Below are 97,704 nucleotides of genomic sequence, written 5' to 3' on the forward strand. Positions count from 1 at the left end.
CCGCTATACCAGCGCAGACCCCGTCCGCAACCGCAACCGGCGCGCACAATTTTCGATCACCACGGTGGAGAGCGAAGCGCCCCAGAGAAGCTAATTTCTCGTATCCGAGACCGCCGCCGACTCTTTGAGGAAACACCAGAGGTCGGGAGATCAGGCGTGTCGAGTACTTCGCCCGCGGTCAGCCGCGCGTTGGATGTGTTGCTGTATCTAGTCAGCCGTTCAGTCCCCGCGCCGGGTGCGGCCATCGCTCGCGACCTCAACATGCCGCGGTCGTCGACCTATCATTTGCTCGACGTGTTGATTGCCCGAGGCTTCGTCGTGCACTTCGCCAACAACCGCACCGGAGCCCTCGGCCTAGCCGGCCACACCTGGTGCGACCGGCCCGCAGTCGATCAAGGCGACAACCGCTACCTCATCGGCGACGCCGTCGCCGCCCCAGGTCTGCTAGCGGCATAGAGGAACTTGGTGAAGAACGACGCTCCGAGGTGTTTGAGGTTCTGCGATTGCCCCCGCAGCATCGAGGTGTAGGCCTCGACGGCGTTGCCGCTCCGCAGCGTCTCGGCCACCGCGTGCAGGGAGTCGTCGAAACGCTGAGCATCCTTGTACCGGAACACCCGTGCTCGGCGCCCGACGAGGAACGCCGAGTTGCCGGTACCCCAGACGTAACCGGCCAGTAGTGCTTGCGGCAGCCCGCGATCGGTCGCGGCTGCGAGCAGGTCTTCCCGGGCAATCCGGTGGTAGCCGCGCTCCTGTGCGGGCAGCTGTTCGAGGAAGCCGCCCCATCCCTCCGGCGCCCTGGGCGTCCACCAGGACGGGCGGAACCGGAAGCCGTGGGAGAGCACCCCATCGTCGTCTAGGTACTCCACGACTGCGGACGCTACGTGACACCTATCCCGTCGCATCCTCGCCTCCGCGGTCGAAGCTCCACCGGATGGCCGCGGACAGAGTCGACACGTACTCGGCTTCGAGCTCGTCGTCGTGCTGGCGATGGATCCACGACGGGTGCTTCGCGTGGAAGATGTACGGGACTCCCTTCGAAAGTCGTCCGTGCGGAATCTCGAAGTTCGGCTTTGAGACCCGCGCCCGCGGATACAAGAACTTCAGCACCCGTTCGGCGTCGCGACCCAGCGTGATCACCAACCGCGGTCGGACGATCTCGAGTTCGCGGTGCAGGTACTGGGAACAGTTGACGATCTCGTGCTCATGCGACGGTCGGTTCCTCGGCGGATGGCAGTGCACCGCGTTGCTGATGAAGATGTCCTTCTTCTCGTAGCCCGCACCCTCGATGCTCTCGTCGATCAACTCGCCACTACCGCCGGTGAACGGGATCTGGCTCTCCATGCACTTCTCGCACAAGCTCTGCCCGATGAGCGCCACCGGCGAGCTCAAGCTCCCGTAGCCGGGTGCAGACACGGTGACGGGCGCGATGTTCATCCCCTCGCAGCGCCGGCAGCCGGCGATCTCGCTGTCGAGAGCGATCTTGCGCAGCCGCCGCGAGGCAGACGTGTCATCCTCCGCCACGTTCGGACTCACGGGTGGAGTGTAGATAGATAGTTCGATCCGGGTCGCCGATCATGCTCGGCGGATCTGTCGGCGCGCATGCACAAACTTGGGGGTGCCGTGCCGACGCCGGGACCGGCGCCCCGCCGCGGTCAGCCACGCCGAGCTACGCCATGCAGCCCCGCGAGGCACAACGGTCTCACACCTCTGCCAGGGCTACCGTGCGACGACCGAAAAGGGATCTGACGACGAAAGTCCCCCAACCCTCATTGCCAAGGCGCTCGACGGAGAGCACCCCTCAAAAAGCTAAGGTCACGACCCATATCTGGTTCGTGACCTTAGCGCCTGCGGCTCGTGGAACCGCGCATTGTGGGCGAAGGGGGACTTGAACCCCCACGTCCCGAAGGACACTGGCACCTGAAGCCAGCGCGTCTGCCATTCCGCCACTCGCCCCAACAACCGGGGAAGACTATCACGCACACCGGCACACCCCCCAACCGCGCAGATGGCACCGACCCGAGGCCCGGAGTTGCCCCTGACCTGGCGTGATCGGATTCTCAGAGTTCTGTGTGTCCCGTTGCGACGGCGATGGCCGATACCATGAAGGCGACATCGAGGCTTCGCGACACGCATGGCCTCGGACCTGACCGAAACGACGACGATCGAGGTGGGCGGTGACATGGGTCTTGTCGGCCGCTTCGAGCGGAAACTGGAGTCGACCGTCGGCGACGCCGTCGCCCGCGTATTCGGCGGAGCGATCGTGCCTCAGGAAGTCGAGGCGATGTTGCAACGCGAAGCGGAGGCCGGTGCACGCGCAGTCGGCGGCGGGCGCATTTTGGCCCCCAACGACTACGTCATTACCCTCAGTGGGTCCGACCATCAGAAGGTGAGCGCCGACCCCGACCTCAGATCGACCACTTTTGCCAGATACCTGGAGGGATACATACGTGATCACGGGTGGCAAACGTATGGTGAGGTGGTCGTCAGATTCGAACCGTCACAGAACCTGCATACCGGCCAGTTCCGCACACGTGGAGCGGTCAACCCAGATTCCACCAGCGGCGAACCCGCCCAGGACGCACGAGAGCACGCGTACACCGCAGAACCAGGAGTACTCCCAATGAGCGACAACCCGAGCTACCGCGGCGGCCAGGGACAAGGGCAGCCCGGCGACGAGTACTACGACTACGGACGCCAAGGTGAAGACCCGCGCGGACAGTACCCGCCCGAGCAGGGCGGCCACCCGCCGCAGGGCGCTCCGGCCCCCGGTTACCCGCCCCGGCAGCCACCGCCGCCCCCGGCGGGATACGACCAGGGTGGTTACCCGCCCGAACAAGGCGGCTACCCCCCGCAGGGCTACCCGCCGCCGTCCTATGACCAGGGCCCGCCCGCGGGCTACGGTCCGCCTCCTGCCGCTGGCTACGATCAGCGCCCACCAGCGCCGGGCGGCTACCCGCCGCCCCCTCCCGCCCCTGCTCCGGGTGGCTACGGCCAGCCCGCAGGTGAGTACGACTACGGCCGCCCGCCGGCCGCTCCGCCGCGCCACGAGGACTACGGCCGACCGGAGCCTCGCCCGGCCTACCCAGACCAGGGCGGCTACCCCGAACAGGGCGGCTACCCGGCCGAGCAGGGCGGTTACCCCGCCGAGCAAGGCGGCTACCCGGAACAGGGTGGCTACCCCGAGCAAGCCGGCTACGGCGCCCAGGCCTACGGACGCCAGGACTACGCGCAGCCCGCAGGCTACGACTACGGCCAGCCGCCAGCCGGTTACGCCGAGGGCGGCTACGGCCAGCCCGGGTACGACTACGGCCAGCAGCCCGGACAGCCTGCCGGATACGGCGGCGCGGGCTACGGCGCCGCTGGCGCGAACGTGACCCTGCAACTGGACGACGGCAGTGGCCGGACCTACCAGTTGCGCGAGGGCGCCAACGTCATCGGGCGCGGCCAGGACGCCCAGTTCCGGCTCCCGGACACCGGTGTCTCACGCCGGCATCTGGAGGTCCGCTGGGACGGCCAGGTCGCACTGCTGTCGGACCTGAACTCGACGAACGGCACCACGGTCAACAATGCCCCCGTGCAGGAATGGCAGCTGGCCGATGGCGACGTCATCCGGCTGGGCCACTCCGAGATCATCGTCCGCGTTCACTGACGGCTCTGGCAGGTCACTGGCTGGGTGAAAGCTGTTCGCTTCGCCCGCACGCCTATCACCGCCCAAGTATCGTGACGTTGCCGAATGCAGCCGAACGCGTTCGGAGGGCGCCAGGGCTACGGCTGTGGGACGGTGAAGGAGAGGACGTCAGATGCAGGGGCTAGTTCTGCAGCTGACGCGTGTCGGATTCCTGTTGCTGTTGTGGCTTTTCATCTGGTCGGTACTGCGGATCCTGCGCACCGACCTGTACGCCCCGACCGGCGCCGTCATGGTGAAACGCGGGCTGGCGTTGAGGGGCACCCTGCTGCCGAATCGGAACCGCAGGCACATCGCCCGCCAACTCGTCGTCACCGAGGGCGCGCTCTCTGGCACCCGGATCACGCTGGGTGCCCAGCCCGTGCTGATCGGCCGGGCCGACGACTCGACTCTGGTCCTCACCGACGATTACGCCTCGACACGGCACGCCCGCCTGTCGCAGCGAGGCGCCGAATGGTACGTCGAAGACCTAGGATCGACCAACGGTACATACCTCGACAGGGCGAAGGTGACGACGGCGGTTAGGGTTCCGATGGGCACGCCAGTGCGAATCGGCAAGACGGTAATCGAGTTGCGTCCATGACTCTCGTTCTCCGCTACGCGGCGCGCAGCGACCGCGGTCTGGTTCGCGCCAACAACGAAGACTCGGTGTACGCCGGTGCGCGTCTGCTCGCCCTTGCCGACGGCATGGGCGGCCACGCCGCGGGCGAGGTGGCCTCCCAGTTGGTGATCGCCGCCCTCGCGCACCTCGACGACGACGAGCCGGGCGGTGACCTGCTCAGCCAGCTCAACGAGGCCGTGCACGAGGGCAACGCCGCGATCGCCGCCCACGTCGAGGCGGATCCCGACTTGGAGGGCATGGGCACGACGCTCACCGCAATCCTGTTCGCGGGCAACAAACTTGGCCTCGTCCACATCGGCGACTCCCGTGGCTATCTGCTCCGCGACGGCGAGCTCGGCCAGATCACCAAGGACGACACCTTCGTCCAGACTCTGGTGGACGAGGGCCGCATCACCGCCGAGGAGGCGCACAGTCACCCGCAGCGTTCGCTGATCATGCGGGCGCTCACCGGACACGAGGTGGAGCCGACGCTGATCGTGCGCGAGGCCCGCACCGGCGACCGCTACCTGCTGTGCTCCGACGGGCTGTCCGACCCGGTCAGCCACGACACCATCCTGGAAGCGCTACAGATCCCCGATGTGGCCCAAAGTGCCGACCGGCTCATCGAATTGGCGCTGCGCGGCGGCGGGCCGGACAACGTCACCGTCGTCGTGGCGGACGTCGTCGACTACGGCTACGGCCAGACCCAGCCCATCCTGGCAGGCGCCGTCTCCGGCGACGACGACCAGACCGCCCCGCCAAACACCGCGGCGGGCCGGGCCTCGGCCTTCAACCCGCGCCGCAACGCGGCTGGCCCACCGAAACGGCCTTCGACCGAACCGGAACCGCCGCCGCGGAAACCCCGGTCACGGCGCAGGATGGCCTACGCGGCCGTCCTGCTGGTGTTTCTGGTGGTCGCCGGGCTCGCCGTCGGCCGGTTCATGGTTCAAAGCAACTACTACGTCGCCGAGCACGACGGCGCGGTCTACATCATGCGTGGCGTGCAGGGCTCCTTTCTCGGAATGCCTCTGCAGCAGCCGTTTCGCATCGCCTGTCTCGACTCTCGCAACGACCTGAAGGTCATCGGCATCGACGACCCCCGCACCGGCTGCCAATTGCTCAAGGTCGGCGACCTGCGGGAGTCCGAGCGCGCGCAGGTCACGGCTGGCCTCCCCACCGGCAGCGTCGACGACGCCATCCGTCAGCTCAACGAACTCGGCCAGACCTCGCTGCTGCCGGTCTGCGCGCCCCCCAAGCCGACGACGACCACGAACGAGAAGCCCCCGCCGACGTCCGCTCCACCGGCATCGTCTACACAACCCTCTGCAGGCGCACCGCCCGTTCCGACGCCGCCACCGCCTGGACCGGACCAGTCGCCGACGGCCGAGGTTCCCACCACCGTGACCGCTCCCGCGCCGCCGGGACCACCGCCCGCACCGCAGCCACCGCCGACGCCGTCGCCGACCGTGACGGCGCTGCCTCCCCCACCGCAGGAGCCGGGCACCACCTGCCGGGCTGCGTCATGACGACCACCCAACCGCAGGCCCCGGTGTCCGTCGTGCCGCCAATGCCCAACCGGCGCAACGCCGAACTGTTCCTGCTCGGGTTCGCCGCGCTCATCACGATGGTGGCGCTGCTCATCGTCGAGGCCAATCAGGAGCAGGGCTTGCGCTGGGACCTGGTCCAGTACCTGGTCTTCTACGTCGCACTGTTCGCGGGTGCACATCTGACGATCCGGCGCTTCGCGCCCTACGCCGATCCGCTGCTTCTTCCGGTCGTCGCGCTGCTGAATGGCCTCGGCCTGGTGATGATTCACCGTCTCGACCTCGCCGCAGGCCCCCTCGCCCCTGGCGCGGCCCCCGGGCCGAGCGCCAACCAACAGATGCTGTGGACGCTGGTCGGCGTCGCCGGCTTCTCGCTCGTCGTGATCTTCCTTCGTGATCACCGGGTCCTGGCCAAGTACGGCTACGTGTGCGGCCTCAGCGGCCTGATCCTGCTGGTCATTCCGGCATTGCTACCGCGGTCGATGTCCGAGCAGAACGGCGCCAAGATCTGGATTCGCTTGCCCGGCTTCTCGATTCAGCCCGCCGAGTTCTCCAAGATCTTGCTGCTGATCTTCTTCGCCGCGGTCCTGGTGGCCAAGCGCGACCTGTTCACCAGCGCAGGCAAGCACGTCTTCGGCCTGGATCTGCCCCGGCCCCGCGACCTGGCGCCTCTGCTCGCGGCCTGGACCGCATCGGTCGGCGTGATGGTGTTCGAGAAGGACCTCGGCACCTCACTGCTGCTGTACGCGTCCTTCCTGGTGCTGGTCTACATCGCCACGGAGCGGCTCAGTTGGGTCCTGATTGGCTTGACGCTGTTCGCGGCGGGAAGCGTTGCGGCGTACTACGCGTTCGCGCACGTGCAGGTCCGCGTGCAGACCTGGCTGGACCCGTTCGCCGACCCCGACGGCACCGGCTACCAGATCGTGCAGTCGTTGTTCAGCTTCGCCACCGGCGGCATCTTCGGCACCGGCCTGGGCAACGGCCAACCCGGCACCGTGCCCGCGGCGTCCACCGACTTCATCATCGCCGCGATCGGCGAGGAACTCGGCCTCGTCGGCGTGGCGGCCGTGCTGATGCTCTACACGATCGTCATCATCCGCGGCCTGCGCACCGCCATCGCGGTCCGCGACAGCTTCGGCAAGTTGCTCGCCGCGGGCCTTGCCTCGACGCTGGCGATCCAGCTGTTCATCGTCGTGGGCGGCGTCACCAAGCTGATCCCGCTCACCGGGCTGACCACCCCGTGGATGTCGTACGGGGGCTCGTCGCTGCTGGCGAACTACGTCCTGCTGGCGATCCTGATCCGCATCTCGGATGCCGCCCGCCGCCCGCTCACCACGAAGGCGCCCAACAGCACGCCGATCGCCGCCGCGGGCACGGAGGTGATCGCGAAGGTATGAACACCTCCCTGCGCCGCGTCTCCATCGCGATCATGGCGTTGATCGTGCTGCTGCTGGCCAACGCCACCCTGACCCAGGTCTTCACCGCCGACGGCTTGCGCTCCGACCCGCGCAACCAGCGCGTGCTGCTCGACGAGTACTCCCGGCAGCGCGGTCAGATCTCGGCAGGCGGCCAGCTGCTGGCCTACTCGACGTCCACCGAAGGGCGCTTCCGCTTCCTGCGGGTGTACCCGAATCCGCTGGCCTACGCGCCGGTCACCGGCTTCTACTCACTCCGTTACTCCAGCGCCGGCCTCGAACGCGCCGAGGACGCCGTGCTCAACGGCTCCGACGAGCGCCTGTTCGGCAGGCGGCTTGCCGACTTCTTCACCGGTCGCGATCCGCGGGGCGGCAACGTGGGCACGACGCTCAACCCGCAGGTGCAGCAGGCCGCATGGGACGCCATGGAGCAGGGCTGCAACGGGCCGTGCAAGGGAGCGGTAGTTGCTCTCGAGCCGTCGACGGGCAAGATCCTGGCGATGGTGTCGACGCCGTCCTACGACCCGAACCTGCTGGCCTCCCACGATGTCGACGAGCAATCCAAGGCGTGGGAGCAGCTGCGCGACGACCCGAACGCGCCGCTCGTCAACAGAGCCATCTCGGAGACCTATCCCCCTGGCTCGACGTTCAAGGTGATCACCACTGCCGCCGCGCTGCAGGACGGCGCGACGGTGGACACCCAGCTCACCGCCGCATCGCGAATTGCCTTGCCGGACAGCACCGCAACGCTGGAGAACTACGGCGGATCGAGCTGCGGCGGCGCTCCGACCGCGTCGCTGCGGGAGGCCTTCGCGAAGTCGTGCAACACCTCCTTCGTCCAGCTCGGCATCAACACGGGAACCGACGCGCTGCGGGGCGCGGCGCGGGCATTCGGTCTGGACTCCTCTCCCCTGCCGATTCCCCTTCAGGTCGCCGAGTCGACCGTCGGTCCGATCAGCGACCAGGCCGCGCTCGGAATGTCGAGCATCGGGCAGAAGGACGTCGCGGTGACCCCGTTGCAGAACGCCGTGGTGGCCGCCACGATCGCCAACGACGGGGTCAGGATGGCGCCGTATCTGGTCGATGACCTGAAGGGTCCCGACCTCGCCAACCTCAGCACCACCGCTCCTCGGGAAGTCCGCCGGGCAGTGTCCTCTCAGGTCGCTACTACACTTACGGACCTGATGATTGGCGCCGAGCAGGCGACTCAGCAGAAGGGAGCCATCGCCGGCGTGCAGATCGCTTCCAAGACGGGTACGGCCGAACACGGCACCGACCCGCGCAACACACCGCCCCACGCCTGGTACATCGCCTTTGCGCCGGCCAAGGCCCCCAAGGTCGCCGTCGCGGTTCTCGTGGAGAATGGTGGCGACAGGTTGTCCGCCACCGGGGGTGCGCTGGCCGCGCCGATCGGCCGCGCCACCATCGCCGCTGCGCTTCGGGAGGGATCATGAGCGCGCGCGTCGGAGTCACGTTGTCCGACCGCTACCGGTTGCAGCGGCTGATCGCCACCGGTGGCATGGGCCAGGTGTGGGAGAGCGTCGACACTCGGCTGGGCCGCCAGGTCGCCATCAAGGTGCTCAAGGCGGAGTTCTCCACCGACCCCGAGTTCGTCGAGCGGTTCCGCGCCGAAGCCCGGACGGTCGCCATGCTCAATCACCCCGGCATCGCCAGCGTGTACGACTACGGCGAGACCGAGCTCGACGTCGGCGAGGGCCGCACGGCCTACCTGGTGATGGAACTGGTCAACGGCGAACCACTCAACGCCGTGATCAAGCGCACCGGGCGGTTGTCGCTGCGGCACGCCCTCGACATGCTCGAACAGACCGGCCGGGCCCTGCAGGTCGCCCATACGGCCGGGCTGGTGCACCGCGACGTCAAGCCGGGCAACATCCTCATCACGCCCACCGGGCAGGTGAAGCTCACCGACTTCGGCATCGCCAAGGCCGTCGACGCAGCTCCCGTCACCCAGACCGGCATGGTCATGGGCACCGCGCAGTACATCGCGCCGGAGCAGGCGCTCGGCAAGGACGCCACCGCGGCCAGTGACGTCTACTCACTCGGTGTCGTCGGATACGAGACCCTTGCCGGCCGGCGGCCGTTCACCGGTGACGGCGCGCTGACGGTGGCGATGAAGCACATCAAGGAGCAGCCCGCGCCGCTGCCCTCCGACCTACCGCCCAACGTGCGCGAGCTGATCGAGATCACCCTGGCCAAGGAGCCCGGCCACCGCTATCGCTCGGGCGGGCCGTTCGCCGACGCCGTTGCCGCGGTGCGCGCCGGACGGCGACCGCCCCGGCCCAACCATGCGCCTTCCATCGGTCGCGCCGCTCCGGCTGCGATCCCGTCGGTCACACAGGCCCGCGCGGTCGCCGACTACGGCAGCAGGCCACCGACCGCAGCCCGACCTCGCCCGGTGACGGGCAGCCACCGCACGCCGGTGCAGCAGCGTCGCACCTTCTCCCCCGGTCAGCGCGCGCTCCTGTGGGCGGCCGGGGTTCTCGGCGCGCTGGCCATCGTCATCGCGATCCTGATCGTGCTGAACGCCCAGGATCGCAAGGCCAACCAGTCGCCGCCGCCCACGATCACCAACACCAGCACCACCATCGTGCCTCCGCCTCCACCCGCGTCTCCTGGTGCCATGCCGGCTCCGGAGTGGATTGATTCTGGGTCCATCGGCGACGGTGGAGACGATGACACTCCGGTCCTAGAAGACACGGGGCAATGACCACCCCGCAGCACCTGTCCGACCGCTACGAACTCGGTGACATCCTCGGGTTTGGTGGCATGTCGGAGGTCCACCTGGCCCGCGACGTCCGGCTGCACCGCGACGTGGCCGTCAAGGTGCTGCGCGCAGACCTGGCTCGCGACCCGAGCTTCTACCTGCGCTTCCGCAGGGAGGCCCAGAACGCTGCGGCGTTGAACCACCCCGCCATCGTCGCGGTGTACGACACCGGCGAGGCCGAAACCCCTGCCGGGCCACTGCCCTACATCGTGATGGAGTACGTCGAAGGCGTGACGCTGCGCGACATCGTGCACACCGACGGCCCGATGGAACCGCAGCGGGCCATCGAGGTCATCGCCGATGCGTGTCAGGCCCTGAACTTCAGCCACCAGCACGGCATCATCCACCGCGACGTCAAACCCGCCAACATCATGATCAGCAAGACCGGCGCAGTGAAGGTGATGGACTTCGGGATCGCCCGCGCACTGGCCGACACCGGCAACCCGATGACCCAGACCGCCGCCGTGATCGGCACCGCCCAGTACCTGTCCCCCGAGCAGGCCCGCGGCGAGAAGGTGGACGCTCGCTCGGACGTGTACTCATTGGGCTGCGTGCTCTACGAGATGCTCACGGGGGAGCCACCTTTCGTCGGTGACTCACCCGTGGCGGTGGCCTACCAACACGTCAGGGAAGATCCAGTGCCGCCGTCTCAGCGCTATGCCGGCATCTCCCCTGAGTTGGACGCCGTTGTACTCAAGGCGCTGGCCAAGAACCCAGAGAACCGGTATCAGACTGCGGCGGAGATGCGCACCGATCTGATCCGCGTGCACAGCGGCGAGGCACCAGACGCTCCCAAGGTGTTCACCGATGCCGAGCGCACGTCGCTGCTGTCAGCGCCGCCACCCTCGCGCGGTCGCGCGCAACCCACCGAACACATCCCCACCCACCCGGCCGGCTACGTCGAACCCCAACGCGGCGGGTCGATCGGCCGGTGGCTGATCGCGGTCGCTGTGCTGGCGGTGCTGACCGTGGTCGTGACGGTCGCGATCAACATGATCGGCGGCAGCCCGCGCGATCAGCAGGTGCCCAACGTAAAGGGCCAGACGCAGCAGGACGCCATTGCGGCCCTGCAGAACCGCGGGTTCAAGACCACCATCCAGCAGCACTCCGATTCGACGACGCCGCCAGGCAAGGTGATCGATACCGATCCCAAGGCCGACAGCGCCGTTTCCGCGGGCGACGAGATCACGATCAACGTGTCGTCGGGTCCCGAGCAAGCCATGATGCCCGACTGCACGAACCCAAACCTGACCTATGCCGCGTGCGTGACCAAGCTCAAGGGCGCCGGCTTCGGAAAGTTCCAACAGACGACGTCGACGTCCAAACCGGACCTGAAGGGCCTTGTCATCGGGACCGTGCCCACGGCCAATTCGACGTCGGCGATCACCAACGTCATCACGATCGTGGTGGGCAGTGGACCGAACACCAAGCCCGTCCCCGACGTGAAGGGGCGCACCCTCGAGGAGGCGACGGCGATCCTCGCGGCGAGTGAGTTCACCGTTCCACCCATTCCGATCCAGGTCGACGGGCTCAAATCGACTCTGGGGCAGGTCCTTGGCACCGTTCCCCCCGCGAACGAGGTCGTACCGGTGGACACACCGATTCAGGTGAACGTGTCGCAGGGCAACCAGTTCCCCATGCCCGACTTGAGGCGAATGTTTTGGGACGACGCCGCGCCGTTCCTGCAGTCGCTTGGCTGGCAGAACATTGGTAGCAACTTCGTCAAGCTTCAGAACGCCCAGAACAGCGGCGTGCCAACCAACGGGATCGTTACTCAGGACCCGGCGGCAGGAACCCCGATGAAGCCCACCGACACCATCACGCTGAGCTTCGCGCAGTAGCCGCCCGCACGGTATCGGCCACCTCGCGTTCGAGCTGGGCCACCAGCGCCTCGGCGGGCGGCGTGCCACATAGCGTCAGCCAGTTGGCCAGCATCCGGTGGCCGCCCTCGGTCAGGATCGACTCTGGATGGAACTGGACGCCGTGGATCGGCAGATCGACGTGCTGCACGCCCATGATGACGCCGCCCTCGGTGCGCCCGGTCACCTGCAGTACCTCGGGCAGGGTGTCCGGCAGGATCGTTAGCGAGTGATAGCGCGTCGCGGTGAAGGGGTCCGGAAGTCCTTGCAGCACACCGATATTCGAGTGGTACACGCTGCTGGTCTTGCCGTGCCGCAGTTCGGGAGCGCGATCGACGGTACCCCCGAATGCCACCCCGATGGCCTGGTGCCCGAGGCAGACGCCGAGGAGCGGAGTCTTCGCCGCCGCGCACGCCAGCACCAGCGGGATGGACGCGCCTGCGCGCTCAGGCGTGCCAGGGCCAGGGCTGAGCAGGATGCCGTCGAATTCCTCGGCGGCCGCGCGGATCTCGTCATCGCCGGCGAGGCGCGCATCGTCGTTGCGCCAGACGGTCGCGTTCACGCCGAGCTGGCCAAGGTACTGGACCAGGTTGAACACGAAGCTGTCGTAATTGTCGACGACGAGAACCCGCATCGGACCAGGTTACTGGGTGCCGTCAGTAGCCAAGGGGACCGGCGGGCTTGGCGAAGCGCATCCGCACCGGCGCCGGATACCCGGCCAACTCCACGCGGTCCCGCGGCTGTTCGGTGTAGCCCAGTCCGAACCGCACAACGTATTGCTTGTAGAGCGTGACCAACGGCGCCGCCGCGAGGGCCGCCCGCATGGCCGACACGTCACCGATCGCGGTGATGACGTACGGCGGACCGTAGGTACGACCGTTGAGCAACAGCGTGTTGCCGACGCAGCGGGGTGCGGACGTACCGATGAGGCGCTGATCCTGCATCTGGATGCCCTCGGCGCCCGCGGTCCACAGGGCGTTCAACACGGCCTGCACGTCCTGCTGATGGACCACCAGGTCGTCGGGGGAGGCGTCGCCGGGGAAGCGGCCCTCGGCGTCGCGCTGCGCGTCGGTCAGGGTGATCACCAAGCCAGGACCGCGCATGGGGTCCAGCCCGGCGTCGGCGGCGAGGACGTCGGCGCGGCTGGTGATGGCGGCCAGCGCCGCGTCGGCGCCCGGGGAGCCGCCGTGGCGGGTGTCGATCTGGGTCACGAGTCCATCGCGCTCACTGGAGAGCCGGTCGACGGACCGTTGGGCATCGCGGACGAGGTCGACGAGCCGCGGTGCGTCACTGCGACGTATCTCACCGCCTTGGGAGGTGGTGTGGGTGGCTGCCAGCAGCAGGCCTGCGCACAGGCACACGGCAGGCACGCCGAAACGCCAGGCGGACGGCCTCGTGGCGCTCATCGTCCCCTCCTCGGCCGCGTTCAGATTTCTCTGTCGGACGACGTGCTGGGTTAGGCTCTCAGGTGCATCCGCTCCATCGTCGCACCCGCGACGCCGACTGTCCGCGAAGGTACCCATGCCCAAGTCCAAGGTTCGCAAGAAGAGTGACTTCACCACCAGCTCGGTGAGTCGCACTCCGGTCAAGGTCAAGGCCGGACCGTCGAGCGTGTGGTTCGTCGTGCTCTTCATCGGATTGATGCTGATCGGCCTGTTGTGGCTGCTGGTCTTCCAGTTGGCGGCTACCAACCCCGTGGACGCGCCGAGTTTCCTGCAATGGATGGCCGACCTCGCCCAGTGGAACTACGCCATCGCGTTTGCCTGCATGATTACCGGCCTGTTGCTCACGATGCGCTGGCGTTGAGCATCCTTCCCCGTAAGGATGCATTCAAAGTGGTTTCTGTGCGTTACCCGTCTCGCAACCTCTCCGTCACCCAATCACATCGTTGTGATTCATCCCCATTGGGGATAGCGCCTGTGGATAACTCGATTCGCCACGGTTAGAGGGTGCAAGTAAGTCATGCAGCAAACTGAGTGGGGTCCGTCGACCGCCGGAATCGCTGCATGCGGAATCCTGGGGCTCGGGATGGCTACGGGCGTTGTGACCGTAGTCACAGATGCCCCCGGACGCATCCTCGGAGGCATTGCCGCAGTCGGATTGCTCTCGTTTGCAAGCATGTCGTGGCGGGCCCGGCCGAAGCTGGCAATCACGCCCGGCGGACTCGTCGTCCGCGGCTGGTTGCGCACCTATACATTGCGTCGTGACGACATCGCGAGGATCCGGATCACGGAATTCCGCCGCATCGGGCGCAAGGTGCATCTACTCGAGGTCGACACAGCCGCCGACGACCGCTTGCTGGTGTTCACCCGATGGGATCTGGGCACAAGTCCACTCGACGTGCTCGACGCGCTGACCGACGCGGGCTACGGCCCATCAGACGGCCCTCGCTAGTCCCCAACCACCTTGCCGCGAGCGCGCGCGTCTGCGGCACGACACGCCACAAAGGTAGGCACTCTGCGCGCGCTCGCGCAGGTGCTGACTTCTACGAAATGGTGATCGACTCGATGACCACGGGCTCGGTCGGACGGTCGCCGCGATCGGTCGCGGTGGCGCCGATCGCGTCGACGACCTTCTGCGACTCCTCGTCGACGACCTCGCCGAAGATGGTGTGCTTGCGGTTCAGGTGCGGGGTCTTGCCCACGGTGATGAAGAACTGTGAGCCGTTCGTGCCTGGCCCGGCGTTGGCCATCGCCAGCAGGTAGGGCTTGTCGAACTGCAGTTCCGGATGGAACTCGTCGGCGAACTGGTAGCCAGGTCCGCCACGGCCGGTCCCCGTCGGGTCGCCGCCTTGAAGCATGAAGCCGGAGATGACGCGGTGGAAGATAGCGCCGTCGTAGAACGGGCCCTCCGTGCCGCCGGTCGCATTCTCGGTGCTGTAGTCCTTGGTGCCCTGCGCAAGTCCGACGAAGTTGGACACGGTCTTGGGGGCGTGGTTGCCGAACAGTGCGATCTTGATGTCACCGCGGTTGGTGTGCAGGGTCGCGGTCGCTGTCTGAATTGGGCTCGTCACGGGATGCCAGTCTGCCATTCGTCTTTTCGGTGCCGGATCAGGCCCCCGCCCGAATAGTGTTGTCGCCGTCAGCGGCCACCGTCCGGTCGGCGATGATGGCAGGCTGGAACTTCAATTCAGTAGACCGCGGAGAGGTTGTGGCATGAGCTCGAAGACGAGTGCCGTCCGGTTGACGCCAAGGGAGAGGTTCGCCCGTGGTCTGAAGTACTCGACGGTGGGCCCGGTCGACGTCACCAGGGGAGTGCTGGGGATCGGCCTGGGTTCGGCGCACTCGTCGGCGAACTGGCTGGGTGACCGCTACCGCAGCGGCAAGCTGCGCAAGGACCTCGCCGCCGCGCAAGAGACGATCGCCAACGAACTCGCCGCGGCCCAGGAGGTCGTCGCCAACCTGCCGCAGGCGCTGCAGGAGGCCCGGCGCTCCAAGCGCCGTCCGCGCCCGATCTTCGTGATCGCCGCCGGCGCCGCGGTGCTGGCCGTTGGGGCGGTGGCGTTCTCGATCATTCGGCGCTCGACGCAGCCGGACCCATCGCCGCTCCCGCCGAGTGTGGACGTCACGCCCAAGCCCTGAAAGACCGCGCGGCCCAACGCAAGTCAGGGGAGTAGCGCCTGGCCGAGCCGTGCTGCCTGCCGGGTCAGGTGGTGGCGTTCGGCGAGGTTTGGGGCGATCTGGGCGGCTTCGGCATACAGCCGCGCCGCCGTTCGAGTGTCGCCGGCCTTCTCGTGGAGGTACGCCGACGCGGCGGTGTGCCGGGGCAGGCCTGGGTCCACCGTGGCCAACGCCGCGAGACCCGCTGTCGCGCCGTCGGCCTCGCCAATGGCGACGGCCCTGTTGAGCGCCACGACCGGGCTCTCGGTCAATGCGAACAGGTCGTCGTACCAGCTGACGATCTGCACCCAATCGGTCTCCTCGGCGCGTGGCGCGTCCGCGTGGATCGCGGCGATCGCCGCCTGCGCCTGGTACTCACCGAGTTCGTCGCGACCCAGCGCGCTCTGCAGGATGACGACGCCCTCGGCGATGAGCGGGGTGTTCCAGCGCGAGCGGTCCTGCTCGGCAAGCGGGACCAGCCTCCCGCCCGGCCCGGTCCGCGCCTCCCGGCGAGCGTGGTGCAGCAGCATCAACGCGAGAAGTCCTGCGGTCTCTGGATCGTCGGTCATCGACGCCAATTGCCGGGTGAGCCGGATCGCCTCCGCCGCCAGGTCGACGTCGCCGGTGTAGCCCTCGTTGAACACCAGGTACAGCACCCTCAGCACGGTCGCCAGATCGCCCGGCTCGTCGAACCTCACGTCGCGGACCGTGCGTTTGGCCCGGCTGACGCGCTGCGCCATGGTCGCCTCCGGCACGAGGTAGGCCTGCGCAATCTGGCGGGTGGTCAACCCGCCGACGGCGCGCAGCGTGAGGGCCACCGCGGACGACGAACTCAGTGAGGGATGCGCGCACAGGAAGAACAGCTGCAAGGTGTCGTCGGCAGCCTCGGTCGGTCCGGGCGGCGGCTCGACCGCGACGCGTTCCTCCCTGTCGCGGCGGGACGCCTCGGAACGGTGGGCGTCGACGAATTTGCGCCAGGCGACCGTGACCAGCCAACCCTTGGGGTCGGCCGGCCGCTGCTCCGGCCAGGTCAGCGCGGCCTGGATGAGCGCTTCCTGAACGGCGTCCTCGGCTGTCGCGAAGTCGACTCCACGGTGCACGAGCACGCCGATCACTGCGGGAGTCAGCTCCCGAAGCAGCAGTTCTTCCAGCACCTGATCTGACCTGGCCGGTCCGGTCATTCGTTGACCGTCAGGTGTGCGCCAAGGAAGGGACGCAATTCGAGCCACTCGTGGATCGGCTTGCCGCCGGCACCTGGGGCTGCGGACAATTCGCCGGCGAGCTCGAGTGCACGGTCGTAGGTGTCGACGTCGATCACCATCCAGCCGGCGATCAGGTCCTTGGTCTCCGCGAACGGTCCGTCGGTGACCGGCGGACGACCCTCCCCGTCGAACCGGACGAAGGTGCCCTGAGGCGACAGGGCTTGGCTGTCGACGTACTCGCCGGTGCCCACTAGCCGCTCGGCGAAGTCGTTCATGTACTTCACGTGAGCGTCGACCTCTTGCGGCGTCCACTGGTCCATCGGGGCGGCGTTGACGGACTCGGGCGCACCGCGGTAGTGCTTGAGCATCAGGTACTTGGCCATGGTGGTCTCCCTTTCTCGTGATGGGCCACTGTGGCCTCATCTACCCCTGGGACGGAGCCGCCACGCCGATCTCGACATGGCGGCCCAATATTCTTCGCGGCAAGCGATGTTTTCACGACGGCGGCTAGGCTGTTGGAACCCGGTCCAGCCCGGGCATCGTCCCCGTGAGCCCGCCATTCAGCGGAGTAGTGTCGGGCCGTGACACAGGTTCTGGAGACCCAGGTTTGTGTTGCCGGCGGCGGTCCCGCTGGCCTCGTTCACGGCCTCTTGCTTGCTCGCGCCGGGATCCCGGTTGTCGTCTTGGAGAAGCACAATGACTTCCTGCGCGATTTCCGCGGCGACACCGTGCATCCAAGCACCCTGCGGATCATGGACGAGCTGGGGTTCATCGATGAGTTCCTGCGACTGCCGCATACCAAGGTCAACCGTGTCGCCTTCGACACCGACGGCTCGATTCGCACCTTCGGCAACTTTGGTGCCCTCAAAGCGCTTGGCTTCAGGTATCCCTATATCGCTTTGATGCCCCAGTGGGACTTCCTCGACTTCCTGGCTGAAAAGGCCTCTGGCTACCCGGAATTCACTCTGATCCGCAACGCCGAGGTCAAGGAGCTGATCTTTGATGGCGACCGGGTGGTCGGTGTGCGCACGCCCGAACTCGAAGTGCGCGCCGAGTTGGTGGTGGCGGCGGACGGTCGAAAGTCCGCTGTGCGGGCCGCATCTGGCTTGCGGCTAGCCACGGCGAGCTCCCCGATCGACGTGTTGTGGTTCCGGCTGAAATGGCGCCCCGGCGACCCGCAGGAGCTGTTCGCGGTAATCCGTAGGGGCCTGATGATGGCCATGATCTATCGGGGCGACTATTGGCAGATCGCGTATCCGATGCCGAAGGGGCTCAATCTCCGCGACGGGTCGCTTGAGACGTTCAAGGAGCGCCTGGTCTCCGTGCGACCTCAGCTGCGCGACCGCGTCGACGACCTGCATTCCTGGGACGACACCAGCCAGCTCGACGTGCGGGTCGACCGGCTCAAGACATGGTGGCGCACTGGCTTGTTGTGCATAGGCGATGCGGCTCATGCCATGTCACCGGTCGGTGGGGTCGGCATCAACCTTGCTGTTGCCGATGCCGTAGCCGCGGCCAACATCCTGTGGGCTCCGCTGCGCGAAGGTCGGCTGACCAACGCCGACCTCGCCAAGGTGCAGCGCCGACGCGAGCTGCCCGCCCGGATCATCCAGGCCGGCCAGGTGTTGATTCAAAACGTGGTGATCGAGCCCAACCTGAACGGTGACCTGTCGCCGATCCGGGTCCCGAGAATCGTTGGCCGGGGTCCCCTGCAGTTCATTCCGCCGATTGTCGTCGGACGCGGTTTCCGCCCCGAACATGTGCGCAGTCCAGACGTCCACACCGCTGCTTGAAATCCCTTTGTGGAGCCTAGGAGATTCGAACTCCTGACATCTGCCTTGCAAAGGCAGCGCTCTACCAACTGAGCTAAGGCCCCTAATTCGCGCGGTCAGCCGGGCTGATCGGCGGCCACGTGCCACACCTCGACGCCGTGCCGGGATCGCCACACGATCACCGCCGCAGCGGCCGCGACCGATAGCAACACCAACCTCAACCTCATGGTGCACCCTTCCGGTGAGCCAGCCGGTGACCCGGCAACCGTGGGCCTGGGAGGACTCGAACCTCCGACCTCTTCGTTATCAGCGAAGCGCTCTAACCACCTGAGCTACAGGCCCGTAAACACGCACTACGGCCGAGCGACGAGATTACCGTAACGCCACCGATCGACCCAAACCGCGGGACTCAGTCCCGGTCGGCGAGGGTCACCTCGATGCCTCCGACGATGTCGGTGGTGAGGTTGTAGATGAACGCACCGCAGGTAGCCATCGCGGTCAGCAGGACGATGTTGACCAGCCCGATCAGGGCGGCGCCGCCGAAGATGGTGCCGCTGGATACCAGCTCGCCACCGCTGCCGCTGGCGCTAGTGAGCAGGTCGCCGACGTTGCTGTTGAGCTTGCTCCACACGCCCATCCCGCCGAGTACCAGGTACAGGAACGCGACGGCGATCATCCACACGAAGAACAGCGCCACCGACAACACCAGTGAGACCTTCAACACGCTCCACGGATCGAGCCGGCGAATCTGCATGCTGGCGCGCACCGGTCCCTGCGGCCGGCTGGCCACCTGGGCACGGGTTGGCCCCGCCAGCCGAGCAACTGGCTGCTCGGGCCGATCGGCGGGCTTGCGCTGCTGTGCACGGGGCACCGGCCCCGACAGGTCGGGCAGCTCGCTGGCGTAGACCTCGGGACGCACGGTCTCCGTACGGTCGCCGCGCGCCGGTGCCGGGTCCTGCTCGCGCGGTGGACTCGGCTCACGGGGCGGGCTCGGCTCACGAGGGGGAGCCTGCGGCGGCGGCGGCCCAGCTGGAGCGGCAGGGCCGCCCGAGATGAATCGGTTGATGCGGGCGTCGACGCCGGGGTTCTGTCCGGCGGCGGCGCCTGCCCGGCCGCCCTCGGGGGCGGACTCGGGTGCGCGCGGCGTCGGGCGGACCCGGGACGTGCCGCGTTGCCAGGGGGGAACCTCGCCGTGGTCGCCACCCGTCGAGCCGTTGGTACTTCCGGGCCCGTCACCCGTGCGCGGGTGTCCCGGCTCGTTCGGTGAACTCACCTACGGCTCCTTCGCTAAGGCCGGTTGCCGGTGGCAACCGGTGTCGCGCTACGTCTCGTCTGACTCATCGTCCTCGGAAGCGTCCTCGTCGGCGTTCCGCGCGACGGCAACCAGTGTGTCGCCCTCGCCCAGGTTGATCAACCGCACCCCCTTGGTTTGCCGCCCGGCCTTGCGCACTTGACGTGCCCTGGTTCGGATGACACCGCCTCCGGAGGTGATGGCGTACAGCTCGGTGTCCTCGTCGACGATCAACGCTCCGACCAGAGTGCCACGCCTACGGTCGTACTGGATGGTGAGGATGCCTTTGCCACCGCGGCCCTGCGTGGTGTACTCCTCGATCGCGGTGCGCTTCGAGTAGCCGCCCGACGTGGCGACCAGCAGATACGTGCCCTCCTGGACGACGTTCAGCGAGAGCAGTTCGTCTTCCTCGTTGAACCGCATGCCCTGCACGCCCGAGGTGGCCCGACCCATCGGTCGCAGCGCCTCGTCGGTTGCCGAGAAACGGATCGACTGGCCCTTGGCCGACACGAGCAACAGGTCGTTCTCCGAAGAGCACAGGACCGCACCGACCAGTTCGTCGCCGTCGCGCAGGTTCACCGCGACGATGCCGCCCGACCGGTTCGAGTCGAAGTCGGTGAGCTTGGACTTCTTCACCAGACCCTTCTTCGTGGCGAGCACCAGGTACGGCGCGTCCTCGTAGGTCTTGATCTGAATGACCTGGGCGATGCGCTCCTCCGGCTGGAAGGCCAGCAGGTTCGCGACGTGCTGGCCGCGTGCGGTCCTCGACGCCTCGGGAAGCTCGTAGGCCTTCGCCCGGTACACCCGACCCTGCGTGGTGAAGAACAGGATCCAATCGTGCGTGGACCCGACGAAGAAGTGCCTGACGATGTCGTCCTGCTTCAGCCCGGCGCCCTGCACTCCCTTGCCGCCACGCTTCTGGCTGCGGTACAGGTCTGACTTGGTCCGCTTGGCGTATCCCGTCTCGGTGATCGTGACGACGACCTCTTCGCGCGCGATCAGATCTTCGTCGGCGACGTCGCCGTCGGCCGGGATGATGCGGGTGCGCCGGTCGTCGCCGTACTTCTCGACGAGCTCCGCGAGCTCGTCATGCACGATCGCGCGCTGACGTTCCGGCTTGGCCAGGATGTCCTCGAGATCGGCGATCTCGGCCTCGATCTTGGCCAGGTCGTCGACGATGCGCTGACGTTCCAGAGCGGCGAGGCGCCGCAGCTGCATGTCGAGGATCGCCTGCGCCTGGATGTCGTCGATGTCGAGCAGTTCGATCAGTCCGGCCCGGGCGATGTCGACGGTCTGCGACGCCCGGATCAACGCGATGACCTCGTCGAGCGCGTCGAGCGCCTTGACCAAGCCGCGCAAGATGTGGGCCCGCTCGTTGGCCTTGCGCAGTCGGTAGATGGTCCTGCGGACGATGACGTCCAACTGGTGCACCACGTACAGCCGGATCAGCTGATCGATCCGCAACGTGCGGGGGACACCGTCGACGATTGACAGCATGTTCGCGCCGAAGCTGGTCTGCAGCTGGGTGTGCTTGTAGAGGTTGTTCAGCACCACCTTCGCCACGGCGTCGCGCTTGACCTCGACGACGATGCGCATACCGACGCGGTCGCTGCCCTGGTCCTCGATGTTGGAGATGCCTGCGAGCTTGCCGTCACGAACCTGATCGGCGATCGAGGTGATGAAGTTGTCGTGGTTGACCTGGTAGGGCAGCTCGGTGATGACGAGCAGCGTGCGGCCCCTGCTGTCTTCCTCGACCTCGACGACACCGCGCATGCGGATCGACCCGCGGCCCGTCGTGTACGCGTCGTGAATCCCTTGCGAGCCAACGATCAAGCCGTAGGTCGGGAAGTCAGGTCCCTTGACCCGCTCCGTCACCGCCGCCAGAGTGGCCTCTTCGTCGGCCTCGAAGTTGTCCAGGCACCAGAACACCGCTTCGGAAAGCTCGCGCAGGTTGTGCGGTGGCATGTTGGTGGCCATGCCGACCGCGATGCCACCGGATCCGTTGGCCAGCAGGTTGGGGAACCGGCTGGGCAGGACGGTGGGCTCTTGCACCCGGCCGTCGTAGTTCGGGATGAAATCGACTGTCTCCTCGTCGATTTCCCGAAGCATCTCCATCGCCAGGGGAGTGAGGCGCGCCTCGGTGTACCTCATCGCGGCCGGGGGATCGTTGCCCGGCGAGCCGAAGTTGCCCTGTCCGTCGACGAGCGGGTAGCGCAGCGACCACGGCTGGGCCATGCGGACCAGGGTGTCGTAGATCGACGAGTCGCCATGCGGGTGGTAGTTGCCCATCGTCTCGGCAACGGACCGTGCGGATTTCGCGTGTCCACGATCCGGGCGGAAGCCGGAGTCGTACATCGCGTAGAGCACACGGCGGTGCACCGGCTTGAGGCCGTCGCGGACCTCCGGGAGGGCGCGGCCGACGATGACGCTCATCGCGTAGTCGATGTAGCTGCGCTGCATCTCCTGCTGAATGTCGACCGGTTCGATGCGGTCGGTGGTCGCGCCGTCGTCGCCCGGCGGCAGGGTGGTATCAGTCATCGTGTTTCAGCCCTATTCGTCTTTGGATACCGGCGTTAAACGTCAAGGAAGCGAACGTCTCTCGCGTTACGGGTGATGAAGCTGCGGCGCGCCTCGACGTCCTCGCCCATCAGAATCGAGAACAGTTCGTCGGCGGCGGCCGCATCGTCGAGGGTGATCCGGCGCAGCACCCGCGCGCTGGGATCCATCGTGGTCTCCCACAGCTCCTTGGCGTCCATCTCACCGAGACCCTTGTAACGCTGGATTCCGTCTTCTGCGTTGATCCTGCGGCCCGCAGCCTTGCCGGCCTCCAGCAGTCCGTCGCGCTCACGGTCCGAGTACGCGAACTCGGGTTCGCTGCGCTGCCACTTCAGTTTGTAGAGCGGCGGCTGCGCGAGGAATACGTGCCCATTCTCGATGAGCGGCTTCATGAATCGGAACAACAGCGTCAACAGCAGCGTCGAGATGTGCTGGCCGTCGACGTCGGCGTCGGCCATCAGCACGATCTTGTGGTAGCGCAGTTTGGCGAGGTCGAATTCGTCGTGGATGCCGGTGCCGAGCGCGGTGATGATCGCCTGAACTTCGGTGTTCTTGAGCACCCGGTCGATGCGGGCCTTCTCGACGTTGATGATCTTGCCGCGAAGGGGCAGGATCGCCTGATACATCGAGTCGCGGCCACTCTTCGCGGAGCCGCCGGCCGAATCACCCTCCACCACATAGACTTCCGACAGGCGTGGGTCGGTGGAGCGGCAGTCGGCCAACTTGCCTGGCAGGCCACCGATGTCCGTTGCGCTCTTGCGGCGCACCAACTCACGGGCCTTACGGGCAGCCATCCGTGCTTGAGCGGACGAAACTGCCTTGTTCACAACGGTCTTGGCTTCTGCCGGGTTGGCCTCGAACCAGTGGCTGAGCTGCTCGTTGCAGATCTTCTGCACGAACGACTTCACCTCGGTATTGCCGAGCTTGGTCTTCGTCTGACCCTCGAACTGCGGGTCGCTGACCTTCACCGAGATCACCGCAGCCAGGCCTTCGCGGATGTCGTCGCCGGTGAGGTTGGCGTCCTTCTCCTTGAGCAGCTTCTTGTCCTTGGCGTACTTGTTGACCACCGTGGTCAATGCGCTGCGGAAGCCCTCCTCGTGCGTGCCGCCCTCATGGGTGTTGATGGTGTTGGCGAAGGTGTGCACCGACTCCGAATAGCCTGCGTTCCACTGCATCGCGATCTCGACCTCGTGACCGGGGCCCTTGCCGTCGAAGTCGATGATGCTCTGCTGGATCGGGGATTTCGTGCGGTTGATGTGCTTCACGAAGTCCACCAGACCGCCGGGATAGAGATAGGTGCGGTGCTTGGTCTTGTGCGGACCCTTCGCCTCCGCCTCCTTCTCGTCGGCGGACTTCGGCGCTTCGGCCGTATCGCTGACGACGTCGTCCACGATCTGGTCGACCGTGACGCGTTCGTCGATCAGGTCGATGGTCAGCCCCTTGTTCAGGAACGCCATCTCCTGAAGCCGCCGCGCCACGGTCTCGAAGTCATAGACGGTGGTCTCGAAGATGTCGGGGTCCGCCCAGAAGCGGATGGTCGTGCCGGTCTTCTTGGACGGCCCGCCCTGCTTCAGGGTGCCTGGCACGGAGCGGTCGTAGTACTGAAACCACTCGTAGCCGTCGCGCATGACCGTGGCCTCGAGCCTCGTGGACAGGGCGTTGACGACCGACACACCGACGCCGTGCAAACCACCACTGACGTTGTAGCCGCTGTTCTCGCCGCCGAACTTGCCGCCTGCGTGCAGCTGCGTCATCACGACGTCGATGGTTGGTACTCCCGACGCGTGCATCGCGACGGGGATGCCGCGGCCGTCATCGGTGACCTGGACGCTGCCGTCGCTGAGGATCTTGACGTCGACCCGGCTGGCGTAGCCGGCCATCGCCTCGTCGATCGCGTTGTCGACGACCTCCCACACGAGGTGGTGCAGGCCGCGCTCACCCGTGGAACCGATGTACATGCCCGGACGTTTCCGGACTGCCTCCAATCCCTCCAGAACAGTGATCGAATCGGCGCCGTACTCCTTGGGAGCACTCTTCTTCTGGGCAGGCACGTTGAACGCGTCTCCTTGGGGTTCGCAAGCGAGGGATCGAGGGCCCCTCACGGTCTGAAATTAGTCTACCGTCAGGCCCCGTCAGGACTCACTCTGAGGCGGCGTTTCTGCACACCTAAAAACGACGTGCGCGGAATTTCTCGACAATCCTCGCGTCCGGCCGCCCGAGAGAAGCAGTCAGCGGACTGACGCGCCTCTCAGCCGCCGCTCAGTCCGCGGTCACCCATACGTGTCGCGGGGGCCGCGTCCTGCGATGTGATATCTGCCCTTTCGCCACGTCGGAGCGGTCGGACCCACGATCCGCAGCGACGTCACGACACCGTCCCCGACGGCGACCGCGATCTTGGCAAGGATCTGCGCCTGGACCATCCGCAACTGGGTGGCCCACGCCGTTGATTCGGCCTCGACGGTGAGGACTCCCTCGCGCAGCGACGATGGATTCGCGTGCTCGGCGATCTGGTCGCCGACCACCGTCGACCACTGCCCGAAGATGGAGCCTTCGGCGACGCGGGGGGTCCAACCGCGGCTGCGCGCCGTGTCCATGGTCGCCGCTCCGAACGTCTGAGGGTCCCGCGAGTCCGGCCCAGGGCCCGACCAGCTGCGTCGGCGCCCGCTACGTCCGGCCACCCGCTTGGTAGGAGACGTGCGGCCACGGCCGACGTCCTTACCCTGACTGCGCGCGGCGCCGCGGGCCTCCTCCAACGTACGGCGGACCAGATCCATCCCTCGAAGGTTCGCCAAGTGGTCGGGCGGCCTTGCCGCGTCCGCGGTCTCCTCGGATTCCGTCATCCGATCACCTCCGATACTCGACCCGTGTCGTCGTCACGCATGCCGATCTCGATTCTCTGGGCATCCCAGTCCGTTGGAACGTCATCGTGCACCGCAGCGGTGACAAGAACCTGTTCTGCCGATGCGGCAACGCTGACCAGTGCACGCCTGCGTGCGGTGTCGAGTTCGGCGAACACGTCGTCGAGGAGCAGCACCGGATCGCTGCCCTCCGACCGCAACAGCTCATATGCCGCCAGTCGAAGGGCCAGCGCCATGGACCACGATTCACCGTGGCTGGCAAAGCCTTTCGTGAGTTGATCGCCGAGCCGCAGCTCCAAGTCGTCTCGATGCGGACCGACAAGACACACTCCACGCTCGAGCTCGGCGGACCTCTTTCGTGCCAGTTCGGTCAACAGCGCAGCCTCGAATACCTCCGTGCTGACCGTCCCTGCCGCTGCTTCGGCCTCGACGGTCTCGACCGAACTGCGATATCGCACCGCAGCTGCGCGCGATGACGGCGCCAGGAGTTGGTAGGCCTTCTCTACTTCTGGGGCAACCTGGTTGACCAGATCGACCCGGGCTGCGATGAGTTGCGCGCCATAGGTCGCGAGGTGACCGTCCCACACGTCCAGCGTTTCCAGGGCGCTCGAGTCGCCGCGAAATCTATTGCCGGCCGCGGTCTTCAGAAGTGCGGTGCGTTGACGGACCACTTTGTCGTAGTCCGCGCGGGTGCCCGCCACCGTGGGCCGCCGCGTGGTGGCCAACTCGTCGAGATAGCGCCGACGTTCGCTCGGGTCGCCGCGGACCAGGGCAAGGTCCTCCGGCGCGAACAACACCGCCCGTAGTACGCCGAGAATCTCGCGGGCGGTACGAACGGGGGAGCGGTTCAACCGCGCCTTGTTGGCCCGGCCCGCGGTGATCTCGAGGTCGACCGCGAGCTCACGTCCCTCGTTGACGACGATCGTGGAGACCACCGCCCGGTCCGCCCCCGAGCGGATCAACGGGGCGTCCGTCCCCACCCGATGGGAGCCAAGCGTAGACGAATACCACAGTGCCTCAATGATATTCGTCTTACCGAAGCCGTTGGGACCAACGAACACGGTGCGGCCAGGCGCCAGGTCGATCTCGGCCCGCGGCCACGACCGAAAGTCGGTCAATCCCACACGTCGGACGTACAAATCCCAACCCCGAGTCGCTTCTGGTCCAGCCTCCGGATCATCCGGACTTACTTATCCTTTGGACGGCATGCCCGCCGAACTGGTTCCGCAGCGCGGCGACGGCCTTCATCGTCGGCGAGTCGTCCTGCCTGGACAGGAACCGCGCGAACAACGATGCCGCGATTCCTGGCACCGGTACCCGCAGCCGAATCGCTTCCTCGACGGTCCAGCGGCCTTCACCGGAATCCTCGGTGTAGCCGGTGATGTCGTCCAGTCCCGGGTCTTCCTTGAGCGCCTTCGCCAGCAACTGCTGTAGCCACGACCGCACCACGGTGCCGTTGGTCCAGGCTTGGTAAACCGCCTGCGGGTCTTTGACCAGTTCCTCGGCCGCGAGGATTTCGTAACCCTCGGCGTAGGCCGTCATCAGCGCGTATTCGATGCCGTTGTGCACCATCTTGACGAAGTGACCCGCACCGACCGGTCCGGAGTGCACGAATCCGTCGGCCACGTCGCCCGGCGGGCGAAGAGTATCGAAGATCGGCATGGCCCGCGCGATGTCGGCATCGCTGCCGCCGACCATCAAGCCGTAGCCCTCCGTCAGACCCCAAATACCGCCGGAAACACCTGCATCGATGAACCCGATTCCCTTGTCCGCCAACAGCTTTGCGTGCGGTCCATCCTCGGTGTAGCGGGAGTTGCCACCGTCGATGACCAGGTCACCCTCACTGAGTTCCTCCGCAAGCGCGACGATCGTGTCGTGTGTGACCGGGCCGGACGGCACCATCACCCACACCACGCGCGGCGCGGTGAGCGCCTCCGCCAGGGCGCCCAACGTCGGCACGTCGGTCACCTCTGGCCGCGGGTCGAAGCCGATCACTTCGTGTCCGCCTTCGCGCAGACGCTCGCGCATGTTGAAACCCATTTTGCCGAGACCGACCAACCCGAGTTGCATGTGCGCCTCTTTCGTGGCGTAGGGCCGGTCAGCCCGGGAGCCGCACCGGCATCAATAGATAGACGTAATCGGTTTGGGCCGCCGGGAACGGCCCGGACGAACCCCCGGATCCTTCATCATCGCCTGCCGGACGCAATACCGCGGGACGGCTAGGTGTCGTGAAACCGAACGTCACCTTCTCGGAATGCAACGAACCCAGTCCATCCGTCAAGTAGGTCGGGTTGAACGCAATGGTGAGCGGTTCACCCGAGAAGTCGACAGCAAGATCCTCCTCGGCGCGACCCACGTCATCGGCGCCCGCCGACAAATGCACGACGTCCTCGGAGAACTCCAGCCGAACCTGCGCACCGCGGTCGGCCACGAGCGCAACGCGCTTGATGGCCTCCGTTAGTTCGGCCACGCCGACCGTGGCCACCGCGGTGTGCTCGGACGGCAGCAACTGACGAAACTTCGGGAACTCCGCATCGAGGAGCCGACTGGTGGTGCGTTTGCCGTTGCTGCGGATTCCGAGCAGCCCTTCCTTGCCGACCGCGCTGCCTGCCCCGAGTGACAAGTGCACCTCGGCACCGTCGGTACCCGCCTTGGCGGCTTCGGCCAACGTCTTGGCCGGCACCAGCACCGCGGCTTCGAGATCCGCCACGTCGGTCGACCAGGTCAGCTCGCGGACGGCCAGGCGGAACCGATCGGTGGCAGCCAAAACCACCTTTTCGCCGGAGATTTCGACGCGGATGCCGGTGAGCATGGGCAGCGTGTCATCGCGGCCTGCGGCAACGGCCACCTGGCCGATGGCTTCGCTGAACAAATCCGACGCAACCACGCCCGTCTCCTCGGGCAACCCGGGCAGCGTCGGATAGTCCTCGACGGCCATGGTTGGCAGCGAGAAACGTGCGCTACCGCAGGTCAGCAATACCCGAGTGCCCTCGACGCTGACGTCGACCGGCTTGGCCGGCAACGAGCGGGTGATATCCGACAACAGCCGGCCCGACACCAAAACGCTTCCGGGAGAAGCGATTTCAGCGGAAACCCGAACCTCCGCCGAAACCTCGTAGTCGTATCCGGAGATCACCAGGCCGTCATCGGTACCGGTGAGAAGCACACCGGACAGGACGGGCACGGTGGGCCGGCTCGGCAGGATTCGCGCGACCCACGCCACCGCGTCGGCGAAGTCCTCGCGGACCAGCCGGAACTTCAAGTCGGTGAGACCAACCGTCGTCGTCACCACGTCCATAGCGTCCCTTCGATGCAACCAACCAACAAGCTCTAAGCAGCGGATATGCGCCCGTCTTGCGACGAGTCAGACCACTGCGGTTCAACGACCGTACCGGCTCAGAAGAACAACCGTAGAGCGTTCCGTCCCAAGTTGAAAGCTAATCGATGTCACCGACGAATGCCTCGCCGGACCGCCCGATGGGGGTAGGGAGGAGCTTTCCCCAGGGCCCTTCTTCTAGAAGTAATTCTTAGTAGGTACAGAAGTATTAGTAATAGGGGCTGTGCGGACTGTGGATGAACCCGTTGGTGCGCTGGTGGGGCGTACCCGGCGCTCGTGTACGGGATGTGGATGAGTCGCCAGTGGATTTGCGGCTCCTGTGTATGACGGGCGGTATGTGAACGGAGTCGCCTCGTGGCCGAAGGTTGTCGAAGAGTTGTCCACAGCGGCATCCACGAGCATTTCGTGTGACGTGTGGTGCAGGCGCGACCAAAGTTTTTCGACGATTTCGGCGCGAGACGCCCGAAATAGGGAGGGGTCAGCGCTTGGAGCGCTGACGAATCCGCGTCGTGAGTTCTGTGACGTGGTCGAAGATCTCGCGCCGCTCGGCCATCTCGCCGCGAATCTTCTTCTCCGCGTACATGACGGTGGTGTGATCGCGGCCGAATGCCTGGCCGATCCGTGGCAAGGAGAGATCGGTGAGTTCACGACACAGGTACATGGCGATCTGACGGGACTGCGCAAGGGCCCTGGTCTTGCCCGGCCCGCGGAGCTCCTCGACGGTGATCTGGAAGTACTCGGCGGTCACGGCCATGATCGTCGCGGCGCTGATCTGCATCGTGCTGGAATCCGAGATGAGGTCACGCAGGACGATCTCGGCCAGGGACTTGTCGATGGTCGTCTTGTTCAGCGACGCGAATGCCGTGACGCGGATCAGCGCACCCTCGAGCTCGCGGATGTTGCGTTCGATGCTGCTGGCTATGAGCTCGAGAACGTCACCAGGGACGTCCAGCCGATCCATCTGCGCCTTCTTGCGAAGGATGGCGATGCGGGTCTCGAGCTCGGGAGGTTGAACATCGGTGATCAGACCCCACTCGAACCGCGTCCGGAGCCGGTCCTCCAACGTCGCCAGCTGCTTGGGCGGCCGGTCGGAGGAGATGACGATCTGCTTGTTCGCGTTGTGCAGCGTATTGAAGGTGTGGAAGAACTCTTCCTGGATGCCTTCCTTGCCTTCGATGAACTGGATGTCGTCGACCAACAGCACGTCGATGTCGCGATAGCTGCGCTTGAACGATGCCTTGCGGTCGTCGCGCAGCGAGTTGATGAAGTCGTTGGTGAACTCTTCGGTGGACACGTACTTCACCCGCATGCCGGGGAAGAGGCGCTGGGCGTAGTTCCCTGCCGCGTGGAGAAGATGCGTCTTGCCCAGCCCCGACTCGCCCCAGATGAACAGCGGGTTGTAGGCGCGCGCCGGCGCTTCGGCGATGGCGAGACTGGCGGCGTGGGCGAACCGGTTGGAGGCGCCGATGACGAAAGTGTCGAAGGTGTACCTGCGGTTGAGGCTTACATCGTTCTTCGATGAGGAGTTCGGCTGCTCCCTGGTGAAGTACGACGGCCAGCTTTCCTCCGCGCTGGCGAGGGCTTCTTCGTCCTCGTCGACTTCGTCAGGGTCCGGGAGGATGTCCTCGGCATGCTGAGAGTCGGGGGACTCGGGGGTCGCGATACGCACGCCGAGTTCGACCCGCTGTCCGAGCCGCCTGCTGAGGCTGGTGATGATCGGCTCGCGGAGGTGGCGTTCGATCTCGTTTTGGACGAATGACGTCGGAACGGACAGCAGAGCAAAGCCCTCGGCGATGACCAAGGGCTGGACCATCTTGAGCCAGGCTCTTTGCTGGGGGGTGAGAGACGGTGCCGGGGAACCGCCGTTGACCGAATCCCCGGAGATCGAGTCCCCGTTGAGCTCGGCGACGACGTCATTCCAGATCGCGACGAACGGTGGATCAGGGTCGGTTGTCAAAAGAAGACGTACCCCCTCGAGGCCGCGCTGAAGACGGCTGAATAGACGAAGCCGAAACTGTCCACATACTTATCCACAGCCTGTGGACAGCGGACACCGGGTCGTCATGTCGTTGTCTACGTGTCGGATGGCCGCGCCCCCGGGGCTCGTCACAGTGCTTTCAAACCCTGTGGGCTCGCGGGGTGGGTGGTCGTCCTCAGTTGGTGGTCAACGCCGCTTCACGCCGAAACGGCACTGCCAGAAGTTAACAGTTTTCGCCGCGAGTGCCAACCGTTCTGCAACATTGATCGGCGTTGCGCGACACCCGGCTGCAGGCTGGTGAAGAATGTGACGTGTGTGACGTATTCCGTGGTCGGCGTGAGTGGTTTGACCTAGGGAAATCTCGTCAGTACCCTCGAACAGTCGCCCGAATGTGACGACACGGCTGCGACCCGGAAGTTCGGGGTACCGCGCCGGGCCTAGCAAGCGATACAGACGTTCGAACGAACTGCGCCTGTGTCCCAACCGGCATGACTACGTCGTGTCGGTGAAGGACGCCGACGCGACAGTAACCGAGGAGTGACAGCCGTGGCCAAGGGCAAGCGGACCTTTCAGCCGAACAACCGACGTCGTGCACGTGTGCACGGCTTCCGGCTGCGCATGCGTACCCGTGCTGGGCGCGCCATCGTTTCCGGTCGGCGCAGCAAGGGCCGTCGCTCGCTCACTGCGTGATCCGACGCAGGATTTAGCGCGGTGCTTCCGGCTCGGTACCGGATGACGCGGTCCACGGATTTCGGGCTGACGGTCAAAAGGGGAGTGCGGGCCGTCCAGCCCGACCTCGTCGTGCACGCGGCTTGGTCCGTCGACGACGAGTCACCCAAGATCGGTCTGGTCGTGGCGAAGTCCGTTGGCAATGCGGTCCAGCGTCACCGGGTGGCACGCCGGCTTCGGCACGTCGCCCACGCCGTCGTCGACGAGCTGAGCCCAGGCGATCGGTTGGTCATCCGCGCTCTGCCCGGTAGCCGCGACGCCATCTCGGCCAGACTTGATCAGGAACTGCGGACCGCGCTGCGGCGCGCCCGGTCGGGATCGCGCGGGACCCGGGAAGGTGCGAGGCCGTGATGAGTGATCCGGAGGGCACGAGCGCAGCGAGCCGGGGAATGCCCAGCAGCAGCACCAGGACTGCACGCGGTGTCATCTACGCGATCGAGCTGTACCGAAACATGATCTCGCCACTGCGCCCCCCGTCGTGCCGATTCACGCCGACGTGTAGTCAGTACGCGGTGGAAGCCTTGCGGCATCACGGTCTGGTCCGTGGTGGCTGGTTCGCGGTGGTGCGGCTGTTGAAGTGCGGGCCGTGGCATCCAGGAGGATGGGATCCGATACCGGACCCGCGACACGAGCACGACCACGACGGAACCGCCACGCTGAGGAGCGACTCGCTTGTTTAACTTCGACTGGTTCAGCCTCGACTACATCTATTACCCGGTCTCGGCGATCATGTGGGTTTGGTACAAGGCGTTCTCGTTCGTGCTTGGGCCGTCGAACTTCTTCGCCTGGGGACTGTCGGTGATGTTCCTGGTGTTCACACTGCGCGCCATCCTGTACCGGCCGTTCGTCCGTCAGATCGAGACCACGCGCCAGATGCAGGAACTGCAGCCACAGATCAAGGCCCTACAGAAGAAGTACGGCAAGGACCGCCAGCGGATGGCGCTGGAGATGCAGAAGCTGCAGAAGGATCACGGCTTCAATCCGATCCTGGGCTGCCTGCCGATGCTCGCGCAGATCCCCGTCTTCCTCGGGCTGTACCACGTCTTGCGCTCGTTCAACCGGACCCAGGGTGGCTTCGGTCAGCCGCAGTTGTCACCCGAGTTGAATCGGTCGCTGGGCAACTACTTCTTCAGCGCCACCGACGTCGGGCACTTCTTGGACGCCCACCTGTTCGGCGCCCCGCTGGGTGCCAACATGATCCAGAACGCAGGCCTCGGCGCGTTCAAGGAATTCGATCGACTCTCGGTGATCTTGGTGGGCTTGCCGCTGATGATCCTGGCCGGTGTCGCCACCCACTTCAACAGCCGCGCCTCCGTTGCCCGCCAGAGCCCCGAGGCGTCGGCGAACCCGCAGACCGCGATGATGAACAAGTTGGCGCTGTACGTCTTCCCCCTGGGCGTGGTCGTCGGCGGACCGTTCCTGCCATTGGCGATCATCCTCTACTGGGTCGCCAACAACATCTGGACCTACGGCCAGCAGCACTACGTGTTCGGCAAGATCGAGCAGCGCGAAGAGGCGAAGAAGGTCGAGGAGATCGAGCGCCGCGCATCGAACGCGCCCGCTCCCGGTGTGAAGCCGAAACGCAACAAGGCTGCGGCAGCGCCCAAGCCTGCCGTGCAGGACGCCACGGATGCCGTAGAGCAGACCGAATCGGCGGCGGTTGACGAGACCGCCAAGGGCTCGGAGATCGTCGATGACGCGCCGACGACCAACGGCACCAACAACGGAAGCCCGCGCAGCGGGACCCCCAGTCGCGCACCGCGCCGGACCAACAACCGGCCGAAGAAGCGAAGGCCCTGACCGGACCCGAGTGCGGATCACGACCGCAACCCGACCGGTGGACGAGGAAGAAGGACGGACATGACAGAAGCCGATACGACGGAACGCAGCGAGACGACGGACGAGCCGAAAGCCGAGCCGCTCGAAGACAGGTTGGTCGCCGAGGGCGAGATCGCCGGCGACTACCTGGAGGAGCTGCTCGACCTGCTGGACTTCGACGGCGACATCGACCTCGACGTCGAAGGGGACCGCGCGATCGTCAGCATCGACGGCGGCGACGATCTGAACAAGTTGGTGGGGCGCAAGGGCGAGGTGCTCGACGCGCTCCAGGAATTGACCCGGCTCGCGGTGCACCAGAAGACCGGTGAGCGGAGCAGGCTGATGCTCGACATTGCCAAGTGGCGCCGCCGTCGCCGGGACGAGTTGGCCGCATTGGGTGACCGCGTGGCACACCGGGTGCTGGAGAGCGGGGAGCGTGAACAGCTCGACCCGATGACTCCGTTCGAGCGCAAGATCGTGCACGACGCCGTGTCCGCCGTCGACGGCGTGCACAGCGAGAGCGAGGGCGCCGAGCCGTCTCGCCGGGTCGTCGTTCTTCTTGACTGATCGGCCAGAGTTACATCCATGTAGTTCCCAGCAGCGGCCCGGTGGCGGGCCCGGAGGATGTTTCACGTGAAACATGGCGAGGTTCCGGAGACGCCATCCGTGGCCGCTGCTGTCTTTGGCGAGAGGCTGGAACTGGCCGAGCGCTACGCGGGGATCCTCGCGGGCGCCGGCATCGAGCGGGGCATTCTCGGGCCGGGTGAGGTACCCCGGCTGTGGGATCGCCATGTCCTCAACAGTGCGGCAGTGGCCGAGCTAGTGGAGGACGATGAAACGGTGGCGGACGTCGGGAGCGGGGCTGGACTGCCCGGCATCCCGCTCGCGCTGGCCCGTCCTTCCGCCCGCGTCTTTCTGGTCGAGCCGCTCCTTCGCCGAGCTGAGTTCCTCAAGGAGGTCGTCGACGACATGGGTCTCGACGTCGTCGTGGTGCGTGGTCGAGCGGAGGACGGCGACGTCCGCCGGGAGCTGGGGGAGATGGACGCGGTCACGTCGCGAGCGGTCGCCTCGTTGGACAAGTTGGCAAGGTGGTCCTTGCCGCTGTTGCGCGAGGGCGGACGGATGCTCGCTATGAAGGGCGATCGAGCCGAGGATGAAGTCGTCGAGCATCGGCGGGTGTTGAGCTCGTTGGGTGCTGTGGACATAGGGGTGGTGAAATGTGGCGTGGACTATTTGACTCCACCCGCCACCGTCGTCGTGGCGCGACGCGGGAAGCGGATCTCACGAGCGACCCCCAAGGGGCCGTCGGGCAGGAGCAGAGGATGACACCCCCACAGGGCGGAGACGCGGCGCCCGGCGCTCCGCCGCCGCCCGATGTTTCACGTGAAACATGGACGCCCGATCCGGGGCCACCATGGAAGGACGTGGGTGGAGACACCCCGATCGGCGCCGAAGCGGAGCGCGCCGTCAGCCTCCTACACGCCGCCAAGGCCAAGCAGCTTCCGCGGCCGGGACGGCAACGCGTCTTCACGATCGCGAATCAGAAGGGCGGAGTTGGCAAGACCACGACGGCGGTGAACATCGCCGCGGCGCTCGCCCTCCAAGGACTCAACACGCTCGTGATCGATCTCGATCCGCAGGGCAACGCCAGCACCGCGCTCGGGATCGAGCACCGCGAAGGCACGCCGTCGTCCTACGAAGTACTGATCGGCGAGATCTCGCTGGGGGAGGCGCTACAACGCAGTCCGCACAACGAGCGCCTCTACTGTGTGCCGGCGACCATCGACCTGGCCGGCGCCGAAATCGAATTGGTCAGCATGGTTGCCCGCGAGGGTCGATTGCGCAACGCGCTCGCCGGACTCCAGGAACACAACTTCGACTACGTCTTCATCGACTGCCCACCGTCGCTCGGTCTCCTCACCATCAACGCACTCGTGGCGGCTCCCGAGGTGCTGATCCCGATCCAGTGCGAGTACTACGCCCTCGAGGGGGTGGGCCAACTCCTACGCAACATCGAGATGGTGAAGGCTCATCTCAACCCGCACCTGGAGGTCACCACGGTGATCCTCACGATGTACGACGGCCGCACCAAGCTGGCGGATCAAGTGGCCGCGGACGTGCGGACGCACTTCGGGGACAAGGTGTTGCGCACCGTCATTCCGCGCAGCGTCAAGGTGTCCGAGGCGCCCGGGTACGGCATGACGATCCTGGACTACGACCCGGGTTCGCGTGGCGCGATGAGCTACCTCGACGCGAGCCGGGAGCTTGCGGAGCGGGCGGATACGGCGCCCCCCGGGAGCCGGCGATGAGCGCTTGCGCGAAGAGAAGACAGTGCCGATGAGCGCTTGCGCGAAGAGAAGACAGTACCGATGAGGGGACAGGGCCGATGACGCAGCCGGCACGCAAGAAGAGCGGCCTGGGCCGCGGGCTCGCATCGCTGATTCCCACCGGGCCCCCCGAACCCACCGGATCGGTCGACCACGAGCCCGGAAAGATGGGCCCGCAAATGGGTAGCGCGGCGGCCGACGTGCTGCTGGGCGGACCCCCGACGCCCGTCGTCTCCGAGGCCGGCGCGGTGTACCGGGAGCTCGATCCGGCATCCATCGACCCGAACCCAAAGCAGCCCCGCCAGGTGTTCGACGGTGACGCACTGGCAGAACTCGTGCACTCGATTCGCGAGTTCGGTCTGATGCAGCCGATCGTGGTTCGCGCGATCGCTTCGGACGGCGCGACACCGCGGTATCAACTCGTCATGGGGGAGCGGCGCTGGCGGGCTGCCCAGGAAGCCGGGCTCGCCACCATTCCATCGATCGTCCGCGAGACGGCCGACGAAAGCATGCTGCGCGACGCCCTTCTGGAGAACATCCACCGCGCACAGCTGAACCCCTTGGAAGAGGCGGCGGCCTACCAGCAGCTGCTCGACGAGTTCAACGTGACGCACGACGAGCTCGCCGCTCGCATCGGACGATCGCGACCGGTGATCAGCAACATGATCCGGTTGTTGCGGCTGCCCATCGCGGTGCAGCGGCGGGTCGCAGCGGGAGTGCTGTCCGCCGGGCACGCGCGTGCGCTGCTGGCCCTCGAGGGAGGGTCCGAGAAGCAGGAGGAGTTGGCTGCGCGGATCGTCGCGGAGGGGCTGTCCGTCCGCGCGACGGAGGAGGCGGTGACGCTCGCCAATCGGGAGGAAGCGATCGCACCGTCGGCACCGCGTCGCAAACCGATTCAGATGCCAGGGCTCCAAGACGTTGCTGAGAACCTGTCGACAGCCTTCGACACCCGAGTCACGGTGAGCCTCGGCAAACGGAAGGGCAAGATCGTGGTGGAGTTCGGATCGATCGACGACTTGCAGCGAATAGTGGACTTGATGAACGCGACCAAGCCGTGACCAACCACACGGCGTAATTACGTCACTGTGACACAACGGCCATTTTGAGCGCTTGCTGAGGCCGCTCGGAGGAGGAAACACGTTGCGCACCAACGCGATTCGGCATACGGCCTGGGGCGAGCGAAGCGACGGGATGAAAAGACTCGGGCGAGCGAAGCGACGGGACGAAGGACGGGGGCCTGGGACCGTCGGTGGGCTGAAAGTGAACCCGCTCCGGCGGGCTTCACTATTCTGGAGGGGCAACCGATGATTTTCTGGACCATCTGAGAACCGGGGACCCTAGTGTCGGCTCGAATCATGCCGCTGCGACTCGAAGCGTTCGAGCAGCTGCCCAAGCACGCGCGCCGCTGCGTGTTCTGGGAAGTCGATCCGTCGACCTTGCCGGGTGAAGACCACCTCGCAGACCCGGAGTTCGAGAAGGAAGCCTGGCTCTCGATGGTGATGCTCGAGTGGGGCTCGTGCGGTCAGCTCGCGGTGCGGTGCGATGCCGACGGGTTCTCAGCGGAGGATGCCCCGTGCCTGGGCTACGCGTTCTACGCACCGCCGCGCGCGGTGCCGAGGGCCCGGCTCTTCCCCAGCGGTCCGGTGAGTGCAGATGCCGTTCTGCTCACCTCCATTGGCATCGAAGCGACCGACGATCCCGACGGATTGCCGCGTGGGCTGATCGCGGCGGTGGTGGGCGATCTCGTCCGCCGCGGCGTCAAGGCGTTGGAGGCGTTCGGACGGACGGCCGAAGCCGCCGAACTCGGTAACTCCCTGGCGGTGCCGCCCGAACTGCGTCCCGTGGTCGAAGTGCTCGGCGACTGCTCGGTCGACCAGTGCATCGTCGACGCGGACTTCCTCGGCGACGTCGGGTTCGAGGTCGTCGCACCGCATCCCTACTTCCCCCGGATGCGTCTCGAACTGGAGGAAGGGCTGGGCTGGAAGGCCGATGTGGAGGCGGCGTTGGAGCGCCTGCTCGAGAGTGCGCAGCTGCGTCCGGTCGGCGCCGGCGCTGCACCTTGCGTGTAATCCCGGTCAACTCACAGAGATCCAGCGACCACACGTGCTTCGAAGATCACGGCGTCGAACTTGATCTCGCCGATCGTATCGGGTTCCACTTCGAAGAGGTCTGCGCTCAGAACGCACAGATCCGCGACCTCCAGTGACCCGATCTTGTCGGCCAGACGCAGTTGCTGGGCGCCATTGATCGTGTATCCGGCCAACAGCAATTCACGGGAAAGCCGGGCGTCCGGCTCCGGCCGAGCGATACCCGGATACACGCTGGGGGAGAGCGGGTACTCCGGGTCGATCCGAGTCGCCGCCACCTGCATGCCAAACAACGGATTGCTCCGGTGCAACTCGTAGCTGGTGACCACGTCGCTGGAAAACGTAAGCAAGGCACCGCTTTCCGCGATCTCGTTGAAGCGGTACATGCGATCCCAGCGCTCGTCGCCGAGGTGTTTCTTGGCTGCCTCACCGAAGTACGCCCCGGACCAGTGCGTGGTTCAGTTGACGATGATGCCGAACTCAGCGGGACGATGCATGTCGGCGGCGCCGACGAGTTCGCAGTGCGCCAACGTGACCTGAATTCTCCACACGTCGCCCGTGGCCGCGATCTCGGTGCGCGCGGCTTCTACGGCATCGCAGGCCGTACGGAATGAGCGATCGCCCACGACATGGATGTGCACGTCGGCGCCTTCGGTGTTGAATAGCAGGAAGCACCGGGTGAGTTCAGCGGTCTCCATCCCGATGTCGCCGCGGTAGTCTGCCGACGCGTGGTTGCACATGGGCGCCAGAACGGCGCTGTTGCCGGTTTCGTTCGTGCCGTCGAGGAATAGCTTCAGCGTGTTCACGTTGACGTGCTTGCTCGCGTACTCCGCGCGATGGCTCTTGAGCAGCGCGATGACTCCGGGAAGGTCGTCGGAGTTCAGAAAACGCAGCGCCCCTTCGCAATACATGTTGAGTTCGCCACGCCGGTCGAGTTCTGCGATGGCTTGCAGGACTTCGTCATCCTCGACGAGCGCCTCGAATAGGGCCGTCACACCACGCTCGGTCATGAAGCGGAAGAATCTTCCGACACGTTCGGGGGTGAGCTCCTGCGGCGGAGTCCATCCGATGTTCTCGTAGAGCGCATCGATGAAGTGTGTGGCTTGTCTACAGCGGGTCACATGCACGCTCGGCCGTCGACCAGATCATCGACGTTGCCCACGACGAACATGGGCTGACGGTGCAAGCCATCTTGATGCCGTGATCGGGCTACGGAAACGGACCGTCAGGCCTGCGCGGCGCGGCCGGCTTGTTCCACCGACATCTCGTGGGCCAGCAGTTCGGCGAATGTGAACGTGCCGGTGGGCCGATCGTTCTTGCCGAGTAGGTAGAGCCGCTTCACTGCGGCCAGGATGCCCTCGGCGATCGAGTCACGGGTCTGCGGCAACACCAGCAGATCGCGGTCGTGCGGATTGGTGAGGTAGCCGATGTCGACTTGAACCGACGGCATCCGGGTCAACCGGAGCAGGTCCCAGGTCCGGCCGTGGGTGCGGCAGTCTCGTAATCCGGTGCGCGCCGCGACTTCTCGCTGAATGAAGTCGGAGAGATTGCGGCCGATGGTCGACACCGAACCGTGCGAGTTACCGAAGTGGAACGACGCCAAGCCGTTGGCGGCCGACCCTGGAAGGGCAGCACACCGCAGGCTGATCATGAGGTCGGCGCCGACGGTGTTGGCCGTGGTGGCCCGTTCGGCATCGGAGGGGCTGCGACCGACCGGCCTGGAAAGGAAGGTCTCCATGCCGATCGCGGTCATCCGGCCCTCGAGACGACTTGCCAAGTCCCACAGGATGTCTGCTTCGCTGATGGGCCCCGACGGACCTTGCATGATCGGACCGTGGTCGTCGCCGCCGCGACCTGGATCGACGATCACCCGCTTGCCAGACAGGCGTGGACCCGAGCGTCGGACCAGCTCTTCCTCGCGGATGGCGTGCAGCGAGCCGCCGGTGACCCTGGAACCCAGAAAGTACAACGAGCGCAAAGTCTCTGGGCCGCAGATACCGTCGGGGTAGAGGCCGTATTCACGTTGGTAGGACATCAGCCCGTTGTGCGTCTGCAGGCCGAAGTGTCCGTCGACGAGGCCGGTGTAGAAACCGAGGTCTTGCAGACGGGCCTGCAAGGTGGCGACGTCGTCGCCGTACATCGGCGCCCCGAACTGGTGAGCCAGGGTGCGGGCTCCGAGTCGGTAGGACGCCTCCTTGAGCGCGCGGTAGGTGGCCTCACCGACGATGCCGTCGACGAGCAGTCCGCGATGCTGCTGGAACGCTCGGACCGCCTGGTCCAGGTCGACGTCGAACACGTCGAGCGCCACGTGCCTGCCGGTGGTCAGATCCGAGTCGGGGCTATCGATGAGCCCCAGGGCCGCCAGAGCCGCCCGAATCTCGGTCACGGGGCCGCCCCGGTCACCGCGACGCAGACTCGACATACCTGGCCTTTCGGGTCACGGATGGCAGCGAATCAACGCTGTCGACTGCACTGTGTGGCGCATCAGCCTGGCAACATTGTCGCAGACGTCCCCGGAGATCCGGAAACCTACAGGCCAGGCGTCAACCCGGCGACCCGCATCGTTAGACGACGTCGGCGAGCTCGCGCAGCAGCGCAGCCTTGCCCTTTGCTCCGACGATCCGCTTTACCGGGGCACCGTCCTTGAACAGGATCAACGTCGGGATGGACACCACCTGGAAGTCCCGCGCGGTGGCTGGGTTCGCGTCCACGTCGATCTTCGCAACGGTCAGCTGACCGGCCTTCTCGGTGGCGATCTCCTCGAGGACGGGAGCGACCATCTTGCACGGACCGCACCAGGTCGCCCAGAAGTCCACCAGTACGGGGGTGCTGCTGGACAGCACGTCAGCGGAGAACGAGTCGTCGGTGACGGCGACCGTCGCCTTGGTGTCACTCATGGGGTTGCTCCTTCGTTGGAAATCGTGGACGGTTCAACGCGTTTCATTCAGTCGGCGTCGCTGAGCCAGCGCTCGCTGTCGATGGCGGCCGAACACCCCATGCCGGCAGCAGTGACGGCCTGGCGGTAGGTGTGGTCGACGAGGTCGCCAGCGGCGAACACACCCTCGACCGAGGTGTAGGTGGTGCGTCCCACCACCTTCACGTAACCCTCGTCGTCGAGCTCGACCTGACCACGGACCAGCGCCGACCGCGGGTCGTGGCCGATGGCGACGAACACGCCGGTGACGGCGAGCTTGGACTCCTCGCCGGTCACGGTGTCGCGCAGCCGCAAACCGGTGACCTTGGGCTCGCCCTCGACCTCGGTGACCGCGGTGTTGGTGAGAATGGTGATCTTCGGGTTGGCCTTGGCGCGCTCGAGCATGATCTTCGACGCGCGGAACTCCTCGCGGCGGTGGACCATCGTGACCGTGCGGGCGAACTTGGTGAGGAAGATGGCCTCCTCCATCGCCGAGTCGCCGCCGCCGATCACCGCGATGTCCTCGTCGCGGAAGAAGAAGCCGTCGCAGGTGGCGCAGGTGCTCACTCCGGTGCCGATGCGTTCCTGTTCGCCGGGAGCACCGAGGTAGCGTGCGGCCGCGCCCATCGCGAGGATCACGGTGCGGGCCTGGAACGTCTCGTCGCCGACGGTGACCGTCTTGACGGGGCCGGCGAGCGAAACCTCGTCGACGTCCTCCATGCGCAGGTCAGCGCCGAAGCGGATTGCCTGCTCGCGCATCTCCTCCATGAGCTCCGGGCCGGTGATGCCCTCTCGGAAGCCGGGGTAGTTCTCCACCTCGGTGGTGGTCATCAGTGCGCCGCCGAACTGGACGCCTTCGAACACCAGCGGCTTGAGCTGAGCTCGAGCGGCGTAGATTGCCGCCGTGTATCCGGCAGGTCCGGAGCCGATGATGATCACGTCATGCAGCGTGGGAGTCGGGGTCATGTCCGCCTTTCTGCCCCTGCGTAGCCATTTGCTTTTGGCACGCATATAACACCAGCCTAGGCCCGGCTGTTCCCCACGGTCGGCCGGGACGCGTCATGGCCGGATCACCACCCGCTCGGCGAGCAGGCCCGTGTCGACCGAACTGCAGTTGAGCCCGACCACTACGGCGTTCACCGCCCGTGGCGCCTCGCCGGGCAACAGCACCAGCACGCCTGACCTGGCGCCAACGGCGAGCGGGCGCGCGCCGAGGACCGACGCCGACGTCGGATAACCGAGACCGCTGAGACACGACGCCCGGCGCTGCGGATCGGCCAACGGTCCGAGGTCGGCTGGCTTGCCCAGTAGGTCGAGCACTTCGGGGTCGGTCATGGGTAGCCCCAACGGTTTTGACACGGTGATGCGCTCGGCGGTCGGGTCCGCGGCATGCGTGCGAACGGGGGCATCCAGAAGCGTGACGGTGCCGACGCCTGCCGCGGCCAGCGCCGCGCCAACGCCGATGACGGCCGCGCCGGCCCGGAACCGGATGCCTGATCCGCGGGCGGCATGGGCCGCGGTGGCGGGGGAGGATCCGACGACGTGGTTCGTCGGAGGCGGCTCGGCCCGTAGGGCGGCGGCGATGCGTGCGGTGACGTCGGCCGGCGCGTCGGGCGCGGAGGTCGAATCGGTGCCGAGGTCGGCGACATCGCGCCGGACCCGGTCCAGCCCGTCCATCCGGCGGGCCGATTCGGGATCGTCGCGGACGCGGCGGCGGATGACGGCGGCGGTGTCGTCGTCGAGCAGTCCGGCCTGAAGATTGGCGAGCCACGGCACCGGAATCGGGGCCGGCGGCCCGTTCGTGTCGTCGTTCACCGTCGCTCCCGTGCTCGGCGTGCCCCCGGCTGGCAGTGTAGGGAATTGCCTTCGCGGCCACCCGGTTGACACAGAGGTGCATGCTGGAAGAGGCCTGCTCTTTCGGCCAGCGAAGGGATCATCATGGTTGGGCTCCGTCACACGCTCCTCGTGATCGGATCGGCCATGACGTTGGGTGCTGGAGCACTTGCGATCGCAACGGGGGCTGGTTCTGCCTCCGCCGCACCCTGCGTCCAGCAAATCCAGCCTTTGAACCCGTACCTGCAGACGTGCGGCATCCCCAATCAGCCGGTCACCGTGCCAGGCTCGTCGCCCGGTGCGGGTGCGATCATCGCCTGTCGCGGCGTTCCCGGTTGCCTGTCGCAGGTCGTCAACGGCCCCGGCATCATTCAGGTGCCGCAGCCGGACACCAGGGTTCGGCAGAGTCACTAACGACCGGCGCGAAGTAGTCGAGCGTCTCGGCCAGCTTGGCGCGCGCCCGTGAGCACCTGCTCTTGACCGTGCCCTCGGGGATGCCGAGAACCCGCGCGGTCTCGGCGATGGAGAAGCCCTGCATGTCCACCGCGACGACGGCGGCTCGCTGCTCGACCGGCAGGCGCATGAGTGCGCGCTCGACCACCAGCGCCGTGTCCACCCGCTGCGTCGGATCCCCGATGTGACAGGTGTCTTCCTCGAGCACGGTAGTGAGGTGAGACTTGTTGCGGCGCAGCCGATCCAGACAGGCGTTCACCACGATCCGGTACAGCCAACTGCTGACGGACGCGTCGTGGCGAAACCTCGGCGCGCTGCGGTGCGCCGAGAGCATGGCGTCCTGGAGGGCGTCGGCGGCGTCCTCGGGAGTGCGGCTGCTGATCCGGGCGAGCCGGTGCAGCTGCCGGTGGTGGCGATAGAACAGTTCCTCGAAGGCGTAGCGATCGCCTGCGACGTGCGCGACGAGCAGCTCGGCATCCGACCGTTCTTGGTCGGCAATTCCCCCGAAGTTGCCCACAGCCGAACCTTAATCAACCGGGGATGACCGGCTCGACACTTCTTTTGCCGGTGCGGCGACGCAGGGCCGTTGACCAGCGCAGACGCATCACCCCAGGCGTACACCGGCCTGGGGATGAGCGCCGGGAAGCGGCTTCTGGGCCCAGTCGGGGCCGCGGCCGAGGTGGCGCAGAATCCGGTCGAGATTGGTCCTGACCGGTGCGTCGACGGCGTGCGCGAAGGGCGCGTCGGGGGCCTCGCGGTCCTGGCCGTCTGGCACCAGGAGGGCCAGGGGCAACGCGGCGTCGACGACGTCGTCGGGAAGGACAAAGGGCACACCCAGTGATTCGGCGACGTCCCAGCCATGGACCACGTAGTCGATGAAGTGGAAGCCGATGGCCATGGCGCCGGGGAATACAGCCTTCGGCCCGAACTCGGGAAGCGCGAACGACGCCTCGAGCACCGCGTCGTCGACGAAGGCGGTCATGACGTCGCTCACCGCGTCGGCATACGTTCCGCCGGGGTCAGCGGTGATCGCGTCCACGACCGTGTCGGCACGCCACACGTCGGGCTGATCTCCGAATCCCCGTGCAGCGGCGGCGAATCCGCGATGCTGCACGGTCATGTGGGCAAGCAGGTCCCCTAGCCTCCAGCCGGCGCATGGGGTGGGTGCGTCGAGGTCGGTCGCTCGGACGGACTCGACGAGCGAGAGGGAATTCATCACGGCGACGCGATGTAAGGGGCGAAGGTCGGGCAAGTTCATAGGCATGTACATACCATATGCGTACGCCTACGATATCGCAACGCTTAAGATATCGCGATGCCACCGAAGCCCCGGCGGAACGACCTCGCGGCGATGTTGCATCCGTTGCTGAGAGACCTCGTGGCGGCCGAGCAACCGATCCTCGTCGCGCACGACGTCAGCATGTGGGGATACGTGGTGCTCAACGCACTGGACCAGTCGCCGGTGCGCACGCAGGCCGCTCTCGCCGACGCCATCGGCGCCGACAAGACACGGATCATCCCCACTCTCGACGAGCTGCAGCAGAAGGGCTACATCGAACGTCGTCCCGACCCCGACGACCGCAGGGTCCGCCTGCTCGAGATCACGGCGTCAGGGCGCGAAGTGAAGAACGCGGTGCAGGTCGATATCCAACTCGGTGAAGAACGGTGGCTCTCCGAGTTGACGGCTCATGAGCGAGACGTCTTCCTTCGGGCGCTCGAACGAATGAGACGACTAGGGCCCCAATGATGCGCAGACCCGGGTACAGGGCTTAGGAGCCCTTCTTGAGGGTGATGTCGGAGAGTGCCGACTCGCTCTTTCCGCCAACGGTGCCCAGCGTGGTGATCCACACCAGCAGGTTCGACGTGGGTGTCGGGTTGGCGATGGTGATGGTGTTGGAACCGGTCTTCATCGGCGTCGGCGGGGTGAGCTCGGTGGTGTCGTCCAGCGACGTCGGCGTCGGCGTCTGCGCCGACCGGAGCTGGATCGAGGTGCCCGTGCTGTTGAGGCTCAACGTCACCGTGGCCACCGCGGTGGGTTGCGGAAGCTGCAGGATCAACCCGACGCCGTTCTTGAAGTTCGGGAAGGGCACCGGGTCGCTGTAGGTGTCCGTGGTCCAGGCGGTGGCGGGGTTGCCGTCGATCGCCTGGCCGGCGTCGGCCGGGTTGTCGGCTTCGCCGCCCGGCGAAAACACCGTCGCCCGTACCGGTTTCACGATGCCAGCGTCGGCGGTGCTGGTGGCACTTGGTGAATTGCCAAGCCCAAGTGCGTCACCACCGAGCGGGCCGCCGACGTCGCCGAACATCCGGCTCAGCACGGTGCCGAGGACGACGAGCGCGATGACCAGGATCACCGCGCCGACGCTCATGCCGATCACCAGGCCCTTGCGCCGACGCGCCACGGCCTGCGGGTCGGGCTCTGCGCGGTACTGCTGTTGCGGCGCGGCCGGCTCGTCGACGGGGGCGATGATCTCCGTGCGATCGGCCACGGCGGTGGCCTGCTGAAGAAGGTTGAGCAGCGTCGGCGCAGAGCGAATGCCGCCGTTCTCCTGAACCGCGCGGATCGCTGCTGCCGAGATCTGGAATGGGATGTCACGGTCGACGGCACGCGGCTCGACGGGTTGTCCTGCGGCATCGAGCTCGGCGGCTTCCATGCCGCTTCGGACACCCGACTCCGGGAGCGGCCACCGGTCGACGAGGAGTGCGTAGAGGGCGGCACCGATGCCGCGGATGTCGTCCTCCGGCGTTGCGGTGGGCATCGTGGCGGGGAACGCGAGGGCGACGTCGCCGTCGATGCTGACCCGTACCCGGCCAGGATGGTCGATGGACAGTGCGACGCCCTCGCGGTGCGCGGCCTCGGCCGCAGCGGCCAGCGACTGGATGGCACGAGCCCCACCGATCGGCGACGGCGCGGTCTCTGCGACCTCGGCGAGCGATCCGCCGCGGATCCATTCCGATACCACGAGCCCGCCCGACCCGGTTTGGGCGACGTCGAGCACGCGCGCGATGCCCGGTGTCTCCAGGTGACTGAGCCGCATGGTCCTGGACAGGATCTCGGAGAGCTCCGCGTCGGGAAGGACGGCGTCCGGGTCGACGAAGGTCAGCGCGACCTGACGGTCGAGCGCGGTGTCCAGCGCGTGCCAGAACTGCAGGTGCGGCGGACCGCCATGGAACACGAGCAGCCGGTAACGGCCGCCTGCGATGGTGGCGCCGGGAATGAGGTGGACGTCGTCCTCGGCGGTGGCCGCCTCGATCGGCGGCTCGTTGGGCATGCCCCCGGACAGTGGTTCGCGTGTCGGGTCGCCGCCGTAGTCGGCGGGCGGGCGCCCGGAGGTGGGATAGGAGGCGTCGGGCGGAACGTCGGGCTGGAAGTCGTCGGCGGTCGGGCGCGGAATGCGGGTGGTCGCACCGGCGTCGCCGAGCGCGGAGCCGGCTGCGGAGTCGTCGGTCACCGCTGGTCCTTTCCGCTGCCTGACTCCGGCAACGCCTGCCGGAGGCTCCCCCCATGGCACCGCGGCACTTCGACGCGGAGGTGACGGAGGCGAATTCCTCTGATCAGAGTACGTGAGGGGGCCCATCGGACGTGGTCGGTCGGGCGGTACTGGCACTCGCGCGGCTACTGCCGCAGGTGGGCCTCCCCGGCCCAGCTTGCGCCGCACCGTGGCCAGCGCGGCGGCCGCCTCCGGCACCCGCGCTGCCAGCAAAACCCCAGCGATGATCGGCAGCATCAGAAGACCGAGCACCAGCAGGCGCAGCAGAGAACCTGCCCCGCCCCCGTGCACTGTCAGCGACTCCAGGCCAGCCAGCTTGTCCACGACGTGCCCGATCAGGCCGGCGAGCAAGGATGCCGCGACCGTGACCACGATCGTGCGGATCACCGCGAGATTCAGCAGTCGGCCGCCGTGCGGATTGAGGTTGGCCCGCAACAGGATGTAACCGAAGGTCGCTCCCGCGACGAAGCCGATGCCGTTGGCCAGCCCGAGGTATCCGGCGACGAGGTCACCGTCGTCCGTCAGGTACGGCGCCGCCACCGAGCCTGCGATCTTGACCACGGTGATCACGACGATCACGAGGATCGGCGTCCACGGCTGCTCTCGGGCGTAGAAGACCCGCAGGTGCAGTAGCACCAACGCGTAGGGGATCAGCGTGAACGCCGAAAGCGTGATGGCCATGCCCAGATAGCCGGCGTCCACGTCGCCGAAGTTCCCGTAGGCGAACAGTGCGCTACCGATCGCCGGGCCGCCGACGGTCATGAACGCGACGATGGGGATCAGCGTCACCATGGTCAGCCGGGTGGCCAGCCCCAGGTCGGCCAGCACCGCGGGGGTGTTGTTGGCGGCGGCATTGCGAGACAACCGCGGCATCACCACGGTCAGCACCGTCACGCCGATCATCCCGAACGGCAACATCAACACCAGCCAGGTGTAGTTGTAGATCGCCGGGCCCGAAGCCGCTGCGTTGCTGGCGATCCGGTTGCCGATGATCAACCCGACCTGGCTGATCAGCACGTAGAGAACCATGGCCCCCGCCATCGCACCGAACTTCTTCAGCCGGTCGTCGAGACCCCACAGGGGACGAAGGCTGATCCGCTCGCGGCGGATGGCGACCAACAGCACCGCGACCTGGGTGATGGTTCCCAGCGTCATCCCGCCGCCGAGCACCAGCAGCTTCGCGTCGCCCATCTGCACCGGGTCAACCGAAAGTTCGCCAGGGACAACGACGTACAGGCCCAGCGTGGCGATGGCGACGACGTTGTTGCAGACCGGTGCCCAAGCCGGCGGCCCGAACACGTTGCGGGTGTTGAGGATTGCCATGAATACCGACGACAGCCCGTAGAAGAGCACCTGGGGCAGCAGCAAGTAGGCGAAAGCGGTCGTCAGCGAGCGATTGACCTGTGAGTCGTTGCCGAGCATGAGCCGGACCAGAAGCGGTGCGGCCGTCACCGACAGCACGGTCGCGACCAGAAGCAACGTGGTGGCCAGCGTGACAAGGCGTCGAACGAAGGCGGTGCCGCCGTCGGCGTCGTCGCGCTCGGCACGGGCGAGCACCGGCACGAAGATGGCGGTGAAGGTGGCCTCCAGCACCAGCGCGGCGATCAGGTTGGGCAGCTGATAGGCCACCGAGAACGCACTGGCCAGCGCGGCACCGAGAATGGTCGCGATCAGCACGATGCGGATGAAGCCGGTGATCCGGCTCATCAGCGTGGCGAAGGCCATGCCCCACGAGCGCGACACCACCGCTGCATCGGAGAGTTCGACCTGGCCGGCGCGGCGGCGCGGCGCAGGGCCGCGAGGGATCCGCTGGTGCGGCGGCGGTGGCGCCGGTCGGCGCGGTGGAGGCGGCGGCTGCCAGTGGGGCGGTGCCGGTGGCGGTCGGCGCGGCGGCAGCGCAGGTGGTGGCAGGGGAGCGTTCACGAGTCGTCCGGGGCGTGGGCGATCGCGACGTCGAGCGGATCGGGTTCGCCGCGGGACGCATAGCGCCGCCGCGGCCGGTCGAGGTCGGCACGGTCGGGCTGGCCGCGGAAGCGGTGCCACAGACGTCGCCCGGCCAGCAGGACGAGCACGGCACCCGCTGACAGCGTGATGAAGAACAGCACCTTGCCGTACGCGTTGGAGTGCACGGACAGTCGCACGGGCTCGCCGAGCGGCAGCCCGTCGGCGGTGCGCAACGCCACGTCGACCGCCACCCGCTGCGTGAAGTGCACCTCGATCGGCACCCGCAACGGAAGGAATCCGGGCGGCAGCTCGATCTCGCCCATGTCGGTGACCGTCATTCCGGGTGGTGCGTCGACGGCCAGCCGCACCCGGATTGGCACGGGCAGGTCGTTGCGCAGGGCCAACGGCAGCGGGCTGCGTTCGGTGGCAAGGGTGTAGGACCCGCCGGGGTTGACGATGGTGACGGCGCGGAACAGGTCGTCGACGCTTGCGCCGACGGTACGCACGCGTTGGCCGGCCATGCCGTTGCGCGCGTCACGTGGCACCGACTGGCTCAGCGCGCGCAGCAGGTCCTCGCGCAGTGGCGCGGTGTACTGGGTGCCGGTCAGTCCGGTGCGCGGGTCGACGGTGAGCGCGGAGGTCAGACCCCCCAACCTCTCGGATGCCGCGGCCACGTCCTCGGTCACCGAATCGTCGAACCGGGCGCGGGAATTGCCAAGCGTGTCGGCGGGCAGGGGCTGGTCGTCCGTCGGCGGCAGGGCGGCGCTCTCGGCGATCACCGCGGTCAGTGGCCGCGGCACGGACAGCCCCGAGTGGATGGAGGTGGCGAGGGTGGAGAGGATCGCCGCGGCGTCGTCCGGCGTCAGATCCCAGACCAGCGGGGGAACCAGGATCTGGGTGCGTGGTTCGGTGTTGGAGCGCAGCCCGCGCCACAGCATCGACGCAAGGGCGTCCTGGCGTCGCGCGACGGAGGAGTCGTGTCGCAGCGGCACGTCAAGGGATTCATCGTCAAGGGATTGGTACGACGGGGCGACCGGTGAGCGCCCTGCGCCGGCGAGCGCGGCACCGACCATCGGGTCGAACGGCGCGGTGACCACTTGCGGCGTGTAGCGGTGCGGCGCGAGGTCAATGGGCAACGGCTCGCCGTCGGCGGAGTCCTGGACCGTGAACGCGGGGGCCGCGATGGCGACGGTCGGGCCCTGATCCGACAGCAGCCGGACCGCGGGACCGGTGAGCGGGCCGTCGCCGATCAGGGTCGCCCCTGGCACGGACTTGACGCCGAGGATCTGGTCGACGATTGCGCCTGAGTCGTTGGTCGCCACCGCGCCGAGGCCAGGATTGCCGACCCGCTGTAGCGCGCCGAGGTCGGCCTGCGCGTACACCGACGGCGCCACACACATCCGCTGGGCGAGCGCCTTCAGCCGATTGAGCCAGTTCATCGCGGCGTCCTGGCCGGTGCCCGGGTGAGTCGGGGACGTCAGCCCGCCGGCGGGGTCATCGTTGACGACGTAGCCCAACGACATCGCGTTCACGGTGACCAACAAGTCGGGGTCGACCGCGAGGCACGCGGCGCTGCGGACCTGGGCACCGGGGTCGACCGCGGGACTGGTCGCGAAGTCGATCGCGGTGAGCAGCGTGTCGAGCCTGCCGCCGTCGCCCAATGAGGACGCCAGGTCGTCGTCGACGAGGCGCACCGGGGTAGTGCCGCCTGGCACGCCAGCGGCCAGCCGCGGCCGGTCGGCCAGCGGCCACAGCATGGTGATGCGGGTCGGCCGCGACGTATCCGGTGCCACCACGGCGGCCACGGTGTCTGCGGCTCCGGTGGACGGGTCTGGCGGCACACCGAGCACGGGCAACAGGAAGCGCGCGTCGTCGAGGCGGGCAGGCGCACCGTAGTCGGGGGTGCCGTTGACGTTGACCAGTATGGGGTAAACGCCGGGCTCGTCGATGTGCAGCGACGGAAACTCCGCCGAGCGCATCGGATAGGCCAACGTGAACGGGACGTTCTGGCCCTGCTCCATCTCGGGGGCCACCGTCGTGAAGTCGGCAACGGCTTCGTACTGTGCGCCGTCACCGGCCAGGTTGGTGCGCAGGCCTGCTGACGACGTCACTGCCGCCGCGTGCTCGAGCCGCACCATCACGTCGCGCACGGGACGGTCACCGACGTTGGTCACCGTGCCCGTGACCGTCACCATGGGTTCGCTCGTGGTGCTCACGATGTCCGGGGTGACGGAGTCGATGTGCAGCTGGAGGAAGGGCTTGGCTCCCGGCTCGGCTGCGGCGACGCGAGGTAGGAGGGCGGGTGCGACGATCAGCGTCAGCAGTGTGGCGACGGCCAGCAAGCGCGACAGTGCAGTTCCAGCCGAGCTAGCCGACATGGCGCCTCATGGACCCTGGCCGCAGCCGTTCGCCCGCCGGCCAGGTTTTGGGGGTTGCGTGGACTCGTCGGGTCGACGGTTTCGGGTGTGCGAGTGGGTCTGAGAGCGGCGTCGCGGCGAGGAATGGGGAAGCGGCGGTAGCGACGTCGGACCGTCGGTGTGAAGGCGGTCGATCAGCTCTCCTGCGACCTCGGCAAGGCGCCGCTCGTCGGCGTAGGCCAGCTTGGCGGGAAGCTCCTTGACTGGCACCCAGGCCACCTCGCTGACCTCGACGTCCTCGTCGGAGAGCTCACCCTCGAGGAAGCGCAAGAGGTAGTGGTGCACGGTCTTGTGCACGCGTCGGCCCTCCGTGACGAACCAGTAGTCGATGCTGCCGAGCGCGGCGAGCACGCTGCCCTGGATTCCAGTCTCCTCGGCGACCTCGCGAATAGCGGTCTGCTCGGCGGTCTCGCCCATTTCGATGTGGCCCTTCGGCAACGACCACAGCATGCGGCCCCGCCGGTCCACGCGTCCGATCAGTGCTGCCACCTGGTCGTCCTTCGGGCCGTCGATCCCGTCGATCACTAGGCCACCCGCCGAGGTCTCGTGCACCGTGCGGAGCCGGTCAGGTGCTGCACGTCGGCTCGGGCCCGGTTTGTGACCCTCGGCTGAGGGCTTGGCGGAACCGTTGGAGTGGCTGGGTTTGATGGCATCGGCAGAGGGGGTGGGGTTCGTCGGCTGCACGATGGCTTCCGGCGGACCAGCCGAGCGTCGTCCGCGGCGCCTTCCGCGGCGCCGTCGTGGTTTGGCTCGTTCGCCCTCCGACACCCAAGCGATAGTAGCTGCCGTCGAACTTTCGCCCTCGACGCACTCACCATCGTGGTCGGCTTGTCGCCTGGTCGTTATGTCGTCGTGAGCCGCGATGGAATGATCTGCAAACGTGTCGAACGATCCCAACGCCTCCAGCGCCGATGTCGAGCTGTTGGCTGCCGTCAGGGCGCTGCAGCCGCACGCCCTCGTGCTGCGCGAGTTGGGCGAGTTGTTCGCTGAGGCCGGCCACGAGCTGTATCTGGTCGGCGGCAGTGTCCGCGATGCCCTGCTCGACCGGTTGGCCGTTGCCGATCTGGACTTCACCACCGACGCCCGACCGGAACGCGTGCAACGAATCGTGCGCGGCTGGGCCGACGGGTTGTGGGACACCGGCATCGAGTTCGGCACCATCGGCGCCACCAAGGGCACGCAGCGGGTCGAGATCACGACGTTCCGCGCCGACAGCTACGACCAGGTGTCGCGAAACCCTCGAGTGCGCTTTGGCGACACCCTCGAAGGCGACCTGGTGCGCCGCGACTTCACCGCCAATGCCATCGCCGTGCGGATCGACCCGAAGGCACCGGGGGCGCTCGGCGAATTCTGTGATCCCCTAAGCGGTTTGGCGGCGTTGCGGGCAGGCGTACTGGACACGCCTGCGGCGCCGGAGGTGTCGTTCGGCGACGATCCGCTGCGCATGCTGCGTGCCGCGCGGTTCGTGTCGCAGCTCGGCTTCACCGTTGCGCCGCGCGTCCGCGAGGCGATGGAGCGGATGGCGTCCGAACTCGGCCGCATCACCGCCGAGCGGGTGGCCGCCGAGCTGGACAAGCTGATGCTGGGCGCCGACCCGCTGGCGGGTATCGATCTGATGGTGCAGACCGGCCTCGGTGGGGTGGTGCTGCCCGAGATCGGGGCGATGCAGATGGCCATCGACGAACATCACCAGCACAAGGACGTCTATCAGCATTCGCTGACGGTGCTGGCGCAGGCCATCGATTTGGAGACCGATGGCCCCGATCTGGTGTTGCGGTGGGCCGCGTTGCTGCACGACATCGGCAAGCCCGGCACCCGGCGGCACGAGGCGGACGGCGGAGTGAGCTTCCACCACCACGAGGTGGTCGGCGCGAAGATGACGCGCAAGCGGATGCGGGCGCTGAAGTACTCCAAGCAGATGGTCGACGACGTATCCCAGCTGGTCTACCTGCACCTTCGGTTCCACGGCTACGCGGATGCCGATGGGGCCGGCAAGTGGACGGACTCCGCGGTGCGCCGCTACGTCACCGACGCAGGACCGCTGCTGGACAAGCTGCACAAGCTCGTACGCGCCGACTGCACCACCCGCAACAAGCGGAGGGCCGCGCGGCTGCAGGCCAACTACGACAGCCTCGAACAACGCATCGCGGAGCTGGCGGCCCAGGAGGACCTGCAGCGGGTCCGGCCCGACCTCGACGGCAACGAGATAATGAAGCTGCTCGGCATTCCGGCCGGTCCGGAGGTGGGGCAGGCCTGGCGGTATCTCAAGGAACTGCGGCTGGACCGCGGGCCGCTCGATCACGACGAGGCCGTCGCCGAACTTCAGAAGTGGTGGAACGCCAGGGGCTAGAGCCGCGTCCTATTACTCGTGGACTATTGCTTGGGCGCCGGGGATGGCACGGCGGCGATGTGGACGGCCGAGCCGAATCTGGACTTGGACGGTGACGGCGTCTTCGACGCGATCGGCCTGGACTTCGACGGTGACGGCCTCATCGACGATGCGCTGACCGACCTCGACGGCGACGGTGTCGTTGATCACGCCGTCCTCGACCTCGACGACGACGGGCACGCCGAGGCGGCGTTCACCGACGACGGCACGGGGACGTGGAGCGTCGACGCCAAGGGACGAGGCGGCGAGATGCGCTGGTTCGGGCTGGACGGGGCGGAGACGGTCGGCGGGCCGCAAGTGGACTTCGACGGTGACGGTGAAGCCGACGACCGGCTGCTCGACACCGATCGGGACGGCCTTGCCGACCGGGCGCTCGTCGGCGACCAGGCGTACGTCGACGCCGACGGTGACGGCCGGTGGGACGTCCGGCTGGCGGACACCGACGGTGACGGCGCCGCCGATGCGGCCACCCAGCTGTGACTAACGCCCTGGTCCCGGCGGGCCTGCGAACGCCTGCGCGATCGTCAGCCACTGTTCTGCATCGGCGCCGTCGGCGGTGACGTCGAGCTCGGCACGCGGCCTGCGCTGCGTGACCAGCATGCAGAAGTCCTCGGCCGATCCGCTCACCCGCTGCGGGGCGTCGGCGGGTCCCCACGACCACGTCGTCCCGTCCGGCGCAAGAAGCTCGACGAGGAACGGATCGGCGGGTGCCGCCAGCCCATTCACCATGTACGCGTAATCCCTTGTCCTGACCCCGATGTGAGCGATCGAGTGCAACCGGTCCGTGGCGGGACGCGACACCCCGAGGGCATCGGCGACGTCGAGGCCGTGCGCCCAGGTCTCCATCAGCCGGGCCGTCGCCATCGACGCGGCGCTCATCGGCGGGCCGAACCACGGCAGCTTGCGACCATCGGTCACGGCGAGGAGTTCGTCGTGCAGCCGGTTCCTGGTGCTTCGCCACTCGGCCAGCAGCTCGGCGGGCGGCATCGCGGAAAGCTCGTCGGCGCCGTCGTCGACGAACCCCGTCGGATTCTTCCCGGCGTCGGTGAGCAGCTCGCCGAAGCCGACCTCGTCGGTGACGGCGACGACCGCCACCCGGTCGGTCCACAGCAGATGCGCGATCTGGTGGGCGACGGTCCACCCCGGCGCGGGGGTGTCGGTGCGCCAGCGCTCAGCAGGCAGGTCGGCGATCAGCGCGTCGAGTTCGTCGCTCTCCGCACGAAGATCGGCCACCACCGAGTCCCCGTGTCGCCGCCGGGGCCGCTCCGAAGCCGGACTCTTCATTGCTCTCTCCTACTCCTCGTCGCCCTGATCCAGGGTGGACCGCCTGCCGATCGCCGCATGCGTGAACAGGCCGATGACGTACACCGCGGCACCGGACACCACCAGCGCAGGCGCGTGGCCGTCAGCGGGCATGACGGCTGCCGAGGCCGCGATCGCGCCGATGAACGACACCCAGAACAGCGAATCCTGAACCGTGAAGACGTGGCCGCGCAGAGCGTCGTCGACGTCCAACTGCATCGCCGAGTCGGCACACAGCTTGACCACCTGACCGGTGGTGCCGAGAAGGAACCCGCACAGCGTCATCAGCGGCAGCTGCAGTCCTGCCGCGCCGAGTTCGAAGACCGCCGCCAGCCCGAGCGCGGTGTTGGCCGTCGCGAAGCGCCCCCATCGCAGGACCGCGGGCGGGGTGAGGAACGTGGCAACGAACGCCCCGAGGCCCGTCGCAGCGACGAACAGCACGACGGTGCCGAGCCCTGCGACGTCGCGGACGTCGCTGTGCCGCACGAGCACCAGCACCAGCAACGTATTGATGCCGAACACGACGCGATGGGCGGCCAGGCCGGACAGCGTGGCGGCGACCGCGGGCACCGCGAGCACGGTCCGGATGCCGTATCCCCAGCCGGTCGCCACGGCGTAGACCACCGAACCGTGCACGGCCCTTGCGCTGTCGTCGGGGCCAAGCACGTGCGGCTTGAACCGCACCGACAGCCACAACGCGAGTAACACGGGTACGGCCGCGATGAAGATCACCGAGGCGGCGCCTGCGTCACCGGTGCCGAACAGCCAGCGCGGCAGCAGCATGAAGTTGGCGCCGAGGAACGCGGCTGCCGCACCGGTCGCGGTGGCCACCGAGTTCATCGTCACCACCTGCTCGCGGGGCACGACGTGCGGTAGCGCGGCGGACAGGCCCGACGACACGAACCGGGTAAAGCCGTTGACGATCAACGCCCCGCACAGGATCGCCAGTTCGCCGGCGCCCGCGGCAAGCAGGGTGGCAACGCCGATCATCAGCAGCAACCGGACCAGGTTCGCCCCGATGAGCACCGCTCGGCGGTCCCATCGATCGAGCAACGCACCCGCGAACGGGCCGAGAAGCGAATAGGGCAGGAACAGCACGGCGAAGGCGCCTGCGATGGCCCACGGCCCCGCGGCGCGCTCGGGATTGAACAGCAGGGCGCCCGCAAGGCCGGCCTGGAACACGCCGTCGCCGAACTGGCTGACGAGGCGCAGCTCGAGCAGCCGACGAAATTCGGGCAGCGCGCGCACCGACTGCCACAAGGCAATGGGTGCGCGGGATTCGGCCACGTCAGATCCGATCTTGTCGAACGGTGTTTCGCCGAGATCGGCAATCCCACCAACACTACAAATATCCCGCCTTGCCGCGCCTGTTCGCCACGTCGGACGGGTGCTGGTGACATGATGGACCGGTGGCGCATTCAGACGACCCGGAGGATTTCATCGCCCCCTCCGTGCACCGGGTACGTGCGGGAACGCTACTGCTCGCAAACACCGATCTGCTCGAGCCGACGTTCCGGCGCAGCGTCATCTACGTCGTCGAACACAACGACGGTGGCACCCTCGGCGTGGTCCTGAACCGGCCGAGCGAGACCGCCGTCTACAACGTCCTGCCGCAGTGGGCGAAGCTGGCCACCAAGCCCAAGACCATGTTCATCGGCGGACCGGTCAAGCGCGACGCCGCGCTGTGCCTGGCCACGCTTCGGGTCGGAATGGACCCCACCGGCGTGCCGGGCCTGCGGCACGTGCAGGGCCGGATGGTGATGGTGGACCTGGATGCCGAGCCCGACGAGATCGCCCCCATGGTGGAGGGCGTGCGCGTCTATGCCGGCTACTCCGGCTGGACCATTGGGCAACTCGACGGAGAGATCGAGCGGGACGACTGGATCGTGTTGTCCGCCTTGCCATCCGATGTGCTGGTGGAGCCGAAGGTGGACTTGTGGTCGCGGGTGTTGCGGCGGCAGCCGTTGCCGCTGTCCATGCTCGCGACGCATCCGATCGACGTCAGCCGGAACTAAGCTCGCCAACCTCCGCGCGCGACATCCGGCTCGCGATCGCCGCGCACGCCAGCAGCTGAATCTGGTGAAAGATGATCAGCGGCAACATGATCAAGCCCGCGGCGCCTGGCCCGAAGAACACCAGCGCCATCGGCAGCCCCGAGGCCAGACTCTTCTTGGAGCCGCAGAACAGCAGCACCGTCATGTCGGCCCGGTTCAGCCGGGCCAGCCGGGCGGTCCCGACGGTCAGCGCCAGCATGATCGCCAGGAGCACCACGCATACCGCTGCCACGGCGAGGATCCGCCGCACGCTGACTGCGCTCCAGATGTGCTCGGTGACGCTGAGCGAGAACGCCGTGTAGACCACCAGCAGGATCGACCCGCGGTCGAATGTCTTGGTGATCACCGGGTGCCTGTCCAACCAGCCGGACACCAGGGGTCTCAGCAACTGACCGATCACGAACGGCAGCAGGATCTGCAGCACGATGTCAAGCACCGCCGAACCGTCGACGCGTACCCCGCCGGTAGTTTGCATCAGCAGCACGACGAGCAGCGGCGTCAGCACCACGCCGAGGATGTTCGACAGCGAGGCGCTCACGATCGCGGCGGGCACATTGCCGTGCGCGATCGAGGTGAAGGCGATCGACGACTGCACCGTCGACGGCACCAGACATAGGAACAGCACCCCGGTGTACAGGGCGGGCGTGAGGACGCCGGGCACCAGCGCCTTGGCGGCAACGCCGAGCAGCGGGAAGACGACGAACGTGGCGGCCAGCACCAGGAGGTGCAGTCGCCAGTGGCGCAGGCCGTGCCAAGCTTCGGCAGGCGCGAGCCGGGCGCCGTAGAGCGCGAACAGCAGCCCGATGACGATCTTGGTCGCGACCGACAGCGCGTCGCCGAAGTCGCCGCTCGCGGGGAACACCGCGGCCAGCGCGACGACGGCTAGCAAGACGATGACGAAGCTGTCGGCGGTTATCCACCGCGTCCACCGCGGCATGACCGTCAGTTGCAGGACAGCGTGCAGGAGGCGCAGGCGCCGGCGCAGCCGGCAGTGGCCGCATCAGCCTCGCCGGCCTCCTCCTGGCGGGCCACGGCCTTGGCGCTCTGATAGCACCCGGCGGCGACGGTGCCGACGGCCCCGACGACGCAGACCACGACGACCAGCAGACCGGTCTGCGGACGGGCCGACAGTGCGACGCTGCCTCCCGCGGCGAGCATGGCCGCGGCCGCCAACTGCGTGGGGGCGACGGTGCGCAGCACCTGCCGGACCGGATCACCGGATCGCGGCCGGGACAACATCCATAGCCCGAGTCCGGCGGTGACGGCGGCGGCGCACAGGCACAGCACCGCGGCGATCAACATGGCCGACACATTACTGGCCCGCCGCACGCGGGGCGGTCTGGGTTCGGCAGTTAGCGGGGGACCCCGAGCAGTGCGGGCGAGGCGGGCAGGGCAGGAGCAGCGGGCGCCGGTGCAGGTCCGGCGAGCGGCGCACCGGGCACCGGCGGGGCCGCTGCGGTGGGCGAGCTGACCCTGAATCCGTTGACGACGGCGTCGGTGGCTGCGCCTGCGGCTACCGATACCTGCGCGCTGGTGGTCACCGCCAGCGACACCAGGTAGCGGTCGGTTCCCGAGGTCGCGATGACGTTGCGCTTCGAGGTGTTCAGCGTCAGATTGTTCTGCCGGTAGGTGCCCTCGATCATCGACGACGGGAAGCCGGCGAAGTCGGCCATCGACGCGTCGGTGGAACGCCACGCAGGAAGCTGCTGGCTGTCGATCAGACCGTGGCTGATGGCTTCCTTGGGATCGAAGTCGCCAAGCAGTTTGTACACGATGACCTGGGCGTTCGACGTGTACAGCCCGTCGCCGCCGACGCGGTCCGCGATCACCGCGAAGGCGTCGGGGACGTTGGGGTCGGGCACCTGGCTCCAGCCGGTCGGCATCGGGAGCACGATGTTGAGCGCCTTGAAGTCCTTGGCGGATTGCGGTTCGAGGCCGACGTTCTTGCTCTTCAGGAAGTCGGTGATGGTGCCGGAGGCGGCGGGCACGATCGTGGACGGTGCGGCCACGGCCACCGGCGCAGTCGCGACGTTCATGCCTGCGGCAGGCTGGACGCCGGGGGTGGCGGCCTCGGCGGCCGCGGCGGGTTGGCCGAACGCCCCCTGGATGGGCGCGGATGCCGGTGCGACGGGCGGCACGGTGCCCGCCTGGACGGTGATCGTCTGTGTGACGGTGGCGGGCGCGGGCAGCGCCGGTTGCGGGAGCGTTGGCTCGGCCGAGGCGGTGGTGCCTGCCAGGCCGACGACGCAGGCCACACCGGCGGCGAAGCCTCCTACCAGGAGGCCCCAGCGGCGGGCATTCACGAACATGTGACGTGGTCCTTCCGGAAAACGATCTGGCCCAACCAAGGCGGGATGCCCGAGGTCAGGCGCCGACTGTAACCACGGCCGGGGGCCCGCGAACAGGGCTGGAATCGACTCGCAACCATGCGCAGACCGCACTGCAACGGAACCGAGATCAAGCTGTTGCAGGAGCCTCTTGGAGCGACCGCGAACTGGCGTGAGCTGGGCCACATGGCGCGCCGTCAGAGCTGCACACACCGTTGACTACCCTGTTCACGTGACTGATCGGGACGGCGTCTCCGAAATTTCCCGTCGCTTCGCTCGCCTTGACGACGCTTCGGACACCCCGCAGTTCCGCTATACCGCGGACCTGGCCGGGGAGATCGAGCGCGCCTGGCAGGAGACGTGGGCACAGTCGGGCACGTTCAACGTGCCCAATCCGGTCGGGTCCCTGGCTCCCACCGACGGCAGCACGGTGCCTGCGGACAAGATGTTCGTGCAGGACATGTTCCCTTATCCGTCGGGCGAAGGCCTGCACGTCGGGCACCCGCTCGGCTACATCGCCACCGACGTCTACGCCAGGTACTTCCGCATGACCGGGCGCAATGTCTTGCACGCCTTGGGTTTCGACGCGTTTGGTCTGCCCGCCGAGCAGTATGCGGTGCAGACGGGCACGCATCCCCGCGAGCGCACCGAGGCCAACATCGTGAACTTCCGCCGTCAGTTGGGCCGCCTCGGCCTCGCGCATGACGCGCGCCGCAGCTTCGCCACCACAGACGTCGACTTCTACAAGTGGACGCAGTGGATCTTCCTGCAGATCTACAACGCGTGGTTCGACAAGGAGGCCGACAAGGCACGCCCGATCGCCGAACTGATCGCGGAGTTCGAGTCGGGCGCGCGCACACCCGAGGACGGACCTGCATGGTCGGAGCTCACTGCAGGCGAGCGCGCCGACGTGATTGACTCCTACCGGCTGGTCTATCGGGCCGACTCGATGGTGAACTGGTGCCCAGGCCTTGGCACGGTGCTGGCCAACGAGGAAGTGACGTCGGACGGCCGCAGCGATCGCGGCAACTTCCCGGTGTTCCGGAAGCGGTTGCGGCAGTGGATGATGCGCATCACCGCCTACTCGGACCGACTGCTCGACGACCTGGACGTGCTGGACTGGCCGGACAAGGTCAAGTCGATGCAGCGCAACTGGATCGGCCGGTCCACGGGAGCCGAAGTCCAGTTCGCCACGAACGCAGGCGACATCGAGGTCTTCACCACGCGGCCGGACACCCTGTTCGGCGCCACCTACATGGTGTTGGCGCCCGAGCATCCACTGGTCGAAGAGCTCACCGCCGCGGCATGGCCCGACGGCGTCGACCCGCGGTGGACCTACGGTGCGGCGACCCCTGCCGAGGCAGTGGCGTCCTACCGGTCGTCGATCGCGGCGAAGTCCGATCTGGAGCGCCAGGAGAACAAGTCCAAGACCGGCGTGTTCGTTGGCGCCTACGCGATCAATCCGGTGAACGGTCAACGCATTCCGGTGTTCATCGCCGACTACGTACTGATCGGTTACGGCACCGGTGCGATCATGGCGGTGCCCGGCGGCGATCAGCGGGACTGGGACTTCGCCACCGAGTTCGGGCTCCCGATCGTCGAGGTGACCAGCGGCGGCGACGTGTCGCAGGCGGCCTACACCGGTGACGGCGTCCTGGTGAACTCAGGAGATCTCGACGGGCTGAGCATCGCGTCGGCCAAGGAGGCGATCGTCGCGAGGCTGGAGGCCGACGGCCGCGGTCGCGCCCGTGTCGAGTACAAGCTTCGGGACTGGCTGTTCGCCAGGCAGCGCTACTGGGGCGAGCCGTTCCCGATCGTCTACGACGACGAAGGTCGCGCGCATGCGTTGCCGGAGTCGATGCTGGCCGTGGAGCTTCCGGACGTCGCGGACTACTCGCCTGCGCAGTTCGACCCCGACGACGCGGACAGCGAGCCGTCGCCGCCGCTGGGCAAGGCGACCGAGTGGGTGCACGTCGACCTCGACCTCGGCGATGGCCTGAAGTCCTACACCCGCGACACCAACGTGATGCCGCAGTGGGCGGGCAGCTCGTGGTACGAGCTGCGCTACGCCGACCCGCACAACTCGCAAGAGTTCTGCGCCAAGGAGAACGAGGCGTACTGGATGGGTCCGCGGCCCGCCGAGCACGGTGCGCACGATCCCGGTGGCGTCGACTTGTACGTGGGTGGCGTCGAGCACGCGGTGCTGCACCTGCTCTATTCGCGGTTCTGGCACAAGGTGCTCTACGACCTCGGACACGTCAGCTCCCGCGAGCCGTACCGGCGGCTGGTCAACCAGGGCTACATCCAGGCGTTCGCGTACACCGATGCGCGGGGCTCCTACGTGCCCGCCGCGGAAGTCGTTGAGCGCGACGGCAAGTTCTTCTACCAGGACTCCGAGGTATCGCAAGAGTTCGGCAAGATCGGCAAGAGCCTGAAGAACTCGGTGTCGCCCGACGAGATCTGCGAGGAGTACGGCGCCGACACCCTGCGCGTCTACGAGATGTCGATGGGCCCGCTGGAGGCATCGCGACCGTGGGCCACCAAGGACGTCGTCGGCGCTTACCGCTTCCTGCAACGGGTCTGGCGCGCAGTGGTCGACGAAAGCACGGGCACCGAACGGGTGGCCAACCACGAGGCGGTCACCGAGGAGACGCTGCGGCAGCTGCACAAGACCATCGCAGGCGTCGCGGAAGACTATGCGGCACTGCGTAACAACACCGCCGCCGCGAAGCTGATCGAGTACACCAACCACCTGACCAAGGAAGGCGTCAGCGCTCGGGCGGCCGTCGAGCCACTGGTGTTGATGGTCGCGCCGCTGGCGCCCCACCTCGCCGAGGAGCTGTGGCGCCGCCTTGGCCACGACACGTCGCTGGCGCACGGGCCGTTCCCGCAGGCCGATCCGGCCTACCTGGTGGAGGACACCGTCGAGTACCCCGTCCAGGTCAACGGCAAGGTGCGCGGGCGCATCACCGTCGCGGCCGACGCAGACGCCGACGCGCTCGAGGCCGCTGCGATGTCCGATGAGAAGGTCGCCGCCTTCCTTGACGGTGCCACCCCTAAGAAGGTCATCGTGGTGGCAGGCAAGCTCGTCAACATCGTCGCCTGAGCCACTAGCGCGGGCGGATGACGACTTCGTACACGTGCCCATCGTGCGGGGTCGATACCACCTGTGACACCACCGCGGCCACCGTCTCGGGTTGCAGGAAGTGCTCCGGAACGTACTCGCGCCCCTCGTAGGCGACGAGGTCGCGCTGCATGTCGGTGGCGATTCGGCCAGGGTGCACGGAGGTGACGCGCAGGTCGGGCTCGTCGGCGCGCAGCGAGTCGGCGAACCCCCGCAACGCGAACTTGCTCGCGGTGTAGGACGCCAGACCAGGCGAGGCGTTCTGTCCCGCACCGGAGTTGATGAAGATCACATGCCCGCGCGCGCTGCGCAGCGCGGGTAGCAATGCCAGCGTGAGCGCGACGGCTCCGACCACGTTGACCTCGAACGTGGCGCGCCATTCTTCTACGGTCGACTCGGCGACGCGTCCCGGGTAGGACACCCCCGCGTTGTGGATCAGCACGTCGAGCTCGGTAAGCACTTCGGCGCCCGCCTCGATGGAGTCGGGATCGGTGAGGTCCAACGGCCAGGTGGGGGCGCCGAGCCGCTCGGCGAGCGCGTCGAGGCGGTCCGACGGGCGGCCCGCGAGCAGCAGCGTATGGGTCGGCGCCAGTGCGTCGGCGATGGCTGCGCCAAGCCCGCCACCGGCTCCTGTGATCATCGCGGTCGGCACGTCGTCACACTACCGACCTGCATACTTCGCCTCGAGGTCGCATCATTGAAGGCGATGCCCCCCGATCCCAGCTTCGCGCCCACTCAACTGGCGGCCCGTGCCGCCTATCTGCTGCGCGGCAACGACCTCGGCGTGATGACCACCGCCGCGCCCCTGTTGTACCCCCACATGTGGAGCTGGGACGCGGCGTTCGTGTCGATCGGCCTTGCACCCCTGAGCGTGGAACGGGCGGTCGTCGAGCTGGACACGCTGCTGTCCGCGCAGTGGCGCAACGGGATGATCCCGCACATCGTCTTCGCCAACGGGGTCGACGGCTACTTCCCTGGACCTGCCCGCTGGGCGACCTCGGCGCTAGCAGTCAACGCGCCGCGAATCCGGCACACGTCGGGCATCACCCAGCCGCCCGTCCACGCCATCGCGGTCCAGCGCATCCTCGACCACGCCCGTACGCGGGGTCGCTCCACGCGTGCCGTCGCGGAGTCGTTCCTCGACCGTCGCTGGGCCGATCTGGTGCGGTGGCACCGCTGGCTGGCCACCGCACGCGACCCCGAGTCCCGCGGCCGGGTCACGCTGTACCACGGCTGGGAATCCGGCATGGACAACTCGCCGCGGTGGGACAGCTCCTACGCCAACGTGATTCCCGGCAACGTGCCCGAGTACCAACGCGAGGACAACGCGATCGTCACCGACGCCAGCCAGCGTCCATCCGACGTCGAATATGACAGGTACCTGTGGCTGCTCGAGGAGATGAAGTCGGTCCGCTACGACGACGAGCTGTTGCCGAAGGTGATGAGCTTCGCCGTCGAGGACGTGTTCGTCTCGGCCATCCTGTCGGTGGCCTGCACGGTGCTTGCCGAGATCGGCGAGGACTACAAGCGGCCCAACGCCGACGTCCGCGACCTCTACTCCTGGGCCGAACGCTTCCGCACGGGAGTCGTCGACTCCTCCGACCAGAGAACCGGCGCTGCAAGGGATTACGACGTCAGAGCAGAACGATGGATACCGACGGAAACGGTCGCGCAATTCGCCCCGCTGCTGTGCGGCGGCCTGCCGCACGACAAGGAACGGGCCCTGCTGAAGCTGCTCGACGGTCCGCGGTTCTGCGGGCATCCGGATCTGAAGTACACGCTGATCCCGACGACCTCACCGGTGTCGCGGGACTTCCGTGCCCGCGAGTACTGGCGCGGGCCGATCTGGCCGGTGACGACGTGGCTGTTCTCGTGGTGCTTCGCCCGACGCGGGTGGTCGGAGCGGTCGCTGATGCTGCGGCGCGAGGGGCTGCGCCAAGCCAGCGACGGCACATTCGCCGAGTACTACGAACCGTTCACGGGTGAACCGCTTGGCAGCATGCAGCAGTCGTGGACCGCGGCCGCAGTGCTGGATTGGCTTGGCTAAACCCCGAGTCGCTGCGCTCCTGCCCGCCGGATGCTAAACCCGGCTGGAACTAGTCGTCGCTCGCCTGTTCGGCCAGCCGCGCCAGCGGCAAGAGCGCATTCGTCAGCGCCGTGCGCTCGTCGTCGCTGAGCTTGCTGAGCATGCGGGCCAGCTTCGCCCGGCGCGTGGCGATGGCCTCGCGGTGCTGAACCAGTCCGCGGGGGGTGACGTCGACCAGAACCGCGCGCAGGTCGGATGGATCCCTGGAGCGCTTGACCAGTCCGAGCTTCTCCAGCCGGCGGATGGCGACGGTGGTGGTGGGGGTACGCACGCGTTCGTGTGCGGCGAGTTCGGTCATCCGGATCGGCCCCTTGTCGAGCAGGGTCAACAGGATGGACAGCTGGGCCAACGTCAGGTCGGCCGTGCCTTCGGCAGTCGCCCGGCTGGTGTCACCGCGGCGCAGCACAGAGAACACCTTGGAGAGCACCTGCTGCAGCTCTCCGGCCAGCTCGGTGACCTGCGGTTCGGTTTCTACCATAATTCGCTAGTCTAACCGTTCTTGCCTGCCAGATCGCCGACATGTGGCGATTTCGTTTGAACTGGGCGTGATCCGCACGTGACCGGGCACGCCAGGAGGTTGCTCGTCTTACGCGGGGACGTCTAAAGCACCTGGGAAAGGAACTGTCGGAGCCGGTCGGTCTCGGCGCCTTCGAAGATCTGTTCGGGCGGTCCCGATTCGACGACAACGCCGTGGTCCATGAACACCACCGAGTCGGCGGCCGACTGCGCGAAGCCCATCTCGTGCGTGACGACCACCATCGTCATCCCGTCCGACCCGAGGTCGGCCATCAATGCCAGGATGCCCTTCACCAGTTCGGGATCCAGTGCCGAAGTCGCCTCGTCGAAGAACATCACCTGGGGGGCCATCGCGAGGGCGCGCGCGATCGCGACGCGCTGTTGCTGTCCACCCGACAGCGTGGCAGGACGTGCATCGGCCTTGTGCCGCAGCCCGACTCGCTCCAATTGCGCCAAGCCGAGATCGCGAGCGGCGTCGGGTCCGAGGCGTTTGAGCCTGCGCGGGGCCAGCGTGACGTTGTCGAGAACCGTGCGGTGCGGGAACAGGTTGAACTGCTGAAACACCATGCCGATGCGTTGGCGCAACTGGTCGGGGTCGTCCTTGAGCACCGAGCGACCGTCGAGCAGGATGTCGCCCTTGTCGGGTTCGTAGAGCCGGTTGAGCGTGCGCAACAACGTCGACTTGCCCGAGCCGGAGGGGCCGATCACCGCGGTGGTGGTCCCGGCGGGCACCTCGACGTCCACGCCACGCAGCACCGCATTGGTTCCAAAGGACAGGTGAATACCGTTGGCCGCCAGCGAGACCGGCTCGAACGCGGTAGTGGGGGTCGCGGTGCTCACACCATCTCCTGGATCGACGAGGGACTGGCCGGGCTCGCGGGATCATCGGTGTCCGTCGCTGGCCGGCCGCTGCGCAGGCGGTTGTCGATGAAGTTGACCAGGTGGGTCAGCGGGACCGTCAGCAAGAGGTAGAACAGCCCGGCGGCGACCAGCGGGGACAGATTACCGGTCTGCGCGTTGAGGTCTCGGCCGACTTGGAACAGCTCACGCTGGCTGGCGATCAGACCCAGGAAGTACACCAGCGAGGATGCCTTCAGCAGCGAGATGAACTGATTCACCAATGCGGGCAGCACCCGTCGCACGCCCTGCGGCACGACCACCAACTGCATCGACGCCGAGTAGCTGAAGCCCAACGCGCGCGATGCCTCCATCTGCCCGGCCTCCACGCTTTGAATGCCGGACCGGAAGATCTCGCCGATGTATGCGCCCGCCATCAGCCCAAGCGCGGCGATGCCGAGCGGGTAGGGATTGTTGCCGGTCAGCGACCCGACGACCGGTCCGATGCCAAGGCCGATCAGCAGGATGATGACCACTTCGGGCAGGCCGCGGAAGATGTCGGTGTACACCCGCGCCGGCCAGCGCAGCCACCGCGACCGGGAGATGCCCGCGATGGCCAGGCCCATGCCGAGGATCAGCCCGATGACGCTGGCACTAACGGTCAGGATCAGCGTGTTGGGGAGCCCGGTCACCAGCAGGTCGGGGATGGCCTGCTTGTAGAGGTCCCAATCCAAGAACGAGTCCTTGAGTTGGGACAGAGTGGATTTCGGCGCGGACGTGTTGGCATCGGCTGGGGCGCGGCTGGCGGCGATCGCGGCGAAGTCGGGAAGTTGCGGCGGCGGCGCGGCCTTCGAGCCGGGCTTCCACCCCGGCGGCAGCGCGCGGGGCACCCAGTCGGAGTACAGCTTCGACCAGGTGCCGTCGGCGATCACCGCGTCGAGCCCGGAGTTGAGCGCGTCGATGAGCGGCTTGTTCTCCTTGGCCACTGCGTATGCGACGAAATTGTCCAAGCTGAAGGTGTTTTCGACGATCTGGACCGGGTCGCCGGGCTGAACGGTGCCCTGCGCCTGCTGCGACGGCGCCACCCACGCGTCGATCTGGCGGCTCTTCAGGCTGGCGTACACGGTGTTGTAGTCGGGGAACTTCACCGGGTCCAGGCCAAGCGTGTCGATGAGGTAGGCCTCCTGCACGGTGCCCTGCACGACCCCGATGCGCTGGCCCCTGGCGAGCTTGTCGAAGCCGGAGATGGGCGAGCCGGTCGGCACTACGAGGGAGAAGTAGCCGAAGTCGTAGCCGTTGGTGAACCCGACGGTCTTGCGTCGCGCATCGGTGGTGGTGATCGACGACGAACCGACGTCGAATCGGCCCGACGCCGTCTGGGCCAGCAGCCCCGAGAACTCGGTGCCGACGAAGTTGACCTGAAGCCCGAGCTTGGCGGCGATGGCCCGGAGCAGCTCGTTGTCGAAACCGGTGAACTGGCCTTGGGAATTGATGCAGATGCTGGGCGGCGCGTCGGACAGCGTGCCGACGGTGAGCACGTCGGGTGTGCCCAACCGCAGTGCGGCAGCGTCGATGCCGCCGAGGGGCAGGACGGTCGGGGTCGTGTACTTGTCTTCGCCTGGCCCCTTGGCTGCGGCGGCCAAGTTGGTGGGTAGCGCGCTGGCGCTTTGCACGCCGGGCGGCGCGCACTGGTCGACGTCGGCATTCGCGGGCGCGGCGAATCCCATGCCGAACACCGCGAGGGCGACGACAACGACGACCATCGTCTTGCGTAACCGAAACATCCTGGCAACCTAGCGTCCGGTGCGGCGCTATCGGCGGCTTGTGCTCATTCAGAACGCAACCGTGGTCTCGTGCGGGACCGAGACTGGCGGCGCTAGGACGCGCCGCCGGATCAGTTCGGCCAGCATGATCCGGCCCATCAATTCGGCCCGGTCGACGCAAGCGGCACGCGCCGCGCCGGGATCCCCTTCTGCGATTGCCGCGGTCTCGGCCACGAAGTACGCCAGCAGTTCGACGTGGCTGCCGAAGTACACCGGCCAGAAGGACGGCGGCATGAGCGTCAGAGAGGCCCGAATCGCGGCCCGCAGTCGCGGCCCGGCGTACTCGTCGTTGACCGTCTTTCGGTAGCGCCACGCGGCGTCGCTGAACGCGCGCGACCCCGTGCCCGCGCGCATCGCGTCCACCAGCGTTCGAAGGGCGTCGAGCACCTTCGGGTCGCGCACGGTCGCGGCGCGCGCCGATGCGATGCCGTTCAGCATCCCGTAGAGCTCGTGATGTTCGCGGACCACGCCTTCGTCGAAGCGCTCGACGTAGGCACCGCGGTGGTACCGCGTCGAGAGCACCCCGTCGTGTTCGAGCTGAACCACCGCCTCCTGGATGGGCACCCGGCTCAGGCCAAGGTGCGCGGCGATCTCGTTGCGGTCCAACCGATCTCCGGAGCGCAGCTTTCCCGTCAGGACCAGGTTCACCACGTGGGAGACGACCAGGTCCTTCTCTTTGACGCCGTACTTCTTGGGCATGGCGCGGTCAGTTTCTCACGTGGACGGACCAATCGGAGGTGTTCGGCGGGTTCGGGTCACGCGCGGGCGTCGCGCCACCGGCACAACGCTTCGACACCGGTCAGATCGTAGTCGGGGCCGTTGACGCCGACGGTCAGCAGGCTGACGCCGAGGCCGGTCATCACCTCGGCCTGCGCGAGCAGCGCGTCGATGCCGTCGCCCTCCACGCCCGCAGAGTGCGCGATCGTGGCGGGGTCGCGGCCCACCGCCGCGCAATGCTGGGCCAGCACCTCCGCCTTGTGCGGGTAGGTCTCTTGGTCGACGAAGTAGTGCCACACGTCGCCGTGCTCGGCGACCTGGCGCAGCGTCTTCTTCTCGCCACCACCGCCCAACAGGATCGGGATGTCGCGGATCGGCGCGGGATTCAGCTTGGCCAACCGTGACTTGATCCGCGGCAGCGCCTCGGCGAGGTCGTCGAGCCTGCTGCCCGCAGTGCCGAAGTCGTAGCCGTACTCCTCGTAGTCCTTGTCCTTCCATCCCGAGCCGATGCCAAGGATCAGCCGGCCGTCGGAGATGTTGTCGACGGTGCGCGCCATGTCGGCGAGCAGTTCGGGGTTGCGGTACGAGTTGCAGGTCACCAGCGCGCCGAACTGGATGCGCGACGTCTGTTCGGCCCAGGCGCCGAGCATGGTCCAACACTCGTAGTGTGCGCCGTCGGGATCGCCGTACAGCGGAAAGAAGTGATCCCAGTTGAAGGCGACGTCGACGCCCATGTCCTCGCAGCGGCGGACCGCGTCGCGAATGTGGCCGTAGTTGGGTGAGTGCTGGGGCTGCAGCTGTACGCCGATGCGCGTGGGGAAGGTCACGCTCTTAACGTACGTGCGCTCACACGCCGATATTCCCGCCGTCCCGCCACACCGCGACGACTGACGGCCGCGCGGTGCCGTTGCCACCCTCGGGCCAGCGCGACAACGGGTCGTCGATGCTGTTGTCATCGTGCTCGCCAGGGTGCTGAACGCTGACGGTGACCAGGTCGTCGGTGACGACCGGCCCGCACGTCTCTGCGCCGAGCGGGACGGTGAGGAATTGCTTGGTCTCGCCGCGGTTGGGCCCTTCGAGCGCCACCGCGAACAGGCCGTCGTTGGAGTCCAGCGCGTTGCCGTCGGTGGAGATCCACAGGTTGCCGTGGCTGTCGAAGGCGAGGTTGTCCGGGCAAGAGATCGGGCTGACCTTGGTCTTGTCGAAACCGGCGAAGTAGGTGTCGGCCGCGGCCGGGTCGCCGCAGACCAGCAGCAGGTCCCAGGTGAACGACGTGCCTGCGTGGTCGTCGGTGATCTCGAGGATCTGCCCGCTCTTGTTGTCGTTGCGCGGGTTGGCCGCGTCGACGGCCGCCTCGTCCGGCGCGCCCCGGTCGTCGTTGTTGGTCAGCGCCACGTAGATCTTGCCGGTCGTCGGGTTGGCCTCGAAGTCCTCGGGCCGGTCCATCTTGGTGGCGCCCGCCTTGTCGGCGGCGAAGCGGGTGAATACCGCCGCCTCCTGTGCGGTCACGCCCTGCACCAGCGATTCGGCCTGTCCGCCAGGGCCCGACCGCAGCAGCGGAATCCACGTGCCCGAGCCGCTGAAGGAGCCGGTGGACGGGAGCTTGCCCGAGCCGTCGATGTCGCCAGGCGGAATGTCGCTGGACAGCTTGGCGACGTACAGCGTGCCCTCGTCGAGGATGGACATGTTGTTGGCCATCGCCGCCGGGCTGTATCCACTCCCCGTCGCTCCGCTCGCCCCGGAGCCGGGCTGAATCTTCTTGCTGGAGACGAACTTGTACATGTAGTCGAACTTCTGGTCGTCGCCCGTGTAGGCCACCACCGTGCCGTCGGACGCGACGTAGACGTTGGCGCCCTCGTGCTTGAGCCGCCCCATCGCGGAGTGCTTGACCGGTGTCGAGTTGGGGTCCCACGGATTGATCTCGACGACGTAGCCGAACCGGTTGATCTCGTTGGGCGTCTTGGCGAGGTCGAAGCGGGGCTCGAAGGTCTCCCACTTGAGCTCGCTCGGCTTGGCCGCGATGCCGTAGCGCTTGTATTGGTCGGCGACCACGGGGCCGGGTGCCGCAGAGCCCTCGGGTGAGCCGAAGTAGGTGTTGAAGTTCTCCTCACCCGAAAGAACTGTGCCCCAGGGTGTTACACCGCCGGAACAGTTGGCGAAGGTGCCTGCTACGGTTCGACCGGTCGGGTCGGCGGCGGTCTTGACGAAGTCGGATCCTGCGGCGGGGCCGATCAGCGTGAACGGCGTGTCGGCGGTGAAGCGCCGGTTGTAGCGGCCCATGACCGGCTTCAAACCGCCCTGTGGCGCGCGTTCGACCTCGACGACACCCATGCCGACCGCCGCGACCTCGATGTCGAACTGCTCGCGCGTCGGGGTGTCGGCGTCGTACCCGGGGAACATGAACACCGGGTCGACGTACTCGTGGTTGGTCACCAGCAGGAAGTGGTTCGGTTGCCCGTCAATCGGGAGCAGGGCGGCGAAGTCGTTGTTGAAGCCGAACTGCTGCCGCTGGGCGGCGGCCGTCTGGGCCTTCACGTCGAAGGCGGGCGCGCCGGGCAAAATCGGGTCGCCCCAACTGATTACGACACCCTGCTGGTAGCCGTCGGGGATCACGACGGCGTCCTCGATGTTCGGCGCTACGGCGGTGAACTTCATTCCTGGCGAGGGCTCGGCCGGCGGTGGCGGCGAAGTCGGCGTCGCAGCCGGTTGTTCGTCGGTCCCGCAGGCGGCCAGCGCAGAACCGGCCCCGACGGCCAGCACGGTGACGCCGGCGGCCTGCAGCATCGACCGCCGCGACACCCGCGCTGGATCATCCTCGGGTCGCTTCGCTCCTGCCCGCCGGACGATGTCGCCGAAGTATTCGTTGTCGCTGGTGTTGGGGACCGGTTTGGAGCAGGCGTCGCCGCACTTGTAGCGGCAGGTCACATGCTGTCGCGAGGACTTTCCGTTGTGGTTGACGAATAGGTTCAGCGGCACGAGCACCATGGCGTGGGGGTTCCTTCCGACAGTCACCGGCCGAGCTGGGGCCGATCGTCGGAAACTTACGGGTTCCTGTTGAGCAGCTGTGAAGCGGAAGGTGAACGGAAGGAAACGCAGCAGGCGCTATGTCTTCGACGCGTATTTCTCGAGTACGTCGGCGAGTTGTCCGGGATGGCTCAATGCCGCGCAGTGACCGCCGTCGATCTCGTCGGGGGTGACGCCCAAGCGTTCCGTCGCCAGCCTGCGGAGGAAGTCGGGTGGAAAGAAGCGGTCGTCGCGGCACACCACGAACTTCGTCGGGACGGCTGGCCACGCGTCGAGCGGCCACGGCGCGGCCATCCAGGTGTCGGACTGCCTGCGCTCCTTGCCCATCGCCTGCTCGGCCAGCTTGCGAGGAACACCGTTGTAGAACGTGACGAAGGGATCGTCCTTCTGATCTGCGTAGCCCTCTTGCTGGGCGTGCGCGTCGGACGCCGCGGAGTAGCCCGCATTCCCCCACCAGTCGTTCGGCGGTTCCCCTGGGGCCGGGATCATTCCGGCCACCAGAACGAGAGCATCGGCGCCGACCCGATCGGCAACCAGGGGCGCGGTGAAACCGCCAAGCGAGTGGCCGACGACGACGAGGTCGGTGCGATCGCCGATCGCCTCGCGCACCGTGTCGACGTACTCGTCGAGACCGGCAGCGTCGTCATCGCATGGCAGGTCAGGAGCGACCGTGTCGTGTCCCCGCGCGCGCAGCTCGGCTTCGAGCAGATGCCAGTACCAGCCGACGTCGGCGGCGCCGTGGATCAGGACGAAGGTTGCCACTAGCCAGCGAGCACGTCGCGCAGGATGTCGACGAGTGCCCGGGGCTGATCGCCCTGCACGGAGTGACCGGCGTCGGCGACGATGTGGGTGCGCTGAAATCCCGGTGCGCCCTTGGCGAATGCTGCCGCGTCCTCATCGTTGACGAAGTACGAATTGGCGCCGCGCACCAGCGTGGTCGGCATGGTGATCGATGGGACGTCGTCCCACAATCCGTCGAAACCGTCACCCTTGCGGAACGAGTCGTACCGCCATGTCCACGTGCCGTCGTCGAGCTGCTTGGAGTTGTGGAAGACGCCGCGGCGCAACGAGTTCCGGTCACGGTGCGGCGCGGCGGCCACCGTCACCTCGAGCATGGCCTCGAACGAGGGGAAGGTGCGCTCACCTTGTACCAGTGCGACGGCGCCAAGTTGGGCCTTGGTCAGCTCCTCGACGCGCTCTGGGGCCGACGGGGTGACGTCAACGAGCACCAGGGCAGGCACTAGGGCGGGTTCGGCGACGGCGATGCGCAGTGCGGTCAGCCCGCCGAGCGACATCCCGACCACCAGGCGCGAGCTGGGTGCCAGTTCGCGCAGCACCGGCCGCAGCGTCTCGGCGTTGAGCTTCGGGCCGTAGTCGCCGTCCTCGCGCCACGCGGAGCGGCCGTGCCCTGGCAGGTCGACCGCGAGCGCGGGCACGCCGAGTCCGAGGATGACGGTGTCCCAGGTGTGGGCGTTCTGCCCGCCACCGTGCAGGAATATCACCTGCGGGGACTCGGTGCCCCACTTCAGCGCGCTGATGTCGCCGGAGTCGATGCGCTCGACGGGCGGCAGCGGGCCGGTATGCCCGATCTGTTCGGCGTTCTCGGGCAGCAGGGCGAACTCGCCGAGGCCCACCAATTCGTCGTCATTGACCACGGATCGGACCTTACCCACTGCGATTTGCGCACACGCAGTCGCGCTCACACCGCAACCACATGTGCACAAACCGCAGGAAGGCTAGCCCTCGATGAAGGTTTCGAGCTCCGCGCGCGCGATGTCGTCGGCCATCTGCTTGGGCGGGCTCTTCATCAGGTAGGCCGATGCGGCGACGACCGGGCCGCCGATTCCACGATCGAGTGCGATCTTCGCGGCACGGACCGCGTCGATGATGACGCCGGCCGAGTTCGGCGAATCCCACACCTCGAGCTTGTACTCCAGGTTCAATGGCACGTCGCCGAAGGCGCGGCCCTCGAGGCGGACGTAGGCCCACTTGCGGTCGTCGAGCCAGCCGACGTGATCGGACGGGCCGATGTGCACGTCCTTGGTGTTGAACTCGCGCTGCAGGTTCGACGTGACGGCCTGGGTCTTGGAGATCTTCTTCGACTCCAGCCGCGAACGCTCGAGCATGTTGAGGAAGTCCATGTTGCCGCCGACGTTGAGCTGCATCGTGCGGTCGAGCTGCACGCCGCGGTCCTCGAAGAGCTTGGCCATCACGCGGTGGGTGATGGTGGCGCCGACCTGGCTCTTGATGTCGTCGCCGACGATCGGGATGCCTGCGTCTTCGAACTTCTTGGCCCACACCGGGTCCGAGGCGATGAACACGGGCAGCGCGTTGACGAACGCTACGCCGGCGTCGATGGCGCACTGGGCGTAGAACTTGTCGGCCTCTTCCGAACCCACCGGGAGGTAGGACACCATCACGTCGACCTTGGCGTCCTTGAGCGCCTTGACGACGTCGACGGCCTCGGTGTCGGAGATCTCGATGGTCTCGGAGTAGTACTTGCCGATCCCGTCGAGGGTCGGGCCGCGTTGCACCGTGATGTTGGTCGGCGGTACGTCGGCGATCTTGATGGTGTTGTTCTCCGAGGCGAAGATGGCCTCCGACAGATCGAAGCCGACCTTCTTGGCGTCCACGTCGAACGCGGCGACGAACTTCACGTCGCGGACGTGGTACTGGCCGAGCTTGACGTGCATCAGGCCGGGAACGGTGACGTTCTCGTCGGCGTCCTTGTAGTACTGCACACCCTGAACCAGGGAGGACGCGCAGTTGCCGACGCCAACGATGGCGACCCGGACTTCATTCGACGGGGCCTCGGACATGGGCCGTTCTCCTTCTCTACTACTGAACTGGTGAGCTGTGTTTTGTCAGGGCTGCTGTTCGGCGCTTCTCTGCGCCACGCGTTCAGCCGCGATCAGATCGTTGAGCCAGCTGACTTCACGTTCACTGGACTCCAACCCGAGCTGGTGTAGCTGGCGGGTGTAGCGGTCGAGCGAGTTGGTGGCGCGCGCAATGGCTTCACGCAGGCCTTCGCGGCGTTCCTCCACCTGACGGCGGCGGCCTTCGAGGATCCGCATCCTGGCCTCGGCCGGGGTCCGGTTGAAGAAGGCCAGGTGAACGCCGAAACCGTCGTCGGTGTAGTTCTGCGGTCCGGTATCGGCGACGAGCTCGGTGAACCTTGCCTTGCCGGTGTCGGTGAGTTGATAGACGCGGCGCGCACGCCGCACCTTGACCGCCCCGACGGGGGCCGAGTCCTCGACGATGAGCCCGTCGGCCTGCATCCGGCGCAGCGCCGGGTACAGCGAACCGTACGAGAACGCCCGGAAGGCTCCGAGCAGGCCGGTCAATCTCTTCCGCAGCTCATAACCGTGCATCGGCGATTCGAGCAGAAGTCCCAGGACGGCAAGTTCCAGCAATCGAATCACCTCCCCGGAAAGACGTAGCTCGGTCGCTACGACGGTTCAACACGTTGGACGATTGTATCGCGCCGATATATACGACGCTACATCAGCCCGCACGGACTGGGGATGAGGCAGGGCTACTACGGGCTGGGATAGCTCATGCGTTTGATCGAGCCGTCGCCGTTCAACTCGATGTATCCGCTGTTCCCGAACTTCGGCGACACGTAGATCGAGATCTCGATGCTGCCGGGCGGGGCCGTCATATCGCTATTCGACTTGATGTCGATGTAGGTGGTCTCGACCTCGGCGGGGTTGATGCCCAGCATCTGGGGCGCACCCCTGACGAGGCCGACCAGGTTCGGGATGTCGAACTGCGAGAGGTCGACCACCTTGGCGTCCGAACTCGTGCTGGTGTCCGAAGGATCGTCCCAACCACCGCGGTAGGAGTAGCGAAGAGTCCGCCTCGGCTCGGTGGGATCCGTCCGCTCCAGGGACGCGTAATCCGCGTAGATGGTGAGGTCGTACCCGGTGGTGTCGCCGAACTTCGCCTTCATCTGCTCGAACAATCCGGTCAGGCCGCCCAACGAATGCAACTGCCGCGGCGGGGTCAGCACCTTGGCGGGGATGCCGTCGGACTTCGCACCGGGGTCGGAGGTGAAGTTCAGCGGCGACGGGGTGTTGCCGTACAGCCCCCAGCCGATCGCGATGCCGAGCACCACCAACACGCCGGCCACCGCGGCCCGCATGCCCCAACCGGCGCCGGTGCCGCTGGACTTGAACGGCGACGGCTTCTTCAGGTTGGGCAGCTGAACCGGCGCATTCGCGTTCTGCAGGTCTCCGACGAGTGACTGAAGGTCGCCGAGGGTCGCGGCGGTCGTCGCCAACGCCACCCGCGTGCGGTGCTCGTCGAGGGACAGCTGCCCGTCGCCGAGCGCGCTGTCCAGAATCTGGCACGTGTTGTTGCGGTCGGTGTCCTTCGCCCGCGTTCCCGTTGTCTGCCGTGTCGCCACGGACAGATCGTAGGAGTTGGCATGCCATCACCGCAGACCAGATAACAATCCGGCGCCAGGGTCACTGGAGTCGCGCCGCCCGGCCTGAGGGGCCGACGTACTCTGGTCAACGTGGGATTGCAGCGACAGGTGGTGGATTACGCGCTCAAACGGCGATCCCTGCTGGCCGAGGTGTACTCGGGACGCACGGGCGTCACCGAGGTTTGTGACGCCAATCCCTACCTCCTTCGCGCCGCGAAGTTTCACGGCAAACCCAGCCCGACGATGTGCCCGATCTGCCGCAAAGAACAGCTCACGCTGGTGCAGTGGGTGTTCGGCGACCACCTGGGCGCCGTCTCCGGCTCAGCCCGTAGCACCGAGGAGTTGGTAATGCTCGCGGCCCGCTTCGACGAGTTCGCGGTGTACGTGGTGGAGGTGTGCCGAACCTGCAGCTGGAATCACTTGGTCAAGTCATACGTGCTCGGCGCACCTCGTCCTCCAAAGGCACGCGGCACACGGACGGCGCGATCCGGCGCGCGTACGGCCAGTGAATAGCGAAGGGCGCCACAGCAGGTCAGCCGACGACGTCCGAAACGGGCCGGTGGCTGACGGTGTGAGCGACGGCACAGACGCAGGCGCACACTCGGCCCCGCCGCCCCGGCTCCCGCCCCGTCCGCCGGGCGCACCCGACGATCGCCGCACGATGGTGCTGCCGCCGGTGCCGCCCGTAGGTGATCCCCGGTTGCGCAGTCAGGTCGACGTCGTCAAGGCGGTTCTGGACGGTAAGCCGCCACCGAAACAGCCGCCGTTCGGCCCGCCGCCCGGCGGTGGACCTCCCCGGGGTGGGCCGCCGAACGGGGCGCCGAGTGGACCGCCGGAGCCACGCTCCGCCGGTTTCAAGGTCAACTGGAAGTGGGTGCGCCGCACCCTGTACATCGGTGTGGCCGCCATGCTGGTGCTGCCCATCGTGACCTTCGCGATGGCATACCTGATCGTCGACGTGCCCAAGCCGGGTGACATCCGCACCGCCCAGGTCTCGACGATCCTGGCCAGCGACGGCAGCGAGCTCGCGAAGATCGTTCCGCCGGAAGGCAACCGGGTCGACGTCAACATCGACCAGATACCCGTGCACGTGCGGGACGCCGTGATGGCCGCAGAGGATCGCGACTTCTATACCAACCCCGGCTTCTCCTTCTCCGGGTTCGCCCGCGCGTTCAAGAACAACATCTTCGGCGGCGACCTGCAGGGCGGGTCGACGATCACCCAGCAGTACGTCAAGAACGCATTGGTCGGCGACGCGCGGTCGGGTGTTGGCGGGCTGGTCCGCAAGGCCAAGGAGCTCGTCATCTCGACGAAGATGTCGCGCGAGTGGTCCAAGGACGCGGTGCTGCAGTCCTACCTGAACATCATCTACTTCGGCCGCGGGTCGTACGGCATCTCCGCGGCGGCGAAGGCCTACTTCGACAAGCCGGTCGAACAGCTCACCGTCGCCGACGGCGCACTGCTCGCCGCGCTGATCCAGAGGCCGTCGACGCTGGACCCGGCCGTCGATCCCGAGGGTGCGGCCGAGCGGTGGAACTGGGTGCTCGACGGCATGGTCACCATGGGCGCGCTCTCGCCGTCCGACCGTGCAGCGCAGGTCTTCCCGCCGACGGTGTCGGCCGACGCCGCCCGCGCGGCCAACCAGACCACAGGCCCCAACGGGCTGATCGAGCGGCAGGTCACCAAGGAACTCCTCGAACTGTTCAACATCGACGAGCAGACACTGAACACCGAGGGATTGCAGGTCACCACGACCATCGATCCCAAGGCGCAGAAGGCCGCCGAGGAGGCCGTGACCGGGAACCTCGACGGTCAGGAACCCGACATGCGGTCCGCGGCGGTCTCGATCGACCCGCACACGGGCGGGGTGAAGGCCTACTACGGCGGGACCGACGCCAACGGCTTCGACTTCGCGCAGGCTGGGCTGCCGACCGGATCGTCGTTCAAGGTGTTCGCGTTGGTGGCGGCGCTCCAGCAGGGCATCGGCTTGGGTTACCAGATCGATAGCTCGCCGGTGACCGTCAACGGGATCAAGATCACCAATGTCGAGGGCGAAGGCTGCGGCACCTGCAACATCGCCGAGGCGCTGAAACAGTCGCTGAACACCAGCTACTACCGGCTGATGCTGAAACTGAAGAACGGCCCGCAGGACGTGGCCGACGCCGCGCACGCGGCAGGCATCGCCGAGAGCTTCCCCGGCGTGGACCACACGCTGTCCGAGGACGGCAAGGGCGGTCCGCCGAACAACGGAATCGTGTTGGGGCAGTACCAGACACGCGTACTCGACATGGCCTCGGCGTACGCCACGCTTGCCGCGTCCGGGGTGTACCACAAGCCGCACTTCGTGCAGAAGGTGGTGAACGCCGACGGCGAGGTGCTCTTCGACGCCTCCCAGCAGGACAACTCCGGTGAGCAGAAGATCGACAAGGCGGTGGCCGACAACGTCACCGCCGCCATGCAGCCCATCGCCGGCTGGTCGCGCGGACACAACCTCTCCGGCGGGCGGGCGTCGGCGGCCAAGACCGGCACCAACCAGCTCGGTGACACCGACGCCAACCGCGACGCCTGGATGGTCGGCTACACGCCGTCGCTTGCGACCGCGGTGTGGGTGGGCACCACCGAGGGCACCAAGCCGTTGGTGACGTCATCCGGCGGCCCGGTCTACGGGTCGGGCATACCGTCCGACATCTGGAAGGCCACGATGGACGGTGCGCTGAAGGGCACCGACAACGAGACGTTCCCCAAGCCGACCGAGATCGGTGGCTACGCGGGCCCGCCGGTGGCTGCTCCTCCGCCGCCACCCCCGCCGCCGCCGTCGGAGATGGTGATCCAGCCGACGCTGGAGATCGCGCCGGGCATCACGATCCCATGGGGTCCACCGACCACGATCCCGGCGGGGCCGCCACCGCCGCCGCCCGGTGACCCGAACGCACTGACCCCGACCGCGACTGCGCCGCCTCCGCCGCCGTGACCGGGGACGAACCCAATCGGATAACGGTCTCACCGCAGCCGTTGGCCGAGGATCTCCGCAGCGCGGACGATCGCGACCTGCCCAGCAGAACCGACGTGATCGGCCATGCCCTCTCGGGTGTGGTCGGCGGACCCGTCGGCAGGCACGCGCTGATCGGACGTGCTCGGTTCCTCACGCCGCTGCGGGTGATGCTGCTGATCGCACTGGTCTTCCTTGCGTTCGGCTACACGACCAAGGCCGCGTGCCTGCAGTCCACCGACAAGGGCACCGCCGATCAGCGGGTGGCGGTGTGGGAGAACCAGCGGGCCTACTACGAGCTCTGCTACTCCGACACGGTGCCGCTGTACACGGCGGAGTTGTTGAACCTCGGCAAGTTTCCGTACAAGTCGAGCTGGGTGGAGACCGACGGCGAGGGCAAGCCCCGGATGCAGTACGACGGCAGCCCGGCCATCCGCTACATGGAGTATCCGGTCCTCACCGGGCTGTACCAGTACGTGTCGATGGCGTTGGCCAAGACCTACACCGCGATGACCAAGCTGGTGTCGATGCCGATCGTCGCCGAGGTGGTGATGTTCTTCAACATCGCGGCGTTCGGGCTTGCGCTGGCGTGGATGGCGACGGTGTGGGCGACGGCGCGATTGTCGGGCCGGCGGATCTGGGACGCGGCGGTGGTGGCGGGGTCGCCGCTGCTGATCTTCCAGGTGTTCACCAACTTCGACGCGTTGGCGACGGCGGCCGCGATCGGCGCGCTGCTGGCCTGGTCGCGGCGAAAACCCGTGCTCGCCGGTGCGCTGATCGGCATCGGTGTTGCGCTCAAGCTCTACCCGTTGCTGCTGTTGGTACCGCTGGCGATCCTCGCGCTGCGCACCGGCAGGTTGCGCGAGGTGGGCAAGACGGCAGTGGCCGCGGTGGTGACGTGGCTCATGGTGAACCTGCCGGTGATGGTGCTGTTCCCCCGGGGGTGGTCGGAGTTCTTCCGGCTGAACACCCGTCGCGGCGACGACATGGACTCGCTCTACAACGTGATCAAGTCGTTCACCGGCTGGCGCGGCTTCGACCAGGATCTGGGTTTCTGGGAGCCGCCGTCGATACTCAACTCGGTGACCGCGGTGCTGTTCGTATTGTGTTGCGCCGGAATCGCTTACATCGCGCTGACCGCGCAACGCCGACCGCGGCTGGCGCAGCTGGCGTTCCTCGTGGTCGCCGCGTTCCTGCTGACCAACAAGGTGTGGAGCCCGCAGTACTCGCTGTGGCTGGTGCCGTTCGCGGCGCTGGCGCTGCCGCACCGACGGATTCTGCTGGCGTGGATGACGGTCGACGCGCTGGTGTGGATACCCCGGATGCTGTTCCTGTACGGCGAGCAGAAGATGGGTCTGCCCGAGCAGTGGTTCACCACGACAGTGCTCGTCCGCGACGTCGCGGTGATGGCGTTGTGCGCGTTGGTGATCCGCCAGATCTATCGACCCGAGCTGGACCTGGTCCGTCAGGTGGGCGCCGGAGGCCGCGTCGACGACCCGTCTGGCGGAGTGTTCGAGAACGCCGTCGACGACCCGCCGCAGTGGTTGCCGTCGTGGCTGCGGCCCTCGGGGGAGCCCGTGCCGATCAGGACGCCGACGCCAGAACCCGAGCCGGAGCTGACGCCTGCGCGGTGACCGGTGTCTCTCGGGATCTAGCGCGATTTCCCTGGTGGCGGGCTCTTCAGGTAGCCTGGGCCGGTTGCCGACGCAGGCGATACTCCTGCCACGGATTGTCCGTGGCCGTACATGACCACAGGAGGTGATGAGGTTTCCATGCGTCCATACGAAATCATGGTCATTCTTGACCCAACCCTCGACGAGCGGACTGTAGCCCCGTCGTTGGAGACGTTCCTGAACGTGATCCGCAAGGATGGCGGCTCTGTCGACAAGGTCGACATCTGGGGACGTCGCCGGCTGGCCTACGAGATCGCCAAGCATGCCGAGGGCATCTATGCCGTCATCGACGTGAAGGCCGCTCCGGCCACGGTGTCCGAGCTGGACCGTCAGCTGGGGCTCAACGAGTCCGTTTTGCGGACCAAGGTCATGCGGACCGACAAGCACTAGACAACAGCGGATGCTGTTCGCGCGCGCTCATCGGCCGAACTCCGGTCGACTGTCGTGTGCCTTGCGTAGGCTCGCGCGAAACACGCCGCATCGATGTGCGCTGCGCGAAGAGCGCCTGCGCCGCCCCAGGAGGACCTAGTGGCTGGTGACACGATCATCACCGTCGTCGGAAACCTGACCGCCGACCCCGAACTGCGGTTCACGCCGTCCGGTGCTGCCGTCGCGAACTTCACGGTCGCGTCGACGCCTCGTACGTTCGACCGTCAGACCAATGAATGGAAGGACGGCGAAGCGCTGTTCCTCCGGTGCAACATCTGGCGCGAGGCGGCCGAGAACGTCGCCGAGAGCCTCACCCGCGGCGCGCGGGTGGTCGTCACCGGGCGGCTCAAGCAGCGTTCGTTCGAAACCCGTGAGGGCGAAAAGCGCACCGTCGTCGAGCTCGAGGTCGACGAGATCGGTCCGTCTCTGCGCTACGCCACGGCCAAGGTGAACAAGGCCAGTCGCGGCGGCGGCGGTGGCGGCGGCTTCGGCGGCGGCAACAGCGGTGGCGGCGGCGGTGGTCCGCGCAGTGCTGAGCCTCCCAAGGACGATCCGTGGGGCAGTGCACCTGCCTCCGGTTCCTTCAGCGGCGCCGACGACGAACCGCCCTTCTGACACAAATCATTTAGCAAAGCAAGGAAGAAAGACTCATGCCAAAGACCAACACCAAGCGGCGGCCGGCACCCGACAAGCCGATCAAGACCCGCAAGTGCGTGTTCTGCTCCAAAAAGGGCAAGAACCAGAACATCGATTACAAGGACACCGCGCTCCTGCGCACCTACATCAGTGAGCGCGGCAAGATCCGTGCCCGCCGCGTGACCGGCAACTGCGTGCAGCACCAGCGCGACATCGCGATCGCGGTGAAGAACGCGCGCGAGGTTGCGTTGCTGCCGTTCAGCTCGGCGACGCGATAGATCGAGACGGAAGAACAACGGACATGAAACTGATTCTCACCGCCGAGGTCGACCATCTGGGGTCGGCCGGCGACACCGTCGAAGTGAAGGACGGCTACGGCCGTAACTATCTGCTGCCGCGTGGCCTGGCCATCACCGCGTCTCGTGGCGCCGAGCGGCAGGCCGACGAGATCCGCCGCGCACGCGACATCAAGACCGTGCGCGACCTCGGGCACGCCAACGAGCTGAAGACCGCCATCGAGGGCCTCGGTGCGGTTTCGCTGGCCGTACGCGCCTCCGGCGACGGCGGCAAGCTGTTCGGTTCGGTCACGACGTCGGACGTCGTCGCGGCCATCAAGAAGGCCGGCGGCCCGAACCTGGACAAGCGGACCGTCCAGCTGCCCAAGGCACACATCAAGTCGGTCGGGGATCACCCGATCATGGTGCGTTTGCACCCCGACGTGGCGGCCGTCGTGTCGCTGAGCGTCGTCGCGGAATAGTTTCCCCAGCGTCGATTCGCCCGGGTGAAGACCAAATCGGTCTTCACCCGGGCGTTGCTGTGTCTGCTGGCGAACTCTCAAGCGAAATCAATGCCTGGCGAAGCAACCAGCTGTTAACCTCCTCGGCGCGAACGCGCAACACAACACGCCCGAGATCGCAACCCGGGCCGACACGCCGAGGCAATTGGCATCCACAACCACAGAGGCCTTTTGTGGTGCGCTTATCTGCGGGGATGCGCAAAACGAAGGCGTTCATGCACAGGTTCTCCCCAGCGCCTCAACATGAGTGAACAACGCTATCCACACTCCATCCACGAGTTCATCAACAGGCCCGCTATGCGGCGGTTCCAGCAACGTCTAGCGTGAGCCGTCGCAGACAGTTCCGGTGCCCTCGACGAGGGTTGTCCGTCGGTGGGCTGGTTTATGGTCGCGGGGAGCGACGTCGAATGCATGTTCGACGTCGAAGCAGGGGAGGTGGGATGCTTCGTGGCAGTCGTGGATGACCTCGGCCATTCGGACATGGACGCTTCGCAGCCGAGGGAGGACTACGGCCGTCAGCCCCCGCAGGACATGGCTGCCGAGCAGTCCGTGCTCGGCGGGATGCTGCTCTCCAAGGACGCCATCGCCGACGTCCTGGAGCGGCTGCGGCCCGGCGACTTCTATCGCCCCGCGCATCAGAACGTGTACGACGCCATCCTGGACCTCTACGGCCGGGGTGAGCCCGCGGACGCCATCACCGTCTCCGCGGAGCTCGATCGTCGCGGTCTGCTGAAGCGGGTCGGTGGCGCACCGTATCTGCACACCCTGATCTCGACGGTGCCGACGGCGGCCAATGCGGGCTACTACGCGGGCATCGTCGCCGAGAAGTCACTGCTGCGGCGCCTCGTGGAGGCCGGTACGCGGGTCGTGCAGTACGGGTACGCGGGCGCCGAGGGTGCCGACGTCGCCGAGGTCGTCGACCGGGCACAGGCCGAGATGTACGACGTGACCGACCGCCGGACGGCGGAGGACTTCGTTCCACTCGAGCAGCTGCTGCAGCCGACCATGGACGAGATCGACGCCATCGCGTCGCAGGGCGGCATCTCGCGCGGCGTGCCCACGGGATTCACCGATCTCGACGAGTTGACCAACGGGCTGCACCCCGGGCAGATGATCGTCATCGCGGCAAGGCCGGGTATGGGGAAGGCGCTCAAGCTCGACACGCCCCTGCCGACGCCCACGGGCTGGACGACGATGGGGGAGGTTCAGGTCGGGGACGAGCTCATCGGGGCCGACGGCTTGCCGACGTGCGTCGTGGCCGCCACCGAGGTCATGCTCGGACGGCCGTGCTTCGAGGTGGAGTTCTCCGACGGGACGATGATCGTCGCGGATGCGGAGCACCAGTGGCCGACGGAGTCGGGAATTCGGACGACGGCGCAGTTGCGTTGTGGTGCAGATCGATTGATTCCGGCCACCCTGCCCGCGCGGGCCGGCAGCAGGACGGCCTTGCTGGAACTAGGCGTGCATGTCGCATGGGTGCGACCCGTCGATAGCGTGCCGGTGCGTTGCGTGCAGGTCGACAACGAGTCGCGCTTGTATCTGGCCGGCGAGGGCATGGTGCCGACGCACAACTCGACGCTGGGTCTGGACTTCCTGCGTTCGTGCTCCATCAAGAACCGGCATTCGAGCGTCGTGTTCTCGTTGGAGATGAGCAAGTCCGAGATCGTCATGCGGCTGCTGTCGGCGGAGGCGAAGATCAAGCTGGCCGACATGCGGGCAGGCCGCATGAGCGACGACGACTGGACGCGCCTGGCGCGCCGGATGAGCGAGATCAGCGAGGCACCGCTCTACATCGACGACTCGCCCAACCTGACGATGATGGAGATCCGGGCCAAGTCCCGCCGTTTGCACCAGAAGGCAGACCTTCGGCTGATCGTCATCGACTACCTGCAGCTGATGACATCGGGCAAGAAGGTCGAGTCGCGCCAGCAGGAAGTGTCCGAGTTCTCAAGACAGATCAAGCTTTTGGCGAAGGAGCTCGAAGTTCCGGTGGTCGCGATGAGTCAGCTGAACCGCGGACCAGAACAGCGCACCGACAAGAAGCCAATGCTTGCTGATCTACGCGAAAGTGGCAGCATCGAACAGGATGCGGACATGGTCATCTTGCTTCATCGACCGGATGCATTCGAACGAGACGATCCTCGCGGCGGTGAGGCCGACCTCATCATTGCCAAGCATCGCAATGGTCCGACGAAGACGATTACCGTTGCGCACCAGCTACATCTGTCTCGCTTCACGAACATGGCGCACTGAGAATTGTCTGTCGTTGTGACTTCTCAAGTTTGATGTCCACTTCTCAAGTGAAATGTCCACTCGATGTCCAATTGGACATGAGAGTGAGAATCCTGGTTTGGGTTGTGTGAGCAGGTAACTGACTGTAGCGATGGCGGAACGGGTGAGGAGTGCTTGGTGGCTGGCCTGCGCGTCGAGTTCGGTCGCTACGGTGACGGCGGCTCTTCGATGAAGGTGACGTCGAATCCTTGTGGCCAGAAGATGCTGAGGATGCAGTCGTCGTCTCCTACGCAGGCGTCACCGTGGACGGCGTTGCCCTTTTGGAACCAGGTGCATCCGGGTGTGAGCACTGCGTATTCGTTCTGGTCTTGGAGGAAGTGCTGAAATCTGCGGGCCGGCCGGTGCTCGTCACGGCGAATGACTATGGCTTGGGCTTGTACAACGGCGGCACCGGGGTAACGGTGGTCGGCAAGGACGGTCTGCGCGCCGCGATCGCCAGTGCAGGAGAACCGCGGGCATTCGCCACCAGCCGACTGCCCGACCTCGAGACGATGTACGCGATGACGATCCACAAGAGCCAGGGCTCCCAAGCGGCCGAGGTGACTGTGCTGGTGCCGCCCGTAGACTCGCGCCTGCTGACCGGAGAACTGTTCTACACGGCGGTAATCCGGGCCAAGTCCAAGGTGCGCGCGTAGTCGGATCGGCCGACGAGGTGCGATCGGCCATCGAGAAGCGCGCGGTACGGGCCACGGGGTTGGCGCTGCGACTGCGCGGCTAGACGACTCAGACGATGTCGTCGGCCAACTGGACCTCCGTTATCGTGTAGCCCCCACTGCCCGTGCCCCAGAGGTAGTACCTGCCGTCCTGCGCGGCCCCGAACTGCCCGAACGTGCTGATGCTGGTCCCGGCGGGGATCGCCACGGTGGTGGTCGCGCCATCCGGATGGAACACCGTCACCGTCGTACGGTTGCCCGCGGTGGTCGTCAGATACGCGGTCCCGTCATCGGCCGTCGTCACGCCGGTCGACGTCAAGCCGACGATCTGCACGGCGGCGTCGGCGCCGTTGCGGATGACGTGCACCGTCGTGATGAAGGGGTTGGCCACGGTGCCAGCGCCCGTCGCCGTCGTCTGGAAGACGGTGCCGTCGTCGCTGACGATCGGTCCGCCCTTGGCAGTTCCGGAGAACGAGAAGGTGCTGGGGATGAAGGTGCTTGCCCCGACCACGACGAGGTTGGTCAGCGCAGGCGAATTGGCGGTGGCCGCGACGGAACTGGCGAGGGCGGCGGTGCCATTGACTCCGACCACCGCGGGACCGATCGGGACGCCGTCGATGTTCGCGGTGCCGTAGTGATTGCCGCGCATGGTCAAGAGGTACGTCTTCTGCGGGCTGTTGCCGTCCGTGCCGTAGGCGGCGAGGACGGCCGTCCCGTCCGGCCCGACCACGACGCCCCGGTTGGCGTACGACGCTCCCGGAGCCAACCCGCCGCCGACGAGCGATTCGTAGAGGTACACGACGTGTCCGTTGTTCGCGCCGAAGGCGAACCCCACTCCGGCACCGCCCGGCACCAGTACGGGTTGGCCGATCGGTGGACCCAGATTCACCAGATACGAATACACCGCGGAGGTCCCGTCGTAGTACCTGAAGATGTTCTCGAATCCGTCAGCCGTGCCACGGAAGGTCAAGAGCCCCACCAGTCCGTCGTCCTGGACCACGGGGGTGCTGAACGCCGCGTGGGCAGTGCCAGCCTGCGTGTACTGGTAAGACGAGCCGTCCGGGTTGAAGACGACCAAGCCGGCATACTCGGTGGCGCCGGCGATGGACGAACGGTCGATGGTCTGCGCTGCGGTGCCGTCCTTGCCGACGACGAGTCCGCCGACTGGGGGCCCCTCGGCCTGCGCAGTGATCGGGACGTGCGAGGTGTCCGTGCGCACGATGGTGGTGAACACCTGCGACCCGTACTTCACGAAGGTTTGGTAGGCAATGCCGTTGGGTCCTGCCACGACCCCCCCGACGGGATCGCCGATGCTGCCGGAGGTCAGGGTATCGCGCTTGGGCCCGGTCGCCGGGATCGCCAGCAGTGCGGTGTCGGTGCTGGTGGTGCCCCTGTCGATCTGGACGTATACCGTCCCGTCCGGGCCGATGACGGCCGTGCCGATGGGGGTTCCGGTGTATGCCGACGCAACCTCCGAGGCGGACCCACCGGCCGGGCGGATGGTCGCGACCGACGTGTCCTGGTCACCGTTCGAGAAGGTCTGGGTGGTCACCAGGGCGACGATGCCGGTGGGGCCGACGACGGGCTTCGCGAACGTTCCGGAGGGGACGCCGCCGAAGACGGTGAGGGTTCTGGTGGTGCCGTCCGGCGCGATGACGGTCAACACCGTCCGGTAGGGGTTGCCGACTGCGCCCGTCCCCATGCGGGTGCTGTAGGCGATGGTGCCGTCCGCTCCGGTGACGAATTCCGGTGTGGAGGCGGAGGTTCCGAGAACGGACTGGGTGCTCGTGACGACCGCCCTGGTGGGGTCGATGGGCACGTTCGCGACGTTGACGACGGTGGCTCCGCCGCGCCCGTCGGTGATGGTGACGGTCAAGGGGTCGTAGTCGGTGGCCGCGGTGTTGTAGGCGACGAGCCGCTGGAGCGGCGCCGGGGTATAGGTGAAGGCGCCGGTGACCGAATTGACGTTCGCCGTGCCGTGGGTGGGGCCGCTGGTGAGCGCGTAGTGCAGGGTGTCACCGTCCGCGTCGACGCCGCCGATCGAGCCGGTGATGACGCCGAGTGCATCGGGTGATCCGAACGTGGTTGCAGCGGTCGGGTTTTCGTTGCTACCGAGGATCGTCACCGAGACCGTGGTGGTCGTCAAGCTGCCGTGGCCGTCGTCGACGGTGACGTCGAAGGAGTCAGCGGCGACACCAGCTGGTGCGCCGGGAGCGGTCACCGCGTGACGCTGCTCCTTCGTCGGCGTGTAGGTGAAGCTGCCGTCGGCGTTGACGACGACGTCGCCCCCGCTGGTGGACTTTCCGGTCACTGGGCCCGTGTAGGTGATGACGTCGCCGTCCTGATCCGTCCACCCGAGGTTGCCGGTCACCGCCCCCGTCACGGGATCCGTGGTCGTGCCGTTGGGCGGGGTTGGCGCGGACGGATCCTGGTTGGTCGTGGGTGCGATGGCAAGCGTGACCGCCGTCGTGGTCGCACCGCCACGGCTGTTGGTCACGGTGACGTCGAAGCTGAAGGAGTCCGCCCCGGTGGTGGCGGCATCGTCGGCGGCCGCGTCGTGGCGGGCCTGCGCGCTCGGCACGTACGCGAACGTGCCGTCGGTGGCGACCGTCAGGGTGCCCTCGGCACCGGGATCGGTGGTGCTGCCGAACGTGATCGGCAGTCCCTTGGGGTCGGTGGCGTTGACGTGACCGCGCACGGTGCCGACCGAGTCACCGGGAAGGGTCGCGCTGAGCGTCCATGCCGGATCGGTCACGGCCGGCGGATAGATGGTGCTGGCGTCGACGTTGACGGTGACCGTGCCGGTCGCGGTGTGCCCGTAGGCGCCGAGCGTCAGCAGCCCGAGGAGTCCGTGGATGTGGAAGCCGTCGGCGGCGTCGGAGGCCGTCACCGTGAAGGTGTCGGCGTAGGGGGTGGCGCCGTCCCAGTTGGCGTCGGGCGCGTAGGTGAAGCCGGCCCCCGACACCGACGTGAGAGTGCCACCGTGGCTGCCGATTCCGCTGTTGCCGACCGTGTATGCGAGCGCATCCTCGGGGTCGCCGTCGAGTCCACCGGTCAGGGTGATCGGCGCGCTGTCGGCCGTGTCGTTCAGCGCGACGTTGACGATTTGCGGGGCCATGGTCGGCGTCGCGTTGAAGAAGGTGTGCTCGACCTGTCGACGCACCCATGCCAGCACCGCCCACAGCAGCGGCGGCTCGGCAGGGGCGCCTGGCCCCGGCACGAAGAACGGCGCCAGCAGCGCGGCCGCGAACGTGGTCGCGACGTTCACGATGGCGGTCGGGATCGCCAGTAGGACCTGGACGGCGTTGGGGGCGGGTGGTGGTGCCGCGACCGCCGACACTATCGCCGTGACAGCTGACGATGTCTGTACGTCAACGGTTTTCACGGAATCAACGGGGACAGCTGCCGCCACACGCGCGGTGGTCGTCTCCGTCGGCGCCTGCACCGAGTGGACAACGACGGCGGCCTTCGGCGTGACCGGGACTGCGTCGGTTTTCGAGGCACTGGATTCCGGCGCGACGGCGGGCGCCGGTACCGGAGTCGGGGTGGGAGTCGGTGCCGGGGTCGAGTGATCTGACGCGGCCTCCGCCGGAGCCACCTTGGGTTCGGCGGTCGGGTCCGGCTCGGCCGACACCGGCTTCGGTGTGACGGCCACGACCGCAGGCTCGGCCTTGTCGTCATCGACGCCCGAGGTGAGGGCGCCGCCCGACGAGCTGACGTTCTTCTTGGGCACCGTGGTGGCCTGGCTCTGCGCCGAATCAGCATCTTTGGCGCCCGATTGTGTGGGCGCCGAATCCGCCGACGGCTCGTCCGCCGTCGAGGTGCCCGACGGTTTCGGATCGCCCGGCCGAGCCGCGCCGGTCGAGCTCTGCGCCGAACCTGAGTCCGAGGAGTCCGACGAGGTGGTGTCGGCGCGGGCGAGGCCGGCGTTCGTCGCTACTGCGACGCCCACACCGAGCGCCACCGCGAGTGCGCCGACGCGCCCGATGAACCTGGCGGAACCCCTCGCACCGCCAAGTCCCGAGTCGATGCGGATGCCACGTGCCGCGGGGGAAGTGACTCGAACGCCGACCGTCGACGTCTTTGTCGTATCAGGCATTTCGTAGCTCCCCATCCAGCCGCTGCGCCACCGTTGTGGGCGCACATCGATGATCGCGGCGGACGGCGGATTCGACCCCGTGCTCGACTACCTGTTTTTGCTGGCACCGAGCGCCTCTTGACTACCTAGTTCCTCGGCGGGCCGCCAGGTATGGGCTGCGGTCTACTGCGGCGCCATGAGCGTGCTGACCACGCTTGCCAGCTCTGAACGCCGGGCGACGCCCGCCTTGCAACTCGCTCGGTAGATGTGACCTTCGACGGTCCGCACCGACAAGCAGACCGAGTCGGCGATCTCACGGTTGCTCAATCCTTCGGCGACCAGGATCGCGATCTCCAGCTCGCGCCGCGTCAGGGGCAGCAGGAGCCGGGCCGCCGCGAGGGCCGGACTGATCGCGCCACCGCAGGCCAGCGCCATGGCGCCGGCGCGTGAGGCGGCCGTCATGGCGCTGCCGGAACGGCCGGCCCTCCGATGCGACGTCGCGGCCTGAGCCACGGCGTCGGCCGCAGCAAGGGCGTCCCCGATGTGCTCGAAGTCGGCCGAGACCCTCTCCAATTCGTCGGCGTCGTCGGCCTGCAGGGCATGGGCATACCGAACGACCAGCGCCGCCCTCGGCCCTTCAACGACAGCGGCCAACTCGGTGAGCCGGTCGATCACCGAAGTGTCGTCGAATTGGACCAGCGTCTGCAGGCACAGCACTTCGCGGGCGATCTGGCCGTGGGCTCGCGTGAAGTCAGCAGCGCGCCTGGCGAATTCGCGAGCCTCCGATGAGCGGTGCCGCGCTGCTGCCAGCCACGCCTTGGCGAGGTGGGCGTTCAGTTCGACCAGGACGTAGGTCGGGTGCCGGTCAGCGTCGGCGATCCGCACGGCCTCCTCGGCAGCCGCGACGTCTCCCAACCGGGCGAGCGCCTGCGCGCGGAGCAGTTGAAAGCGGTAGAAACTGTTGGCGAGCACCAGATCGGCGTCCTTGGCCGCACTTTCGGTCGGTAGGTGGCGCAGCGCACCGTCCAGATCCCCCGCGGACAGTGCGGTCATCCCGACGATGGCGGCGCCCATCGCCTGCGTGGTCGCGGGCTTGGACACGCACTCGTGGCGGTGCCGTTGGGCGACCTCCACGGCCTCCCGGATGCGTCCCGAGATGGTGAGCCCGAACGAGTGGAACTCGGCCAACGCGCCGCTGAGGAAACTGCCCTGCTGCGAGGACTCGACGACGGCGTAGCACGCCTGCGCCTTGGCGAGGGCTTCGGTCGTGCGGCCGACCTCCGCCAGCGCCAGCAGCTCGGCACACAGGCGCACGGACTCGCCGTATCCGTCGAGGTGTCCGTAGTCGACGGTGTCCATCATCCCGATGACGTCAGCCGGTCGGGCGGCCAACACCAGCTGGTTGGCGCGAAAGGCGAGGAGTTGCCCGCGCCGCGGCCCGGTGGCGTCGTCGAGCGCCTCGTCGATGACCCGCCAGGACTCCTCAGGAGATCGCATGGTCCACAGCAGGTTCGCCGCACGCAGGATCACGTCATTGATGAAGGCCGACTCGGACACCTCATCGGTGGCGATGCTGTCGATGACCATCGCGGCGTCGCCCCCCTGCTGCGACATCAACAGGTTGTAGGCCAGGTGCACGCGTGCCTCGACACCGACACCGGATTCATCGGCCGCGCGGGACAGCCGCGCCGCGAGGTCGAAGTCCAGCAGCGAGCTTGCCGCGGTTGCCGCCGCCGACAACACCTCCGGGTCGGACGGTAGGTCGGACTCCAGCCAGAGCAGCCCACGGCGAACCACGTTGGCCGGCTCAGAACCGTTCTTCATCGCCGCCGCGACGAGACCGCGCAGCCGCCGCAGCCGCAGGGGGCCGCACTGGTCGAGTCGAACCTCGGCGTACAGCGGGTGCCCGACGTAAACGGCGTCCTCCTCGGTTCTGATGAGCTCGCGCTGTTCGGCCTCCTCGAGCGCACCCTGGTCGACGAGCGTGGAGAGGCAGTGCCAATCGACGGGCTCGGCGACGGCGACCATGTCGACGACGTCGCGCACTGACTCGCGTACCGCCCCGATCTGCTGCTCCACCAGCTCGACCAGCGACGATGACACCTCGGGTCTGCCTTGCCATCGGCACCAACCACGCTCTCGCACCAACCGGCCGGCCCGATCCTCGTGTTCGACGATCTGCTGCAGGAAAAGCACGTTGCCGGCCGTCAACCTCCACATCCGGTCCTCGCAGTCTCGGTCGGGCGGTAGCCCAAACACGGCACGCAGGAGTTCTCCGGTCTCGCGGTGGGACAGCGGCTGGACCTCCACACGCCGGATCAGGCCGTCCTTCCACAGCGCCGTCACCGCGTCGGGTGCGGGCTGACCGCTGCGCATCGTCGCGACCACGACCGCCGCCCGCTGCAACACGAGCTGGTGCAGAACGAGCGCCGACAGCTCGTCGAGCAGGTGCGCATCGTCGACGACCACCAGCAGCCGGGATGAGTCGGAGCCCGTGGTGAGCGCGCCAATCACTCTGCGCGCCAATGCCAGCGGCGTCCCTTCGAAGTCGTCGGTCCATTGCGCGAACGCTCCGAGCGGCACCAACCGACCGGTCGCCGTTGCCGCGACGTGGCGCACCGACCACCCCTCGGCAGCAACGGTGCCTGCGACCTCCCGAGCCAGGCGGGACTTCCCGACCCCGGCGCCGCCCGCCAGCACCACCCCCCGGTACTCAGCGCCTTCGATCAACTCGGTGATCAGACCGCACTCTTCGTCTCGGCCGGTTAGTGGCCAGAGCTCTCCCATGGCGGGAATGTTAGTTGAGCGAACGTCGCTTCTCTTGCGGCCGCGTCAGTTCTCTTCGCAACTTGCGGTGGGCCAGCTCGAGCAGCGGCGGCAGGCTTTCCGGTTCCACGCCCAGGGTCGCCGCGACCTCGTCCGCCGTCAGGCCGGCGTCGGCGAGCCGAATCGCTGTTGCATACGCGTCGGGCAGCCTGGCCAACGCCGCGTCGTACCCGCTCGTCATAAGGGTGATCATGCCCATAGCCCGCACCCCCGGGGACCGGTGGTAACTACCTGTTTGCCGAGCGCCGACCACGCGCCACTACCTAGTTGGGGCCGCACGGGATGCCTGCTGAGGATCGACACCCGGTTGAACGCGTTGATCGCCGTCGCCACCCAGATCACTGCGGACAGCTCGTCGTCGGTGAGAACCTTTCGGGCGCGCGCATATTCGCTTTCGGCGGTGTCGTGATCGGGCAGCGTCGTGGTGATCTCGGCCAGCCGTAGCGCGGCCTGCTCGCGCTCGTCGAACAGTTCGGCGACCCCGTGCAGTGGCAGATGATCGACCGGGCCTTCAGCGGCCAGTCGACGGTGGTGCTGATCGGCGATCCGAAGCAGGCGATCTACGCCTTCTGAGGCAGTAACTTGGTGATGGTGCACACTCCCGCAATCCGATGGAATCAACTCCGGGCCGCCTCGGTCTATCGGCACGAACGGCGCAACGCTACAACGACACTGAGCGGCAGCACTATCAGAATCTTTCGCACAGATCAGCACGCGGACTCGCCGCTAAGTTGGTGCCCAAGTGCGTCATGCGCCATGTGGGATACGGGCTCGCTAGATTGATCACCCAGTCAACATCATCCCCGACCTGGTCCGCCGGAGCATCCGCGGACGAAATCGCAGCGCCAGGCTCTAACTTGAGTGCGGAATCGCTCATTTTCGTTGCTAGGCAGGCGACACCATCGTTGAGAGTCTTGCGGTGTTCATCACTGTGACGAATTGGAGCCCTGCGCATATCCCATGAGACTGGAGGTCTTCGAGCTCGCTTTTGTGTCGTTGGTGTAGTGGACACGAAAGTGAGAATCCGGGGGGTGGACATTGAGTGAGAACGTCGCTGACGGCACAGGTCAGCAAGCCTGGTGTGAAGAAGAAACTTGAGAAGCCACATCTTCTTTCGTGGCTTCTGAGTTTGAATGGCTAAATCTCAATCGAGATGGCCACTGTCTGGCCAATTGGCCATTTCACTGACACTTTACTTGCCGGCTGTCGAGCATCGGAGCGAGTCGTTCCAGCTGATCGACGATCGATTCGAGGTCACCGAACGCCGACACAAGGACGTGATCGGCGCCGGCGTCGAGGTGGTCAATGATGCGCGCCGCCACGTGTTCTGGTGTGCCGGCCACCGCGACGGCATCAAAGCACTTGTCGGTGAGCTGATCGAGGTCGTCGTCGGTGAGTCCGAAGCGTTTCAGCCCGGCGCGGTAGTGCGGAATCTGGGCACCGATTGACAACCGACGCCGGTAGCCGGCCAGGGTCTCCTCGGTGGGGTCGACCAGCACACTCTGCTCGGGAATGAGCAGCGGGTCGGGTCCGAGTCTGTCGCGCGCGTCGGCGGTGTGGGCGACCGGCACGAAGTAGGGATGCGCGCCGTCGGCGCATTCGGCGGCCAGATCGAGCATTTTCGGGCCGACCGCGGCGATCACGGTGGGAAATGGGGTCAACGCCAACGGACTGTGCTCGGCTTCTTCACGCATGCGCCGCAGATAGTCGCGCATGGTGGCAAGGGGTGTGGTGTAGTCGGCGCCCACCTGATCGGCCTGCATACGATGCCCGATGCCGATCCCGTTGATAAACCGGCCCGGATACGCTTCAGCCAGCGTGGCACCGGCAGCCTGGGCGTCCTCGGGCGCGCGTGCCCACACGTTGGCGATCCCGCACCCGGTGGCCAGCCGACGCGTCGCCGCCAACCAGATCCCCAAGTGGGCGTAGATATCCCGGCCGCCCACCCCTTCACCGGTCCACACCGAACCATAGGTGTCGAGCGCGTCGAGCCGGCGCAGCGCGTCGCGTTGCGAGTCGGCGGTATCACTCCAGTGTTCGGGACCGCCGAGCCATATTCCGAACGGGCCCAACTGTTGCCGAGCGATCTGATTAACTTGAGGCATACTCAATTACTATAGTGAGGGTGCCTCAAATTGACAACGCCTCCGACTCGCCGGCAACGCGCCGACGCGCAACGCAACTACGAACGGCTCATCGCAGCCGCCGATGACGCATTTTCCAGCGACGGTGTCAGGGCATCGCTGGAAAGCATCGCCAAAGCCGCCGGGGTAGCCGTCGGAACCCTCTACTCCCACTTCCCCACCCGCGAGGACCTTCTCGCCGCCCTCATCGCCGAGCGCATGTACCGGCTCACCGACCTCGGCCAGCGCCTGCTCGACCAGGACGATCCCGCCACGGCGTTGTTTGAGTGGCTCGAGGCCTTCGGCGCTGGCGCCGCGACCTACCAGGGCCTTCCCGAATCAGTCATCCGGACCCTGCACGACCCGCAATCGCCGTTGTTTAATTCCTGCGAGAGCATGCGCCAAACGTGCGGCACGCTGCTTGAGCGCGCCCAAGCTGCCCGTCATATCCGCACTGACACCACCGCAACCGACGTCCTCGCGATGACGGCAGCTCTCTACGGCGCAGCAGCCGCCGGAGGCCATGACACCGGCCACTTCGTCGCGGTCCTCACCGCCGGGCTCCGCAAATCCTGAGCGCCGCAGCGAACCAGACGCCGTGGCTGCCCGCGGGATGAGGGCGCTGCTCCAGAAGATCCACAGGCAGAATGACAGCACAAACGCGGAGCCATAGGAACTGCAGCACTTGGTGAGACAAACCGGTGTGCCATCGTGGTGAGACAACTGGGGATGGGCTGGTCATGCTGCCGCGAGATGCAGTCAGCGGCGAGAACCACAAGAAGATGGTCGAGTTCTGCTGCACTTTCTCAACGATGACTGCACTCGATCTTGTGCAACGTGCGTGAGACATGCCGATCTCAGCCAGCAATCAGCAAGGACGCCCAGAACAAGATCAGCGGACAGATCCGCCCCAGGCCGCCACACGGCGCGGGAGCAGCGACTCATCGAACTAGAACTAGACCGCGGTTCGGCCGCCGTCGACCGAAAGAGCGGTGCCGTGGATGAAACTCGCCGCACCGCTGGCCAAATAGGCCACCGCGGAAGCAATCTCGCTCGGGTCTGCCACACGTCCAGCAGGGGCCTGAGCCGCGAGTTGGTCGAGTGCATCGCCCAACTCCGCAGAACCGGCCGTGCGTGTCGGACCGGGGACCACTGCGTTCACCCGAACGCCTTGCTGCCCGAACTCGGCGGCCCAGCTCTTGGTCAGCAAAAGCAACGCGGCCTTGGTTGCGCCGTAGACAGACATTCCCGGCAGCGCGAACTGGCCGGCCATGCTGGAAACATTGACGATCGCTCCCTTCCCTTGCGCCGCCATCAGCGGCGCAAGCTCGCCCACCAAGTAGAACGGAGCCGTCAGGTTGGTCGCGATGACCGCGTCGAAGGCCTCTTCGGGAAAGGCGAACGTGGGCGCTAGGACACCGATCGCGGCGTTGTTGACCAGGATGTCGATGGGGCCGCCTGCCGCGTGACGAGCCTGTGACGCCAAAACTTTGGCCGATCCGGCGCCACCGCTGAGGTCGGCGCGGACGAAGTCAGCTTGCCCGCCCGCCTCGCGAATACCGGCGACGACGCTGTCGCCTCGGCTCTGATCGCGCCCACAGACCAGTACGTGGGCTCCGTCCTGGGCGAGCGTCGCAGCGATCGCTGCGCCAATACCGCTGGTCGAACCTGTCACCAGGGCGGTCGATCCGCTCATATCGAATGTCATGACCCCGACGGTAGAAGCAACTTTTTGGATTATCGAATCCAAACTAGCTGGCGCGCTGGGCTTTTCCGACATCCTCAGTGTGCGGGGTCAGAAGCGCGAGAACACCGTCGATCGACGCCGCGAGCGCGCCGCTGTCCTGGTTGAGTTGGGCGAGGACCAGCCCGCCGATCACCGTCGCCAGTGTCACGGTCGCTAGCGCGTCTGGATCGGCGTTCGCCGCCAGGCCGCCGCGTGTCTGCATCGTGCGGTACCCATTCCCGATGCTGTCCTGGAGTCGACGAAACGCCTGTGCAACGCGATCGAGTCCCTCACCATCAGCGACCGCGAGCTCGCTGCCCAGCGTGGCGATCGGACAACCACCGTGACGGTGCGGCTCTCGTTGTTGATCGACCAGCAAGTCACCCCAGGCCCGCACCCCTGCGACTGACTCGAAGTTGCCGACCATCGGATCGCGGCCCGTCTCGTTCTCCTGGTTGTCGATGACAGCCAGGAGCAGCGATTGCTTGTCGGTGAAGTAATGGTAGATCTGTGAACTGCTGACCCTCGCCTCAGCGCGAACATCCTCAAGCGTCGTCCCGGTAATGCCATGAATCGCGATAAGTCGCGACGCCGCTTCCACGATGCGCCGCCGCGTCTGCTGCCCCTTCGGTGTCAGCTTCGTCGAAGCGTCAGTCATGATCGCGCGCCACACCATCTCTTCACTGCGCCTCCTACGCCGGACGCCGAGTATATAGGTACAGTGTACGCATAAGCAGGACGCGGTAACTACGCGCCCACGCTAGAGCGGCTTGTCGTCTATTTGGCCCGCAGGGCGAGACGTTCGGAGTCACAGATCCACACCGTCTTGGCATCGAGGCGGATCCAGCCGCGGTGGGCGAATTCGGCGAGCGCTTTGTTCACCGTTTCTCGGGATGCCCCGACCAACTGTGCGATCTCTTCCTGTGTCAGGTCATGGGTAACGCGTAAGGCGCCGTCTTCCTGGATGCCGAAGCGTTGCGCGAGCGCCAGCAGCTGCTTGGCGACGCGGCCGGGCACATCGGTGAAGATGAGGTCGGCCAGGCTGTTGTTGGTGCGGCGCAGCCGGCGGGCCAGCACCCGCAGCAGCTGCTCGGCGATTTCAGGGCGGTCGGCGATCCAGGCCCGCAGCGCGCCGCGGTCCATCGAGACTGCTCGTACTTCGGTGATGGTGGTGGCGCTCGATGTCCGCGGGCCGGGGTCGAAGAGCGACATTTCACCGAACATGTCTGACGGGCCCATGATGGTGAGCAGGTTCTCTTGACCGCCCTGCGAACGGTTGCCGATCTTGACCTTGCCGGAAATGATGATGTACAGCCGGTCGCCGGGCTCGCCTTGGGCGAACACGGTGTGCCCGCGCGGGAAGTCGACGGGCTGCAATTGCTTGGTCAGCGCCGAGACCGCACTGGGTGCGACTCCCTGGAATATTCCTGCCCTGCTAAGGATCTCGTCCACGCATGGTCCTCGCAAGCTGTTGAGTCGGATGACACGCTTGTCCCGTCGGGCGTTGACCGAGCAAACGTACTCAAAGATTAGCGACAGCGAGGGGACGTTGCGAATTGGATGGGTTCGCGTCAGCCGCTCCCCGACGGCGAGCGCCGCGGGATGTCCCGGCGGACAATCACTTACCTGTGACCCTCGCGCTGACCCCGCAGGGGACGAACAGACGAGGATTGATCGAAAGGTGGATGAGGTGGGTTGCACCGTGCCACAGCTCGTTCAAGAAACGGCCCGTCACATCTGACCCGTAGAAGCGCCAAAGGGCGGGGGGACCATCCGCGGGCGCTGCGTCATAGGAAATGCAGCGATTACTGAGAAAAACCGGTGAGTGATCGCGCTGAGACAACTCGGGACGGCGCTGGTCATGGCGGCTGGGAGATGCGGTCGGAACTGAGAAACTACACAGCTGCAGCAGCAGCAACGAATGAACCGCCCCGGGGGAGTCCGGAGACTTTCCGGTGTGAGAACTCAGCCGGCGGCTGGTCCCTGATGTTGAGCGTAGTAGGCGGTCGCTAGTTCGACAGGTGGGATGTCGCCGCTCTACTGGCAGAGGCGGCGGAGGTTGAACCAGTCGATGCCGCGAGCGGTGGAGTGGGCGATCTCTTCGAGGGTTCAATAGCGGTGCAGTGCAACTGATGTGCCCGCAGCGTGCTGGTTAAGCCGTATATTTGATCTCTTCGCATATTCGGTCTGAGTCAAACTCTGCCACGCCCGGAAGTAGCGGCATGGCGCTTGCCGGTATCAGCGGATTACGTGGTCGGGGGAGATGATGTTGGTGATTGCGTGCGCGAGTGTCGCGCTGGCCTGTTGTGGGACGTCGGTGTTGATGAAGAAGACGAGGGTGGTCTGGGTCTGGGGAAGGTAGA

Annotated in this window: 83 protein-coding genes, 3 tRNA genes and 5 pseudogenes; 38 read left to right on the top strand and 53 right to left on the bottom strand. The window is 66.9% G+C overall.

What is annotated here, in order from left to right; translation table 11 throughout:
- Positions 1-156: 156 nt before the first annotated feature.
- Positions 157-456 carry a helix-turn-helix domain-containing protein gene (locus tag HNP02_RS43440; RefSeq protein WP_184446121.1) on the top strand — a complete coding sequence of 100 codons (300 nt, stop codon included), beginning with the start codon at positions 157-159 and terminating at the stop codon, positions 454-456.
- On the opposite strand, the gene HNP02_RS39510 is transcribed toward HNP02_RS43440, so the two are convergent.
- From HNP02_RS39510 to HNP02_RS39520, 3 genes are all read right to left on the bottom strand, one after another.
- Entirely contained in the window at positions 408-866 is a 459-nt protein-coding gene (locus HNP02_RS39510) for a hypothetical protein (protein ID WP_184446122.1), read from the bottom strand. The genes HNP02_RS43440 and HNP02_RS39510 overlap by 49 nt on opposite strands.
- 22 nt (positions 867-888) lie before the next feature.
- Complete coding sequence (locus tag HNP02_RS39515) at positions 889-1,533, bottom strand: uracil-DNA glycosylase family protein (protein WP_184446123.1); 645 nt, start codon at positions 1,531-1,533, stop codon at positions 889-891.
- 337 nt (positions 1,534-1,870) lie between these two features.
- Positions 1,871-1,953 (bottom strand) — tRNA-Leu (locus tag HNP02_RS39520).
- 226 nt (positions 1,954-2,179) lie between these two features.
- On the opposite strand from HNP02_RS39520, the gene HNP02_RS39525 reads away from it, so the two are divergent.
- The 7 genes from HNP02_RS39525 (at position 2,180) to pknB (ending at position 11,871) form a co-directional block, all read left to right on the top strand.
- The gene (locus tag HNP02_RS39525) at positions 2,180-3,649 is read left to right on the top strand and encodes a DUF3662 and FHA domain-containing protein (protein ID WP_184446205.1); all 1,470 of its coding nucleotides are present in this window, start codon (positions 2,180-2,182) and stop codon (positions 3,647-3,649) included.
- A gap of 151 nt (positions 3,650-3,800) precedes the next feature.
- On the top strand, positions 3,801-4,268 hold the full coding sequence (locus HNP02_RS39530) for an FHA domain-containing protein (RefSeq protein ID WP_184446124.1): 468 nt from the start codon (positions 3,801-3,803) through the stop codon (positions 4,266-4,268).
- On the top strand, positions 4,265-5,812 hold the full coding sequence (locus HNP02_RS39535; protein WP_184446125.1) for a PP2C family serine/threonine-protein phosphatase: 1,548 nt from the start codon (positions 4,265-4,267) through the stop codon (positions 5,810-5,812). The genes HNP02_RS39530 and HNP02_RS39535 overlap by 4 nt, the downstream gene beginning before the upstream one ends.
- Positions 5,809-7,227 carry an FtsW/RodA/SpoVE family cell cycle protein gene (locus HNP02_RS39540; protein ID WP_184446126.1) on the top strand — a complete coding sequence of 473 codons (1,419 nt, stop codon included), beginning with the start codon at positions 5,809-5,811 and terminating at the stop codon, positions 7,225-7,227. Before HNP02_RS39535 ends, HNP02_RS39540 begins: the two co-directional genes overlap by 4 nt.
- Positions 7,224-8,699 carry a D,D-transpeptidase PbpA gene (gene pbpA / locus HNP02_RS39545; protein WP_184446127.1) on the top strand — a complete coding sequence of 492 codons (1,476 nt, stop codon included), beginning with the start codon at positions 7,224-7,226 and terminating at the stop codon, positions 8,697-8,699. The genes HNP02_RS39540 and pbpA overlap by 4 nt, the downstream gene beginning before the upstream one ends.
- Positions 8,696-9,973, top strand: coding sequence for a protein kinase (locus HNP02_RS39550; protein ID WP_184446128.1), 1,278 nt, complete (start codon positions 8,696-8,698; stop codon positions 9,971-9,973). The genes pbpA and HNP02_RS39550 overlap by 4 nt, the downstream gene beginning before the upstream one ends.
- Entirely contained in the window at positions 9,970-11,871 is a 1,902-nt protein-coding gene (gene pknB, locus HNP02_RS39555; protein ID WP_184446129.1) for a Stk1 family PASTA domain-containing Ser/Thr kinase, read from the top strand. Before HNP02_RS39550 ends, pknB begins: the two co-directional genes overlap by 4 nt.
- Here the strand turns inward: pknB and HNP02_RS39560 are convergent.
- Together HNP02_RS39560 and HNP02_RS39565 are read right to left on the bottom strand one after the other, a co-directional pair.
- Complete coding sequence (locus HNP02_RS39560; protein ID WP_184446130.1) at positions 11,849-12,523, bottom strand: aminodeoxychorismate/anthranilate synthase component II; 675 nt, start codon at positions 12,521-12,523, stop codon at positions 11,849-11,851. The two genes, pknB and HNP02_RS39560, sit on opposite strands and share 23 nt — an antisense overlap.
- A gap of 22 nt (positions 12,524-12,545) precedes the next feature.
- Complete coding sequence (locus HNP02_RS39565) at positions 12,546-13,295, bottom strand: DUF881 domain-containing protein (protein ID WP_184446131.1); 750 nt, start codon at positions 13,293-13,295, stop codon at positions 12,546-12,548.
- 115 nt (positions 13,296-13,410) lie between these two features.
- Here HNP02_RS39565 and crgA point away from each other — a divergent pair, with 115 nt between their 5' ends.
- A complete protein-coding gene (crgA, locus tag HNP02_RS39570; protein WP_184446132.1) occupies positions 13,411-13,695 on the top strand; it encodes a cell division protein CrgA in 285 nt (94 codons plus the stop codon).
- A gap of 156 nt (positions 13,696-13,851) precedes the next feature.
- On the top strand, positions 13,852-14,283 hold the full coding sequence (locus HNP02_RS39575; protein ID WP_184446133.1) for a PH domain-containing protein: 432 nt from the start codon (positions 13,852-13,854) through the stop codon (positions 14,281-14,283).
- A gap of 91 nt (positions 14,284-14,374) precedes the next feature.
- Here HNP02_RS39575 and HNP02_RS39580 read toward each other — a convergent pair whose 3' ends face one another.
- Positions 14,375-14,920, bottom strand: coding sequence for a peptidylprolyl isomerase (locus tag HNP02_RS39580; RefSeq protein ID WP_184446134.1), 546 nt, complete (start codon positions 14,918-14,920; stop codon positions 14,375-14,377).
- A 124-nt stretch (positions 14,921-15,044) separates the two neighbouring features.
- Here HNP02_RS39580 and cwsA point away from each other — a divergent pair, with 124 nt between their 5' ends.
- Entirely contained in the window at positions 15,045-15,470 is a 426-nt protein-coding gene (gene cwsA / locus HNP02_RS39585) for a cell wall synthesis protein CwsA (RefSeq protein ID WP_184446135.1), read from the top strand.
- 23 nt (positions 15,471-15,493) lie between these two features.
- Here the strand turns inward: cwsA and HNP02_RS39590 are convergent, their stop codons facing one another.
- Positions 15,494-16,639: an RNA polymerase sigma factor gene (locus HNP02_RS39590; protein WP_184446207.1), complete on the bottom strand. Its 1,146-nt coding sequence runs from the start codon at positions 16,637-16,639 to the stop codon at positions 15,494-15,496.
- Between the two features lie 26 nt (positions 16,640-16,665).
- Positions 16,666-17,073 carry a YciI family protein gene (locus HNP02_RS39595; protein WP_184446136.1) on the bottom strand — a complete coding sequence of 136 codons (408 nt, stop codon included), beginning with the start codon at positions 17,071-17,073 and terminating at the stop codon, positions 16,666-16,668.
- A gap of 198 nt (positions 17,074-17,271) precedes the next feature.
- On the opposite strand from HNP02_RS39595, the gene HNP02_RS39600 reads away from it, so the two are divergent.
- Complete coding sequence (locus tag HNP02_RS39600) at positions 17,272-18,483, top strand: FAD-dependent oxidoreductase (RefSeq protein ID WP_184446137.1); 1,212 nt, start codon at positions 17,272-17,274, stop codon at positions 18,481-18,483.
- A gap of 10 nt (positions 18,484-18,493) precedes the next feature.
- Here HNP02_RS39600 and HNP02_RS39605 read toward each other — a convergent pair.
- From HNP02_RS39605 to dnaA, 10 genes and pseudogenes are all read right to left on the bottom strand, one after another.
- Positions 18,494-18,566, bottom strand: a tRNA-Ala gene (locus HNP02_RS39605).
- 164 nt (positions 18,567-18,730) lie between these two features.
- Positions 18,731-18,804 (bottom strand) — tRNA-Ile (locus tag HNP02_RS39610).
- Positions 18,805-18,871: 67 nt separating this feature from the next.
- A complete protein-coding gene (locus HNP02_RS39615) occupies positions 18,872-19,735 on the bottom strand; it encodes a DUF3566 domain-containing protein (RefSeq protein WP_184446138.1) in 864 nt (287 codons plus the stop codon).
- 48 nt (positions 19,736-19,783) lie between these two features.
- The gene (gene gyrA, locus HNP02_RS39620; RefSeq protein WP_184446139.1) at positions 19,784-22,291 is read right to left on the bottom strand and encodes a DNA gyrase subunit A; all 2,508 of its coding nucleotides are present in this window, start codon (positions 22,289-22,291) and stop codon (positions 19,784-19,786) included.
- Between the two features lie 35 nt (positions 22,292-22,326).
- Entirely contained in the window at positions 22,327-24,360 is a 2,034-nt protein-coding gene (gene gyrB / locus HNP02_RS39625) for a DNA topoisomerase (ATP-hydrolyzing) subunit B (protein ID WP_184446140.1), read from the bottom strand.
- A gap of 219 nt (positions 24,361-24,579) precedes the next feature.
- Positions 24,580-25,149: a DUF721 family protein gene (locus tag HNP02_RS39630; protein ID WP_184446141.1), complete on the bottom strand. Its 570-nt coding sequence runs from the start codon at positions 25,147-25,149 to the stop codon at positions 24,580-24,582.
- A complete protein-coding gene (gene recF, locus HNP02_RS39635) occupies positions 25,146-26,306 on the bottom strand; it encodes a DNA replication/repair protein RecF (protein WP_184446142.1) in 1,161 nt (386 codons plus the stop codon). Before recF ends, HNP02_RS39630 begins: the two co-directional genes overlap by 4 nt.
- Before the next feature lie 37 nt (positions 26,307-26,343).
- Positions 26,344-27,243 (bottom strand): annotated as a pseudogene (gnd, locus tag HNP02_RS39640) (phosphogluconate dehydrogenase (NAD(+)-dependent, decarboxylating)); the annotation flags it as partial.
- A gap of 22 nt (positions 27,244-27,265) precedes the next feature.
- A complete protein-coding gene (gene dnaN, locus HNP02_RS39645; RefSeq protein WP_184446144.1) occupies positions 27,266-28,465 on the bottom strand; it encodes a DNA polymerase III subunit beta in 1,200 nt (399 codons plus the stop codon).
- A gap of 517 nt (positions 28,466-28,982) precedes the next feature.
- Entirely contained in the window at positions 28,983-30,461 is a 1,479-nt protein-coding gene (gene dnaA / locus HNP02_RS39650) for a chromosomal replication initiator protein DnaA (RefSeq protein ID WP_184446145.1), read from the bottom strand.
- Between the two features lie 567 nt (positions 30,462-31,028).
- On the opposite strand from dnaA, the gene rpmH reads away from it, so the two are divergent.
- From rpmH to HNP02_RS39695, 9 genes are all read left to right on the top strand, one after another.
- Entirely contained in the window at positions 31,029-31,172 is a 144-nt protein-coding gene (gene rpmH / locus HNP02_RS39655; RefSeq protein ID WP_068001749.1) for a 50S ribosomal protein L34, read from the top strand.
- Between the two features lie 21 nt (positions 31,173-31,193).
- Complete coding sequence (rnpA, locus tag HNP02_RS39660; protein ID WP_184446146.1) at positions 31,194-31,562, top strand: ribonuclease P protein component; 369 nt, start codon at positions 31,194-31,196, stop codon at positions 31,560-31,562.
- A complete protein-coding gene (gene yidD / locus HNP02_RS39665) occupies positions 31,562-31,891 on the top strand; it encodes a membrane protein insertion efficiency factor YidD (protein WP_184446147.1) in 330 nt (109 codons plus the stop codon). The genes rnpA and yidD overlap by 1 nt, the downstream gene beginning before the upstream one ends.
- A gap of 49 nt (positions 31,892-31,940) precedes the next feature.
- The gene (gene yidC, locus HNP02_RS39670) at positions 31,941-33,011 is read left to right on the top strand and encodes a membrane protein insertase YidC (protein WP_184446209.1); all 1,071 of its coding nucleotides are present in this window, start codon (positions 31,941-31,943) and stop codon (positions 33,009-33,011) included.
- A gap of 60 nt (positions 33,012-33,071) precedes the next feature.
- Positions 33,072-33,596 (top strand): R3H domain-containing nucleic acid-binding protein, encoded by a 525-nt coding sequence (locus tag HNP02_RS39675; protein WP_184446148.1) that lies wholly within the window; start codon positions 33,072-33,074, stop codon positions 33,594-33,596.
- 57 nt (positions 33,597-33,653) lie between these two features.
- The gene (gene rsmG, locus HNP02_RS39680; protein ID WP_184446149.1) at positions 33,654-34,355 is read left to right on the top strand and encodes a 16S rRNA (guanine(527)-N(7))-methyltransferase RsmG; all 702 of its coding nucleotides are present in this window, start codon (positions 33,654-33,656) and stop codon (positions 34,353-34,355) included.
- Positions 34,352-35,338, top strand: a complete 987-nt coding sequence (locus HNP02_RS39685; RefSeq protein WP_221318548.1) for a ParA family protein — start codon at positions 34,352-34,354, stop codon at positions 35,336-35,338. Before rsmG ends, HNP02_RS39685 begins: the two co-directional genes overlap by 4 nt.
- Before the next feature lie 77 nt (positions 35,339-35,415).
- Positions 35,416-36,414, top strand: a complete 999-nt coding sequence (locus HNP02_RS39690; RefSeq protein WP_184446150.1) for a ParB/RepB/Spo0J family partition protein — start codon at positions 35,416-35,418, stop codon at positions 36,412-36,414.
- A gap of 282 nt (positions 36,415-36,696) precedes the next feature.
- The gene (locus HNP02_RS39695) at positions 36,697-37,425 is read left to right on the top strand and encodes an acetyltransferase (protein WP_184446151.1); all 729 of its coding nucleotides are present in this window, start codon (positions 36,697-36,699) and stop codon (positions 37,423-37,425) included.
- Between the two features lie 11 nt (positions 37,426-37,436).
- On the opposite strand, the pseudogene HNP02_RS43445 reads toward HNP02_RS39695, so the two are convergent.
- From HNP02_RS43445 to HNP02_RS39735, 7 genes and pseudogenes are all read right to left on the bottom strand, one after another.
- Positions 37,437-38,570: pseudogene (locus tag HNP02_RS43445) on the bottom strand (amidohydrolase family protein).
- A gap of 98 nt (positions 38,571-38,668) precedes the next feature.
- Positions 38,669-39,865, bottom strand: a complete 1,197-nt coding sequence (locus tag HNP02_RS39710) for an N-acetylmuramoyl-L-alanine amidase (protein ID WP_184446154.1) — start codon at positions 39,863-39,865, stop codon at positions 38,669-38,671.
- Between the two features lie 142 nt (positions 39,866-40,007).
- Complete coding sequence (trxA, locus tag HNP02_RS39715; protein WP_184446155.1) at positions 40,008-40,340, bottom strand: thioredoxin; 333 nt, start codon at positions 40,338-40,340, stop codon at positions 40,008-40,010.
- A 47-nt stretch (positions 40,341-40,387) separates the two neighbouring features.
- Positions 40,388-41,323 carry a thioredoxin-disulfide reductase gene (gene trxB / locus HNP02_RS39720; RefSeq protein ID WP_184446156.1) on the bottom strand — a complete coding sequence of 312 codons (936 nt, stop codon included), beginning with the start codon at positions 41,321-41,323 and terminating at the stop codon, positions 40,388-40,390.
- Positions 41,324-41,416: 93 nt separating this feature from the next.
- Entirely contained in the window at positions 41,417-42,172 is a 756-nt protein-coding gene (locus tag HNP02_RS39725; RefSeq protein WP_184446157.1) for a hypothetical protein, read from the bottom strand.
- Positions 42,173-42,557: 385 nt separating this feature from the next.
- Positions 42,558-43,160: an RNA polymerase sigma factor SigM gene (sigM, locus tag HNP02_RS39730; protein WP_184446158.1), complete on the bottom strand. Its 603-nt coding sequence runs from the start codon at positions 43,158-43,160 to the stop codon at positions 42,558-42,560.
- 87 nt (positions 43,161-43,247) lie between these two features.
- Positions 43,248-43,901 carry a TIGR03086 family metal-binding protein gene (locus HNP02_RS39735; protein ID WP_184446213.1) on the bottom strand — a complete coding sequence of 218 codons (654 nt, stop codon included), beginning with the start codon at positions 43,899-43,901 and terminating at the stop codon, positions 43,248-43,250.
- Between the two features lie 57 nt (positions 43,902-43,958).
- Between HNP02_RS39735 and HNP02_RS39740 the strand changes: the two genes are divergently transcribed.
- Positions 43,959-44,390, top strand: coding sequence for a MarR family winged helix-turn-helix transcriptional regulator (locus HNP02_RS39740; protein ID WP_184446159.1), 432 nt, complete (start codon positions 43,959-43,961; stop codon positions 44,388-44,390).
- A gap of 22 nt (positions 44,391-44,412) precedes the next feature.
- Here HNP02_RS39740 and murJ read toward each other — a convergent pair whose 3' ends face one another.
- The 3 genes from murJ to HNP02_RS39755 are packed head-to-tail and all read right to left on the bottom strand — an operon-like array spanning position 44,413 to position 51,260.
- Positions 44,413-48,027 carry a murein biosynthesis integral membrane protein MurJ gene (gene murJ / locus HNP02_RS39745; RefSeq protein WP_184446214.1) on the bottom strand — a complete coding sequence of 1,205 codons (3,615 nt, stop codon included), beginning with the start codon at positions 48,025-48,027 and terminating at the stop codon, positions 44,413-44,415.
- A gap of 23 nt (positions 48,028-48,050) precedes the next feature.
- The gene (locus HNP02_RS39750; RefSeq protein ID WP_184446160.1) at positions 48,051-50,453 is read right to left on the bottom strand and encodes a DUF6049 family protein; all 2,403 of its coding nucleotides are present in this window, start codon (positions 50,451-50,453) and stop codon (positions 48,051-48,053) included.
- A 6-nt stretch (positions 50,454-50,459) separates the two neighbouring features.
- Positions 50,460-51,260: an NUDIX hydrolase gene (locus tag HNP02_RS39755; RefSeq protein ID WP_184446161.1), complete on the bottom strand. Its 801-nt coding sequence runs from the start codon at positions 51,258-51,260 to the stop codon at positions 50,460-50,462.
- Between the two features lie 112 nt (positions 51,261-51,372).
- Between HNP02_RS39755 and HNP02_RS39760 the strand changes: the two genes are divergently transcribed.
- Complete coding sequence (locus HNP02_RS39760) at positions 51,373-52,842, top strand: CCA tRNA nucleotidyltransferase (RefSeq protein ID WP_184446162.1); 1,470 nt, start codon at positions 51,373-51,375, stop codon at positions 52,840-52,842.
- 18 nt (positions 52,843-52,860) lie between these two features.
- Entirely contained in the window at positions 52,861-53,361 is a 501-nt protein-coding gene (locus HNP02_RS39765) for a pullulanase (protein ID WP_184446163.1), read from the top strand.
- Here HNP02_RS39765 and HNP02_RS39770 read toward each other — a convergent pair whose 3' ends face one another.
- Both HNP02_RS39770 and HNP02_RS39775 read right to left on the bottom strand, forming a co-directional pair.
- The gene (locus HNP02_RS39770) at positions 53,362-54,165 is read right to left on the bottom strand and encodes a TIGR03084 family metal-binding protein (protein ID WP_184446164.1); all 804 of its coding nucleotides are present in this window, start codon (positions 54,163-54,165) and stop codon (positions 53,362-53,364) included. It abuts the gene before it with no gap.
- Positions 54,166-54,174: 9 nt separating this feature from the next.
- A complete protein-coding gene (locus HNP02_RS39775; RefSeq protein ID WP_184446165.1) occupies positions 54,175-55,470 on the bottom strand; it encodes an MFS transporter in 1,296 nt (431 codons plus the stop codon).
- Between the two features lie 122 nt (positions 55,471-55,592).
- Here HNP02_RS39775 and HNP02_RS39780 point away from each other — a divergent pair, with 122 nt between their 5' ends.
- Positions 55,593-56,198, top strand: a complete 606-nt coding sequence (locus HNP02_RS39780) for a YqgE/AlgH family protein (RefSeq protein WP_184446166.1) — start codon at positions 55,593-55,595, stop codon at positions 56,196-56,198.
- On the opposite strand, the gene HNP02_RS39785 is transcribed toward HNP02_RS39780, so the two are convergent.
- The 3 genes from HNP02_RS39785 to HNP02_RS39795 are packed head-to-tail and all read right to left on the bottom strand — an operon-like array spanning position 56,185 to position 58,546.
- On the bottom strand, positions 56,185-57,174 hold the full coding sequence (locus HNP02_RS39785; protein WP_184446167.1) for a bile acid:sodium symporter family protein: 990 nt from the start codon (positions 57,172-57,174) through the stop codon (positions 56,185-56,187). The two genes, HNP02_RS39780 and HNP02_RS39785, sit on opposite strands and share 14 nt — an antisense overlap.
- 5 nt (positions 57,175-57,179) lie before the next feature.
- Positions 57,180-57,539, bottom strand: coding sequence for a hypothetical protein (locus tag HNP02_RS39790; protein WP_184446169.1), 360 nt, complete (start codon positions 57,537-57,539; stop codon positions 57,180-57,182).
- A gap of 50 nt (positions 57,540-57,589) precedes the next feature.
- Positions 57,590-58,546, bottom strand: a complete 957-nt coding sequence (locus HNP02_RS39795) for an LpqN/LpqT family lipoprotein (RefSeq protein WP_184446171.1) — start codon at positions 58,544-58,546, stop codon at positions 57,590-57,592.
- Positions 58,547-58,823: 277 nt separating this feature from the next.
- On the opposite strand from HNP02_RS39795, the gene leuS reads away from it, so the two are divergent.
- Complete coding sequence (leuS, locus tag HNP02_RS39800) at positions 58,824-61,670, top strand: leucine--tRNA ligase (RefSeq protein WP_184446215.1); 2,847 nt, start codon at positions 58,824-58,826, stop codon at positions 61,668-61,670.
- Positions 61,671-61,674: 4 nt separating this feature from the next.
- Here leuS and HNP02_RS39805 read toward each other — a convergent pair whose 3' ends face one another.
- Positions 61,675-62,340 carry an SDR family oxidoreductase gene (locus HNP02_RS39805; protein WP_184446173.1) on the bottom strand — a complete coding sequence of 222 codons (666 nt, stop codon included), beginning with the start codon at positions 62,338-62,340 and terminating at the stop codon, positions 61,675-61,677.
- Between the two features lie 54 nt (positions 62,341-62,394).
- Here HNP02_RS39805 and HNP02_RS39810 point away from each other — a divergent pair, with 54 nt between their 5' ends.
- A complete protein-coding gene (locus HNP02_RS39810; RefSeq protein WP_184446175.1) occupies positions 62,395-63,735 on the top strand; it encodes a glycogen debranching protein in 1,341 nt (446 codons plus the stop codon).
- Between the two features lie 49 nt (positions 63,736-63,784).
- Here HNP02_RS39810 and HNP02_RS39815 read toward each other — a convergent pair whose 3' ends face one another.
- The 11 genes from HNP02_RS39815 to HNP02_RS39865 all read right to left on the bottom strand — a co-directional run bounded on the left by HNP02_RS39815 (position 63,785) and on the right by HNP02_RS39865 (position 75,099).
- Positions 63,785-64,252 (bottom strand): MarR family winged helix-turn-helix transcriptional regulator, encoded by a 468-nt coding sequence (locus HNP02_RS39815; RefSeq protein WP_184446177.1) that lies wholly within the window; start codon positions 64,250-64,252, stop codon positions 63,785-63,787.
- A 122-nt stretch (positions 64,253-64,374) separates the two neighbouring features.
- Positions 64,375-65,130 carry an amino acid ABC transporter ATP-binding protein gene (locus HNP02_RS39820; RefSeq protein ID WP_309241865.1) on the bottom strand — a complete coding sequence of 252 codons (756 nt, stop codon included), beginning with the start codon at positions 65,128-65,130 and terminating at the stop codon, positions 64,375-64,377.
- The gene (locus tag HNP02_RS39825; protein ID WP_375373762.1) at positions 65,127-66,890 is read right to left on the bottom strand and encodes an ABC transporter substrate-binding protein/permease; all 1,764 of its coding nucleotides are present in this window, start codon (positions 66,888-66,890) and stop codon (positions 65,127-65,129) included. The genes HNP02_RS39820 and HNP02_RS39825 overlap by 4 nt, the downstream gene beginning before the upstream one ends.
- Positions 66,891-66,959: 69 nt before the next feature.
- Complete coding sequence (locus HNP02_RS39830; protein WP_184446180.1) at positions 66,960-67,649, bottom strand: GntR family transcriptional regulator; 690 nt, start codon at positions 67,647-67,649, stop codon at positions 66,960-66,962.
- Between the two features lie 56 nt (positions 67,650-67,705).
- Positions 67,706-68,494: an LLM class F420-dependent oxidoreductase gene (locus tag HNP02_RS39835; RefSeq protein ID WP_309241866.1), complete on the bottom strand. Its 789-nt coding sequence runs from the start codon at positions 68,492-68,494 to the stop codon at positions 67,706-67,708.
- Between the two features lie 19 nt (positions 68,495-68,513).
- The gene (locus tag HNP02_RS39840; protein WP_184446182.1) at positions 68,514-70,652 is read right to left on the bottom strand and encodes a PhoX family phosphatase; all 2,139 of its coding nucleotides are present in this window, start codon (positions 70,650-70,652) and stop codon (positions 68,514-68,516) included.
- 117 nt (positions 70,653-70,769) lie between these two features.
- Positions 70,770-71,453 (bottom strand): alpha/beta hydrolase, encoded by a 684-nt coding sequence (locus tag HNP02_RS39845; protein ID WP_184446183.1) that lies wholly within the window; start codon positions 71,451-71,453, stop codon positions 70,770-70,772.
- On the bottom strand, positions 71,453-72,346 hold the full coding sequence (locus tag HNP02_RS39850) for an alpha/beta fold hydrolase (RefSeq protein WP_184446184.1): 894 nt from the start codon (positions 72,344-72,346) through the stop codon (positions 71,453-71,455). Before HNP02_RS39850 ends, HNP02_RS39845 begins: the two co-directional genes overlap by 1 nt.
- Before the next feature lie 81 nt (positions 72,347-72,427).
- Complete coding sequence (locus HNP02_RS39855) at positions 72,428-73,510, bottom strand: inositol-3-phosphate synthase (protein WP_184446185.1); 1,083 nt, start codon at positions 73,508-73,510, stop codon at positions 72,428-72,430.
- Positions 73,511-73,555: 45 nt separating this feature from the next.
- Positions 73,556-74,104 carry a PadR family transcriptional regulator gene (locus HNP02_RS39860; protein WP_184446186.1) on the bottom strand — a complete coding sequence of 183 codons (549 nt, stop codon included), beginning with the start codon at positions 74,102-74,104 and terminating at the stop codon, positions 73,556-73,558.
- Positions 74,105-74,229: 125 nt separating this feature from the next.
- Complete coding sequence (locus HNP02_RS39865) at positions 74,230-75,099, bottom strand: DUF1707 domain-containing protein (protein WP_184446187.1); 870 nt, start codon at positions 75,097-75,099, stop codon at positions 74,230-74,232.
- A gap of 111 nt (positions 75,100-75,210) precedes the next feature.
- On the opposite strand from HNP02_RS39865, the gene HNP02_RS39870 reads away from it, so the two are divergent.
- The 9 genes and pseudogenes from HNP02_RS39870 to HNP02_RS39910 form a co-directional block, all read left to right on the top strand.
- Positions 75,211-75,633 (top strand): DUF5318 family protein, encoded by a 423-nt coding sequence (locus HNP02_RS39870; protein WP_184446188.1) that lies wholly within the window; start codon positions 75,211-75,213, stop codon positions 75,631-75,633.
- A 148-nt stretch (positions 75,634-75,781) separates the two neighbouring features.
- Entirely contained in the window at positions 75,782-78,091 is a 2,310-nt protein-coding gene (locus HNP02_RS39875; protein ID WP_184446219.1) for a transglycosylase domain-containing protein, read from the top strand.
- Complete coding sequence (locus HNP02_RS39880; RefSeq protein ID WP_184446189.1) at positions 78,088-79,743, top strand: glycosyltransferase family 87 protein; 1,656 nt, start codon at positions 78,088-78,090, stop codon at positions 79,741-79,743. The genes HNP02_RS39875 and HNP02_RS39880 overlap by 4 nt, the downstream gene beginning before the upstream one ends.
- Before the next feature lie 138 nt (positions 79,744-79,881).
- Positions 79,882-80,172, top strand: coding sequence for a 30S ribosomal protein S6 (gene rpsF, locus HNP02_RS39885; protein WP_184446190.1), 291 nt, complete (start codon positions 79,882-79,884; stop codon positions 80,170-80,172).
- Between the two features lie 138 nt (positions 80,173-80,310).
- Positions 80,311-80,826, top strand: coding sequence for a single-stranded DNA-binding protein (locus HNP02_RS39890; protein WP_184446191.1), 516 nt, complete (start codon positions 80,311-80,313; stop codon positions 80,824-80,826).
- A gap of 35 nt (positions 80,827-80,861) precedes the next feature.
- Complete coding sequence (gene rpsR, locus HNP02_RS39895) at positions 80,862-81,125, top strand: 30S ribosomal protein S18 (RefSeq protein WP_149374439.1); 264 nt, start codon at positions 80,862-80,864, stop codon at positions 81,123-81,125.
- Between the two features lie 23 nt (positions 81,126-81,148).
- The gene (rplI, locus tag HNP02_RS39900) at positions 81,149-81,604 is read left to right on the top strand and encodes a 50S ribosomal protein L9 (RefSeq protein ID WP_184446192.1); all 456 of its coding nucleotides are present in this window, start codon (positions 81,149-81,151) and stop codon (positions 81,602-81,604) included.
- 486 nt (positions 81,605-82,090) lie between these two features.
- Positions 82,091-83,896 carry a replicative DNA helicase gene (gene dnaB / locus HNP02_RS39905; RefSeq protein ID WP_184446193.1) on the top strand — a complete coding sequence of 602 codons (1,806 nt, stop codon included), beginning with the start codon at positions 82,091-82,093 and terminating at the stop codon, positions 83,894-83,896.
- A 368-nt stretch (positions 83,897-84,264) separates the two neighbouring features.
- Positions 84,265-84,653 (top strand): annotated as a pseudogene (locus HNP02_RS39910) (ATP-binding domain-containing protein); the annotation flags it as partial.
- 5 nt (positions 84,654-84,658) lie between these two features.
- Here the strand turns inward: HNP02_RS39910 and HNP02_RS39915 are convergent.
- The 4 genes and pseudogenes from HNP02_RS39915 to HNP02_RS39930 form a co-directional block, all read right to left on the bottom strand.
- Positions 84,659-88,687: an Ig-like domain-containing protein gene (locus HNP02_RS39915; protein ID WP_184446194.1), complete on the bottom strand. Its 4,029-nt coding sequence runs from the start codon at positions 88,685-88,687 to the stop codon at positions 84,659-84,661.
- A gap of 162 nt (positions 88,688-88,849) precedes the next feature.
- A complete protein-coding gene (locus HNP02_RS39920) occupies positions 88,850-91,453 on the bottom strand; it encodes a LuxR family transcriptional regulator (protein WP_184446195.1) in 2,604 nt (867 codons plus the stop codon).
- A 10-nt stretch (positions 91,454-91,463) separates the two neighbouring features.
- Positions 91,464-91,691 carry a hypothetical protein gene (locus HNP02_RS39925; protein ID WP_255507485.1) on the bottom strand — a complete coding sequence of 76 codons (228 nt, stop codon included), beginning with the start codon at positions 91,689-91,691 and terminating at the stop codon, positions 91,464-91,466.
- Positions 91,682-91,963, bottom strand: a pseudogene (locus HNP02_RS39930) (carboxymuconolactone decarboxylase family protein); the annotation flags it as partial. The gene HNP02_RS39925 and the pseudogene HNP02_RS39930, both read right to left, overlap by 10 nt.
- A 3-nt stretch (positions 91,964-91,966) precedes the next feature.
- Between HNP02_RS39930 and HNP02_RS43450 the strand changes: the two are divergent.
- Positions 91,967-92,062: pseudogene (locus tag HNP02_RS43450) on the top strand (UvrD-helicase domain-containing protein); the annotation flags it as partial.
- Positions 92,063-92,673: 611 nt separating this feature from the next.
- Here HNP02_RS43450 and HNP02_RS39940 read toward each other — a convergent pair.
- Entirely contained in the window at positions 92,674-93,597 is a 924-nt protein-coding gene (locus HNP02_RS39940; protein ID WP_184446197.1) for a TIGR03620 family F420-dependent LLM class oxidoreductase, read from the bottom strand.
- Positions 93,598-93,627: 30 nt separating this feature from the next.
- On the opposite strand from HNP02_RS39940, the gene HNP02_RS39945 reads away from it, so the two are divergent.
- The gene (locus HNP02_RS39945) at positions 93,628-94,191 is read left to right on the top strand and encodes a TetR/AcrR family transcriptional regulator (RefSeq protein ID WP_184446199.1); all 564 of its coding nucleotides are present in this window, start codon (positions 93,628-93,630) and stop codon (positions 94,189-94,191) included.
- Between the two features lie 379 nt (positions 94,192-94,570).
- Here HNP02_RS39945 and HNP02_RS39950 read toward each other — a convergent pair whose 3' ends face one another.
- From HNP02_RS39950 to HNP02_RS39960, 3 genes are all read right to left on the bottom strand, one after another.
- Complete coding sequence (locus HNP02_RS39950; RefSeq protein WP_255507486.1) at positions 94,571-95,323, bottom strand: SDR family NAD(P)-dependent oxidoreductase; 753 nt, start codon at positions 95,321-95,323, stop codon at positions 94,571-94,573.
- Between the two features lie 43 nt (positions 95,324-95,366).
- Positions 95,367-95,999, bottom strand: coding sequence for a TetR/AcrR family transcriptional regulator (locus tag HNP02_RS39955; protein ID WP_184446201.1), 633 nt, complete (start codon positions 95,997-95,999; stop codon positions 95,367-95,369).
- Between the two features lie 119 nt (positions 96,000-96,118).
- Complete coding sequence (locus tag HNP02_RS39960; protein ID WP_184446203.1) at positions 96,119-96,793, bottom strand: Crp/Fnr family transcriptional regulator; 675 nt, start codon at positions 96,791-96,793, stop codon at positions 96,119-96,121.
- Between the last annotated feature and the right edge of the window lie 911 nt (positions 96,794-97,704).

The organism is Mycobacterium sp. AZCC_0083, assembly GCF_014202335.1.
Taxonomy (GTDB): Bacteria; Actinomycetota; Actinomycetes; order Mycobacteriales; family Mycobacteriaceae; genus Mycobacterium.

Bases quoted from the DNA above. Each gene is read 5' to 3' on its own strand.
- HNP02_RS39855 (WP_184446185.1), bottom strand. From the start codon at position 73,510: ATGTCCGAGGCCCCGTCGAATGAAGTCCGGGTCGCCATCGTTGGCGTC.
- yidD (WP_184446147.1), top strand. From the start codon at position 31,562: ATGAGTGATCCGGAGGGCACGAGCGCAGCGAGCCGGGGAATGCCCAGC.
- HNP02_RS39955 (WP_184446201.1), bottom strand. From the start codon at position 95,999: ATGACTGACGCTTCGACGAAGCTGACACCGAAGGGGCAGCAGACGCGG.
- rpsR (WP_149374439.1), top strand. From the start codon at position 80,862: ATGCCAAAGACCAACACCAAGCGGCGGCCGGCACCCGACAAGCCGATC.
- rplI (WP_184446192.1), top strand. From the start codon at position 81,149: ATGAAACTGATTCTCACCGCCGAGGTCGACCATCTGGGGTCGGCCGGC.
- rsmG (WP_184446149.1), top strand. From the start codon at position 33,654: ATGTTTCACGTGAAACATGGCGAGGTTCCGGAGACGCCATCCGTGGCC.
- HNP02_RS39830 (WP_184446180.1), bottom strand. From the start codon at position 67,649: ATGCCCAAGAAGTACGGCGTCAAAGAGAAGGACCTGGTCGTCTCCCAC.
- HNP02_RS39795 (WP_184446171.1), bottom strand. From the start codon at position 58,546: ATGTTCGTGAATGCCCGCCGCTGGGGCCTCCTGGTAGGAGGCTTCGCC.
- HNP02_RS39535 (WP_184446125.1), top strand. From the start codon at position 4,265: ATGACTCTCGTTCTCCGCTACGCGGCGCGCAGCGACCGCGGTCTGGTT.
- HNP02_RS39550 (WP_184446128.1), top strand. From the start codon at position 8,696: ATGAGCGCGCGCGTCGGAGTCACGTTGTCCGACCGCTACCGGTTGCAG.
- HNP02_RS39560 (WP_184446130.1), bottom strand. From the start codon at position 12,523: ATGCGGGTTCTCGTCGTCGACAATTACGACAGCTTCGTGTTCAACCTG.
- HNP02_RS39580 (WP_184446134.1), bottom strand. From the start codon at position 14,920: ATGGCAGACTGGCATCCCGTGACGAGCCCAATTCAGACAGCGACCGCG.
- HNP02_RS39595 (WP_184446136.1), bottom strand. From the start codon at position 17,073: ATGGCCAAGTACCTGATGCTCAAGCACTACCGCGGTGCGCCCGAGTCC.
- HNP02_RS39735 (WP_184446213.1), bottom strand. From the start codon at position 43,901: ATGAACTTGCCCGACCTTCGCCCCTTACATCGCGTCGCCGTGATGAAT.
- HNP02_RS39925 (WP_255507485.1), bottom strand. From the start codon at position 91,691: ATGGGCATGATCACCCTTATGACGAGCGGGTACGACGCGGCGTTGGCC.
- pbpA (WP_184446127.1), top strand. From the start codon at position 7,224: ATGAACACCTCCCTGCGCCGCGTCTCCATCGCGATCATGGCGTTGATC.
- HNP02_RS39875 (WP_184446219.1), top strand. From the start codon at position 75,782: ATGGTGCTGCCGCCGGTGCCGCCCGTAGGTGATCCCCGGTTGCGCAGT.
- HNP02_RS39530 (WP_184446124.1), top strand. From the start codon at position 3,801: ATGCAGGGGCTAGTTCTGCAGCTGACGCGTGTCGGATTCCTGTTGCTG.
- HNP02_RS39825 (WP_375373762.1), bottom strand. From the start codon at position 66,890: ATGGTCGTCGTTGTCGTCGCCCTCGCGGTGTTCGGCATGGGATTCGCC.
- HNP02_RS39675 (WP_184446148.1), top strand. From the start codon at position 33,072: ATGACAGAAGCCGATACGACGGAACGCAGCGAGACGACGGACGAGCCG.
- HNP02_RS39790 (WP_184446169.1), bottom strand. From the start codon at position 57,539: ATGTTGATCGCCGCGGTGCTGTGCCTGTGCGCCGCCGCCGTCACCGCC.
- yidC (WP_184446209.1), top strand. From the start codon at position 31,941: ATGTGGGTTTGGTACAAGGCGTTCTCGTTCGTGCTTGGGCCGTCGAAC.
- HNP02_RS39525 (WP_184446205.1), top strand. From the start codon at position 2,180: ATGGGTCTTGTCGGCCGCTTCGAGCGGAAACTGGAGTCGACCGTCGGC.
- HNP02_RS39770 (WP_184446164.1), bottom strand. From the start codon at position 54,165: ATGAAGAGTCCGGCTTCGGAGCGGCCCCGGCGGCGACACGGGGACTCG.
- HNP02_RS39950 (WP_255507486.1), bottom strand. From the start codon at position 95,323: ATGACATTCGATATGAGCGGATCGACCGCCCTGGTGACAGGTTCGACC.
- HNP02_RS39540 (WP_184446126.1), top strand. From the start codon at position 5,809: ATGACGACCACCCAACCGCAGGCCCCGGTGTCCGTCGTGCCGCCAATG.
- HNP02_RS39575 (WP_184446133.1), top strand. From the start codon at position 13,852: ATGCAGCAAACTGAGTGGGGTCCGTCGACCGCCGGAATCGCTGCATGC.
- HNP02_RS39920 (WP_184446195.1), bottom strand. From the start codon at position 91,453: ATGGGAGAGCTCTGGCCACTAACCGGCCGAGACGAAGAGTGCGGTCTG.
- HNP02_RS39630 (WP_184446141.1), bottom strand. From the start codon at position 25,149: ATGACGGAATCCGAGGAGACCGCGGACGCGGCAAGGCCGCCCGACCAC.
- HNP02_RS39565 (WP_184446131.1), bottom strand. From the start codon at position 13,295: ATGAGCGCCACGAGGCCGTCCGCCTGGCGTTTCGGCGTGCCTGCCGTG.
- HNP02_RS39685 (WP_221318548.1), top strand. From the start codon at position 34,352: ATGACACCCCCACAGGGCGGAGACGCGGCGCCCGGCGCTCCGCCGCCG.
- HNP02_RS39740 (WP_184446159.1), top strand. From the start codon at position 43,959: ATGCCACCGAAGCCCCGGCGGAACGACCTCGCGGCGATGTTGCATCCG.
- trxA (WP_184446155.1), bottom strand. From the start codon at position 40,340: ATGAGTGACACCAAGGCGACGGTCGCCGTCACCGACGACTCGTTCTCC.
- cwsA (WP_184446135.1), top strand. From the start codon at position 15,045: ATGAGCTCGAAGACGAGTGCCGTCCGGTTGACGCCAAGGGAGAGGTTC.
- trxB (WP_184446156.1), bottom strand. From the start codon at position 41,323: ATGACCCCGACTCCCACGCTGCATGACGTGATCATCATCGGCTCCGGA.
- crgA (WP_184446132.1), top strand. From the start codon at position 13,411: ATGCCCAAGTCCAAGGTTCGCAAGAAGAGTGACTTCACCACCAGCTCG.
- HNP02_RS39815 (WP_184446177.1), bottom strand. From the start codon at position 64,252: ATGGTAGAAACCGAACCGCAGGTCACCGAGCTGGCCGGAGAGCTGCAG.
- gyrA (WP_184446139.1), bottom strand. From the start codon at position 22,291: ATGACTGATACCACCCTGCCGCCGGGCGACGACGGCGCGACCACCGAC.
- dnaN (WP_184446144.1), bottom strand. From the start codon at position 28,465: ATGGACGTGGTGACGACGACGGTTGGTCTCACCGACTTGAAGTTCCGG.
- HNP02_RS39785 (WP_184446167.1), bottom strand. From the start codon at position 57,174: ATGCCGCGGTGGACGCGGTGGATAACCGCCGACAGCTTCGTCATCGTC.
- HNP02_RS39750 (WP_184446160.1), bottom strand. From the start codon at position 50,453: ATGTCGGCTAGCTCGGCTGGAACTGCACTGTCGCGCTTGCTGGCCGTC.
- pknB (WP_184446129.1), top strand. From the start codon at position 9,970: ATGACCACCCCGCAGCACCTGTCCGACCGCTACGAACTCGGTGACATC.
- HNP02_RS39710 (WP_184446154.1), bottom strand. From the start codon at position 39,865: ATGTCGAGTCTGCGTCGCGGTGACCGGGGCGGCCCCGTGACCGAGATT.
- HNP02_RS39915 (WP_184446194.1), bottom strand. From the start codon at position 88,687: ATGCCTGATACGACAAAGACGTCGACGGTCGGCGTTCGAGTCACTTCC.
- rpsF (WP_184446190.1), top strand. From the start codon at position 79,882: ATGCGTCCATACGAAATCATGGTCATTCTTGACCCAACCCTCGACGAG.
- HNP02_RS39690 (WP_184446150.1), top strand. From the start codon at position 35,416: ATGACGCAGCCGGCACGCAAGAAGAGCGGCCTGGGCCGCGGGCTCGCA.
- HNP02_RS39810 (WP_184446175.1), top strand. From the start codon at position 62,395: ATGCCCCCCGATCCCAGCTTCGCGCCCACTCAACTGGCGGCCCGTGCC.
- HNP02_RS39840 (WP_184446182.1), bottom strand. From the start codon at position 70,652: ATGGTGCTCGTGCCGCTGAACCTATTCGTCAACCACAACGGAAAGTCC.
- HNP02_RS39940 (WP_184446197.1), bottom strand. From the start codon at position 93,597: ATGCCTCAAGTTAATCAGATCGCTCGGCAACAGTTGGGCCCGTTCGGA.